The sequence below is a fragment of the Solimonas fluminis genome (genome assembly GCF_002930645.1).
In the GTDB taxonomy this organism is placed as follows: domain Bacteria; phylum Pseudomonadota; class Gammaproteobacteria; order Nevskiales; family Nevskiaceae; genus Solimonas_A; species Solimonas_A fluminis.
Genome location: NZ_PSNW01000003.1, coordinates 334,954 through 439,173, shown reverse-complemented (window position 1 = coordinate 439,173; position 104,220 = coordinate 334,954). Strand labels below are relative to the sequence as shown.

The following is a 104,220-nucleotide window of genomic DNA, read 5'->3' as shown; positions in this document are numbered from 1 at the left end:
GACAACGTCCAGATGACGGTTGAGCTGATCAACCCGATCGCCATGGAAGAGGGTGTTCGTTTCGCCATCCGCGAGGGCGGTCGTACCGTCGGCGCCGGCGTCGTCACCAAGATCCTGGCCTAAGAAGTTGCAGGGCAGGGGCCCGGGGGCGAACAGCCCCCCGGCCCCTAGCCTTTTGAAAAGCTGTTTACTTTCCCGGGTGGCGCGAATATAATTCGCGCCCCTTTTGTTCCACGTTCTTTAAGACCTGAGACCAAGCATGGCCGCGACCAGCCAATCTATTCGCATCCGGCTCAAGGCTTTCGATCACCGCCTGATCGACAAGTCTGCGCGCGAGATCGTCGAAACGGCAAAGCGCACCGGTGCCGTCGTGCGCGGGCCCATCCCGCTGCCGACCCGCAAGGAACGCTTCACTGTCCTCGCCTCCCCGCACGTCGACAAGAGCGCGCGTGACCAGTACGAGATCCGCACCCACAAGCGGCTCATGCAGATCATCGACCCCACGGAAAAGACCGTGGACGCGCTGTCGAAGCTCGACCTGCCTGCGGGCGTCGAAGTCCAGATCTCGCTGAACTAAGGAGATACGGACATGACGATTGCAATCGTAGGACGCAAGGCGGGCATGACCCGCGTCTTCACCCCGGATGGTGCGTCCATCCCGGTGACGGTGATCGAGTGCACGCCCAACCGCGTGACTCAGGTCAAGACCCTGGAGACCGACGGCTATCGCGCCGTGCAGGTCGCCGTGGGCGAGCAGAAGGCCAGCCGCGTTTCCAAGGCGCTGACCGGCATCTACAAGAAGGCCGGTGTCGCTCCGGGTCGTGGTCTCTGGGAAATTCGTCTGGACGACGGCGAAGGCGCCGACCTCCAGATGGGTTCGGAAATCAAGGTGAACGTGTTCGACGGCGTCAAGGCCGTGGATGTCACGGGCACCAGCATCGGCAAGGGTTTTGCCGGCGTCATCAAGCGTCACGGCTTCGGCGGTGGTCGCGCGACGCACGGCAACTCGCTCTCGCACCGCTCGCCGGGTTCTATCGGCCAGCGCCAGAGCCCCGGCCGCGTGTTCAAGGGTAAGAAGATGGCCGGCCACATGGGCAATGAACGTGTGACGGCTCTCAACCTCGATCTGGTGAAGATCGATGCGGAACGCAACCTCCTGCTGGTCAAGGGGGCTGTGCCGGGCGCTGCGAATGGCGATGTCATCGTGCGCCCCACGGTGAAGGCATAAGGCCCACTGGGGAAAAACGGCTATGGATATTCAACTGCACAATAGCGCCAACAAAATCTCCGTTTCCGACGCCGTCTTCGGCGCCGAGTACAACGAAGGCCTGATCCACCAGGTCGTGACCGCCTACATGGCGGCCGGCCGCGCGGGCACCAAGGCCCAGCTCGCCAAGGGCGAAGTCTCCGGCGGCGGCAAGAAGCCCTGGAAGCAGAAGGGTTCGGGCCGCGCCCGTGCCGGCTCGATCCGCTCGCCCCTGTGGCGCGGCGGCGGCAAGACCTTCGCGGCGGTCCCGCGTGATCACTCGCAGAAGGTCAACCGCAAGATGTATCGCGGCGCCCTGCGCTCGATCGTCGCCGAGCTGGCCCGCCAGGGTCACCTCGTGGTCGCCGAGACCTTCACCGTGGACGCCATCAAGACCAAGGGCCTGGTTGCTCAGCTCGAGCAGCTCGGCACCCAGGACATCCTGATCGTCACCGGCGAGCTGGACAAGAACCTGTTCCTTTCCTCGCGCAACCTGCACACCGTGGCGGTCTGCGACGTCGAAGCCCTCAACCCCGTCGCGCTGCTGCGGCACCAGAAGGTGCTGATGACGGCCGACGCCGTGAAGAAGCTGGAGGCGTGGCTGCAATGAACGTCGAACGCATGCACCAGATCATCCTCGCGCCGGTGATCTCCGAGAAGGCGACCCGCGTCGCCGAGAAGCGCAACCAGGCCGTCTTCAAGGTCGCCCGCAATGCCGAGAAGGCTGAGATCCGCGAGGCGGTCGAGAAGCTGTTCAATGTCAAGGTGACGGGCGTGCAGACGCTGGTCATGAAGGGCAAGAACAAGCGCTTCGGCCAGTTCACCGGCCGCCGCTCGGACTGGAAGAAAGCCTACGTCACGCTCGCCGAAGGTCAGGAAATCGACCTGGTCGGCAGCAACGCCGCCGCCTAACGGGACGCCGACATGCCTACCATTCAGATGAAGCCCACCTCGCCGGGCCGTCGCCACCAGGTCAAGGTGGTCACGCCGGGCCTGTGGAAGGGCGAACCGTACGCCCCGCTGGTCGAGAAGAAGAACTCGACGGGCGGCCGCAACAACAACGGCCACATGACCACCCGCCACAAGGGCGGCGGTCACAAGCAGTCGTACCGCGTGATCGACTTCAAGCGCACCAAGGACGGCATCCCCGCCAAGGTCGAGCGCCTGGAGTACGACCCGAACCGCAGCGCGCACATCGCCCTGCTGTGCTATGCCGACGGCGAGCGCGCCTACATCATCGCTCCGCGCGGCCTGGCCGTGGGTGACACCGTGCAGTCCGGCAGCGATGCCGCGATCAAGCCGGGCAATGCCCTGCCGCTGCGCAACATCCCGGCCGGCTCCACCGTGTGCTGCGTCGAGATGCGTCCGGGCAAGGGTGCGCAGATCGCCCGCTCCGCCGGTGCCGCCGTTCAGCTGGTGTCCCGCGACGGCGACTACGCGACCATCCGCCTGCGTTCCGGCGAGATGCGCAAGGTCCCCTCCGAGTGCCGCGCCACCGTCGGTGAAGTCGGCAACAACGAGCACAACCTGCGCCAGTACGGCAAGGCCGGTGCCAAGCGCTGGAAGGGCGTCCGCCCGACCGTCCGCGGCGTCGTGATGAACCCGGTCGACCACCCGCACGGTGGTGGCGAAGGCAAGTCCGGCCAGGGTAATCCGCACCCGGTCACGCCTTGGGGTCAGCAGACCAAGGGTCTCAAGACCCGCAACAACAAGCGCACGCAGAAGTTCATCGTGCGTAGCCGTCACAAGAAGAAGTAACGAGGGTCAGTCATGGCACGTTCTCTCAAGAAGGGCCCGTTCATCGATCATCACCTGCTCGCGAAGGTCGCGAAGGTGCAGGGTGAGCGCGTCAAGAAGCCGATCAAGACCTGGTCGCGCCGTTCGATGATCTCGCCGGACATGATCGGCCTGACCATCCAGGTCCACAACGGCAAGCAGCACATGCCGGTGTTCGTCACCGACAACATGATCGGCCACAAGCTGGGCGAGTTCGCTCCGACCCGTACGTTCAAGGGCCACGGCGACAAGAAGGCCGCGGGCTAAGGAAGCACGATCATGCAAACGCAAGCCGTACTGAAATTCGTCCGCCTGTCGCCGCAGAAGGCACGTGCCGTCGCCGACCTGGTGCGCGGCAAGAAGGTCGATGAGGCCCTGAACATCCTGAAGTTCAACACGCGCAAGTCCGCGCGTCTGATCCGCAAGGTGCTCGAGTCCGCCATCGCCAACGCCGAGAACAACCACGGCGCCGACGTGGACGAGCTGAAGCTGAAGGCCATCTTCATCGACGAGGGTCCGGTGCTCAAGCGCATCATGCCCCGCGCGAAGGGCCGCGCCGACCGTATCGTCAAGCCGACGAGCCACATCACCATCCGCGTGACGGACGAGTAAGAGAGACACTCATGGGTCACAAAGTTAATCCCAACGGCTTCCGCCTCGGCATCACCACCAAGTGGGTGTCGAACTGGTACGCCGAGCGCAAGGCCTACGGCGAGAACCTGCTGAAGGACATCCAGGTCCGCGACTTCCTCAAGAAGAAGCTGGCCCAGGCCTCCGTCTCGAAGATCCAGATCGACCGCCCGGCGAAGTCCGCCCGCGTCACGATCCACACCGCCCGTCCCGGCATCGTGATCGGCAAGAAGGGCGAGGACATCGAGAAGCTGAAGCAGGACGTCGCCCGCCTGATGGGCCTGAAGGCTGACGTCGTGCACATCTCGGTCGAGGAAATCCGCAAGCCGGAACTCGACTCGCAGCTGATCGCCGAGTCCGTGGCCCAGCAGCTCGAGCGTCGCATCATGTTCCGTCGCGCCATGAAGCGCGCCGTGCAGAACGCCATGCGCATCGGCGCCGGCGGCATCAAGATCCAGGTCAGCGGCCGTCTGAACGGCGCCGAGATCGCCCGCGTCGAGTGGTACCGCGAAGGTCGCGTGCCCCTCCATACGCTGCGCGCTCACGTGGATTACGCCACGGCCGAAGCCAAGACCACCTACGGCATCATCGGTGTCAAGGTGTGGGTGTTCAACGGCGAGGTCTACGACGCCCGCGCCGACAAGAAGGAAGAAGCCGCGGAAGCGGCTGCTGCCTGAGACTAGGAGAAGACTGCCATGATGCAGCCAAAACGCACCAAGTATCGCAAGCAGCAGAAGGGTCGCAACCGCGGCCTTGCGCTCAACGGCAACAAGGTCAGCTTCGGCGAGTTCGGCCTGAAGACGACCGAGCACGGCATGATCACCGCCCGCCAGATCGAAGCGGCCCGCCGCGTCATCTCCCGCTACGTCAAGCGTGGCGGCAAGGTGTGGATCCGCATCTTCCCGGACGCGCCGGTGACCAAGAAGCCCCTGGAAGTCCGCATGGGCTCCGGTAAGGGCAACGTCGAGTACTGGGTTGCCAAGGTGCAGCCCGGCAAGATGCTGTACGAAATGGAAGGCGTCGACGAAGCGACCGCCCGCGAGGCCTTCCGCCTCGCCGGCACCAAGCTCTGCGTCAAGACCGTCTTCGTCAACCGGACGATCATGTAATGAAAGCCCAGGAATATCTGAAGTCTCTCCGCGCCAAGAGCGCGAACGAGCTCAAAGAGGAGCTGGTGGCCCTTCGCAAGGAGCAGTTCAACCTGCGCATGCAGAAGGCTACCGGCCAGCAGAACCAGTCGCACCTGATCACGATCGCCCGCAAGAAGGTCGCCCAGGTGAAGACGCTGATGCGCCAGCAGGTGAAGTAAGCCATGACCGACCAGACCCAGACCGAGAACAAGGGCCACCGCGTGGTCGGCCGTGTCGTCAGCAACAAGGGCGACAAGACCATCACCGTGCTGGTTGAGCGCGTCGAGCGCCATCCGCTGTACGGCAAGACCCTGCGCCGCTCCACCAAGCTGCGCGCCCACGACGAGAAGAACGTCTGCAAGGAGGGCGACCTGGTCGCCATCGTCGAGACGCGTCCCCTGTCGGCGACCAAGCGCTTCCGCCTGGTCGAAGTGCTGCAGAGCGCCGGAGCCTAAGCCATGATCCAGCAGGAATCTTTCCTCGTCGCCGCCGACAACTCCGGCGCGCGCACGGTGCAGGTGATCCAGGTCAAGGGTTCGACCTACCGCCGCTACGCCGGCGTGGGCGACCTGATCAAGGTCACGGTCAAGGACGCGATACCCCGCGGCAAGGTCAAGAAGGGCGAAGTGCACGACGCCGTCGTCGTCCGCACCCGCTTCCCGATCAAGCGCGCCGACGGTTCGGTGATCCGCTTCGACACCAACGCCGCCGTTCTGCTGAACAACAAGAACGAGCCGCTGGGCACCCGTATCTTCGGGCCGGTGACGCGCGAACTGCGCGACCGCTTCATGAAGATCGTGTCGCTGGCGCCGGAAGTGCTGTAAGGGGCTGATGAAATGAGCAAGATTCGCAAGGGCGACGAAGTCGTCGTCATCACCGGCAAGGACAAGGGTCGCCGCGGCAAGGTCGAGCAGGTGCTCGTCGCCGAGGGCAAGCTCGTCGTTGAAGGCATCAACGTCGCCAAGAAGCACCAGCGCGGCAACCCGCAGGCTGGCGTGGCGGGCGGCATCGTCGAGAAGGCCATGCCGATCGAGGCGTCCAACGTGATGCTGTGGAACGCCAAGGCCGGCAAGGGCGATCGCGTCGGCTACAAGACCGAAGGCGACCGCAAGGTCCGTGTTTTCAAGTCCAACCAGGAACTGGTGGATTAATAGGCCGCAACCATGACTGCCACTCTGCAAACCCAGTACCGCGAGAAGCTCGCCCCCGAGCTCGCCAAGAAGCTCGGTGTCGGCGCGATGGAAACGCCGCGCATCTCCAAGATCGTCCTGAACATGGGCGTCGGCGAGGCCGCCAGCGATCGCAAGATCATCGAGACCGCGGTCGCCGAAATGACCGCCATCGCCGGCCAGAAGCCGGTGGTGACCCGTTCGCGCATCGCCATCGCCGGCTTCAAGATCCGCGAGAACATGCCGGTGGGCGTCACGGTCACCCTGCGCCGCGAGAAGATGTACGAATTCCTGGAGCGCCTGATCACCGTCGCCCTGCCGCGTATCCGCGACTTCCGCGGCATCTCGGCTCGCGGCTTCGACGGCCGCGGCAACTTCAACTTCGGCATCACCGAGCAGGGCATCTTCCCGGAAATCGAGTTCGACAAGATCGACGCGACCCGCGGCATGAACATCACCATCACCACCACGGCGAAGACCGACGAACAGGGCAGGGCACTGCTCGACGCGTTCAACTTCCCGTTCCGCAAGTAAGAGAACGTCATGGCCAAGACCAGCATGATCGAGCGCGAGACCAAGCGCGCCAAGCTGAACGCGAAGCACGGCAAGAAGCGTGCGAAGCTCAAGGAGCTGATCTCCAGCGTCACCGCCTCCCCCGAGGAGAAGGACGCTGCCGTGATCGCCCTGCAGAAGCTGCCGCGCGATTCCTCCAAGACCCGCCAGCGCAACCGCTGCAAGCTCACGGGCCGTACCCGTGGCGTGTACCGCAAGTTCGGCCTGACGCGTCACAAGCTGCGTGAAGCGGCGATGCGCGGCGAAGTGCCGGGCCTGAAGCTGGCCAGCTGGTAAGAGGCAAACGAAATGAGCATGACCGATCCCATCGCCGACTTCCTGACCCGCATCCGCAACGGCCAGGCGGCGCACAAGAAGCAGGTTTCCTCGCCGTCGTCCAAGGTCAAGGAAGCGATCGCCAACGTCCTGAAGGACGAGGGCTACATCGCCGACTTCCAGGTCGCCGCCGAAGGCAACAAGAAGACCATCACCGTCGCCCTGAAGTACTTCCAGGGCAAGCCGGTGATCGAGCGCATCGAGCGCATCTCCAAGCCCGCCCTGCGCGTGTACAAGAGCAAGGACGAGCTGCCGAAGGTCCTCGGCGGTCTCGGCGTCGCCATCATCTCCACCCCGAGCGGCGTCGTCAGCGACCGCAAGGCCCGCGCCGCCGGCCAGGGTGGCGAGGTGATCTGCATCGTCGCCTAAGGAATACGAACATGTCCCGCGTCGCTAAAATGCCGGTGAAGCTGCCGGCCGGTATCCAGGTCTCGGCAGCTGCCGGCCTGCTCACCGTCAAGGGTGCCAAGAGCAGCCTGACCATCAACGTTCCCAAGGCCGTCGAGATCGACGTGCAGGGCGACACCGTCACCGTGAAGTCGGAGTCCGTCAAGGCCGACAACATGCAGGCGGGCACCTTCCGCGCGCTGCTGAACAACGCCGTCATCGGCGTCAGCAAGGGCTACGAGAAGAAGCTGCAGCTGGTCGGCGTCGGCTACCGCGCCGCCACCGCCGGCAAGGTCGTGAACCTGTCGCTGGGCTTCTCGCACCCGGTCGCCTACCCGATCCCGGAAGGCATCACGGTGGAAACGCCGAGCCAGACCGAGATCATCATCAAGGGCGCCGACAAGAAGATGGTTGGCCAGGTGGCCGCCGACATCCGCGGCTTCCGTCCGCCTGAGCCGTACAAGGGCAAGGGCGTGCGGTACTCGACCGAGAAGGTCATCCTCAAGGAAGCCAAGAAGAAGTAAGGCCTGGCTGAACAGAGACCGTCATGAAAGACAAGAACCAAATCCGCCTGCGCCGCGCGCGCCGTGTCCGCTCCCACATCCGCGAGCTGGGCGTGCATCGCCTGACGATTCACCGTACGCCCCGCCACATCTACGCGCAGATCATCGCGCCGGGCGTGTCCGAGACCGTGGTCGCCGCTTCCACCGTCGAGAAGGAGCTGGCCTCCGCTCTCGAGGGCACCGGCAACGTCGAGGCCGCCAAGAAGGTTGGCGCCACGATCGCCGAGCGCGCCAAGGCCAAGGGCATCAGCAAGGTCGCCTTCGACCGTTCCGGTTTCAAGTATCACGGCCGCGTCAAGGCGCTGGCCGATGCCGCGCGCGAAGCCGGCCTGGAGTTCTAAGACATGGCACAGCACATGAACTACGACGATTCGCAGTCGGGCAGCGACTTCAAGGAGAAGCTGGTCGCCGTCAACCGCGTGTCCAAGACGGTCAAGGGCGGCAAGCAGTTCGCCTTCACCGCGCTGACCGTGGTCGGCGACGGCAATGGCCGCGTCGGCTTCGGCTACGGCAAGGCCCGTGAAGTGCCGGCCGCCATCGCCAAGGCGATGGACCAGGCCCGCAAGAACATGATCACCGTCTCCCTGCGCGGCCTGACCGTGCAGCACGAGATCTGGGGCCAGCACGGCGCCGCCAAGGTGTTCCTGCGTCCCGCCTCCGACGGTACCGGCGTGATCGCCGGCGGCGCCATGCGCGCCGTGTTCGAAGTAGCCGGCGTGCAGAACATCCTGGCCAAGGCCCTGGGTTCGCGCAATCCGATCAACCTGGTGCGTGCCACGATGGACGCACTGCAGAAGATGAACATCCCGTCCGAGATTGCGGCCAAGCGCGGCAAGACGGTCGAAGAGATCCTGGGATAAGCCATGGCGACCAAGCAGCTCAAAGTCACCCTGATCAAGAGCCTCGCCAAGAAGCTGGCGATGCACAAGAACAATGTGCACGGCCTGGGCCTGACCAAGCCGCACCAGTCCGTGGTGGTCAGCGCCACCCCGGAAAACCTGGGCATGATCAACAAGTCTTCCCACATGTTCCGCGTGGAAGAGGTCAAGTAAGCCATGAAGCTCAACACCATCAAGCCGGCCAAGGGCGCCAAGAAGGCCAAGACCCGCGTTGCCCGCGGCATCGGCTCGGGCCTGGGCAAGACCGCCGGCCGCGGCCACAAGGGCCAGCACGCCCGTTCGGGCGGCTACAACAAGCTAGGCTTCGAGGGCGGCCAGATGCCGATCCAGCGTCGCCTGCCCAAGCGCGGCTTCAACTCCCCGCTGATCGGCCTGACCGCCGAAGTGCGCCTGTCGGAGCTGAACAAGCTCGACGTCGCCGAGATCGACCTGGCCGTGCTGAAGGCCAAGAACGTGGTCGGCGCCAACGTGCAGACCGCCAAGGTCATCAAGTCGGGCGAGCTGACCCGCGCCGTCACCCTCAAGGGCATCCTGGTCACCAAGGGCGCCCGTGAGGCCGTGACCGCCGCCGGCGGCACGATCAGCGAGTAAGTTCGGTACCAACCGAGAAACACATGGCGAAAGCACCAGGCATGCCGGCGGGATCGATGGTCCCGGACCTCTCCAAGATCGGGGAAGTCCGTAGCCGTCTGCTGTTCCTGCTGGGCGCCATCATCGTGTTCCGCATCGGCAGCTACATCCCGGTGCCGGGCATCGATCCTGCCCAGCTGACGGCGCTGTTCAACCAGTCCAAGGGCACGATCCTGGACATGTTCAACATGTTCTCGGGCGGTTCGCTCGAGCGCCTGTCGATCTTTGCCCTGGGCGTGATGCCGTACATCTCGGCCTCGATCATCGTGCAGCTGATGGCCGCCGTCGTTCCGCAGCTCAAGGAGCTGAAGAAGGAGGGGGAGTCCGGCCGCCGCACGATCACCAAGTACACCCGCTACGGCACCCTGGTCCTGGCGCTGTTCCAGTCCGTGGGCGCCGCCATCGCGCTGCAGAAGTCGGGCGTGGCGATCAACGCCGGCTTCGGCTTCCTGTTCACCGCGACGGTGTCCCTGGTGACCGGCACCATGTTCCTGATGTGGCTCGGCGAGCAGATCACCGAGCGAGGCATCGGCAACGGCATCTCCATGCTGATCTTCGCCGGCATCGTGGCGGGCTTCCCCCGCGCCCTGGCGTCGACCGCCCAGCTGGTCAGCGAGGGCTCCATCAGCGGCTTCGTCGTGCTGCTGGTGCTGGTGGCCGTGGTCCTGGTGACCTGGTTCGTGGTCTACGTGGAGCGCGCCCAGCGCCGCATCCCGGTGCACCACGCCCGCCGCCAGCAGGGCCGCAAGGTGTTCGCCGCCCAGACCCAGCACTTGCCGCTGAAGCTGAACATGTCGGGCGTGATCCCGCCGATCTTCGCTTCCTCGCTGATCCTGTTCCCGGCCTCGCTGGTGCAGTTCTTCGGTGACGATGCCCAGGGCGGCTTCCTGCAGCAGGTCGCCAACGCCCTGTCGCCGGGCCAGCCCCTGTACACGCTGCTGTACGGCCTGCTGATCGTGTTCTTCTGCTTTTTCTACACCGCGCTGGTGTTCGACTCGCGCGAGACGGCGGAGAACCTGAAGAAGTCGGGCGCCTTCATCCCGGGCGTGCGTCCGGGCGTGATGACGGCCAAGTACATCGACACCGTGCTGACCCGCCTGACGGTCGCCGGCGCCGCGTACATCCTGGCGGTGTGCCTGTTCCCCGAGATCCTGCGCAGCTTCGTGAGCGGCATCCCGTTCTATTTCGGCGGCACCTCGCTGCTGATCACCGTGGTCGTGGTGATGGACTTCATGGCGCAGCTGCAGGCGCACCTGATGTCCCACCAGTACGAAGGCCTGATGAAAAAGGCCAATCTGAAGTCCCTGGGTCCGTCGTCGGCACGCTGATCCGGCAAATTTGAGAGTCAAATCATGAAAGTCCGCGCTTCGGTCAAGAAAATCTGCCGCAACTGCAAGGTGGTACGCCGCAACGGGGTGGTCCGCATCCTGTGCTCGGACCCCCGCCACAAGCAGCGTCAGGGTTGATTTTTTCGGTTAAATATCAGTAGAATCGCGCCCTTTTTCGCGCTATTGGCATAAGTTGTACTAGGAGTTTCGCGTATGGCACGTATCGCGGGTGTCAACATCCCGGATAGGAAGCACACCGTCATCGCCCTCACGGCGATCTACGGCATCGGCAAGACCCGCTCGCGCAAGATCTGCGTGGCCGCGGGGATTGATCCCACTGTGCAGATTCGCACGCTGACGGAAGGCGAGCTGGACAAGCTGCGCGCCGAGGTCGGCAAGTACATCGTGGAAGGCGACCTGCGCCGCGAAGTGTCGATGAGCATCAAGCGCCTGATCGACCTGGGCTGCTACCGTGGCACCCGCCACCGTCGCGGTCTGCCGGTCCGTGGCCAGCGCACCCGTACCAACGCCCGTACCCGCAAGGGTCCGCGCCGTGGCACGGTCGCGATGAAGAAGACCACCTGATAGCGCCCGGAACCTGATATGGCTACCCAGAACAACGCCGCCGCCGCCAAGCGCAAGAAGGTCAAGAAGAACGTGACCGATGCCGTGGCCCACATCCACGCCTCGTTCAACAACACGATCATCCTGATCACCGATCGCCAGGGCAATGCGATCTCCTGGAGCACGGCGGGCGCCGCCGGCTTCAAGGGCTCGCGCAAGTCCACCCCGTTCGCCGCCCAGGTCGCTGCCGACAAGGCCGCCCAGGCTGCCGCCGAGCACGGCGTGAAGAACGTCGAAGTGCTGGTGAAGGGCCCCGGCCCCGGCCGCGAGTCCGCCGTGCGTGCGCTGAACGCCGCCGGCTTCAAGATCGTCAACATCACCGACGTGACCCCGATTCCGCACAACGGCTGCCGCGCGCCCAAGCGCCGCCGCGTGTAAGCCGCTCCCGGAGACTACCTCATGGCTCGTTACATTGGCCCCAAGTGCAAGCTTTCCCGCCGCGCCGGCACCGACCTGCTGCTCAAGTCGCGCGCCCGCTCGCTGGACAGCAAGTGCAAGCTCGAAACCCGCCCCGGTCAGCACGGCGCCGTCAAGCCGCGCCTGTCCGACTACGCGCTGCAGCTGCGTGAAAAGCAGAAGCTGAAGCAGATGTACGGCGTGCTCGAGAAGCAGTTCCGCAACTACTACCTCAAGGCGTCGTCCAAGAAGGGCTCCACCGGCCTGATCCTGCTGCAGATGCTGGAAAGCCGCCTGGACAACGTCGTCTACCGCATGGGCTTCGGCCGCACGCGTTCCGAGTCGCGCCAGCTGGTCGGCCACAAGGCCGTTCTGGTCAACGGCAAGCCGGTCAACATTCCGTCCTACCAGGTGCAGGTCGGCGATGTGGTCGAGATCCGCGAGAAGTCCCGCAACCAGAGCCGCGTGGCCGAGTCCCTGTCGATCGCCTCGCAGGCCGGCATGCCGGACTGGGTCGATGTCGACGAGAAGGGCCTGAAGGGCACTTTCAAGGCTGTCCCGACGCGTGACCAGATCGTGCCGGACATCAACGAGCAGCTCGTCGTCGAGTTGTACTCCAAGTAATTCACCGGCCGCATAAGCCGAGGAAGTATCCCGCATGCAGAATGTGATTGCCGACCTGCTGAAGCCGCGCCTCATCGAGGTGGAAGCCGTTTCCGCCCATCGTGCGCGCGTCACCCTCGAACCCATGGAGCGTGGCTTCGGCCATACGCTGGGCAATGCCCTGCGCCGCATCCTGCTGTCGTCCATCCCGGGCGCGGCGATCACCGAAGTGCAGATCGACGGTGTCGTGCACGAGTACAGCGCGGTCGAAGGCGTCCAGGAGGACGTCATCGACATCCTGCTGAACATCAAGAACATCGCGATCCGCATGCACGCCCGCGAAGAAGCCACCCTGCGTCTCGAGAAGTCGGGCAAGGGCGTGGTCACCGCCGGCGACATCCAGCTGGATCACGACGTCGAGATCGTGAACCCGGACCTGGTGCTGGCGCACCTGACCGGCGGCAAGCTGAACATGACCCTCAAGGTCACCCGCGGCCGCGGCTATGTGCCGGCTGCCAGCGTGGTGCGCGACGAGGAAACCCGCGGCATCGGCGTGCTGAAGCTGGACGCCAGCTACAGCCCGGTGCGCCGCGTCAGCTACGCCGTCGAGCGCGCCCGCGTGGCCCAGCGCACCGACCTGGACAAGCTGATCCTGGACGTGGACACCAACGGCGGCATCGACGCGGCGGAAGCCGTGCGCCTGTCGGCCCGCATCCTGCGTGACCAGCTGGCCGTGTTCGTCGACCTGGAGGCGGAAGCCGCCCAGGCCGCCGCCGCCCCGGGCAAGAAGGACCTGTCGCCGATCCTGTTCCGCCCGATCGACGATCTGGAACTCACCGTGCGTTCGGCCAACTGCCTCAAGGCCGAGAACGTCTACTACATCGGCGATCTGGTGCAGCGCACCGAGATGGAGCTGATGAAGACGCCGAACCTGGGCAAGAAGTCGCTGAACGAGATCAAGGAAGCGCTGAAGGCGCACGACCTCGAGCTGGGAATGAAGCTCGACAACTGGTCGTCGCCCAAGACGCCCGCCTGAAGAAGCATTTAAAGGATAAGTACCATGCGTCACGGAATGTCTGGCCGCGCGTTCGGCCGTAGCCCCAGCCACCGCAAGGCCACGATGCAGGCCATCACGGTTGCGCTGATCAAGAATGAACTGATCAAGACCACGGTGCCCAAGGCGAAGGAACTGCGCCGCGTGGCCGAGCCGCTGATCACCCGCGCCAAGGCCGATACCCTGGCCAACCGCCGCGTGGTGTTCTCGCGCCTGCGCGACCGCGATGCGGTGACCAAGCTGTTCACCGAGATCGGCCCGCGCTACGCCAAGCGCCCGGGCGGCTATCTGCGAATTCTCCGCTGCGGCTTCCGCGCCGGTGACGACGCCCCGATGGCCTACGTCGAGCTCGTCGACCGTCCGCGCGGCGAAGCCGCTCCGGCCGAGGCTCCTGCCGCCTAAAGCAGTCAAAGTCTTTCCTGACTTCGCAAAGGGCGCCCTGGGGGCGCCCTTTGCCGTTTCCGGGCGTCCGAAGGGCCTGCCAGCGCTGCCGCAATCGTTGCGGTGCCCGCGCCCAGGCGGCCTCCGCCGCGGCGACCGTGGCAGCGCCGACAGGCCCTAGGGTTCCCATGAGGGTATCCTGATGAACATGTCCCGCAATTCCGCCGTCGCCCTGGCCCTGGCCACGGTCTATCTCGTCTGGGGCTCCACGTATCTGGCGATCCGGGTCGGCGTGCGCGACCTGCCGCCCTTCCTGTTTGCCGGCAGCCGCTTCCTGGGCGCGGGCCTGCTGATGCTGCTCTGGGCCTGGAGCCGCGGCCAGAAGCTGCCCACGCGCTGGCGGGACTACCGCAGCATCGGGCTGGCGGCCGTCACCATGCTGGTAGCCGGCAATGGCCTGGTGACCTGGGCCGAGCAGTGGGTGGAGTCCAACCAGGCCGCCCTGATCGTGGCCACCAGCGCGCTGTGGATCGCCTGGTTCGGGACCTTCGGCCTCCGGGGGGAGCCCATCGGCCGCAGCAGCGTCATCGGGCTGGCGGTGGGCTTCGCCGGCGTGGCCGTGCTGGTCGGCGGCGGCATCCAGTTGCGCGCGGCCCCGCCCCTGGGCTACGCCGCCCTGCTGGGGGCCGCCATGGCCTGGGGCGTGGGCTCGGTGTACCTGCGGCGCCACCCGCCGGACTGCAGCGCCTGGGCGGGCGCCGCCCTGCAGATGCTGATCGCCGGCAGCCTGATGTCCGGCATCGGGCTGGCTTCCGGCGAGCTGCCGCGCTGGCACCTGACGCCGTCGGCGGCATGGATGCTGCTGTACCTGATGCTGTTCGGCTCCTGCGTCGCCTATGGCGCCTATTTCTGGCTGGTGCAGCAGGTGACGCCGGCCGTGCTCGGCACCTATGCTTACGTCAATCCTGCGGTGGCCGTGGTGCTGGGCTGGGCCCTGGTGGGCGAGCAGCTGTCGCCGATGCAGTGGCTGGGCACCGGCGTGATCCTGGCCGGCGTCGTGCTGGTGACGCTGGCCTCGCGCAAGCCCAAGCCGGCGAGTCCGGCATGATGTGATTATTAATTAATCGTAAATACAATATTCAATAATATATCACGATGCTCTCCGATCCCCTCCGCAAGCGCGTCCGCCATGGCCTGGCCTGCCTGGCCTTGGTGCTGGCGTGGCCGCTGCAGGCGGCGGGGCCGGCGGGCAACGTGCTGCGCATCGGCAACGGCGCGGAGCCCCAGACCCTGGACCCGCACAAGACGGAGACGGTGGACGGATCGCGCATCGTGCGCGACCTCTGCGAGGGGCTGACCAACGTCTCGCCGACCGGGCAGACCGTGCCGGGCGCGGCCGAGCGCTGGCAGATCAGCCCTGACGGCCTGGAGTACATCTTCTTCCTGCGGCCGCAGGCGCGCTGGTCCAACGGCGACCCGGTGGTGGCGGAGGACTTCGTCGCCGGCCTGCGCCGGGCGGCGGACCCCAAGACCGGCTCCAGCTATGCCCAGATGCTGGAGCCGCTGCTCAACGGCCCGGAGGTGGTCACCGGCAAGAAGCCGCCGGAGGCCCTGGGCGTGGAAGCGGTGGACGACCACACGCTGCTGCTGCGCCTGCGCGGTCCGACGCCCTACCTGCTGGGCATGCTGTCGCACACCACCACCTTTCCGATCCACCGGCCCAGCTTCGCCAGGCACGGCGACCAGTTCGCGCGGCCCGGCCACATGGTCTGCAACGGCGCCTACATGCTGGACCAGTGGGTGGTGCAGTCGCACGTGCGCCTCAAGCGCAACCGCTACTACTGGAACAACGCCAACACGCATATCGACACGGTGGTCTTCTACTCCACCGAGGACGTGAACTCGGAGCTGAAGGCCTACCGCGCGGGCGACCTGGACTGGGCTACCGGCTACCCGGCGGTGCTGACGCCCTGGATCCGGCAGAACCTGAAGGGCGAACTGAAGATGGGGCCGTACCTCGGCATCTCCTACTTCGGCTACAACGTCACCCGCCCGCCGTTCAAGGACAACCTCAAGCTGCGCCAGGCCCTGAGCCTGGCGATCGACCGCGACGTGATCGTGGACAAGGTGCTCTACACGCTCTCGATACCGGCCTACGGCTGGATCCCGCCGGGTACCGAGGGCGTGGTGCCGCAGACGCCGCCGGAGGCGAAATGGACGCAGGCGCAGCGCCTGGCGCTGGCGCGCAAGCTCTACGCCGAGGCCGGCTACTCGCAGGACAACCCGGCCGAGGTGGAGATCCGCTACAACACCAGCGAGAACAACAAGCGCATGGCGGTGGTCGTGGCGGCGATGTGGAAGCAGTGGCTGGGCGTGAAGAGCACGCTGGCCAACGAGGAGTGGAAGGTCTTCCTCAACACGCGCAAGCTGAAGAAGAAGACCGAGGTGTTCCGCTCCGCCTGGATCGGCGACTACAACGACGCCACCACCTTCCTGGACATCATGCACAGCACTCACGGCCAGAACGATACCGGCTGGGGCAACCCGCGCTACGACGCGCTGCTGGCGATGGCCGCGGCCGAGACCGACGCGGGGCGCCGCCGCGCGATGCTGGAGGAGGCGGAGCGGATCCTGCTGTCGGAGCTGCCGTACATTCCGCTGACCTTCTACGTCAGCAAGAATCTGGTGAAGCCCTGGGTGAAGCAGTGGCAGGACAACATCCTGGACTACCACTATTCCAGGGACATGCGGATCGAGGGCTATTGACCATGGCTTTCACCCGTCCCCGCAATTGCAGGAGCCGGCTTGCCGGCGACACCCGTGCCCGTGATCGCGGGTCCCACGGGGATTTCCGCTGGTCACGAGCTCGCTCCCGTACGGAGATCGGGCCGTGTTGAGGTTCGCGATGCGCCGCCTGCTGGCCTCGATCCCGACCCTGCTCGTGCTGATCACGCTGGCCTTCTTCATGATGCGCATCGCCCCGGGCGGCCCCTTCGACAAGGAGCGCTCGCTGCTGCCGGAAATCGAGGCGGCGATCAACGCGGCCTACCACCTGGACGAGCCGCTGTGGCAGCAGTACCTGCGCTACATGGGCGGGCTGGCGCGCGGCGACCTGGGGCCCTCGTTCCAGTACGCCGGCTTCTCGGTGACCGAGCTGATCGCGCAGGGCTTCCCGGTGTCGCTGACGATCGGCCTGCTGAGCATGCTGCTGGCGCTGCTGGTCGGCGGCTCCGCCGGCATCTGGGCGGCGATGCGGCAGAACCGCCTCGGCGACTGGTCGGTGATGACCCTGTCGATGGCCGGCATCTCGCTGCCCAGCTACGTCATCGCGCCGCTGATGATCCTGCTGTTCGCGGTGACGCTGCACTGGCTGCCGGCCGGCGGCTGGGAGCAGGGGCGCTACCTGGACATGCTGATGCCGGTGCTGGCGCTGGCGCTGCCGCAGATCGCCTATATCGCGCGACTGATGCGCGGATCGATGATCGAGGTGCTGCGCTCCAACTTCATCCGCACGGCGCGCGCCAAGGGCCTGCCGGAGCGCCAGGTGATCCTGCGGCATGCCCTCAAGCCGGCGATGATGCCGATCCTGTCCTTCCTCGGCCCCACCGCGGCGGGCGTGATCACCGGCTCGGTGGTGATCGAGCAGATCTTCGGCATTCCGGGCCTGGGGCGCTATTTCGTGCAGGCCGCGATCAACCGCGACTACACCCTGGTGCTGGGGGTGGTGATCTTCTACGGCCTGCTGATCGTGCTGTTCAACTTCCTGGTCGACTTGCTATACGGCGCGCTCGATCCGCGGGTGAGGGTGGAATGAGCGCGAACATGCTTGCCATTGGCACGGGCAGGGGGAACTCATGCCTGCGCCGGCTCACGACGCCAGGATCCCCGATGCGGGACGAGGCCGGGGCGCCGTCCGTGGCGGGACCTCAGTGCGTCCATCCAAGCCCGGCCCGGCCATCCATGGCCGGGCGTTCGGCGACGCAGGCGATGCGATTCCACGCATCGCCACAGCGCATCGCCTCACCCACGCTGCTCGCGCCGCTATGAGCCATCTTCCCCAACCCGTGGCGGGAAGGAGCCTCTGGCAGGACGCCTGGCGGCGCCTGCGCCACAACCGGGCGGCCCTGGTGGCCGGCGGCGTGCTGGCGCTGCTGCTGCTGGCGATCCTGGTCGGCCCGCTGTTCAGCCCCCATGCCTACGATGAGATCGACTTCGACGGCCAGTGGGGCGCCGCCCCGACGCTGCACGACGGACACGTCTTCGGCACCGACAGCGTCGGCCGCGACCTGTTCTCCCGCACCCTGGTGGGCGGGCGCATCTCGCTGATGGTGGGCATCGTCTCCACCCTGGTGTCGCTCCTGATCGGCGTGGCCTACGGCGCCATCGCCGGCTACTACGGCGGCCGGCTGGACCAGGTGATGATGCGCGTGGTGGACGTGCTCTACGCGCTGCCGTTCATGTTCTTCGTGATCCTGCTGATGGTGCTGTTCGGGCGCCACCTGCTGCTGATCTTCGTGGCGATCGGCGCGGTCAACTGGCTGGACATGGCGCGCATCGTGCGCGGCCAGACCCTGTCGCTGCGCCGCCGCGAGTTCATCGACGCCGCCATCGTCTCCGGCACGCCGCCCGGGCAGATCATCCGGCGCCACATCGTGCCCAACCTGATGGGGGTGGTGGTGGTCTACGCCACGCTGACGATTCCGCAGGTGATCCTGGTGGAGTCCTTCCTCAGCTTCCTCGGCCTGGGCGTGCAGGAGCCCATGACCAGCTGGGGCGCGCTGGTCAACGACGGCGCGCGCGAGATGGAGGCCACGATCTGGCCGCTGCTGTTCCCGGCCAGTTTCCTGGCGGTGACGCTGCTGTGCTTCAACTTCCTGGGTGACGGCCTGCGCGACGCGCTGGATCCGAAGGATCGATGAGGGATATGCCAGCCACGCACGCCAAGGGCCCGCTGTACCCTGCTTCCTCCGGGAGAGGGGCAGGGGTAAGAGACGCCGGTCGCCCCGAGTGCCGTGCCGGCGGCCGGGGCGTCCCTCACCCGTCGCTCAAGGGAACACCTGGGCGGCTTTGCCGCCAACGCCCCGACTTCTCCCGGGGTCAGAGGCAAGACATCCGCGGACGCAGGTAGACCATGGCCCTGCTCGAAGTCGACAACCTCGAAATCAGCTTCCGCACGCCGGAGGGCGAGTTGCGGGCGGTCAACGGCCTGTCGCTGGAAGTCGGGGCAGGGGAGGCGCTGGGCGTGGTGGGCGAGTCCGGCTCCGGCAAGTCGCAGACCGCGATGGCGATCATGGGCCTGCTGGCGCGCAATGCCACGGTACGCGGCCGCATCCGCTTCGACGGCCAGGACCTGCTGGGGCTGAAGCCGGCGCAGATGAACCGCATCCGCGGCGCGCAGATCGGCATGGTGTTCCAGGACCCCATGACCAGCCTCAATCCCTACCTGACGGTCGGCACGCAGATGGCCGAGGTGCTGGTGCAGCATCGCGGCATGAACCAGGTGGCGGGCCTGGCGGAGTCCGCGCGCATGCTGGAGGCGGTGCGCATTCCCGATGCCGCGCGGCGGCTCTCGCAATACCCGCACGAGCTGTCCGGCGGCATGCGCCAGCGCGTGATGATCGCCATGACCCTGCTGTGCCGGCCGCGCCTGCTGATCGCCGACGAGCCCACCACGGCGCTGGACGTGACCGTGCAGGCCCAGATCCTGGAACTGCTGGGCGAGCTGCGCCGCGAGTTCGGCGTGGCGGTGATGCTGATCACCCATGACCTCGGCATCGTCGGCGAGCTCTGCGAGCGCACGCTGGTGATGTACGCCGGCCAGCTGATGGAAAGCGGCCCTACGGCGCAGCTGCTGTCCCGTCCCGGCCACCCCTACACCCGCGGCCTGCTGGACTCGCGACCGGCGCTGGATTCGCCGCTGGACGTACCGCTGGCGGCGATACCGGGAACGCCTCCCGACCTGCTGAGGCTGCCCCCCGGCTGCCCCTTCCAGCCGCGCTGCCCCCAGGCCTTCGAGGCCTGCTCACGCCGGCCTGCCGTGGTCGAGCGTCCCGGCGGCGTGCTGCGCGCCTGCCACGCCGGCTGAACGGCCGCCAGGCCCTTCCGGCCCGGGAGGCTGCGGCCGGGCAAATGCAGGCGGCACCACCGCTTGCCGGACTTAGCTCAGGTTGATTCCGCAACGCGATTCCCGATAGATTCCGGACACAAACATCAATCGCGGGGCGACGGGCTGCAAGGCCGGCCACTGCGAAGGCTTCAGCCAGCGGCCGGCGCCCATGCCGGCCAGACCCAAGCGACGGGGGAGAACAATGGGAATGACGATTGCGCGCCGTGGCGAACGCTGCCTGAAGGCGTTTGCTGTCCTTGCGGTATGGGCCTGGTCGGGCGCTGCCAGCGCCATCAGCTTCACCTTGCCCTGGGGCGAGGACGGCGAGCAGATCGAGGGCGTGCTCAACACCACGATCACCGCCGGCGCCTCCTGGCGCACGGAGGACCGCAGCGCGGACCTGGTCGGCAAGTCCAACCTGAATTCAGGCCTCTGCGGCCGCAACCCGGACAACGGGCGCACGCTTTATCAGTCCTGCCAGGGTCTGTTCAAGGACCAGGTCTTCCCCGCCGAGCGGCTGTCGCAGTTCCCGGGCCAGTACTCGATCAACAACGACGACGGCAACCTCAACTACGGCAAGGGCGACCTGACGCAGGCACCGCTGAAGATCACCCAGGACTTCACGTTGTCGATGGGCGACTTCGGCGTATTCGTGAAGGGCCTGTACTTCTACGACTTCGTCAACAACGACTTCACCGAGAACAAGCCCAACGCCATCACGCAGGACAACTACCTGCAGGTGGGCAACGCCGTGGGCGCCGGCACCGATCCGCTGCTGCTGCCGCGCAACGATTCGCGTCCCTGTCCGCCGGGCCGCGAATCCATGGGCGGCGTGGGTCCCTGCTACGTGCTCTACGGCCCCGGCGGCCAGGTGCGCCAGAAGCGCAGCGACGGCGAGACGCTGCGCCAGATCGGCACCGACCTGCAGTTGCTCGACGCTTACTTCTATGGCCAGCTGCCGCTCTGGGACGACAAGCAGCTGACCTTCAAGATCGGCCGCCAGAACTTGAACTGGGGCGAGTCCACGCTGCTGGTGTTCAGCTCCCTCAACACCATCAACCCGATCAACGCCAACAATTTCTACCGCACCGGCTTCCAGGTGGAGGAAGTGTTCCAGCCGGTGGGCATGGCCTATGTCTCGATGGAGCCCTTCGAGAACACCACGCTGGAGGCCTTCTACCAGTACGAGTGGGTGCCGGTGGAGATTCCCGCGGCGGGCTCGTTCTATTCCTTCGTGGACCTGGGCAGCTACAACGCCGTGGACTACTTCAACATCAGCTTCGGCCAGGCCGCGGACGATCCCAACCAGCTGGCGCGCCTGCTGGACAATCCGCTGTCGGGCCTGACCAACACCTCCACCACCGGTTACCGCCTGCGCGACAAGAATCCGGATGACGGAGGTCAGTACGGGGCCTCGCTCAAGTATTTCGCCGAGTGGCTCAACGCCGGCACGGAGATCGGCCTCTACTTTGCCAATTACCACTCGCGCCTGCCCATCGTCAGCGCCTATTCGGTAACCGAGGCCTGCAGCAAGAACACCACCAACACCGTGGAATTCCTGCTGGCCTGTCCGGGCATTCCGCTGCTGGCGGCGCCGCTGCCGGGCTATGGCGGCCCGGACAGCATCCAGAATGGCGACGACGGCCGCCCCAACATCGGCAGCGCGGTCAACTTCGATTCCCTGCGCATCCAGCTGGAGTACCCCGAGGACCAGAAGATGTTCGGCCTCAGCTTCAACACGACGCTGGGCGACTTCTCCATCCAGGGTGAAGTGGCCTACCGCCCCGACGAGCCCCTGCAGGTGGACCTGGAGGACGTGGTCTTCTCGGCTTTCGGCCCGACGCTCTCCAACTGCGGCACGATCGTGAGTTGCGCCGGCACCGGCGGCTTCCTCGGCGAGATCACCGACCTGATCGGCCAGATTCCGGTGGGCAGCCAGCTGGCGCAGTCGCTGAACCTGCTGCTCGGCCAGCTGCAGAACGCCGGCGTCAACATCAACCAGCTGGGCGGCGTCGGCACCTTCCCGGATGGCAGCATCGGCTTCTATCCGGGCAGTGACGCCAATGCCAACTGCCGCGTCGCCGGCAACTGCGACACCTACGACCTGCTGGTGGGCCACATGACCGGGTCCGGCCGTTCGTTCCCGTCCTTCCTGATCCCGTACCGCGGCCAGATCATCGGCACCAACGCGGGCAGCGACCGCAACGCGCCCCTCAACAGCCGCAACCCGGGCTATATCCGCGGCTGGGAAGAGTTCGACACCTACCAGTTCAACCTCGGCGGCACCTATGTCGCGGGCGCCACCGACAACCCGATCGGCGCCGACCAGGTGCTGATGCTGTTCGAGACCGGCGCCACCTGGGTGCCGGGCATGCCGGACCTGGACGTTCTCCAGCTGGAGGCGCCGGGCACCTACCTGCACGCCAGCGCGGGCGCCGACGGCTCGGGTGCCGACGGCTCGGCACAGGCCTGCTCCACCAACCCCGCCTGCGTGATCGGCCCCGACGGCCTGCGCTTCAATCCGCACCAGCAGTCGCTCAAGGGCTTCCCGGACAAGCTGTCCTGGGGCTACGTGATCATCAGCCTGATCCGCTACGAGTCGGTGCTGCCCGGCATCAGCCTGGCGCCGCAGATCGTGTGGAAGCATGACGTGAAGGGCACGGCCCCGGGCCTGGCCGGCAACTTCGTGGAAGGCCGCAAGCAGGCCAACATCACCATCGAGACCCGCTACAAGTCGTCGTTCTCGTTCAACGTCGGCTACACCTGGAATTTCGGCGGCGGCGTCTACAACCTCAACAAGGATCGCGATACCGCGCAGGCCTTCGTCAAGTTCCAGTTCTGACCCCGGCGGGGCGTGCCGGACGGCTGCCCCGCTTCTTTTTGGCTAGAATAATACGATCGTTCAATTATGCAGACTCCGATGCCCGAATCCTCCGCGCCGCTGAGCCGGCGCTCCCTGCTGAAGCTGGGCCTGGCCGCCGGCACCGTGCTGACGGTGTCCAGCCTGGGCGCCGGCCTGGCCGGCTGTTCGCGCCGCGACCATGCGGCCGCGGCCGGCCTGCGCCGCCTGCGCGACGCCGACGTGGAACTGTTCCGCGCCCTGCTGCCGGTGATGCTGGCCGGCAGCCTGCCCGCCGCGGCGCCGCTCGACGGCCACCTGGCGCGTATCGACGACGCGGTGCTGCGCCTGGGTGCCCCGGCGCAGCGCGAGGTGTTCAAGCTGTTCGACCTGTTGCATCTGCGGCCGGCGCGCTGGCTTGCCACCGGCATCGCGGAGCCCTGGCGCGAGGCCACGCCGCAGCAGGTGGCGGCCTTCCTGGAGCGCTGGCGCGACAGCCGCGTGGGCCTGTTCAACGCCGGCTACCTGGCCTTCAACAAGCTCTGCTGCACGGCGCACTACACCCAGCCGGAAGGCTGGGCGCAGATGGGCTATCCCGGGCCGCTGGCCTGGGCCTACGAATCGCTGAATCGCTGAAGGGGGCAGGGCATGGCGATCAACGATCTCTATACCGACGGCATCGCGGGCGGCTGGAAGGTACGCGACGCTTCCACCTTCACCGCGGACCAGGTGCTCGAAGCCGACGTGGCCATCGTCGGCAGCGGCGCCGGCGGCGGCACGGCCGCGCAGATCCTCAGTGCGGCCGGCCTGCGTGTCCTGATCCTGGAGGAGGGGCCGCTGCAGACCGCGCGCGACTTCCGCGACATGAACGAGGCGCGCGCCTACGCCACGCTCTACCAGGAGGGCGCCGGCCGCTCCAGCTCCGATGGCGCGCTGCAGATCCTGCAGGGCCGTGCCGTAGGCGGCACCACCACGGTCAACTGGACCTCCAGTTTCCGCACGCCGCCGGAAACGCTGAAGCACTGGGCTACCCGGCACGGCGTGCGCGAGGCCTCGGAGCAGGACCTCGCCCCCTGGTTCCAGCGCATGGAGGAACAGCTCGGCGTGGCGCCCTGGGGCATGCCACCCAATGCCAACAACGCCGTGCTGCGTGACGGCGCGGCGAAGCTGGACTGGGAATGGCATGTGATCCCGCGAAACGTGCGCGGCTGCTGGAACCTCGGCTACTGCGGCACGGGCTGTCCGACCAACGCCAAGCAGTCGATGCTGGTGACCACCATCCCGCAGTCGCTGCGCCAGGGCGCGGAACTGGTGCACCACCTGCGCGTGCAGGCGCTGCGCTTCGAGGGCGGACGCGTCGCCGGCCTGGAGGCGCGGGCGCTCAAGCCCGACGCCCTCGCGCCCAGCGGCGTGCGCGTGACGGTCCGCGCGCGCCACTATGTGCTGTCCGGCGGCGCCATCAACACGCCGGCGCTGCTGCTGCGCAGCGCCGCGCCCGATCCGCACGGCCAGCTCGGCCTGCGCACCTGCGTGCACCCGGTGGTGCTGAGCATCGCCGAGATGCCGCAGAAGGTGGATGGCTACTACGGCGCGCCGCAGTCCATCGCCAGCGATCACTTCCAGTGGAAGCAGGGCGCCACCGGCGCCTGCGGCTTCAAGCTGGAAGTGCCGCCGATGATGCCGGCGCTGCTGTCCACCATGTTCGGCCGCTTTGGTGCGGAGCTGAAGGACGAGGTGGGCCACCTGCCGCAGCTCAACGCCGCGCTGGCGCTGCTGCGCGACGGCTTCGTCGAGGAGTCGCCCGGTGGCCGCGTGCGGATCGACGACGCCGGCGAGCCGCTGCTGGACTACGATTTCAGCGAGTACCTCTGGCAGGGCATGCGCGAGGCCTACCGGCGCATGGCGGAGCTGCAGTTCGCCGCCGGCGCCCGGCGCGTGCGCCAGGTGCACCTGGACGCGCGCTGGGCCGGCAACGCCGGCGACGCCCTGCGCCACGTCGAGACGCTGCGCATGGTGAAGTTCCGTACCGGCCTGTTCAGCGCGCACCTGATGGGCGGCTGCGCCATGGGCGGCGATCCCAAGACCAGCGTCACCGACAGCCACGGCCGGCACCACCAGTTGGAGAACCTGCATGTGCTCGACGGCTCGCTGTTCCCGACCAGCATCGGCGCCAACCCGCAGCTTTCGATCTACGGGCTGGTGGCCAAGCATGCGACGCGGCTGGCGGGAGAATTGGCCAAGGGCTGAGATTCCCGGGGCGCGCCTTTTCACTGTCCAAAACCGCGCCGCCTGTCAACGCTGACGCCGGTCGGCGGGAGGAGTAATCTCGCGCCGTCTTCGGCCGTGAACGTGCCCGCTCCCGGGCCAGCCGCCGCGCCGGAGCCGGCATGAAGCATTTCTTCCAGGGTCTGGGCCGCATCCTGGTCGGGCGACCGCTCGACCCGCTGGATCCCCGCACGCGTCACAGCCTCGCCCTGGTGGCCTTCCTGGCCTGGGTGGGCCTGGGTGCGGACGGCCTGTCGTCCAGCGCCTATGGTCCCGAGGAAGCCTTCCGGGCGCTCGGCGAGCATTCCCACCTTGGCCTCTGGCTGGTGATCGCCACCGCCATCACGGTGTTCGTGATCGCGCTGGCCTACAACCAGGTGATCGAGCTGTTTCCCTCGGGGGGCGGCGGCTACAAGGCGGCCACCAAGCTGATCGGTCCCTACGCCGGACTGGTGTCCGGCTCGGCGCTGATCATCGACTACGTGCTGACCATCACCATCTCCGTCGCCGCCGGCGTGGATGCGATCTTCAGCTTCCTGCCGCCGCAATGGCTGGGCTGGAAGCTGGCGGCTCAGGCGTTCGCGTTGCTGCTGCTGCTGGGACTCAACCTGCGCGGCATGAAGGAATCGATCCGCGTGCTGCTGCCGCTGTTCCTCGGCTTCTTCGTCTCGCACCTGTTCCTGATCGTCTACGGCATCTACGCCCATGTCGAGGTGCTGGACACCCTGTTCACCCAGACGGTGCAGGAAACCCATGAGCTGGCCGGCACCGCGGGCTGGCTTTTCACGATCGCGCTGCTGCTCAAGGCCTACTCGCTCGGCGGTGGCACCTATACCGGCCTGGAGGCGGTGTCGAACAACGTCAACATCCTGGCCGAGCCGCGCGTGCGCACCGGCCACCTGACGATGCTCTACATGGCCTTGTCGCTGGCCTTCGTCGCGTCCGGCATCCTGCTGCTGTACCTGCTCTGGGAGGTCGAGCCGGTCCACGGCCAGACCCTCAACGCCGTGACCTTCGGCATGATCATCGACAGCTTCGGCTTTGCCGATCCCGGCCTGTCGCATGCCCTGCTGGTGGGCGTGCTGGTGCTGGAAGCCTGCCTGCTGTTCGTGGGCGCCAACACCGGCTTCCTCGGCGGCCCCGCGGTGCTGGCCAACATGGCGGCCGACCGCTGGGTGCCGCGCCAGTTCCGCCAGCTGTCCAGCCGGCTGGTGACGCAGAACGGCGTGCTGCTGATGGGGGCCGCCGCGCTGGCCGTGCTGCTGTGGAGCCGCGGCAGCGTGCACCTGCTGGTGGTGCTGTACTCGATCAACGTGTTCATCACCTTCACGCTGGCCATGGCCGGCCTCTGCCGCCACTGGCTGGACCAGCGCCGCTTCATGCAGCCCTGGCTGCGCTCCTTCCTGCTGTCGGCCCTGGGATTCACGGTCTGCGCCTTCATCCTGCTGGTGACGCTGGTGGAGAAATTCGCCCACGGCGGCTGGGTGACGCTGCTGATCACCGGCAGCGTCGCGGGCCTGGGGCTGATGATCCATCGCCACTACGAGGGCGTGGCGCGGCAGATGGCGCTGATCGAGAACCACTTCGCGCCGCGCCCGACCTGGGACATCGACGCCGAGAATCCGCCCGAGGACAAGACGGCTCCCACCGCGGTGTTCCTGGTCGGCAACAACCGCGGCGCCGCCATGGTGATGCTGGAATGGGCGCGCAAGCAGTTCCCCGAACGCTTCCGCAACTACCTGTTCGTCTCGGTGGGCGAGGTGGACAAGCAGAGTTTCGACGGCGGCGGGGCGATCAAGTCGCTGCAGGTGCGCATCGACAACTCCCTGCGCTACCTCACCAGCTATTGCGCCAGCCGCGGCCTGCGCGCGGCCAGCTACCAGGCCTACGGCAACGATCCCCTCCAGGAGCTTTCGGCGCTGCTGGAACAGGTGCTGGACGAGTATCCCGACAGCCTCTGCTTCGCCAGCCAGCTGATGTTCGAGCACGACCACACGGTCACGCGCTTCCTGCACAACCAGATGCCGCTGGCCATGCAGCGCCAGCTCAGCCTGCGCGGCAAGGAGCTGGTGATCGTGCCGCTGCGCGTGCCCGAGATCCCCCAGGACAACCGCGAGCGTTTCAGCACGTCGCGCTAGGGCCTGTTAACACTACGGCTGTCGCAGCGACGGCCGTAGTGTTAACAGGCCCTAGTCCGGCGCGGCCGCGCCGAGCTGTCCCGGCGCCTGTGGGGGCTGCGAAAAAAAGCCCGCCGGAGGGCGGGTCTTTCGTTCCTGGAGACGGTGCCCTCAGGCGCCTTCCGCCTCCGGCGCCAGCGGGACCGCCTCGGGCTCGCCGAGGAACCGGGGCTGGGTGTTGAGCACGAAGATGTCGAGGATGGCGCCGACGCGGGCGAAGATCTCGCGCATCGGGTGGCGGTTGCCCGGACGGCCGTCGGCGTTGGCGGGCGCGATGAAACCGTAGGCCGGGATGTCGAACTTGCGCGCGATGAACACGGCGCGATAGCTGTGGTACTTCTGCGTGATGATGGTCATGCGCGACAGCTTGAACACCTGCTTGGCGCGCACCACGGAGTCGAAGGTGCGGAAGCCGGCGAAGTCCATCGTGATGGCCTCTTCCGGCACGCCGGCCTGCATCAGCGCCTTGCGCATGGCGCGCGGCTCGTTGTAGGTCTCGTCGGGGTTGGCGCCGCTGACGATCAGGTGCTTGACCTTGCCGACGCGGTACAGCTCGGCGGCCGCGTCGATGCGGCCCTGGAAGGCCGGGCTGGTCTTGCCCGAGGCGAGGAAGGGGCTGGTGCCGAGCACCAGCCCCACGTCGTTGTCCGGCAGCAGCGCCCACTTGTCGGTGATGTAGCCGTCGCTGCTGTTGATGACCCAGCGGTTGCCCAGCAGGATCACCAGCAGGAAGGTCCAGAGCAGGCTCCAGGACCAGCGGCGGACGCGGCGTCGGGTGGATGGCTTCAAGCGACCAGGCCCCACATCATGTAGAAGAACATCAGGATCTGGGCCAGGTAGAAGGCCGCCCGCAGCATGACCAGCCAGTGCGAGACGCCGATGAGGTGGACCACGCTCTGGCCGATGCGGGCGGCGAGCACGGCGCAGCCCAGGGCGTCGACCACCGGCGCCTTGCCCATGGCATAGCCCGCCAGGACGATGGCGGCGAACACGGGCAGGTTTTCCAGGCAGTTGAAATGGGCATGTTCGAGGCGTTTGACCAAGCTCGGGCGCTCGCGTTCCGCGCCGCGGGTCCAGGAATCTGCCTTGACGCCGCGCAGGATTTCGATGCCGCGCCAGTTGACGGCCAGGAAGACGAGCAGCAGGGTCCAGGCGGTGAAGCCGATCAGTGCGACGAGTGCAGACATGGTTCTCCCCTCAGTTTATCGATGGTGATGGACAGCGTGGTTCAGTGGGCCAGCTTCTTCATGCCCTGCTCCAGGCCGGAGAGGGTCATGGGGAACATGCGCTCCCGGCCGAGGAGCTCCTGGGTGATCTGCACGGACTGGGTATGCTCCCAGTACTGCGGGTTCTCGGGGTTCAGCCAGATCAGGTGCGGGAAGACATCCATCACGCGCTTGAACCACTGCGCGCCGGCCTCCTCGTTCCAGTGCTCGACGCTGCCGCCGGGCTGGACGATCTCGTAGGGGCTCATGGTGGCGTCGCCGACGAAGATCACCTTGTAGTCGGGCGTGTACTTGTGAAGGATGTCGTAGAGCGGGATGCGCTCGCCGTGGCGGCGGCTGTTGTCCTTCCACACCGTCTCGTAGATGAAATTGTGGAAGTAGAAGTACTCCAGGTGCTTGAACTCGGTCTTGGCGGCCGAGAACAGTTCCTCGCAGACGCGCACGTGCGGGTCCATGGAGCCGCCCACGTCGAGGAACAGCAGCACCTTCACCGCGTTGTGGCGCTCCGGCACCATCTTGATGTCGAGGTAGCCGGCGTTGCGAGCGGTGGAGCGGATGGTGTCGTCCAGGTCCAGCACGTCGGGCGAACCCTCGCGGGCGAAGCGGCGCAGGCGGCGCAGCGCCACCTTGATGTTGCGGGTGCCCAGCTCGATCGTGTCGTCCAGGTTGCGGAATTCGCGCTTCTCCCAGACCTTGACCGCGGTCTTGCCGCCGCCCTGGCCGCCGATGCGCACGCCCTCGGGATTGTAGCCGCCGTTGCCGAAGGGCGAGGTGCCGCCGGTGCCGATCCACTTGTTGCCGCCCTCGTGGCGCTCCTTCTGCTCCTCCAGGCGCTGCTTGAGCACCTCCATGAGCTTGTCCAGGCCGCCCAGCGCTTCGATCTTGGCCTTCTCCTCGTCGGTCAGCAGCTTCTGGGCCTGCAGGCGCAGCCACTCCTCGGGCACGCTGGCGAACAGCTCGCCGGTCAGGGCCTCGATGCCCTTGAAGTAGGCGGCGAAGGCGCGGTCGAAGCGGTCGAACTGCGACTCGTCCTTGACCAGCGAGGTGCGGGCCAGGAAGTAGAAGTCGTCCAGCGAGAAGATCGCGACGTTCTTGGACAGGGCCTCGAGCAGCGTGAGGAACTCGCTGAGGCTGGACTTGAGCCCGGCGGCGCGCAGTGCGAAGAAGAACGAGAACAGCATGGGAAGCCCTACCGTGTCGGCGTTGTCCGACATTCTAGCGGCTAGGGCCGGGGCGCAGGAAAAACGCGGGATTACCCGCCCTGGAGCGGGTGCGGGAGGCGCCGGGAGCCTCAGGCCGCGGCCGGGACCGGCTTGCGCAGCGGGGTGACCTTGGGCGAGGCCTGGTTCAGGTGGTCCAGCTGCACCCAGCGCAGGATGTGGATCTGGCCGTTCTGGTCTTCGGCCAGGGCGGTGCAGCTCTCCACCCAGTCGCCACAATTGTAGTAGTCGACGCCGTCGATCCTGCGCGCCTCGGCGTGGTGGATGTGGCCGCAGACCACGCCGTCGAGCTTGCGGCGGCGGCATTCGTGCGCCAGGGATTCCTCGAAGGTGGAGACGACGTTGACCGCGGTCTTGACGTGCTGCTTGGCGAAGGCCGACAGCGACCAGTAGCGCATGCCCAGCAGCGAACGGCCGCGGTTGAACCAGTAGTTGAAGCGCATGGTGCCTTCGTACAGCGCGTCGCCGGCCATCGCGATCCACTTGTGGTAGCGGGTGATGACGTCGAAGAAGTCGCCGTGGATGACCAGCAGGCGGCGCCCGTCGGCGGTGATGTGCACCGCCTCGTTGGCCAGGCGCATGTTGCCGATCTCCAGGCGGTAGTCGACGAACTTGCGCAGGAACTCGTCGTGGTTGCCCGTGATGTAGACCACCTGCGTGTCGCGCTTGGCCTTGGTCAGGATCTTGCGGACCACGTTGGTGTGCTCCTGCGGCCAGAACCAGCCGCCGGAGAGCTTCCAGCCGTCGACGATGTCGCCGACCAGGTACAGGGTGTCGCAGGTGTGCGCCTTCAGGAAGTCGACCAGGTGGTCGGCCTTGCAGCCGGCCGTGCCCAGGTGCACGTCGGAGATCCAGATCGTGCGGTAGTGGGTCTTGGCCTCGTTGTTCGCGTCATCCTTTTTCATGCGTCTCAGCTTGCGCCGGAGGCTTGAAGCGAAGATGACAGGGAGATGACGCTTTTGTGTCAGAGCCCCTGGCGGCGCAGGAAGTCGGCCACCACGGCATGGGTGCCGGCCGGGTCCTCCTGCATGAAGCAATGGCCCCCGGGCAGGGTCAGGAACTCGACCCGGGGAGCGAGGCGCTGCGTCACCCGCCTTGCCCAGGGGAAGAAGCCGTAGCTGGACTGGCCGCTGACGAACAGGGCCGGGCACTGCAGGCGGCGGAAGGCGCGCCAGGGCCAGACCGGCTGCTCGAAGATCTGGGCCTCGATCTCGCGCGGGCAGGCCAGTTCCACTTCCTCGCCCTGACCGCTGGGGCGCAGGGCATGGTCCACGAAGGCCTGCATCGCCTCCGCCGTCCAGCCGGCATAGATGCCGCGGCCCTGCAGGCGCGCCAGTGCCTCGGCGCGGCTCGGCCAGCGCTCGCGGCGGCGGCGCGCGCCCGCCGCCATCGGATGGCGCCCGACGAAGCTGCCGAGGCGCACCGCGGCCCACATGGGGCCGGGCATGACGATGGGGTCCAGCAGCACCACGGCGCGGAACAGGCCCGGATGCTCGGCCGCCAGGCGCAGGGTCAGGGCGCCGCCGAAGCTGTGGCCGATGCCCACCAGCGGGCCCCGGTCCAGCCCCTGGGCGGCGATCACCGCCCGGGCGCGCTCCAAGACGGCCGCCACGCCCGAGAAGGCTGCGGGCGCCTCGCTGGCCCCGTGGCCCTCGATATCGCTGCAGAACAGGCCGTGGCGGGGCAGGAAGCCCCGCAGGAACGGCCAGTAGACGCCGCCGCAGAAGCCGTTGCCGTGCAGGAAGTGCAGGGTGGGCTCCGGGCCCGGGGCGCGGCGTCCGCGCCAGGTGGGCTGGCCGGGGCGGCGGTCCTCGGTGAGGGCCAGGCTGCCGTAGTCCTTAGCAGCGGAAGTGATATCCATAGGGTCTTTGCGCATTCGGCCTTGATTCTGGCACGGCCGCTTATAATGGATGGTCTTACTGTCGAATTTCCGCTGGAGCTGCACATGAGCCTGGACCTGCAAGCCGTCAACCGCGACCTGGGGCGCGACCCCGAGGGGCTGATCGCCTGGGCGCTGGCCCAGGATCCGGGCGCCATCATCACCAGCAACTTCCGGCCCTTCTCCGCCGCCATCCTGCATCTGGTGACGCGCCAGCGGCCCGATATCCCGGTGGTCTGGATGGACAACGGCTACAACACGGCGGCCACCTACCAGTTCGCCGACCAGGTCACCGAGCAGCTCAAGCTGCGCCGACTGATCTACCAGCCGCTGCGCTCGCGCGCCCACCGCGAGGCAGTGGACGGTGCCCAGGTTCCCGCCCTGGACACGCCGGAACACGACCGCTTCACCGAGGAGGTGAAGCTGGAGCCCTTCCGCCGCGCGCTGCGCGAGCTGCAGCCGAAGATCTGGATCACCGGCGTGCGCAGCGGCGATACGGCGCACCGCGCCGGCATGGACCCGGTGTCGCTGGACAGCCGCGGGGTGATCAAGGTGGCGCCGATCCTGCACTGGAGCTCCAGGGAGCTGTGGCAGTACCTCAAGCAGCACGGGCTGCCGGACAACCTCGACTACTACGATCCGACCAAGGGCGACGACAAGCGCGAGTGCGGCCTGCAGACCGCGTGATGCTCAGCGACCTCTTCCCTCTCCCGCATGCGGCAGAGGGAAGAAATCATTCGATCCCGAGCTTCTTGATGCGGTAGCGCAGCGAGCGGAACGACATCCCCAGCAGCTCCGCCGCCTTGGTCTTGTTGAAGCGCGCCTTCTCCAGCGCGTCCTGGATGGCCTTGCGCTCGATGTCTTCCATCTGGTCTTCCAGCGCGCCGCCGGCCGGGCCGGCATCCGAGCCGGGCAGCTGGCGCAGCTGCAGGTCCAGGGCGGTGATCTGCTCCCCGTCGCAGAGCGTGATGGCGCGCTCCAGGATGTTCTCCAGCTCGCGCACGTTGCCGGGGAAGGGGTAGCCCTGCAGCGCCTTGCGGGCCTCGGCGTCCAGCGTGGGGCGGCCGGGCAGGGCGATGTCGCGCGCCAGGCGCGCCAGGATGTGGTCGGCCAGCAGGGGGATGTCCTGGGCGCGCTCGCGCAGCGGCGGCGTGCGCACCTCGATGACGTTGAGGCGGTAGAACAGGTCCTGGCGGAAGGCGCCGCGCGCCACCAGCTCGGCCAGGTTCTTGTGGGTGGCCGAGGTGATGCGCACGTTGACCGGCACCTCCGCCTCGCTGCCGACCGGGCGCACGGCCCGCTCCTGCAATGCGCGCAGCAGCTTGACCTGCATGTGCAGCGGCAGGTCGGCGACCTCGTCCAGGAACAGCGTGCCGCCCTCCGCCGCCTGGAACAGGCCCGGCTTGTCCTTGAGGGCACCGGTGAAGCTGCCCTTGAGGTGGCCGAAGAACTCGCTTTCCATCAGCTCAGAGGGAATGGCGCCGCAGTTGACCGGTACGAAGGGGCCGCCGGCGCGCGGGCCGCGGCTGTGGATCAGCCGCGCCACCAGTTCCTTGCCGGTGCCGGATTCGCCGGCGATGTGCACCGGGGCCTGGCTGCGGGCAAGGCGGTCGATCATGCCGCGCAGCTGGCGCACGCTGTCGTGCTCGCCGAGCAGGCCGCCGTCGTCGCTGGCGGCCCTGTCGTCGCGCCCGCGCAGCTTCAGCGCCGCGTCCACCAGCTTGCGCAGCGACTGCAGGTCCACCGGCTTGGAGACGAAGTCGAAGGCCCCGGCCTTGAGGCTCTCCACCGCCGCCTGCGAGCTGCCGTAGGCGGTGATCACCGCCACCGGCGTCTGCGGGTGGTGCTTCTGGATGTGCTGCACCAGGCTGATGCCGTTGCCGTCGGGCAGGCGCATGTCGGTGATGCAGAAGTCGAAGGACTGCTCGCTCAGCAGGCGGCGGGCGTCCTGCAGGCTGGCGGCGGAGCGCGTCTTCAGCCCCATGCGGGACAGCGTGATCTCCACCAGTTCCCGGATATCGGCTTCGTCATCGACGATCAGTGCGGCAGCGCCTTTCATTCTCGCGGTTCCATCGAAAACAGGATGCGGAAACAGGCACCCCGGGTCTGCGGCACGAGTTGCAGCCGCGAGTGATTGTATTCGCAGATTTCACGCGCCAGGTACAGGCCCAGGCCGGTTCCCGCGCTGTGGGTGGTGAAGAACGGCTCGAACACCTTGTCGGACAGGTCCTGGGAGATGCCGGGACCGTTGTCGGCGATCTCCAGGTAGATGCGGCCATTGTCCAGCCGCTCGGCATGCATCAGCACGCGCGGCGGCCCGCCGGCGGCGGCGCCGTGCTCGAAACTGTTGTCCCAGAGGTTGAACAGCACCTGCTGCAGGTGGCCCGGGTCGAAGCGCACCTGCAGGCTGGCCGGCACGTCGAGCAGGTCCAGGGCTCGGGAGGACTGCGGATAGCCCTCCTGGTAGACCGCGATGGTGCGCTGCAGCCAGTCGCGCAGCACCAGGGTCTCCTGGCGCGCATCGTCGCGGCGCGACAGCTCCAGCACGTCGCGCACGATCTTGTCGATGCGCCCGGAATGGCGCTGGATCATGCCCAGAAGGCGCTGGTTCTCGCCCTGGATCTCGCTGGACTCGGCCAGCAGCTGGCCGGCGTGGGTGATCGCCGAGAGCGGGTTGCGGATCTCGTGGGCGATGCTGGCCGACAGGCGTCCGAGCGCCGCCAGCTTCATCTGCTGCGCCTGCTCGCGCAGCTGGCCGGCGCTGTCGATCAGGACCAGCACCGGCGCCTGGGCGCCCCAGCCGAGGCGGGTGAAGCGCAGCAGCAGTTCCTGGCCGTGCGGATTCTCGCTGAAGGGCTGCAGCGCGCCGGGGTCGTTGTCCTGCCACAGGCGCAGCTGCTGCTCCAGGCGGGGAAGATCCTCGGACAGCAGGCGGCCGATGCCGGGGCTGCGGCCCAGCAGGCGCCGCGCCGCGGCATTGACGGTGCGGATGCGCCGCCCGGCGTCCACCACCAGCACGCCGGTCTGCATGGCCTCGATGATGCTCTCGTTGAGGCGCGACAGGTTGGCGAACTCGCTGCCGACGCGCTCGGCGATGGCCTCGCTGCGGCGGGCGCGCTGGGCCACGGTGTTGGCGGCCATGTTGATGGCGAACAGCATCAGGCCCAGCACGCCGGTCTGGGTGTAGTCCGAGGCATCGAAGCGCAGCTGCTGCAGCTGGCGGATGGTCTCTTCGCCGAACATGGTCAGCGTGGCGATGGCGGCCTGCAGCACCGCCATGCGCGGGGTCAGGATCAGGCTGCAGCCGATGATCGGCGTCAGCAGCAGCACGCCCAGGCCCTCGGGGACGCCGCCGGTGGCATAGACCAGCCAGGTGACCATGGCCAGGTCGCCGGCGAAATGCACGTGGGCCTGCACCTGCAGGCGCGGCGAGCGGTAGACCACCAGCAGCAGCAGGAACAGCGCCAGGATGGCGTAGCTGTAGCAGGCCAGCCGGAAGCTGTCGCTGTGGAACTGCTGGAAGAAGTTGGCGCCGAAGCCGCTCTGGTGCAGCACCAGCAGCAGGCTCACCAGCGACAGGCGATAGAGTCCCAGCGCGGAGAGGACGCGCCAGTCTTCGGGACGCGGAGCGGAGCTCTCCGCCGTCATTCGCTGCAGCGGCCGCAGCGTCCGTCGCGCGACAGGGCCTTGGCCGGCAGGTAGGTCCCGCACTTCTGGCAGCGTTCCATCGGCTCGAACTGCTCCTGCTGCGGCGGCCGCTGCAGCGGCTGCGAGCGCACGAAGTACTGGAACAGGCGCCAGGCGATCCAGGCCAGGGCGGCAAGCAAAAGCAGGCGGACGATCATCGGCACCGCTCGAAGAGGTGGGCGGGCATTGTAGGACAGCGCGCCGCCAGGCAACTCGAATGAGAGTTAATCATCGCAATAAATAATAATGTTTGACCATTAATCACATACTGCCCACCGGGAAGCGCCTCGCCTCGTCCAAATGGTGTTTTGCCTTCGTGGAATCGCTGCGCGAGAATGCGCGGCCCTTTGGTTTGACCGCCCACCTCCATCCTCTACGGGGATCTGCATGAATCTGCACGAGTATCAGTCCAAGGAAATTTTCGCGCGCTACGGGATTCCGGTCCCGCAGGGCCAGTTGGCAGCCAGCCCCGAGCAGGCCCGTGCAGCCGCCAAGCAACTGGGCGGCGAGAAGTTCGTCGTCAAGGCGCAGGTCCACGCCGGCGGCCGCGGCAAGGCCGGCGGCGTGAAGCTGGTCGAGGGCTTCGACGCCGTCGAGGAAGCCGCCAAGAAGATGCTGGGCCAGCGCCTGGTCACCAAGCAGACCGACGCGGCGGGCCTGCCGATCAACTCCGTCTGGGTCGAGAAGCCCTCGGGCATCGCCCGCGAGCTCTATGTCGCCGGCCTGGTGGATCGCTCCCGCGAGCGCATCGTGTTCATGGCTTCCGCTGCCGGTGGCATGGACATCGAGGAAGTTGCCGAGCACACGCCGGAGAAGATCAAGCGCATCTTCGTGCATCCGGCCGCCGGCCTGCAGCCCTACCAGGCGCGCGAGCTGGGCTTCTTCATGGACCTGACCAAGGAACAGGTCGACCAGTTCACCAAGATCATGCAGGGCCTCTACCGCATCGCCACCGAGTGCGACGCCAGCATGGTGGAAGTGAACCCGCTGATCGTCACCACCGAGGGCAACGTCATGGCCCTCGACGCCAAGCTGAACTTCGACACCAACGCCCTGTACCGCCAGAAGGAGATCGCCGGCATGCGCGATCCCTCGCAGGAGGACGAGGCCGAGCGCGAGGCCAGCAAGTTCGACCTGAACTACGTGACCCTGGGCGGCGACATCGGCTGCATGGTCAACGGTGCGGGCCTGGCCATGGCCACCATGGACATCGTCAAGCTGCACGGCGGCAAGCCGGCCAACTTCCTCGACGTCGGCGGCGGCACCACGGCCGAGAAGGTCACCGAGGCCTTCAAGCTGATCACCCGTTCGCCCGAGGTCAAGGCGATCTTCATCAACATCTTCGGCGGCATCGTCCGCTGCGATCTGATTGCCGAGGGCATCATCCAGGCCTGCAAGCAGACTGGTCTGAAAATTCCCGTGGTGGCGCGCCTGCAGGGCACCAACATGGAGAAGGGCCGCGACATGCTGAATGCCAGCGGCCTCAAGATCACCCCCGTGAGCGATCTCACCGAGGCGGCCAAGACCGTCGTCGCGCTCGCCAAGTCTGCCTAATCCGCCGGAAATCCCCTCATGAGCATCCTGATCAACAAAGCAACCAAGGTCATCTGCCAGGGCTTCACCGGCAAGCAGGGCACCTTCCACTCCGAACAGGCGATTGCCTACGGCACCAAGCTGGTGGGCGGCGTCACCCCGGGCCGCGGCGGCAGCCAGCACCTGAACCTGCCGGTGTTCGACACCTGCCATGACGCCGTCGCCGGCACCGGCGCCGACGCCACCATGATCTACGTGCCGGCGCCGTTCGCGGCCGACGCGATCCTGGAGGCCGCCGACGCCGGCATCAAGGTCATCATCTGCATCACCGAAGGCATCCCGGTGAACGACATGATCAAGGTCAAGGCCACGCTGCGCTCGCAGTACCCGGGCAGCGTGCTGATCGGCCCCAACTGCCCCGGCGTCATCACCCCGGGCGAGTGCAAGATCGGCATCATGCCGGGCCACATCCACAAGCCGGGCAAGATCGGCATCGTGTCGCGCTCCGGCACGCTGACCTACGAAACCGTGCACCAGACCACCCAGAACGGCCTGGGCCAGTCGACCTGCGTCGGCATCGGCGGCGACCCGGTGCGTGGCCTTGGCTTCATCGAGGTCATCGAGCTGTTCGAGAAGGACCCGGCGACCGAGGGCATCATCATGGTCGGCGAGATCGGCGGTTCCTCCGAAGAGGAAGCGGCCGAGTACATCAAGGGCCACGTGAAGAAGCCGGTGGTCGCCTACATCGCGGGCGTCACCGCGCCTCCGGGCAAGCGCATGGGCCACGCCGGCGCCATCATCTCCGGCGGCAAGGGTACGGCCGACGAGAAGTTCAAGGCGCTGGAAGCCGCGGGCGTGAAGACCGTGCGCTCCCCGGCCGACCTCGGCGCGGCGATGCTGTCGCTGCTGAAGTAAGGCTTGCCGTTGTGAAGAAGAAGGCCCGCGCAAGCGGGCCTTCTTCGTTGGTGATGCCATCCATGGCGAGGCTTCAGTTCGCCCATTGAACTCCAGGGCGGCCATCCATGGCCGCCCGTGACCTGCCGCAGGCGATGACATTTGGTCATCGCCAAAGCGCGGCCGATCACCCGCGCAAGCGGGCCTTTTTCGTTCCGCGCCGCCCTCTCCCCGTAAACGGGGAGAGGGCGTTGTCTGGCTAGCCGAACCGGTACCCCGAATGCGTCACCTCCCCCAGCAGGTGGTGATAGCACCGCGTCCCTGCGTCACCCGCCGCCGCCCCCGCCGCCACCATCAGCGGGATCAGGTGCTCCTCCCGCGGATGACAGGCGCGTGCATCCGGCGCGCCGGCCCAGCCGGCGAGCAGGCGTTCGCGTTCGGCCGGGTCCGGCGTCTCCGCCGCCGCCGTCAGCCAGTCGTCGAAGCGCTTCGACGAGCCCGCCACGTCCGGCACCGCGCCGCCGATCATGGCGCGCAGGTTGTGGTAGCTGAAGCCGCTGCCCAGGATCAGCACGCCCTCGTCGCGCAGCGGCGCCAGCGCGCGGCCGATGGCGAGGTGCTCGGCGGCATCCAGGCTGCCGCGCAGCGACAGCTGCACGGTGGGAATCTGCGCCTGCGGATACGCCAGCAGCAGCGGCACGAACACGCCGTGGTCGTAGCCTCGCTGCGGGTCGGCGGCGCTGGCGATGCCGGCTCCGGCCAGCAGCTCCTGGACCCGCTGGGCCAGGGCCGGGTCGCCGGGGGCGGGCCACTGGAGCCGATAGGTATGCGGCGGGAAGCCGCCGTAGTCGTAGATCAGCGGTGGGCGGATGCCGGAGGTGACGGTCGGCAGCGGGGTTTCCCAGTGCGCCGAAACCACCAGCAGGGCCCTGGGCGGCGCCGGCAGCAGGCCGGGCAGCGCACGCAGCCGGTCGCCCAGGTGGTTCCAGAAATCCGGCGGGTCCCAGTCCATGAAGAAGCAGGGGCCGCCACCGTGGGGCAGGAAGAGGGTGGGCTGGCGGGGTGTGTTCATTGCACCATGATAGGGCGAGACATGTTGCCCGGGCGGTTTTCCGTGATAATCGCCGCATGCCGCAACAACTGAAATTCGCGCTCGCCCAGCTGAACCTCTGGGTCGGCGATGTCGAGGGCAACGTCGAGAAGATCATCGCCGCGAGCGCGCGGGCGAGGGATGAGCTCGGTGCCGACCTGCTGGCCTGTCCGGAACTGTCGCTGCTGGGTTATCCGCCGGACGACCTGCTGCTGCGCTCGGCGATGCCGCGCGTGATCGAGGAAGGCGTCAACCGCCTGCTGGCGGAGGTGCGCGGCATCACCCTGGTGGTGGGCCTGCCGGAGTACGCCGACGGCCTGATCTACAACGCCGCCTACGTGATCCGCGACGGCGTCATCCAGCACCGCTACCGCAAGCAGCAGCTTCCCAACTACGGCGTGTTCGACGAGCGCCGCCATTTCCGCCCGGGCCACTCGCCCTGCGTGTTCGAGCTGGGCGGGCGCCGCATCGGCCTGACCATCTGCGAGGACATCTGGCTGACGCAGCCGGCGGCACAGGCGCGCGATGCCGGTGCCGAACTGCTGATCAACATCAATGCCTCGCCCTACCACGCCGGCAAGACCGGCGAGCGGCGCCGCGTGCTGGACACGCGGGTGGCCGAGACCGGCCTGCCGATCCTGTACGTGAACTGCGTCGGCGGCCAGGACGACGTGGTGTTCGACGGCGACTCCATGGTGCTGCGCGCCGACGGCTCGCTGGCCTTCGAGGCGCCGCTGTTCGAGGAAGGCGTCTACGGGGTCACCCTGGACGGCGGACGCTTCGAGCAGGCGCCGCGCCGTCCGGACCTGCCGCTGGAGCAGGTGGTCTACGAGGCGTTGGTGCAGTCGGTGCGCGACTACGTCAACCGCAATGGCTTCCCCGGCGCGCTGGTGGGCCTGTCCGGCGGCATCGATTCCGCGCTGGTGGCCGCGATCGCCGCCGATGCGCTGGGGCCGGAGCGGGTCTGGGGGGTGTCGATGCCCTCGCGCTACACCCTGGACATGTCCAACGACGATGCGCGCATCCAGGCCGAGGCCATGGGCATCCGCTATTCGGTGCTGCCGATCGAACCGGCCTTCAAGGCCTTCAACGAGACGCTGGCCCAGACCTTTGCCGGCAAGCCGGTGGACCTGACCGAGGAGAACCTGCAATCGCGCTCGCGCGGCATCCTGCTGATGGCGCTGTCCAACAAGTTCGGCAACGTCGTGCTGACCACGGGCAACAAGAGCGAGATGGCGGTGGGCTATGCCACGCTCTACGGCGACATGTGCGGCGGCTTCGCGCCGATCAAGGATGTCTACAAGACCCTGGTGTTCCGCCTGGCCCGCTGGCGCAACACCCGCTCGCCGGTCATCCCGGAGCGCGTCATCGTGCGTCCGCCCAGCGCCGAGCTGCGGCCGGACCAGAAGGATTCGGATTCATTGCCGCCCTACGAGGTCCTGGACCCGATCCTGGAAGCCTACGTGGAGCGGCAGCTGTCGATCCCCGAAATCGTCGGGCTGGGCTTCGAGGAGGCAACGGTCAAGCGCGTGGCCTCGCTGGTGCGGCGCTCGGAGTACAAGCGCCGCCAGGCGCCGCCGGGGCCCAAGGTGACGCGCTGCGCCTTCGGGCGCGAGCGGCGCTATCCGCTGACCGCCGTCTACGGCGACATCTGAGGCGCCGCGGCAAGCTCAGGGCTGTGCAGGGGGCGGCGGCGGCTGGGGGGCGGGCGAGGTCCCGGCCTGGGCATCGGCCGGAGCGCCGGCCTCGGCCGCCTTCTTCGCGCGGCGTGCGTCGGCCTCGGGGCCGATCACTTCTTCACCCTCGAGCTCCACGGTGAAGAAGCCCTTCTTCTGCGCGGGCGCCTGGGTCGCGGCGGCGGGCGCCGCGTCCGCGGGTGCCGACTTGGCCGGAGCCTCCGCCGCTGCCGCCGCATCGCTGTCGCCGCCGCGGTAGAGGGGCTTGCCGCCCAGTTCGATGCTCCATCCGTTGCCCTTCTTTTCCGGCTCCACCTCGGTCGTCGGCACGACCGTGGCGGGCTGGACCTTGACCGGCAGCGGAGCCACGGGCGCCGGGCGCTCGCGGTTGGCGGCCAGCAGGGCGGCGGCCTCGTCGGCCTGCGGCGTCAGGTCCAGGGCGCGGTAGCTCTGCTCCATGGTCTGCAGGGCCTCCATCGCGGCCGGGGCGCCGGGATACTGGGCGATGATCTGCTCGCTGCGCTTGGCGGCTGCGATGTAGGCGCCGCGCTTCATGTAGAAGCGCACGGCATGCATCTCGCTCTCGGCGATGCGGTTGCGCAGGAAGATCATGCGCTGGCGGGCATCGGCGGCGTAGGGGCTGCCGGGGTACTTCTGCACCAGCAGGCCGAAATCGTCGAAGGAGCGGCGCGAGTAGCCCATGTCCTTCTGGGTGGCGTCCAGGCCCAGCATGTCCGACAGGCCTTCCTCGCGGTCGAAGTTGGCCAGGCCCTTGATGTACTGCACGTAGGCGGCGCCGCCGTGGCGGGGGTGTTCGCGCAGGAAGCGCTCGGCACCGGCCAGGGCGGAGTCGTGGTCGTAGTTGCGGTACTGGGCGTAGATCTTCTCGAGCTGCGACTGGGTGGCGTACTCGGAGAAGGGGAAGCGCTGCATCAGGCGGTCGTAGCGCTCGATCGCGGTGCTGTAATCGCTGGTGTCCAGGGATTCGCGCGCAGCCTTGTACAATTGGCCGGCTTCCAGCCGCATCTCACGTGCGCTGCGCTGCTCGGGCTTGAAGGGGTTGGTGGGCGGCAGCCGGTTCGGGTCGGAGCTGCAGCCGGCGACCAGCAAGGCCGCCACGAGCGTGATTTTGAGCTTCATGGAAGAGTGAATCCTGTGATGTCCCGAGTATAGCCGATGACCGCATCCGATCTGGCCGATGAAGAAGACCTCCTGCTGACCGCCACGGTTCCCCAGGACCTGGCCGGCAGCCGCCTGGACGCGGCCTGTGCCCGCCTGTTCGACCCGTTCTCCCGCTCCCGCCTGCAGGGCTGGATCGAGGAGGGGCGGCTGCGGGTCAACGGCGAAACCGTGACCCGGGGGCGCCAGCCGGTGGTCGCCGGCGATGCCCTGGAACTGGACGCCGTGCCTCCCCAGGACACCACGGTGCAGCCCCAGGACATCCCCCTGGACATCGCCCATGCCGACAAGCACATCGCGGTGATCCGCAAGCCGGCCGGCCTGACCGTGCACCCGGGGGCCGGCCAGCGCGACGGCACGCTGCAGAATGCGCTGCTGCATCATTTCCCCCAGACCGCCGGGGTGCCGCGCGCCGGCATCGTCCACCGCCTGGACAAGGACACCTCCGGCCTGCTGGTGGTGGCCCTGGACCTGGCGGCCCATGCCAAGCTGGTGGCCGACATCGGCCGCCGCGACTTCCGCCGCGAGTACGACGCGGTGGTCCACGGCACCCTGATCGCCGGCGCCACCATCGACCTGCCGATCGGCCGCCACCCCCGCGAGCGGGTGAAGATGGCGGTGGTGGAGGGCCTGCGCGGCCGCGAGGCGGTGACCCATTACCGGGTGCAGGAGCGCTTCCCTGGCCACACCCACCTGCGCCTGAAGCTGGAAACCGGCCGCACGCACCAGATCCGCGTGCACCTGTCCCACCTGCGCCACCCCATCGTCGGCGACACGCTCTACGGCGGCGACGTGGTGCGCGGCTCCGGCATGAGCGAGCGCCTGCGCGAAACCCTCAAGGGGTTCCCGCGCCAGGCCCTGCATGCCCGCGAGCTGGAGCTGGAGCACCCCAAGACCGGCAAGCGCATCGGCTGGACCTGCGAGCCCCCGGCCGACATGCAGGGCCTGCTCGAGATGCTGCGGGTGGAGCAATGACGCTGCCGCCGGAAGCCTTCCTGCATGCGGACTGGCCGGCGCCGCCGGGGGTGCGGGCGCTGCAGACCACGCGCCTGGGCGGCAGCAGCCAGGGGCCCTATGGCGGCTTCAACCTGGCCTCCCATTGCGGCGACGACCCGGCGGCGGTGGCGCGCAACCGGGCGCTGCTGCGCGAGTCGCTGGCGCTGCCGGCGGAGCCGGCCTGGCTCAACCAGGTGCATGGCTGCGCCGTGGCCAGGGCTCCGGCCGCCGGCCTGCCCAGCGCCGATGCCGGCGTCGCCGAAGGGCGGGGGCAGGTCTGCGTGGTGCTGACGGCCGACTGCCTGCCGGTGCTGTTCTGCGCCGAGGATGGCAGCGCCGTGGCCGCGGCCCATGCCGGCTGGCGCGGCCTGGCGGGCGGCGTGCTGGAGGCGACCGTGGCGGCCTTGCAGCGGCCGCCGGGACGGCTGCTGGCCTGGATGGGCGCGGCGATCGGCCCGGCGTCCTTCGAGGTGGGGCCGGAGGTGCGCGAAGCCTTCGTCGCGCAGGATGCCGATGCGGCCGCCTGCTTCAGGCCCGGCCGGCCGGGCAAACTGCAGGCCGATCTCTACGCCCTGGCCCGTCTGCGCCTGCGCCGCGCCGGAGTCGAGCGCATCCATGGCGGCGGCCTCTGCACCGTGGAGGACGCACGGCGCTTCTTCTCCTTCCGCCGCGAGCCGGTCTGCGGACGCATGGCCAGCCTGATCTGGATCGGCTCTTAGGTCATTTTTCTGCCCCCCGCGGATTGCGCCGCCGGGGAGGGCACGGTTAAATAACCACAAAGAAACCAACGACCTCGCGCGCCCTGCTGCGGCGCGCGGCCGGCCTAGAAGGCGCTCGAGCGCCGGCGCCGGAAAGGGTCGCGGGTGCGACGCCACTTGAGACCAATGAAGTCCGGTCCGCAGTCCTGCGGGCCGTCGGTGCGACACGGGGAGACACCATGAAAGCGGTACACCAGCGCAAGCCGTTCCTGCTGCAGCCCATTGCCATTGCCGCCGGCCTGCTGGCCGCCCAGCCGGCCATGGCCTTCGAGTTCGACATCGGCGATACCGAGATCAAGATCGACAACCTGATCTCCATCGGCGGCGTCCTGCGCATGCAGGAGCGCGACAACAGCCTGGTCGGCCGCAGCAACCTGAACCCGGGCGTCTGCGTGCGCCGCACCTCGCCCGATCCCTACAACAGCGACTCGCGGACCTACGCCGGGGACACCTGTTCCGGCACTGTGGAGGACGCGCAGTTCGGCAACCGCAACAACTACTACCTGACGCAACCGGGCGCCTCCAGCCCCAACGGCGACAACGGCAACCTGAACTTCGACAAGGGCGACTGGGTCCACGCCACCGCCAAGCTGACGACGGACCTGAGCTTCAACCTCTACGACTTCAACGTCTTCGCCCGCAGCCTGTATTTCTACGACGCCAACTACTCGGACTACGACGTCGAGCATCCGGACACCACGGCCCAGCTCGCCAAGACGCCCTTCTCCGAGGCCGGCGAGGCCCGCATCGGCAACAAGTTCCAGTTCCTGGACTACTTCGTCAGCCGCACCTTCGAGATCGGCGAGCGCCAAGCCGCGATCAAGGTCGGCAACCAGGTGATCAACTGGGGCGAGAGCGGCTTCCTGGCTCTGAACAGCCTCAACAGCATCAACCCGCCCAACCAGGCCCTGCTGCGCCTGCCGGGCTTCGACGTGAAGGAGCTGTTCCAGCCCACCGGCATGGTGACGCTGAACCTGGAAGTGGTCGAGGGCATCAACCTGGAAACCTTCTACCAGTACGAGTGGAAGCCGATCCGCATCGATCCGGTCGGCAGCTTCTTCTCCAGCTCCGACATCCTCGGCGACGGCGGCACTTATGCCATGCTGTCCTTCGGCAAGGCGCCGGAAGACCCGGAACAGCTCTACGAGCCCTGGCGCAGTTCGGATGACCCTGCGGCGATCCTGGGCTCGACCTCCAGCCGCACGATCCTGCGCGACTTCGACGAAGAGCGCCGCCGCCGCCCGGACGACGGAGGCCAGTACGGCGCGGCTTTGCGCTTCTTCCTGGAGGACGTCAACAACGGCACCGAGGTCGGTCTGTACCACGCCAACTACCACAGCCGCGTGCCGAGCGTGTCGGCGCTGGCGGCGGACGCCACTTGCCTGGGTACGGGCGTGACGCCGGTGTCGGGTCTGCTGAACACCGTCACCAATCTGCTGACCGGACTACTTGGGCAGAACGTCCTGTCACAGTTCGCCGCCTTGCCCGGCAACGTGACCTCGCTGCTTGCCGATTGCGGCGTGCCCCTGCAGAACCTCGGCGGCAATACCGTCGCTGCCCCGCGTGACGGCCTGCCGCTGGACACGATGCGCCTGGTGGTGGAGTACCCCGAGGACATCCGTCTCTGGGGCATCTCCTTCAACACCACGCTGGGCGATGTGGCTTGGTCGGGCGAGTACGCCTTCCGAGAGAACCTGCCGCTGCAGATCCACACCACGGACCTGATCTTCGCGGCACTGCAGCCCGCCTTCCCGGAGGACGACTTCAGCCTCGAGCCCATCGCCACCCTGCCTGGCCGGCGCACGGCCGTGCCGGACTTCATCACGCAGTACCGCGGCATTACGGTGAACCCCGGAGACTACATCCGAGGCTACGAGCGCATGAAGGTCGGCCAGCTCGGCACCACCTTCCTGAAGACCATCGGCGGCGACAACTGGCTGAGGGCTTCGCAGGTCACCCTGCTGCTGGAACTGGGCATGACCCACGTGCTGGACATGCCCAAGCTGTCCGAGCTGCAGTTCCAGGGCGGCGGCGTGGATACCCACATCAGCGGCGGCGCCGACGGCAGCACGGGCATCAACCCGGTCGACATCCGCAGCGACCCCAGCGATCCCCGCTCCAGCACCACCGACCCGAACCTGCGCCAGAACCCCACTGCGCAGAAGAAGCAGAACTTCGGCACGGAGTACTCCTACGGCTACCGCCTCGTCACGCTGACCCGCTTCGACGACGCCTTCGCCAACGTCAACCTGGAGTTCCTGAACGCGCTGTTCCACGACGTGGAGGGCACCGCGCCGGGCCTGGGCCAGAACTTCGTCGAGGGCCGCATGCAGATCATCTCCGGCGTACGCTTCGACTACCTGGCGACCTGGAACGGCGAGGTCCGCTACACCTGGTTCACCGGTGGCGACGACCGCGACGCCCTGCGCGACCGCGACAACCTGATGCTCTCGCTGGGCTACCAGTTCTAAAAGGGCTCGCCGGCAGGCTCCGCCGCCCGCGGGGCCTGCCGGCCGTGGCCTCCTTCGAATGCCGCCGGGGCCTGTCCCCGTTTCCCGGGTCGCTGCAGCCGGGAAACGGGGACAGGCCCCGGTTTGCTGTCAAGCGGTTTTTGTTGCACTGCGGGCAGCCGGTTGGCCGCGAAAAAACTGGCCAAGCTGGCGACGACGTGAAAAACTTGCGCGGCCAAAACCCATAGCGCGCAGGTTTCCCCTGTGCGACACCATTCGAGGGGAAGCATGAAGCACGATAAGAAGAAGTTGCTGGGACTGCTGGCCGGTTCCACGCTCGCCGCGCTGGCCATCAGCGCGATTGCCCAGGACGAGGGCGCTGCACCGGCCGAGGCCGCCGCGGAGGCTCCTGCAGAGGACGCCGCCGATGCCGCATCCGCCGAGGCCGCGGAGGCGCCAGCCGCCGAGGAGGCCGCCGCACCCGCGGTGAAGCCGCGCCCCTCGGAGCTGATGCCGCTGGCCAGCCGCTCCATGCTGCTGGACGTCGCCAACACCGGCAAGCGCCTGGTGGCGGTCGGCGATCGCGGCCATGTCCTGGTGTCCGCCAACGGCAAGGACTGGTCGCAGGTGCAGGTGCCGGTGCGTTCGGCGCTCACGGCCGTGACCTTCGCCGATGCCGACAACGGCTGGGCGGTGGGCCATGACGCCGTGATCCTGCACACCAAGGACGGCGGCAAGACCTGGGCCCTGCAGAACTTCCAGCCGCAGCTGGAGAAGCCGCTGCTGGACGTGATCTTCCTCGACACCAGCCGCGGCTTCGCGGTGGGTGCCTACGGCCTGTTCTACGAAACCTCCGACGGCGGCCAGAACTGGACCGAGGTGCAGTCCCCGATCCGTGCGGACGAGCTGCATTTCAACTCCATCTCCCGCCTCAACAACGGCGACCTGCTGATCGCCGGCGAACAGGGCACGCTGGCCCTGTCGAACGACGGCGGCGCCACCTGGAACAAGCTGGTCGCGCCCTACGAGAGCTCCCTGTTCGGCGCGGTGGCGGTCGGCGAGAAGGGCGCGGCCCTGTTCGGCCTGCGCGGCAACGTCTACGTGTCCTCCGACCCGGCGTCCGGCAACTGGACCAAGGTCGACACCGGCACGGTGGCGTCCATGTTCGGCGGCACCTCGCTGCCCGGCGGCGGCGTGGCCATGGTGGGCCTCAACGGAGCCGTGCTGCTGATCGACGGCAATGGCGGCAACGTGCGCAGCCTGCGCACCGATGCCGGCACCCCGCTGTCCGGCGTCATCGTGGCCACCGACGCCAGCCTGCTCGCCGTGGGTGAGTCGGGCGTGCAGCGCGTGAAGCTCCAGTAAGCGTCGCGTCCCGAACAGGAATTCTCAAAATGACCGAAGAAAACCACAAGCTGACGACGACGCAGAAGATCCTGGCGGCCATCGAGCCGCTGATCTATGCCAAGCGCAAGCTGACCATGGGCATCCTGCTGGTGCTGACCGTCTGGTTCGCCTGGCAGGCCGGCCACATCCGCCGCGACGCCGGATTCGACAAGTCGATCCCGCTCGACCACAAGTACATGCAGGTGCTCAAGCAGTACATGGCCGAGTTCGGCGGCGCCAACACCGTGCTGGTGGCGCTGATCCAGAAGGACGGCAAGGGCGACATGTACAACGAGGCCTTCCTGACCTCGCTGAAGACCGCGACCGACGAAGTGTTCTTCCTGCCCGGCATCGACCGCTCGCGCGTGTCCTCGCTGTTCACGCCGGACGTGCGCTACATCGAGGTGGTGGAGGGCGGCTTCGCCGGCGGCAACGTGATCCCCGCCGAGTACGCGCCCAATCCGGAGATGTTCGCGCTGGTGCGCGCCAACGTCGGCAAGGGCGGCCATGTCGGCCGCTACACCACCAAGAGCCAGAACGGCGCGATGATCTACTCCGAGCTGCTCGAAGTGGATCCGGTGACCGGCGAGAAGCTGGACTACGCGGTGGTCTCCAAGATGCTGGAGGACAAGATCCGCGGCCGCTTCACCAACCCCAAGAAGTACGTCTACAAGCTCAAGGAAGCCCAGGACGGCCTGGCGGCCGGCACCGTGGTGGGCGAGGGCTTCGTCGACCTGGGCTGGAAGCTGCGCATGGAGACCTTCGAGGTCAGCGGCCCGGCCAAGGACGACGGCTCGTCGCCCGACAAGTTCAAGGTCAAGGGCAGCGCGGTGGTCGCCGAACTGGTCGACAACCCGCAGTACAACCCGGACATCAACGTCCACGTCATCGGCTTCGCCAAGGTCGTAGGCGACGTGATCGACGCCACCATGCAGGTGGTGCTGTTCCTGATCCTGACGCTGTTCATGACCTTCCTGCTGCTGTGGCTCTACACCGGCTCGATGAAGCTGGCGATCCTGCCGCTGGTCTGCGCCATCACCGCCGTGATCTGGGAATTCGGCCTGCTGCAGATGGCCGGCAAGGGCCTGGATCCCTTCGCGATCCTGGTGCCGTTCCTGATCATCGCCATCTCGGTGTCGCACGGCGTGCAGTACGTCAACGCCTGGGTCGGCGAAATCACGCTGTTCAAGCGCAACAGCTTCGACGCCTCGCTCGAGACCTGGCGCCGCCTGGCGGTGTACGGAACCATGGCGATCATGACCGGCTTCGTCGGTTTCGCCCTGATCTACACCATCCCCATCGACATCATCCGCGAGATGGCGATCAACGCCTCGCTCGGCATGTTCGCGATCCTGATCACCAACAAGGTGATGATGCCGATCTGGCTGACCTGGATCGACATCGGCGACCCCGAGGCCTTCCGCCTGAAGCAGGAGCAGCGCGACAGCGTGCTGGATCCGGTCTGGGAGTTCATTTCCAACATCGTGCGCCCGACCCCGGCGGTCATCGCCATCCTGGCCGCGGCCGCGCTGTACGGCTGGAGCTTCTGGAAGGGCGAGGGCCTGCAGGTGGGCGACAGCCAGGACGGCGTGCCCGAGCTGCTGCCCGATTCGCGCTACAACAACGACACCAACGCCATCGGCCGCAATTTCGCGATCGGCACCGACATCATGAAGGTGATCGCCGAGATGGACGCGGAAGCCTGCGTGCGCCACGACATGATGGACCAGGTGGACCGCTTCGGCTGGCGCATGGAGAACACCGAGGGCGTGCAGTCGATCCTGTCGCTGCCCTGGGCCGCGCGCCAGGTCAACGCGGCCTTCTCCGAGGCCACGCCGAAGTTCAAGGTGCTGCCGCGCAACCAGTACACCATGGTGCAGGCGATCACGCCGATCCCGACCTCCTCGGGCCTGCTGAACTCCAACTGCTCGGCGCTGGCGGTGTTCGTGTTCACCCAGAACCACCGCGCTGCGACGCTGGAGCGCATCGTCCACGAGGTGAACGCGTTCAATACCGAGAACGCCGCCGAGTTCTACGAGGTCAACAAGGACGTCAATGCCCAGTACTGCGCAGAGAAGCTCGAGAAGCGCCGCGAGGCGGGCCGGACCCGCATCGCCCGCGAGAAGTACATCGAGGCGATGCGCAAGAAGGACAAGACGCTGACCGACGAGAAGATCGACGCCAATCCGAAGGTGGTCGAGCTGACCAAGGCCGCCGACGAGGCTTCCGAGGCGCACAAGGCGATGGACAAGGCCTGCCCGGTGAACTTCGCGCTGGCTTCCGGCAACGTCGGCGTCATGGCGGCGACCAACGAGGAAGTCCACGCCCGCGAGAAGCCGATCCTGTACACGGTCTACGCCGGCATCATCATCTGCGTGTTCCTGTCCTTCTTCGAGTGGCAGAGCCTGGTGGCGATCATGCTGCCGCTGTCGCTGGTGTCCTGGATGGCCTACGCGGTGATGACGATCCTGGGCATCGGCATGAAGGTGGCGATCCTGCCGGCGGTGGCCCTGGCGGCCGGCGTCGGCGTGGACTACGGCATCTACGTCTACGCGACCTTCGCCGACGCATTGGCCGCGGGCTTCAAGACAAGGGCGGCCTATCTCAAGACCCTGAAGCTGACAGGCAAGGCGGTGATCTTCACCGGCCTGACGCTGAGCCTGGGCGTGCTGACCTGGCTCTGGTCGGGCCTGCAGTTCCAGCGCGACATGGGCAAGCTGCTGGTGTTCATGTTCATGGCGAACATGTTCGGCGCGATCCTGCTGCTGCCGGCCATCGCCTCGTTCATCCTCAAGCCGAAGGAACTGGCGCCGGGCGAAGAGCCGGTGTTCAAGCCGAGGCACTGAGGTAGCGCTTGAATGGCAAAGCCCCCGCTAGTCGGGGGCTTTTCTTTGTGCAGCACCCCATGCATGGGTGATCTCGCGCGGCTGCTCCCTCTCCCCGCTTGCGGGGAGAGGCTTGGCGAGGGCATGGATGCCTGAGGTAGGGCAACGCATGGAGCAGTTGCCGGGGTGAGGGGCGCCGCTTTGCTGTAGAAGCCAAGCGGTGGTGCCGGCGACGACGCCGGTCAGAAGCGGTGGTTCCTTGAAGCTTGGTTTCGCCCAAGGGCGAGTTGCTTTTCCTTGTTTGCGCATCAACAGCAGGCGCTCCAGGCGAAGAAAAGTAACCAAAGGAAAGCGCCCCCGGAGTTCGCGCGGCCCCGCTTGGGCGGGGCAACCTGCGTGGGTGGCGACGGCGACGGGCCGGGTCCGTTACCTGCTTCGTCCGAGCCTGTACAAGCCGGGCCGGCTTCCCGCTGCCCGCCCCTCGCGACGCCAGGATCTCCACTGCGCGGGGCCCCCACGCTGCGAGTGACGATATTCCTGGCCCGAGGTCCCTCGGCCGGACATCCTGTCCGGCTCGACCCTGCATCCGGCTCCCGCGCAGCACTCGGACATTGGGACCCCCGCGTCAACCGCATTCGCCCACGCCCATCAGGGGTCCGCAAGGGCGATTCCGAAGGTCCTTCGGCCCGTTGCTGCCAGGCCAGAGAAAAGCACAACCCCTCTCCGCTTGCGGGGGAGGGGCAGGAGAAGAGGGGACGCGAGAGGCGGACCTGGGCGTTCGCCCTGGGCCGGTCGAAGGACGAACGCCCTCAGTCGACCAGCGTCGCGCCGCCGCCGCTGCAGCTGAGGTTGGCGCCCACTTCCACCTTGTTGAGGTCCACGCCCAGCTGTTCCAGCAGCAGGTTCACCAGCGGGTCCAGCAGCGGACCCAGGACGGCGTTGATCGCCGTGGTGAGGGTGGAGACCAGGGTGTTGACCACGCTGCCGACCAGGAACACCACGTTGCCCAGGCCACTGCCGCCGATGCCGCCGCCGGAGGGCTGGTAGAACTGCAGCTGCAGGCCCAGCAGGGTGTTGCGCAGGCTGTTGACGATGTTGGAGGAGGTGACGCTCTTGTAGGCCGGATCCTCGCCGACCTTCGGCAGGCCACCGGCCGGCGGCTGGGTGTAGACCTGGGTGGTGTTGGTGCTGGCGATGGGCAGGTCGGCCTTCAGGCCGATGCCGCCGCCGACGAAGGCGTTGCGCTTGGACTTGCTCTTGTCGCTGTCCCAGCCGCCGTCGGCGCGCAGCCAGGTGGTGGAGCACAGGCCCAGCAGGCAGATCTGGCGCACGCGGCGGGTGCCGATGTCGAGCACCGGTACCGGGTCCACGGTGGGCGGGGCGCTGGAGGCGAAGACCTTGGTGGCGGCGTCGGCGGCCGTGGTGCCCATGTTGCCGACGCGCAGTTCGGCCGCGGCGGTGTAGGTGGGCACGGTCAGCGACTTGTCCGGCTCGTTGGCGCAGGAATAGTCGCTGACGTAGGCGCGGCCGCCGCCGGCGTCGATGTTCACGTCCAGGCGCGGCGTCGGCAGCACCAGGATGTCGATCACATCGCGCTCGGTGGGGATCGGCAGCAGCCAGCCCAGCACGCCGAGCAGGTTCAGCGACAGCAGGTCGTTCACCACGTTGGCCACGCTGCCGACCACGGTGTCGTTCAGCAGCGGCGTGATGAGGCCCGTCAGGTTGGGCAGGTCCACCGAGATCAGCGTGCGTACCTGCGCGGTGCGGACGTAGATGCGGTCCTCGCCGAGCGGATCGAGGCGGGCGCGTTCGGGGTTGCCGATGGCGGAGAGCTGCGGCGACTCGATCACGCGCACGCGCACGTTGGCGCCGACCACGCCGGGGATGTTGATGGGCAGGTTGGCGCAGGCCACGCAGTTCTTGTTGGCCAGCTGCACGCTGCCCTGGATCAGCTGGAACAGGTTCAGGTTCGTATCCAGGCCGGACTCGGGCGTGCCGGTCTGGATGTTGAGCAGGTCGCCCAGGCGGATCAGCGGCGACATGCCCGGCAGGTTGGCGCCGAGCAGGTTCTGCAGGCCCAGCAGGGAGGCATCGATGTTGGCGGTGCCGCCGCTGCCGCCGCCCTGCTGCAGCGCCGTGGCGGCGACGCCCAGCAGGGTGCCGAGCGAGACTTCGGTGTCGAGCACGCTGTCGTAGTCGCCCACGTCCAGGCCGAGATTCAGCGCCAGGGCGTCGAGGTAGTTGAGCAGGTTGAGGTCGGTGTGCACCAGGCCGTCCCAGGCACCGGCGCTGAGGTTCAGGCTGCCGCCGAGCAGGCCGCCGACCACGGCGTTGAGCAGCGTGCCCTGGCCGGGGTTGACGGTGGCCAGCGTGCTGCGGATGCGCAGCTGCGCCAGCGGCTGGTTGGCGATGGCGATCGCCCGCGCGGTCAGCGTATGGCTCTTGATGAACGGCAGGAAGCGCGGCGGGATGCCGGAGATGGTGGCGCGCACGGCGTTCAGGTCTTCCGTGTCGGCGTCCGGGTCGAAGGCGACGTCGCGGCGGCCGTCCCAATGGCCGCATTCCAGCACCGGGGTGTTGTGGTTGCGGCCGCCCAGGTTCTGGTTGGCGTTGGCGATGCCCGTGGTGCGCGCGGTGGCGCAGCTCAGGTGCAGGCTGCGGGCACCGGCCATGGCGGCGAGGTCCGCGGCCTTCTGGTACTCGCGCTTGTAGAAGTACAGGAAGCCCATGTCGGCGATCGACAGCAGGATCACCGCCAGGCTCAGGCCCAGCGCCGCGAAGATGACGATGGAGCCCTGCTGCCGGCGGGCGGAGAGCGAGGGGGCGGTGATGGATGGGCGTGGCACGATGGACCTCTCGCGTTAGATCTGGGCCGTGGCGCAGCTCACCAGCTTCTTGGGCATCCAGCCGTCGATATCGCCGATGGCCGGGATCGTGATCGAGGGCAGGATGCGCGTGCCGGCCGCGTTGTCGTAGGGGAAGTCCACGGTGATGCTGACCGCACCGGTGCTGCCGGCACCGTTGCAGGCGGTATTGCGCACCACGGTGACACGCGAGGGCTTGACCTGCGTGTTGAGCCAGTCGCGGCGCGTGGTGAAGCTGGTGTTCTGCGCGCGCGGGGCAATGGACGAGGTGGCCAGGGAGTTGATCACCTCGGCCTTGATCATGTCGTTGGTGATGCCGGGCTGGATGGCGGCGCGTGCGCCGTCCTCCGCCGCGCGCGACACCGCCAGCTGCGTGTAGAACGCGGCGCCGAAGGTGATCAGGCCGTAGAGGATCAGCAGGAACACGGGCAGGACCAGGGCGAACTCCATCGCCGAGGCGCCCCGCTGTGCCTTGGGGAAAGGCCGGCGCATCGTCTTCATAGGTCCAGCGCCCGGCCGTCGAGCAGGATGCGGCCCTGCGCGGTGAGGTAGTTGGGGATCATCAGGCCGAAGCCGGGCAATGCCGGCAGCGCCGGCCCGTTGGCATGGGCGGCGTAGGGGTAGCTCATGGTCACCACCACCTGGCAGCCTGGCAGGATGTCGCAATCCGTGACGCTGGAGCCGGTCGGGCACTGCGCGGCATTGTCGGTGGCGGCGTCGGCCTTGCAGATCCGGGCCTGGATCTGCAGCAGCCCCGGCTTCCAGGTATTGATCCAGCTGCTGTGCGAGGCGGCCACGGTCTCGGCCTGGCGGCGCCGCAGCTCGAGCTGCGAGGGCGCCGGGCTTTCGGTGTTGCCGGCCGGCAGGCGCTGGTGCCGCAGGGCCGCGCGCGCGCCCTCCTCGGCGGAATGCTGGAGATTGAGGCGCATCATGAAGATCAGGCCGTAGGTCAGCATGCCGTAGAACAGCAGGAAGAACACCGGGAACACGAGCGCGTACTCGACCGCCGTTGCTCCGCGTTGTCTGTGCATGAGGGACATAGTGCTCATCCGTACCGTGCGTAGGTGTCACGCCTGCGGTTCCCGGGCCGCCCAATGAGCATGCCCGGCCCCGGACCGCTTTGCACCGCGTGTCCTTCCAGCGGATGGGATTGGCTGATGGAAGGAATCGGGAGGCGTTCGGCCGCAGAGTAGAGAAAGCAGGGGCAAAGCGGTAGCCCGCCGGCGCGCGGGAACGGGGCTTGCATCCGGCGGCTATGCGTCCACGCCCGGCCGCATCGCGCCGGGGCAGGCGCAGCCGGTCAGCTCGCCGGTCTGCAGGTTCAGCGCCGTCAGGCGGCCGCCCCAGACGCAGCCGGTATCCAGCCCCATCGCCTTGCCGTTGCTCCAGCCGACCCGGCCCAGCGTCGACCAGTGGCCGAAGACGATGGTGTCCTGCGCCGTGCGCCGCCCTTCGGCTTCGAACCAGGGCCGCAGGTGCGCCGGCTGGGTCCCGGGCGCGCCCTTGTAGCGGGTGTCGATCCGCCCTTCGGCGTCGCAATAGCGGATGCGCGTGAAGCAGTTCACGATGAAGCGCAGGCGCTTCCAGCCCTTGAGGCTGCCGCGCCACAGGTCGGGATCGTCGCCGTACATGTGGGCGTAGAACTCGCCGGCATCGGGGCCGGAGATCCGGTCGGCGGCCTCGCGTGCCAGCGCCAGCAGCTTGCTGCGGGTCCACTGCGGGGCGACGCCGGCGTGCACGGCCAGGACGCCGGTTTCCGGATCCTCGTAGGCCAGCGGGCAGCGGCTGAGCCAGCCCAGCAAGTCCTCGCGGTCCGGGGCATCGAGCACGTCCTGGAAGCTGTCCTTGCGTCCGGCCTTGTCGCCGCGGGCGGCTACCGCCAGCAGGTGCAGGTCGTGGTTGCCCAGCACGTTGACGGCGCGGTCGCCCAGCCCGCGCACGAAGCGCAGCACCTCCGCCGACTGCGGGCCGCGGTTGACCAGGTCGCCGAGGAAGATCAGGCGGTCCGCCGCCGGGTCGAAGCGCAGCCGTTCCAGCAGCTGCCGCAGCGGTTCATGGCAGCCCTGCACGTCGCCGATGGCATAGGTCGTCATGTCAGGGGGCCGCCGTTGCGGGCCCGGGCATGCCGACGCGGTACAGGCGCCATTCCGTCTCGGTGCCGGGGGGCCAGGGTTGGGCCTGCAGCCAGGCCGGCACGTCGCCGTCGGCGACGCGTTCCATCAGCGTGCGCCGGCCGGCGCGGCCGCGCAGTTCGTTCTGGTAGTGGGTGCAGCCCAGCACGTAGCCGACCCCGCGCCGCGCGAAGATTTCCGGCGGGCTGTCGGTGCCGGTGTAGAGCCAGGCACGGTAGTTGTCGAGCAGGCCTTCCACGTTGTGATGATAAGGCCCGGTGATGATGCGGTGATGCGTCCGGTAGAGCAGTTCCGAGCCGCTGAAGACGGGCGCCAGGAAGGTCGCCGGCGGAATCTGCTGGAGCACCGGCGCGACGCTGGCCAGGCTGCAGTGCTTTTCCTGCGGCGGTGGTGGCCATAGCGAGGCCAGCGTCACGGTGGCAGCCAGCTGCAGCGCCGGGAACACGGTCAGCAGGAAGACGCCGGCCTGGCGGCGCCGGGACAGGCTTTCGTCGGTGTCGCCGAAGCCGCGCAGCCCGCCGAGCCCGATGCCGAAGGCCAGTGCTCCGGCCACGCCTGCGGCCGCGCCCATGCGCAGGTGCCAGACGCCCAGCAGTCCGTAGGCCAGCGACATGAAGGCCAGCGCTGCCAGCCAGAGGCTGCGCTCGCGCCAGGCGCGGTGGCCGGCGGCCAGGGCTCCGGCCAGCGGCAATGCGAAGTAGGCCATCCACTGGTGCGGCCGGTGCGCGGACTGCAGTTCCACGATCTGGTTCCACCACAGCGCCTTCAGTTCCTCCGGGATCAGGCCGGACGGCCCGGCGCGCACGCCCGGGACGGCCAGCGTCCAGGCCAGCATCGCGGCCGCCGAGGCGGCGGCCACGAGCACGAAGCTGCGGCCCGGCGACAGGCCGCGCCGCGTGCAGGCTTCGGCCAGCAGCGGCATCGCGGCCAGCAGCCCCGCCAGCAGCAGCCAGGCCAGGCTCATGCGGTCCAGGGTCCAGGCCGGGAAGGTCGGCGGCGGCGGGTCGAGCCACCAGGCCAGCAGGGTGACGCCGAACAGGCCCGGCGCGATCAGCCACAGCGCCGGTGCGAGGCCCTGCAGGCGGGCGGCGATGCGCAGGTAGACCAGCCCGACGACGAAGGGCATCGCCTCCGGGGAGATCCACCAGCCCAGCGCCAGCAGGCCGCCGCCGAGCAGGTCGAGTCCCGGGCGTGCCGCCGGCGTGCCGCGCAGCAGGCAGGCCGCCGCCGCGGCCAGCGGCACCAGCATGAAGACGTGGTGGGTGATCTGCAGCAGGTTGCCGTAGGCATGCAGCGGAATGCAGGCGGCCAGCGCCAGGCCGCTGATCATGGCGGTGCGCCGCGTGCCCACCGAGGACACCGCCAGGGCGGTGAAGAAGGCCACCGCCAGCATGCCCAGCAGGCTCAGCGCGCCGCCGGCGAAGCGCAGTGCCGGCTCCTCGGCCAGGCCGGCGGCGCGCAGCGGCCGGTGCAGCTGCCACAGCGTCCAGGTGTAGGGTTCGGTCCAGTGGACCCAGCTGCCCAGGGGGGCGTTGTCGCGCGCCACGAAGCGGTGCCCGTGTTCCGGCGTGCGGTCCAGCAGCACCACGAGGTTGTAGTAGCTGTCGGGATTCGACAGGTCCGCCTGGGCCAGGCGATCGAGGTTGGTGGGCGCCGACCGTGCCAGGGCAACGGCCATCATCAGCGTGGCGACCAGCAGGGCCAGGGCTCGGCCCGGTGCGGAGGAGGTCATGGAATGTGGAGTCTTCCGGCGGGGCATGCCGTATGTCTGGCTGGGTATTCCGTCACGCCGCGACGGGCGATACTGTGCGCTGCGTCTCCGACCGGTCCGTCCATGGCATTCCTGAGATTCTCCCTGGTGGGCGGTGCCGGATTCGTCGTCGACGCCGCGGTATTCTTCCTGCTGGTGCAAGGCGCCGGCAAGGCCTGGTGGCTGGCGCGGCTGCTGGCCTTCCTCGCCGCGGTCGGCGTGACCTGGGCGGGCAACCGCTGGTTCACCTTCGGTTCCGGGGGGCGGCCCCTGGGCGAAGGCCTGCGCTATCTCGGCGTGCAGAGCCTGGGTTGCGCGGTGAACTATGCCGTGTTCCTGGGCTGCGTGACGGCGGCGGGAGCGGAGCGGGGCCTGCTATGGCCCTACCTGGCCGGCACGGCGGCGGCGCTGCTGTCCAATTACCGGCTGTCGAGGCATTACGTCTTCCGGAAACCCAGCGCGTGAACATGACATCCGAACCCCGCATCGCCGTGCTCGTGCCCTGCCGCAACGAAGCGGAGACCATTGCCCGCGTCGTCGCCGACTTTCGCGCGGCGCTGCCCCGCGCCACGGTCTATGTCTACGACAACAACTCCACCGACGACACCGTGGCCCGCGCGCAGGCCGCCGGCGCGGTGGTGCGTGCGGAACGGCGCCAGGGCAAGGGGCAGGTCGTGCGGCGCATGCTGGCCGACGTGGACGCGGACTGCTACGTGCTGGTCGACGGCGACGCCACCTACGACGCGGCTTGCGCGCCGCGCATGATCGAGACGCTGCTGGCGCAGCACCTGGACCTGGTGAACGGCCGGCGCGTGGCGCAGGGCGCGGAGGCCTACCGGCGCGGGCACCGCTTCGGCAACCGGCTGTTCACCTCGCTGATCGGCCATCTGTTCGGCCACCAGCTCGACGACGTGCTGTCCGGCTACAAGGTGTTCTCGCGCCGCTTCGCCAAGTCCTTTCCCGCCTTCGCCAGCGGTTTCGAGATCGAGGTGGAACTGGCGGTGCATGCGCTCTCCCTGCGGGTGCCGATGACGGAGATCGAGGGGCCCTACGTGGAGCGTCCGGAGGGATCCGCCAGCAAGCTGCGCGCGCTGCCCGACGGCTGGAAGATCCTCTGGACCATCTCGCGCCTGGTGCGCAGCGAGCGGCCGCTGCTGTTCTTCAGCATCGTCGCCGGGCTGCTGGCGGCACTGTCCCTGGGCCTGTCGCTGCCGCTGTTCCTGGAGTACGCCCGCACCGGCCTGGTGCCGAGGATGCCCACCGCCGTGCTCTGCACCGGCATCATGCTGTCGGCGCTGATGGCCTTCACCTGCGGCGTGATCCTGCACGCGGTGACGCGCGGCCAGCGCGAGATCAAGCGCCTGCTGTACCTGCAGCAGTAGGCGGCCCGCTCAGCGCCAGCGGATCACGCCCAGGATGTTGGAGTAGCTGTCGGTCCACAGGGGCGTGCCCGGCGCGGGCGCCAGGGGCTGCCAGGCCGCGTCCGCCTGCAGGAAGGCCAGGTTGGCCCGGCGGCGCGACAGCAGGACCGCATCGGTGGCCATGGCCTCGCCCTGCCGGCGCAGGGCTTCGTCGGGCCTGAAGTGCTGCTGCAGGCCGGACAGCCCGGCATCGCCGGCCAGCCGGGCCAGCACCGGCATCAGGTCCAGGTGGCGGTTGCTGACGTGGAAGGCGAGCAGTCCCCGCGGCGACAGCTTGCGCAGGTACAGCGCCAGCGCCTCGCGGCTCATCAGGTGCAGCGGGATGCTGTCGGAGCTGTAGGCATCCAGCACCAGCAGGTCGTAGCCGCCGTCGGGCACCTGCTCCAGCGTCAGGCGCGCATCGCCGATCCGGATCGCGGCCTGCTGCCCGCATTCCTCCAGGAAGCGGAAGTGGCGGCGGTCCCGCGCCAGCCGCTCCACCAGCGGGTCGATCTCGTGGAAGGTCCAGGACTGGCCGGGTGCGGCGTAGCAGGCGAGGCTGCCCACGCCCAGCCCGACCACGCCGATGTGCCGGAAGCCGCGCACCGTGTCCGAGCGCAGCAGCTGGCCGAAGGGCCCCTGCTCCGCGTAGTAGCTCATCGGCTGGCGGGCCTGCCCCGGCTCCTGGCCGGCGACACCGTGCGCGGTGGTGCCGTGCAGCAGGGCCACCTTGCGGCCCTGGTCGACCGGGATCACCTTGTAGATGCCGAAGAAGCTGCGCTCGGTCTCCAGGGCTCCCTGGGCCTGGCGCACCGCGGCGAACGCCAGGCAGGCCGAGATGCCCAGCGCGAAGCGCAGCGGACGGCTGCTGAAGGACAGCAGCAGCGCCGCCAGCGCGGCGAAGGCCAGCACCGCGATCACGATGCCGCCGCGCCCGCCCTGCGCCAGCAGGCTGCGCAGGGCATCGCTGCCCGTGGCCAGCAGCACCAGCACGCCCAGCAGCAGCGCCGGCAGCAGGCCGTCCAGGGCCAGCGCCCGCCGGCCGCCGGCCGCCGGCGTCCCGGCCAGCAGGCAGCTGGCGGCCAGCATCAGCGGGTATTCGTAGACACCGGAGAAGACCGCCGGGGCCAGCAGCGCATTGAAGATGCCGCCCAGCACTCCGCCCAGCGACATGAACAGATAGAACTCGGTCAGGTGCGCGGCATGGGGCCGCCGCGCGGCCAGCTCGCCGTGGCTGACCATGGCGATCGCGAAGAAACCTGCCAGGTGCAGCGCCAGCAGCCAGACCGAGGCGATGTGCAGCAGCGACAGCAGCGCGATCAGGATCAGCAGGTGGGGCAGCGCCCGCCGCATCCACTCGTGCCGCAGCAGCGGCCGCCGCGCGAACACGAAGATGAAGGTCGTCAGGTAGAGCGCCAGCGGGATCACCCACAGCAGCGGGGTCGAGGCCAGGTCGGTGGTGATGAAGGTGGTGACGCCCAGCAGCAGGCTCGACGGCAGGAAGGACAGCGCCAGCCAGAGCAGGCGCTGGCGGTTGGAGACGGCGGCGGCCGACGTGTCGTCGGCGGGTTGACCGGAGACCTCGGCGCGCTGCCGGCGCGCCGCCGCGAAGCAGCCCGCCAGCGCCAGGGCCAGCAGCACGAAGCCGGCCGACCAAGCCAGGCTCTGCTGCCCGAGATCCCACAGCGGCTCGACCAGCAGGGGATAGCCGAGCAGCGCCAGCAGGCTGCCGGCGTTGCTGGCGGCGTAGAGGAAGTAGGGATTGCGGGCGTCCGGATGGCGGGTGCGCGAGAACCAGTGCTGCACCAGCGGCGCGGTCGCCGACAGGACGAAGAACGGCAGCCCGATGCCGACGGCGAGCAGGCCCAGCAGCCAGCCGACCGGCGAGCCGCCGGCGGGCGGGGTGGCCTGGCCCAGTGCCGGCGGCAGGAACAGGAAGGCCAGCAGCAGCAGCGCGGCATGCAGCGCGGCCTGCGTCGTCCAGGCGAGCCGCCGCGCGAGCAGGTGGGCATAGGCATAGCCCGCCAGCAGCCCGGCCTGGAAGAAGCACATGCAGGCGTTCCAGACCCCGGGCGATCCGCCCAGCAGCGGCAGCACCATCTTCGAGATCATCGGCTGCACCGCGAACAGCAGCGCGGAGCTGAGGAACAGCGTGCAGGCGTAGAGCAGGGTCGGCATCGGAACTCCGGAGACGGGACCCTACTGTATCGGCCGCCGCGCCGCGCGCATGCGCGGCGCGGCTGTCCGGTAGGCATCGGCCGCCGTGCGCCTCACGAAAGCATCCGCCGATCCACCCCCGCTCTGCGGCCTTGCGCGATCCGCCCGGTCGTCTGCCGCGACACACCGCTCATTTCCGGCGGCCGATGAGCGGTAGTGAAAGCGCCAATCAGCTTCTTTGACGGGCACTTACGATCCTTGCATAGTACCTGCGCGGCTCGCGAGATGGCCGCTTGACCACACCCTCTTGGAGCGTTGCAATGAATCAAGTGATGAAGTTTCTCCGTGATGAAGAAGGCGCGAGCGCGGTTGAGTACGGCCTGATCATCGGCCTGATCGCTGTCGCGATCATCGTCGTGCTGGGCTTCCTGGGCAACGGCCTGGAAAACCTCTTCAACAAGGCCAACGACGGCCTCACGAACGCGCAGAAGTAATCGCGCGGGGCGTTACACGGACGGGCTGCACTCCGGTGCAGCCCGTCTTTAGTTAGCAGTACAGCCAACCCCGCCTGCCCGCACTGTTCCGGGGCATGAATCCGTCGGGGTCACTACCTGTTCTGGGGATCGAAGCTTGGCCATCACGGTTGGCCTGTGGGCCCTGCTGGTCGGGGCCTATGACGCCTACACGCGTCGCGTGCCGAACCTGGCGCTGCTGCCGCTGCTGGTGGTCGCCGTGCTGGCGCTGCTGGTGAACGGACGCGGGCTCCTGGGGGCCGGCATCCTGTCTTCCCTCGGTGGCCTGGGGGCTGTCTTCCTGTTGCTGTTGCCGGGCTATGCGCTGGGGCGCATGGGCGCCGGGGACGTCAAGTTCGCGGCCTGCCTGGGTTTGCTGCTGGGGCTGCAACGTACCCTGGATATGCTCCTGCTCGCCGGCCTGGGCCTTGGCCTGCTGGCCCTGGTGTGGCTGCGCCTGTTCGCGGGAGACCGCAAGGCGCGATTCCCGGCCGCCGGCGCCTTCGCGCTGGCATTCGGCGCGGAGCTTTTGGGTGGGCCCGTCCTGTTGCCGTCGACGGGCTGGTTTTGAGGGGCGGATTCACCGGAGATCGGGCGAATCCCACCGTTGCTTCCCGCTCTTCGCGCAAGAGCGGTTGCCGATGTAAGCTGCAGTTGTTTCCATGTCGTTCATCGTAGGGGGGCTCATGAGCAGCACTACGCTCAAGATCGTCGCGGTCGTTGCTGTTCTTCTGGCGGTGCTGCTGGCCGCCGTGGGTTACCAGTACAGCCGCAGCTTCGCCGAGAAGGCGGAGCAGGCGGAAAAGGCGGAGCAGGAACGGCAGCAGGCTGCCGCAGACGCCAAGGCGCAGCAGACGCTGGTGGTGGTGGCCACCAAGCCCCTGCTGGCCTATGAACCGATCCAGCGCGACGCCCTCGCCCTGGTTCCGGTTTCCGTGGCGCCGGTCAAGCCCTTCACCACGCTCGACGACGTGGTCGGCAAGACCCCGCTGGTCGATATCGACACCGGCGCGCCGGTCACGCAGCGCTACTTCACCGAAGGCAGCATCCTGGCGCGCTCGATCCCCGAGGGCCACAAGGCCGTGTCGGTCGAAATCTCCGACGTCATCGCGGTGGGCGGCTTCGTGCAGCCCGGCGACGTGGTCGACGTGCTGGTCTACCTCAGCGGCGGCGGCAACATCGACCAGCCGCAGACCCGCGTGCTGCTGGAGAAGGTGCGCGTGCTGGCCTACCAGGAGCTGATCATCGACCGCCCGGAGGGTGGCGAGGCCCAGGACGGCCAGCAGGAGGAGAAGCGCCGCGAAGGTTCGCGCCGCACGGCGGTGCTGGCCGTGCCCAACAAGGACGTGACCAAGCTGCTGCTCGGCGACAGCGCCGGCGACCTGCGGCTGGCGCTGCACGGCCTGGCCAAGGAGCAGGCGGAGAACGCGGAACTGCCGCCGGCGGAGCCCAAGCCCGAGGAGGTGCCCGCCATGGCCCTGGGCCAGCTGGCCAAGCCCGGCACCATCGCCCGGCGCCAGGACCAGCCGAAGGGCCCTGAAGTCCAGGTGATCCGCGGCTCCAACACCCAGACCGTGATCGTGCAATAAGGGACCGGACCGATGAAGATCTACAAGAAGATGGTCATGGCGCTGCTCTCCTGCCTGCTGCTGGCGGCGCCTCTGCAGGCCTCGGCACAGGCCAATGCGACCTGGATCACCGTTGAGCTGGGCCTGCACAAGATCATCCGCGACAGCCAGGCGGTCAGCCGCGTGGCCACCGGCGATCCGGCCATCGCCGACGTGACCGTCGGCGGCCTGCACGACGTGCTGGTCAACGGCAAGAAGATCGGCGTCACCAGCCTTACGGTCTGGAACCGCGGCGCCAAGCACCCGCGCGAGTTCCGCGTGCAGGTGGTGCCGCCGCGCTTGCCGACCGCCACCGCCGTCCAGAACGACCCGGAGCTGGCGCAGGCCCAGGTCAATCCGGGACAGGGCGTCACCGGCCGCCTGCCCAACCTCACGGCCCACCGCCGCGCCAAGCTCGCGGCCGCCATTCCCAAGGACGGCGAGCTGGCCGACGGCAGCGACGTGGCCCTGGAGACCCAGGTACAGACCCAGGTCAAGATCGCCGAGATCAGCCGTTCCACCGCGCAGCGCTTCGGCTTCAATGCCATCTACTCGGGTGGCCGTACCCGCGCGGTCTTCGGCAACCCCGGCTCGGCTCCGACGCTGAACGAGACCGGGACCTCGGTGCTGCCTCCGTTCAACGAGGCCTTCAACCTCGTGATCGACAGCGCCAGCTCGAAGCTGCTGGGCGCCCTGAGCATGCTCGAGGGCAAGGGCCTGGCCCGCACCCTGGCGGAGCCGACCCTCGTGGCGATGTCCGGCCAGACGGCGACCTACCTGGTCGGCGGCGAGTTCCCGATCCCGGTGGTGCAGGGCGGCAGCAGCAGCTCCGGCAACAGCAGCATCACGATCGAATACAAGGAATTCGGTGTCCGCCTGGCGCTGACGCCCACCGTGCTGGCGCGCAACCGCATCGCGCTGAAGGTGGCGCCGGAAGTCAGCGACCTCGACTTCAACGCCGGCGTCACCAGCGGCGGCGTGACGGTGCCGGCCCTGCTGGTGCGCCGCACGGAAACCAGCATCGAACTGGGTGACGGCGAGAGCTTCGTCATCTCCGGCCTGATCAGCAGCAACCTGCGCCGCAACGTCGACAAGGTGCCCTGGCTGGGCCAGCTGCCGATCCTGGGGGCCTTCTTCCGCGCCACCGAGATGACCCGGGAGGAGAAGGAACTGGTGATGGTGGTGACGCCGAGGCTGGTGCGGCCGCTGGCACGCGAAGTGCAGCTGCCGCCGCTGCCGGGGTCCAAGTACGACGGCTACCGGCCGGCTTCGGGGCAGCTGTTCTTCGAGGACGCGAGCACGGAAACGGGATTCAGCCGCTAGGACCCGGAGGGTCTTCGCGGCAGGGTGGAACCGCGGCCCGGCCATGCGGCCAGGCCCGTGGGTTTTGCACTAGAATCAAGGAGTTCTCAGTGGGCGGGTGTCTTTGATGAAAACCCAGGCTGTCGTCGTCGCCGATGATCCGGTGTATGTGAGCTGGCTGCAGAATGCGGCCGGCCAGAGCACCGACTTCTCCCTGTTGCGTCCGCTGGACGCCGACGACCTGATCGAGCGCATCCAGATGCTCGGGCGCGTCGATATCGTCTTCTTCCAGTTCGACGCCGCCAACGTGGAAACCCGCGTGGCCATGGTGGAGCGCCTGCTGGACCGCATGCCGGAAGTGCCGGCGGCCGGCCTGGGCGCGGCGGAGAACAGCCCCGACATCGTGCTGGCGGCCATGCGCGCCGGCGCGCGCGATTTCTTCGTGCTGCGGCGTGACGAGGCCAACGTCGCGGCGCTGATGGCCAAGCTGCTGCGCCGGACCACCACGGTGGCCAAGACCCAGCAGAAGCAGGGCAAGCTGTTCTCGGTGCTGTCGGCCAACTCCCTGCCGGAGACGGCCTTCGTCGCCGGCCACCTGGCGCTGGCGCTGGCCAGGCAGATCCCCTCGAGCGAGCGGGTGCTGTTCGTCGATGTCGCGCTGCCTCCCGGCGCCGGCACCATCTTCCTCAACATCAACCAGTCCTACAGCGTGCTGGACGCGATCAACGACGTCTATCGCGCCGACCAGACGCTGGTCGAGACGGCGTTCTCGCGCCATGCCAGCGGCATCTACGTGCTGAGCCTGCCCGAGGACCTCGTGGGCCGGCCTCAGATCAACATCGACGAGTTCACCAAGCTGCTGCAGGTGATGCGCGGGCTCTTCGGCTGCGTGGTGGTGGCGCTGGACGGCCTGCAGCCGCTGGACGGCCTGCGTGCGGTGGTGGCGCAGTCGGACCGCAGCCTGCTGCTGTCCAACCAGTCGATCATCATGTCGCGCCACAACAAGTACCTGCTGCGCGCCCTGCGCCTGGAGGATACCCCGCTGGACCGTACGTCCCTGGTGGTGGACCAGTACCAGAAGCGCATCGGGCTGGAGCCCGAGAACCTGGCCGAGCTGCTGGACATCCCCCTGGCCGGCACGCTGGCCAGCAGCGGCCATGCGCGCATCCAGGCCATGAACGCCGGCGAGCCGATGTTCGCGCTGGCGCCCAAGGATGCCTTCTGCGAGGACGTGCGCCTGCTGGCACAGACCCTGCTCAGCGGCGGCACCGCGGCGCCGGCGCCGGCCCGCAGCGGCGGCCTGCTCGGCAAGCTGTTCAGCTAGCGGCGATCCGGTGACATGATGCGAAGGGCAACGACACCTCCGGCTTCCACCTCCGCTCGCGGCTTCACGCGGGGAGGCCCGGCATGAGCAGTGATCCGGCCCTGTTCCGCTTCCGCCTGTCCGACCAGTACCAGCAGGTCAAGAACAACTTCCACCGGCACCTGATCCAGCAGATCGAGGAGCGCAACCTCGACCTCGACGACTGGGACGCCGCGCGCATCGAGCGCTTCGTCTCCGACGCGGTGAAGCGCTACGTGGTGGAGCAGCGCCTGCCCATCAACCAGCGCGAATCCGAGGCCCTGGCCAAGGATGCCAAGGACGAGCTGATGGGCTTCGGGCCCATCCAGGGCCTGGTGGACGACGAGACCGTCAACGACATCGTGGTCAACGGTCCGGACCGCATCTTCGTGGAGCGCGAGGGCCGCCTGCAGGTGGCGCCGGTACGCTTCTTCAACAACGCGCACGTGGTGCGCGTGATCCAGCGCATCCTGGCGCCGATCGGCCGCCGCATCGACGAATCCAACCCGATGGTCGATGCGCGCCTGCCCGACGGCTCGCGCGTCAATGCCATCATCCCGCCGATCGCGCTGGATGGCCCCTGCATCTCGATCCGCAAGTTCCGCAAGTCGGCGCTGACGGCCGAGGACCTGGTCCGCTACGGCTCGGTGTCGCGCGAAGCGCTGGACTACCTCAAGCATCGCGTCACCCACCGCACCAACCTGATCGTGGTCGGCGGCACCGGCTCGGGCAAGACCACCTTCCTCAACCTGCTGTCGCAGTGGATTCCGCCGGGCGAGCGCATCCTCACCGTGGAGGACGCTGCCGAGTTGCGCCTGGAACACGAGCATGTCGTGCGGCTGGAGACGCGCCCGCCCAACCTGGAAGGCGAGCGCGCCGTCACCGCGCGCGACCTGGTCCGCAACGCGCTGCGCATGCGCCCCGACCGCATCATCGTCGGCGAGGTGCGCGGCGACGAGGTACTGGACATGCTGCAGGCCATGAACACCGGCCACGACGGCTCGATGACCACGATCCACGCCAACAGCACCCACGACGCGGTCCACCGCCTGGAGCTGCTGGCGGGCTTTGCCGGCTACAACGGCTCGGAAGTCGCGTTCCGCGCCCAGGTCGCTTCCGCGATCCAGCTGCTGGTTCACGTGGCCCGCCTGCCCGGCGGCCAGCGCCGCCTGATGTCCATCACCGAGGTCGTCGGCGCCAAGGGGCATGATCTCATCCTCCGCGATGTGTTCCGCTATGACGTGGAAAGCGGCCAGCATCGCGATCTCCGGGGGTCGGCGCTATGAACGTCTCCATCGCGGTTTTCCTGCTGGCGCTGATCCTGGTCGCCGGTGCCGTCTGGCTCTTCATCCGGGCCGGCCAGCGCGAGCGCCAGGAAGAGGTGCAGCTGCGCCTGCGCGCCTCGGGCAGCGGGGACATCGACGACGCCGTGCTGGCCGCTCCGAGCCTCAAGGGCAACAACCGGATCGCCAATCCCATCCTGCGCTGGGCTTGCCACCTGATCTGGCGCACCGGCGTGGAGCTCGACCCGGCGACGGTCGGGCGCATCCTGCTGGTACTGGTGCTGCTGGTGCCGGCGGCGCTGATCGCTTTCGGCTGGTTCGGCGGCAGCATCCTGGTGGCGGTGCTGCTGCTGTTCGGCTGGCTGTTCCTGACCCGCCGCGCGGCGGCGCGCCGGAACAAGATCGTCGAGCAGCTGCCGGACTTCCTCGAGTCGGCCATCCGCATCCTGTCCGCGGGCAATACGCTGGAGGAAGCCTTCGCCTCCGCCGCCCGCGAGAGCCCCGATCCGATCCGGCCGTTGTTCACGTCCGTGGGCCGCCAGGTGCGCCTGGGCGCGCCGGTCGAGACGGTACTGTATGAGGCGGGCGAGGTGCACAAGATCGCCGACCTGAAGGTTCTGGCGCTGGCGGCCTCGGTGAACCGCAAGTTCGGCGGCAGCCTGCGCAGCATCCTGCGCAGCCTGATCCAGGCCATCCGCACCCGCGACATGGCCGCGCGCGAGTTGCGCGCACTGACCGCGGAAACGCGCTTCTCCGCCATGGTGCTGTGCGCGCTGCCGGTGGTCCTAGTGCTGATCATCGTGCTGCGCAATCCCGGCTACTACAGCCAGATGTGGGTCGATCCGGGTGGACGCAACATGCTGATCGGCTCCATCGTCATGCAGCTCATCGGCATCGGCGTCATCTTCAGGATGATGCGTTCGGTGGAGGACGGCGCATGAGCCCGCAGGTCTTCGCAGCCCTGGTCGCGGGCGGCATCCTGGTCGCCGTGCTGGCGATCCTGGCGGTGATCTTCGTCACCGTGTTCTCGCGCAACGAGCGCGTGTTGAAGCGCCGCCTTTCGCCCGAGGCGGCGCCGGTCGACGAGCTCGAGCAGAAGGACCGGCCCCTGCTGCAGGCCATGGTGCGCGGCGGCAAGAACCTCGAGGCGATGGTGGACGAGGAGGGCGAGTCCGCCCGCCTGCTGCTGCAGGCCGGCTGGCGCAGCGCCAGCGCGCGCATCGCCTGGTACACCTTCCAGACCGTGCTGCCGCTGGTGCTGGCCGGCCTGGTCCTGGCCTTCTGGCTGCTGGGTCCCGAGCACAAGAAGCTGATGTACACGGCGCTGGCGGTGTTCGTCGCCGCCGCCCTGTCCTTCCTGGTGCCGCGCTGGATCCTGCGCGGCGCGGCGTCCTCGCGCCAGGATCGCATCAAGCGCGAGGTGCCGCTGTTCATCCACCTGCTGGCCATGCTGTTCGACGCCGGCCTGTCGACGCGGCAGGCCTTCGCCAGCCTGGTGCGCGACAGCCGCGGCGTGCTGCCGGAACTGGGCCGCGAATTCGAGATCCTGCTGCGCCAGATCGAGGCGGGCAGCGACATGTCCGAGTCGCTGAAGAACCTGGGCGACATGCTGGGCGTGCCCGACCTGGTCAGCGTGCTGGGCGTGCTGCGCCAGGTGGACCGCTACGGCGGCGAGATCCGCCAGCCGCTGATGGAAGTGCTGTCGGTGCTCGAGGAGCGCCGCACCCTGGACGCCCGAGAGAAGGTCAACCTGATCTCCGGCCGCATGACCGTGGTGATGGTGCTGTTCTTCTTCCCGGCGCTGATGATCTTCGTCGCCGGGCCGGCCTTCTCGTCGATCATCAAGGCGCTGGGCGACGTCAATGCCCGCTGAAGCCTCCCTGCCGGCCGTGTTCGCGCGCAGCGCCCTGGCGGCACTGCTCTGCGCGGCGGCGGCGGGCTGCGCCTCCGGTTCGGGCGCGGCGGGGCGCGAGGTGAGCCTGCGTCCCTCCGCGGCGCAATCCTCCTCCTCACGGCCCGAGGGGCTGGACGAGGTGGACGAGGAAAAGTCCGGGCGCGCGGTCTACGCCGACGTGATCCAGGCCCTGATCGCCCAGGAGCAGTACTACGCCGCCCTGGCACATATCCAGCAGCAGCAGCGCCAGGAGGGCAACAGCGACGAGCTGCGCTTCCTGGAAGCCGAGGCGCGGCGCAACCTGGGCCAGCCGGGCGATGCCGAGAAGCTCTACCGGCAGCTGCTGCGCAGCCGCTATGCCGCGCAGTCCTATCGCGGCCTGGGCCTGCTGTATGCGCCGCGCGATCTCAATGCCTCCGTTCAGTACCTGCGCGAGGCCGTTCAACGGCAGCCCACCAGCGCCGAGATGCGAAACGATCTAGGCTATGCCCTGATGTCGGGCGGCCGCTATCGCGAGGCCCTGGCCGAGTTCGCCACCGCGGTCGAACTGGAGCCCGGTCTGGACAAGGCGCGCAACAACCTGATCGTGCTGCTGATCCTGTCGCACGACGAGGCCGGCGTGAAGCGCGTGGCCGCGGCCGGTGGCGTCGACGACAAGAGCCTGGCCAAACTGCGCCGCCAGGCGCAAAACCTTTCCAGCCGCGTGGCGACGAGCCAAGGTGTGAAATGAAGAAACTGCTGATCGTGATGGCCCTGGCTGCCCCGGCGCTGCTGGCCCAGGCCCAGGCCCAGGAGCCGGAAGCCGAGGCTCCCGCCGCGCAAGCCGCCCCGGCCGCTGCCGCGCCGGTGCATGGCGACGAAGCCCGCGCCTGGCTGGACCTGCAGGCCGGCGGCAATGCCGCCAGCCCCACGCCGGCCTCGATGCCGGGCGAGATGGCCGACCGCGTCTACGCGCGTTACCTGAAGAGCTTCGAGCAGGCGATTCCCGAGCATCTGGACCGCGAGAAGTTCTCCTCCGGGAAGTAACCCGGCCGGGCCACCCGCTCCGCGCAGACGCCCCGACGCCGATGAACGCCAGCGCCGATCGGCCGTCCTGGGTGACCGGTGCCTTGCTGGCCGGCCTGGCCGCGGCGGGCCTGCTGCTGTTCTCCGGGTTGCGGCAGGAGTGGCGGGCCGAATCCCTGCAGCGCAGCCAGGAGTTGCGCGCCGTCGGCCCGGATTTGCAGCAACTGGCGGTCCTGGCGGCCGCCTGGCCCGCCGACCGGGCGCTTGGCAGCCGCATCGACGCACTGCTGAAGGCCCCGGCGTCCGGCTTCGCGCAGATCGCCGTTTCCGACGCGCGCGGCAACCTTCTGCTGCGCCGGGGCGTCTACGACAGGCTGGACCTGCCGTTTCCCGCCGCCGTGCAGCGACAGCTGCGCAAGCTGCTCTACGTCCTGCGCAGCCATGAGGACAGCCAGCGGCCGGCGCTGGATGCGGCGCCCGGTTATGTCGTCCGCTTCCGCCTCTTCAACGGGGCCCATCGCGTTTCCGAACCGGCGATCCAGGCCCTGCGCCAGGGCGCGCGTGCGCAGATGCTGCTGGCGCTGCTGCTGCTGGGAGGTTTCGGCTACGGCCTGCGGCGGCAGTTGCAGCCGGTGGTCGACTGGAGAAGGCGGCTGGACGGGCGTCGCCGGCTGGCGGGCCAGCTTCCGCCCGAGATCACCTGGCAACTGCGGGAGAGCCTTCGCGAGCGTGTCGGCCGGGCCCTGGATGGCCTGCAGTACGCGATCTTCCTGGTGGGGCGCGACGCGCGCATCCGCTATGCCAACTCCGCCGCGGAGCGCCTGACCGGCTGGAGTGCCGCCGACGCGCAGGGCCGGCCGGCCTATACCGTATTCCATACCGTGGGCGAGGGCGGCATTCCCGAGGTCACGCCGGTGGAGCGCTGCCTGCGCGAGGGCGAGGACCTGCCGCCGCAACCCTGCTCCCTGCGCACCCGCGGCGGCGAGATCCGCCCGGTCGAGGTGATGGCCTGCCTGCTGCGCGATGCCGACGGCGTGGTCGATGGCGCCGCCATGCTGTTCCGCGACCTGACCGCCTCCACGCGGCAATTCGAAGCATTGCGCCGGGAGGCCCGCCTGTCGCAAAGCGTGGTCGATCATCTCGACGAGGGCCTGCTGACCACCGATCCGGCCGGCGTGGTGCGTTCCGCCAACGCGCGTGCGCAGCGCATGTTCGGCTATTCGCGGGACGAGATGGCCGGCGTGACCGTCACCAAGCTGATGCCGGTGCCTTTCCTCAATACGCCGGGTGTGCGCATCGGCGACTACATCGGTGCGCGGCCTGCGGCCCACCTGCCCAAGGTGGTGGGCTGGCGCAAGGACGCCACCACCTTCCCGGTGGAGCTCTGGGTGCAGCCGATGAGCGTGGACGACAGCTCCGGCCTGGTCGTCATCATCCGCGACATCACCGAACGCCTGCGCGGCGAAAACCTGGCCTCGCGCCTCGGCCGCCTGCTCGACAGCGCGATGGAAGAGATCTACATCTTCGACGCGCAGACCCTGTACTTCCTGGAAGTGAACCGCGGCGCGCAGCGCAACCTCGGCTATGGCCTGGAGCAGCTCGCCCAGATGACGCCGCTGCAGATCAGCGAGGACCTGGATGCGGCGATGTTCCAGTCCTATCTCGCGCGCCTGCGCGGCGGCGATACCGGACACCTCAGCTACCGCTGCCGGCACCGCCGCGCCGACGGCAGCAGCTACCCGGTGGAGGTGCGCCTCAACTTCTCGCGAGAGGAAGAGCCGCCGGTGTTCATGGCGATCGTCGCCGACATCACCGAGCGCCAGGCGGCGGAAGAGCGGCTGCACCAGCTGGCGCATTTCGATGCGCTCACCGGCCTGCCGAACCGTACCGTGCTGAAGGACCGCCTCGACCAGGCCCTGTTGTCGGCCGCCCGCAATGCCCGCATGGTCGGCGTGTTCTTCATCGACCTGGACCGCTTCAAGCCGATCAACGACCGCCATGGCCACGAGACCGGCGACCGCGTGCTGCGCGCCGCGGCGGAGCGGCTCAAGCAGGGCCTGCGCAATGCCGATACGGTGGCGCGCCTGGGCGGAGACGAGTTCGTGATCGTGGCACAGGGCCTGCGCACGCGCGAGGATGCCGGCCGCCTGGCGCAGAAGATCCTCGACAGCTTCCACGCGCCGCTGCTGGTGGACGGCCTGTCCCTGCCGGTCACGCCCAGCATCGGCATCGCGCTGTATCCGCTGGTGGAGACCGACACCGAGGGCCTGCTGCGCTACGCCGATTCGGCCATGTACCAGGCCAAGCAGGCCGGGCGAGCGCGCTATCACCTGTTCGAGGCCGACCTGGCCCCCGAGCGCCGCCGCCGGCTGGAGCTGCAGCGCGAAGTCCACACCGCGATCGCGCTCAACCAGTTCCGCGCGCGCCTGCAGCCGGTGACGGCCGTGCAGGGTGGCGCGCTCAGTGCGGCCCTGCTGCGCTACGACTGGCAGCACTCGCGCCATGGGCTGATCGGCGAGGACGAGGCGGTGCTGGCGGCGCAGCAGGCCGGCGTGCGCGCCGACCTGGAGCTGTGGTGCATCTACCGGGCCTGCGAGCTGCTGGCCGAGGCCGCGCGGCGCGAGCGCGCCATGCCGCCGCTGCTGGTGGACATTTCCGCCTTCCAGCTGCGCACGGCGGACTTCGGCCTGTACGCTGCCGACCTGATCGACCGCTTCCGCATCGCCCCCGCGCAACTGGTGCTGGTGCTCAGGGCCTCCGGCGACGAGCCGCTGGCACTGCACGACGCCGTGCTCGCGCTGATCCGGCGCGGCCTGCGCTTTGGCCTGCATGCCGACACGGTCATCCCCGCGCTGCCCGACGGCGCGCCGCCGCTGAGCCTGCTGGTGGCGGGAGCCGGCCTGCCCGGCCTGGCCCAGGGGCAGCTCCCGGTGCTGGCGCGCCAGCTGGGCATGGCCCTGCTGGTACGCGATGTGGATTCCGCCGCGCAGCTGGCAGCGCTGGCCGGTGCCGGTGCCGGGCACCTCGGGGGCGAGGCCCTGCAGCGGGGGATGGAGCTGGACCCGTTCCTGGAGTTCATCCAGCCGCAGGAACTGCAGCCGCTCTAGGACGATGCCGCGGCAGTGCCGCAGGCCCTAGTCGGGCAGGCGGATGGCCAGGACGTCGCAGGGCGCGCGCTGCACCACGTGCTCGTCGGTATGGCTGAACAGTGCGGCGAGACCGCGGCGCGGATGATGGCCGATGACGATCAGGTCCACCGCGCGTTCCTTGGCCAGCCGCTTGATTTCAGCGGAGGCCGAGCCCTGCTGTACCAGCAGCTGTTCCTTCGGCACCTCGCAGCGGACGCAGAGTTCCTCCGCCTGCTGCTGGGCCTGCTCGACGAGCTGGCGATTGAGGTCCGGAGTGGCGATCATCAGGGCGTCGCCGCTGTCCATGGGGATGAACTCCACCACGTGCAGGACGCTGAGGCGGGCGCCGAACAGGCGGGCCATGTCCTGGGCGCGCCGCAGCACCCGTTCTCCGAGCGGGTCCAGGTCGACCGCGGCGAGGATGTGCTGGTAGCTGGCCATGCGGGTCTCCGGCTAGTGCGGACGGACGCAGTATTGCGCCGTATCCGGATTTTGGAAACCTTTGAGGGGGCGGAGTTCCGCGTCTGCAACGTCTTGCTTGACCCTCTGGGTCCAGATCCGTTGCAGCTTCGTCATCAGGCCGTCGCCGGCACACGACACGCAGCATGGGGCGGTCCAATTGGATGGCGCAGTCATGCTCCAGCGAATGCGCATGGCCTCGCGTCGGCAGGGGTCAGGCGATCGAGGTTCAACTTTTCGCCGACCATGCACAACAGTGTGCCGTGAGCACGAGCGTAGCCGACAGGAATTGATTCACCGACCCGCCTTCCGAACCAGGCGGGTCAAGACCCGCCCACACAAGCTGGTTGCCAGAGCCATTGCCCTGCCCGCGCCCCTGGTTGATCCAGGAAAGATGGCGGGCAGGGGTGGCTTGGCGGCTCAGGGGCTGGCCTTGGGGAGCGGGGGCGGGAGCGACGCGGCGGCGGTTTTGCCGATGCGGTGGATGACGTAAATGTTGAAGAAATGGGCGAGACCGAGCGCCAACAGGACCAGGCCCAGCCCCGAGGCCTGGTAGACGATGAGCTGTTCCAGGCTGTCGATCTGGACCTCGGTGTTCATGCGCAGGAGCACGAAGCCCAGGTTGACCAGGTAGAAGCCAACGACCAGCAGGTGGTTGATGGAGCCGGCCAACTCACGGTCGCCTCCGAAGGCTTTGACCAGGAAGGGCAGGCCGTTCTTGCTGAGGCTGCGCGAGACATAGACGGTGATGAAGACGCTGAAGGCCAGGTAGACCAAATAGTTGGCGGTGTTGAGCACGGGTTCTTCCTTTGGGGTTCTGGCGCGCCGGATTGCGCGCTGCCAGGGAAGATTGGGGGCGGGGCCGGGCCCAAGCTTCCGGCCTTTTAATCCCGGAACAAGTATTTTCCAGGCGCCGCAAAATCAATGACCTGCGCGATTCCAGGAATATAAACCCGGACGCTTTCAGGCCGTGGGCTGCTTCTTCCTGAAGGCGGCGGGTGATTCGCCGGTGACTTCGCGGAAGGCGGCGTAGAAGGCGGACTGAGAGCCGAAGCCGCACATCATGCCGACCGAGAGGGCCGAGGAGCGCTGATCCCGGGAGAGGATGGCCTTGGCCTCTGCCACGCGCAGCTCGCGGATGTAGCGCGGGAAGCTGACGCCGAAGCGGCTGTTGATCAGTTCCGAGAGCTGGTGCGCGCTGAGGTTCATGGCCTCGGCCAGCAGGGCCAGGCTGAGGTTCTCGTTGCAGTAGAGCTTGTCGCGGGTCATGAGGCTGTTGAGCGCCTCGAGCCGCCCCTCCACATCCACGCCCTTTAGGGTGGAGTTGGCGTAGGCCAGTCTGGCGGCCTCGTGGATGTCGGTGAGGATCTGCGGATAGATCAGCAAGACAGAAATCACCAAGGCTACGGAAACGCCGATGGCGGCGGCATAGGCTCGATAGAACAGCGGGGCGCCGGTCCAGGGCAGCGCGATCACCAGTGCCAGTACGCCGACGGCGATGAGCGCGAACAGGCCGAAGAAGAACATCTCGAAGCGGAAGCGCCCGACGTTGCGGCGCATGCCGTAGACCAGGCGCGCGAGCCACACGGAATAGCCGGCGCCGACGACGAAGGACATGACCGCGACCCAATTGGGCGGCAGGAAGGCCGCGGCCAGCACCGGCGCCAAGTGCAGCAGGTCACGCAGGCGCAGTGGCACGTCCGGCAGCAGGACATCGCGGCTGAACAAGTAGAAAGCGGCGGGGACCGCGCACAGCATGAAGGCATAGGGTCCGGAGTTCAGTAGGTCCGCGCCACTGGACAGATGTTGAAGGTGCTGCAGCTGCAAGCCCACCAGCAGCAGGGTGAGCGCGGCGCATGCCGCCATGCCGCGCCGGGTCTTCTGCACCGTATCCATGAAAAACAGGTGCGCGACCAGCAGGATGCCGAGTCCTATGACGGAGAATCCGATGAGGAGAACGATCAGGGGATCAATCATGGATGGGTGCTGGTCTGCTTCGGCCGCACTCTACCCCACTACGGTGAATCCCTGCCGGCGCGGGGGACAGACGCCGCCTCGGCGAGCAGGTTACATCAATCTCGGCAGCGCTCCGACTCTGGGGGCTCTTGTAACTCCCCCAAGCAAACGAATTCTCAGAGAGAGAAAGCACCCGCCTGGCGTAGTCGCCAGCATCCCTGCTTCTAGCCGGAAGCCGCCAGCAGATTCGCCAGGTTCGCGAACTGCTCCGCTCCCAAACGCTCGGCGCGAATCCCCGGATCGATTCCCACCCCGGCGATCTGCGCGGCGGTGAGGATGCCCTTGAGCCCGTTGGACAGCGTCTTGCGCCGCTGCGAGAAGGCGGCGGTGACCACGCGGTCGAACAAGGCCCAGTCGCGGACCTCGAAGGCCGGCGGGCGCGGCACCAGGCGCACGATGGCGGAGTCGACTTTCGGCGCGGGGCGGAAGGCGCCGGGGCCCACGTCGAACAGGTGGGCGACCTCGGCGCGCGCGGCCAGCGAGACGCTGAGGCGGCCGTAGGCCTCCTCGCCGGGCAGGGCGGCCATGCGGTCGACCACTTCCTTCTGCAGCATGAAGTGCATGTCGGCGATGGCGCCGGCGAACTTCAGCAGGTGGAACAGGATCGGGGTGGAGATGTTGTAAGGCAGGTTGCCCACCAGGCGCAGGCGGCGGCCGTCGGCGAAGGCGGCGTAGTCCACCGTCAGCGCGTCGGCTTGCAGGATGTGCAGCTGCTCCGAGTGGCCGCAGGCCTCGATCAGGTGCGGGATCACGTCGCGGTCGATCTCCACCACCTGCAGCTCGCCGGTGCGCTTGAGCAGCGGCGCGGTCAGGGCGCCCAGGCCGGGGCCGATCTCGACGAAGCGGTCGCCCGGCTGTGGATTGATCGAACGCAGGATGCGCTCGATCACGTTGGCGTCGTGCAGGAAGTTCTGCCCGAAGCGCTTCTTGGCCTGGTGCTGCATGTCAGCCGGAGGCCTGCCCGCGCTGCACCAGCTGCAGGGCGGTGTGGAGCGCGGACTCCAGGCTGCCGTGGTCGGCGCGGCCGCTGCCGGCCAGTTCCAGCGCGGTGCCATGGTCCACCGAGGTCCGGATGATCGGCAGGCCCAGGGTGATGTTCACGGCCTCGCCGAAGCCGGCGAACTTGAGTACCGGCAGGCCCTGGTCGTGGAACATCGCCAGCACCGCGTCGGCACCGTCGAGGTGCCGGGGGGTGAACAGGGTGTCGGCCGGCAGGGGGCCTTCCACGCGCCAGTTCTGCGCGCGCAGCTCGTCCAGCACCGGGCGGATCACCTCGATCTCCTCGCGCCCCAGGTGGCCGCTTTCGCCGGCATGCGGGTTGAGGCCGCAGACCAGGATGCGCGGGCGGCGGATGCCGAAGCGCGACTCCAGGTCGTCGTTGAGCACCTGCAGCACGGCGCGCAGCCGTTCCTGGGTGATGGCGTCGGGCACCTCGCGCAGGGGAAGGTGGGTGGTGGCCAGGGCCACGCGCAGCTTGCCGGCGGCCAGCATCATTACCGGCAGCGCGGTGCCGGTCATTTCGGCCAGGAATTCGGTGTGGCCGGTGAAGGGGATGCCGGCGGCGTTGATGATGCTCTTCTGCACCGGGCCGGTGACCAGGGCGTCGGCGTGGCGCTGCTGGCAGGCGCGGGTGGCCTGCCGCAGGGTTTCCAGCACGTACTCGGCATTGCGCTCGTCGAGCACGCCCGGCTGCGCCGGCGCTGCCAGCGGGACGGGCAGCACGCGCAGGCGGCCGGACTCGTGCTCGCGCGGGTCCTCGCCGAAGTCGACCTCGCGCAGTTCCAGGGGCAGGCCCAGCCGCTCGGCGCGTTCGCGCAGCAGCTCGGGATCGGCCACCGCAACCAGCTCGGCCGGCCAGGCACGCTGGGCGGCGGCCACGACCAGGTCCGGGCCGATGCCGGCGGGTTCTCCCGGCGTCAGCAGCAGGCGCGGCAGCATGGGTCCGGCGGGCGTGCGATCAGGACTTCTGCGCCGCGTTGGCGGCGTCGTCCGGCAGGCGGTACTCGATGTAGGCCTCTTCGCGCAGCCGGCGCAGCCACAGCTCGTACTCCTCCGCAGCCTTGCGGTTGCCGATGGCCTGGCGGGCGCGGGCACGCTTGGACTCCTCGGTGGTGTCGCGCGTGCGGCGGTCCGTCACGCTGGCCACGTGCCAGCCGAACTGGGTGCGGAACGGCGGGCTGACCTCGCCCGGCTTGAGCTGGTCCAGGCGGATCTGGAACTCCGGCACGAACACGCCGGGGGGCTGGAAGCCGAGGTCGCCGCCGCTGTTCTTGGAGCCCGGGTCGTCCGAGAACTCCTTGGCCAGCTTCTCGAAGTCCTCGCCGGCCTGCACGCGGTCGTAGAGATCGCGCGCCAGCTGGCGGGCCTGCTCGTCGGTGCGCAGCGTGTTCTGCTGCACCAGGATATGGCGGGCGCGGGTCTCGCTGACGCTCTTGCGCTCTTCACCGCCGCGCACGCCGACCAGCTTGATCAGGTGGAAGCCGCCGGTGGTCTCGAGCAGGTCGCTGACCTCGCCCGGCTTGAGCTTGCCGGCGGTGGCGGCGAACAGCGTCGGCAGGTCGCTGGCCTTGCGCCAGTCGAGGTCGCCGCCCTGGAGTGCCTGCTGGCCGTCGGAGGAGGCGATGGCGATCTGGCCGAAGTCCTCGCCGGCCTTGAGGCGCTTCTGCAGGCCCTCGGCCTTGGCATGGGCGGCGCTGCGCACCTCGCTGCTGGCGCCCTCGGGGATCGCCACCAGGATGTGCGACAGGCGGTATTCGACGTTCTCGTTGCCGCCGAGCTGCTGCAGCAGCAGGTCCACGTCCTGATCGGTGACGGAGATGCGGCTCTCCACTTCCTTGGAGCGCAGGCGCTGCACCAGCACCTCGTCGCGGACCTGTTCGCGCACGGCGAGGTAGTCCAGGCCGTCCTTGCGCAGCTCGGTGGCGAACTCCGACAGGCTCAGGCCGTTCTTCTGGGCGATGCTGGTCAGGACCTCGTTGAGCTCGCGGTCATCGATGCGGATGCCGGCCTGGGCGGCGCGCTGGGTCTGGATGCGCGTCAGGATCAGGCGTTCCACCACCTGGCCGCGCAGGGCCTCGTCGGACGGCGGCTTGATGTTGCGCTCGCGGATCTGGCGCTGGGCATCCTCGATCGCGCGGTCAATCTCGGACTGCAGGATCACGCCGTCGTTGACGGCGACGACGATCCGGTCCAGCACCTCGGCCGCCTGCGCGGAGAGCATCGACAGGGACAGCAGCAGACCGGCGGACCAGTGACGGATGTTCATGGGATTCGGTGGGGAGACTGTTGGGATACCGTGAGGGCGGGATTATCGCCGATGCGCAGGGAAATGCTCGCTGCTCGGACTGCGGCAAGGGCCATCAAGTTTCATGCCGAGACAAAATCTCGATCATTGTATTGTTTTTGTATTAATAATCACTCATAGAAGTCGCTGTCGGACTGCAGTAGTCCGGAGCCGGAGCCGATCTGGCCGAGACCCTTGAGCGCGAGCTGCACATAGATGCCGCTGCTGAAGTCGCCGGAGGTGGTGGCGATGTAGCGGCGGTAGGAGGTGCGCAGGGCCCAGCAGCAGGTCTCGTACTGCAGGCCGGCCTGGGTATCCAGGGTCTGCTCGTCCTCCAGGGAATAGCGCCAGCGCCCCGCGGCGCTCCAGCGCTGCCATAGCGGCGTGGACAGGATGACGTCGGTCTGCTCCAGCTGGTTCTCGCGGTAGCGGTAGCCCAGGTCCAGGCGCCGGCGATCACTGCGGTAGCTGAAGCCGAAGCTGGTGCGGTTGAACTCGTTCTCGCTCGGCGACCACTGCGCCGCCATCACGGTGCGCAGTTTCTCGCTGATGCGGTAGTCCAGGCTGGCGATGAAGTCGGTGGCGCCGCTGTCCGGCGCGGTTCCGTCCGGCAGGGTCACGCGCGGGGCCTGGAAGCGGAACAGCTGGCCGATGCTGGCGCTGAAGCGGGTGACGCCGCTGTCCGGATCGAGCTGGCGCAGCGTGGTGGCGATGGCGACGTGGTTGGCGTCGGAGACGCGGTCGCGGCCCAGGAAGCGGTTCTGCGAGAACAGCTGGGTGAACTCGAAGTCCGGCTCGCCGCCGTCGAACACCGGCTGGTCGTCCTGGTTCTCGTAGGGCGTATAGAGGTAGAACACCCGCGGTTCCAGCAGCTGCAGCTGGTTGCTCCCGGTGATGCGCTCGAAGCGCAGGCCGTACTCGGCGCTGAAGGTCGGCAGGCTGCGGCTGGGATCGGTGCTCTGGCCGGGGGAGAAGTCCGTATCGGTCAGCTTGTAGGTGGTGTAGTCGTAGCCGAGCTGCCCGCGGGCGAACCAGGCCGCACCTTCGCGCTCGGTGCGCAGGTAGGGGCGCAGGTCGATGCGCTGGCCCTGCACGGAGTCCTCGCGCACGAAGTTGACGTACTCGCCGACGAAGCCGGCGCGCGTGTCGAACAGGCTCTTGCGCGTCTCGGCGTCGACCAGCACCTGCGGCAGGCGGCGATAGGGATCGTCCACCGCGACCAGCGACGAGGCCAGCGGCTGGAAATCCTGCACCAGGGCCTGCACCCGGTAGGCGGCCGGCGCCTGGTAGGTCAGGCGGGCGCTGCGCTCCAGGTGGGTGATCGCGGACAGGTCCAGGCGGCCGCCGAAGTCCTCGAAGTAGGTCTTGTCGCTGGTGCCGTCGTACAGCATCGCCAGCGAGGTGCGGGCATTGAGCAGGCTGCGGTGCTCGAGATGGGCGTAGTCCCGCATCTCGCCGGTCTTCTTGTCCTCGCTGAGGTATTCGTAGCGCGCCTTGCCCTCGCCACGGCCCAGCAGGTAGCGGAAATCGGTGGCGATCTGCGTGCCGCGGTCGGTCATCAGGCGCGGCGTCAGCGTGGCGTCGTAGTTCGGCGCCAGGTTCAGGTACAGGGGCACCTGCATGTCGAAGCCGGTGCGGTCCGAGTCGCCCACGGTCGGGTACAGCAGGCCGGTATGGCGGCGGTCGTCGATCGGGAAGCGGAACCAGGGCGCATACAGGATCGGCAGGCCCAGGAAATCGAGGCGGGCATTGCGCGCGGTGCCGAAGCCGGTGGCCTTGTCCATGCGGATGTCGCCGGCATGCAGTTCCCAGCCGTGCGAGTCGGGCGCGCAGGTGGTGAAGCTGACCTTCTCCATCTCGGCCTGGCCCTCTCGGTTCAGCGACAGGCGCCCCGCCGTGCCGCGGGCCGAGTTGGACGGCATGGTGAACTCGCTGTCGTGGAACACGCCGGTCTGGCTGTCCAGGTCGAATTCCGCCTCCTGCGAGCGCACGCTCATCTCACGGTTGCGGAATACCGATTCGGCATTGACCCGCACGGTGTTCTCGCGGTCGTCATAGTCCATCTGCTCGGCGCTGAACAGCTTGTCGCCCTGGCGCAGGCGCACCGAGCCGATCAGCTTGGACAGCCCGTCCTGCTCCAGCGCCGCATGGTCGGCGTTGAGGATCACCTGCTCGGGGTCCAGCGTCGGCTCCGGCGCGGCGACGCCGAAGTCCAGCTGCGGACAGGAGGCGTTGCCCTCTTCCAGGGCCCAGGCGGGGGCGGAGAGGCTCAGGCCGGCCGCCAGGGCGAGCCAGTGCAGGGCAGGGCGGGTCAGAGGATGCAAGGCGGGTTCTCGTTGGCCCCGAAGTATGGTTTTTGAGGGCGGGCCGTGTCCATCGCGGGGGGGCCCTTCGTGTAAGCTGGCGCGATCTTTCCGTGACCTCATCCGTGAACAGCCTCACCACCGATCTCGATCCGCGCGCCGCCCGCGCCCGCGAGTGGGCCCTGCGCGAGCTGGGCCTCGCCGACGCCGCCTTTGCCCCGGCCTCCGCCGACGCCAGCTTCCGCCGCTATTTCCGCCTGGAGCACCAGGGTCGCAGCTGGGTCCTGATGGACGCCCCGCCCGAGCGCGAGGACTGCCGGCCCTTCATCCATGTCGCCGGCCTGCTGCTGGGCGCCGGCCTGCATGGGCCGCAGATCCTGGCGCAGAACCTGGGGGAGGGCTTCCTGCTGCTCGGGGACCTCGGCCGCCAGACCTACCTGCACGTGATCAACGCGGACAACGCCGACGCCCTGTTCGCCGACGCCATCGCCGCCCTGGTGCGCTGGCAGCTGTCCACCCGGCCGGGCGAACTGCAGCCCTACGACGAGGCGCTGCTGCGCCGTGAACTGGCACTGTTCCCGGACTGGTACGTGGCGCGCCACCTGCAGCGCAGCCTGAGCCCGGCCCAGGCCGCCACCCTGGAGCGCATCGACAGCCTGCTGGTGCAGGCGGCGCTGGCGCAGCCGCGGGTCTACGTGCACCGCGACTACATGCCGCGCAACCTGATGATCTCCACGCCCAACCCCGGCATCCTGGACTTCCAGGACGCGGTGGAAGGCCCGATCAGCTACGACGTGGTGTCGCTGTTCAAGGACGCCTTCCTGTCCTGGCCGGCCGAGCGCGTGCAGGGCTGGGCCCGCCAGTACTGGAGCGCCGGCCGCGCCGCCGGCCTGCCGCTGCCCGCTGACTTCGAGGCCTTCTTCCGCGACTTCGAGTGGATGGGCCTGCAGCGCCACCTGAAGGTGATCGGCATCTTCGCGCGCATCAACTACCGCGACGGCAAGCCCCACTACCTGGCCGACGTGCCGCGCTTCATCCGCTACGTGCGCGAGACCGCCGGACGCTATGCCGAGCTGCAGCCGCTGCTGGGCCTGTTCGACGAACTCGGCATGCGCGCGTGACCAAGGCCTTCATCCTGGCCGCCGGCCGCGGCGAGCGCATGCGCCCGCTGACCGACCACACGCCCAAGCCGCTGCTGGAAGTGCGCGGCAAGCCGCTGGCCGCGCATCACCTGGATGCCCTGGCCGCCGCCGGCGTGCGCGAGGTGGTGATCAACCTCGGCTGGCTCGGCGCGAAGATCCGGGAGCATTTCGGAGACGGCAGTGCCCATGGCCTGCACATCGACTGGTCCGACGAGGGCTGGCCGGCGCTGGAGACCGGCGGCGGCATCCTCAAGGCCCTGCCGCTGCTGGGCGAGGCCCCGTTCCTGTTGCTGAACGGCGACGTTTTCACCGACTTCCCGCTGTCGCGCCTGCTGGCGCGGGCGCAGGCCCTGCCGGCGGGCGACCTGGCCCATCTGGTGCTGGTGCCCAACCCGGCGCACAACCCGCGCGGCGACTTTGCGCTGGCGCACGGGCGCGTGCCCGAGCCGGCGGCACCGCAGTACACCTTCAGCGGCCTGTCCGTGCTGCGGCCGGAGTTGTTCGCCGGCAGCCAGCCCGGCGCCTTCGGCCTGGCCTCGCTGCTGCGCGAGGCGGCCCGGCACGGCAGGGTTTCCGCGGAACTGCATGAAGGGCTATGGTCCGATGTCGGCACGCCGGAGCGTCTGGCGGCCCTAAGGAAGCTCTGAAAAAGTTACCGTTCGCCCTGAGCCTGTCGAAGGGTGTACGGTAACCAATGGACCGGCCTCGGAGAAAGCCCGCCCATGCTTCGACAGGCTCAGCACGAACGGACTTTTTCAGAGGTTCCCTACAGGAGCGCAAGCATGATCAAGGTATCCAAGGCGGCGGACGGCAAGCTCAAGCAGCAGATCGTCTGCGGACCCAACACCTTCTACTCGGACGAGCCGGAGTCCGTCGGCGGCGACAACCAGGGCCCGGCACCGCATGACCTGCTGGACGCCGCCCTGGGCAGCTGCACCGCGCTGACCCTGACCCTGGTCGCGCGCCGCAAGGGCTTCGCCCTCACCGACGTGCGCGTCGAGGTGGACCACGAGAAGGCGGCCGACGGCAGCCACCTGATGCACCGCCGCATCGAACTGGTCGGCGAACTGACCGGCGAGCAGCGCGAGTATCTCCTCGGCATCGCCAACAAGTGCCCGGTGCACAAGACCCTCAGCGGCAAGATCGACATCGATACCGCGCTGATCTGAACCGGACTCCGCGAGGAGTCCAGCAAAGAGAATTCCAGAAGATCCCCATGACTGCCCAGCCTCCCGCCACGCTGCCGTCTCCTTCCGAACTCGCCGACCGTGTGCAGCAGGTGCTGGAGCGCGCCCGCGCCTTCGGCGCCACCGCCGCCGAGGCCAGTCTCTCGGCCAGCCGCGGCTTCTCGCTGTCGGTGCGCAAGAGCGAGATCGAGAGCCTGGAGTTCCAGCAGGACCGCGACCTGGGCGTGACGGTCTATTTCGGCCAGCGCAAGGGCAATGCCAGCACCGGTGACTTCTCCGACCGGGGCATCGCCGAGGCCGTGCGCGCCGCCTGCGACATCGCCCAGGCCACCGGCGAGGATCCCTGCAACGGCCTGGCCGATCCGGAGCGCATGGCGCGCGAGTTTCCGGAACTGGACCTGGACCACCCCTGGGACCTGTCGCCGGAGCAGGCCATCGAGCTGGCGAAGTCCTGCGAGGCCGCCGCCTTCGCCGCCGATGCGCGCATCAGCCAGAGCGAAGGCGCCAGCGTCGCCAGCCACCGCGGCGTGTCGGTCTATGCCAACAGCCACGGCTTCATCGGCCATCGCCACGGCTCCCAGCACAGCATCAGCTGCGCCGTGGTCGCGGGCGAGGGCGAGGAGATGCAGCGCGACTACTGGTACTCCGGTGCGCGCCGCCCGTCCGACCTGCTGCCGGCCGAGGCCATCGGCCGCCGCGCCGGCGAGCGCGCCGCGGCGCGCGTGGGCTCGCGCAAGCTCACCACCCGCCAGGCCCCGGTGCTGTTCCCGCCGGAACTGGCACGCGGTCTCTGGGGCCACTTCGTCGGCGCCATCTCGGGCGGCTCCCTGTACCGCAAGGCCAGCTTCCTGCTCGACAAGCTCGGCCAGCCGGTGTTTTCGCCGCTGGTGCGTCTGGAGCAGCAGCCGCACCTGCCGCGCGGTTCCGCCAGCGCCGCCTGGGACAGCGAGGGCGTGGCCACGGAACCGCGCGTGCTGGTGGACGACGGCGTGCTGCAGGGCTGGCTGCTGGGCAGCTACTCCGCGCGCAAGCTGGGACTGCAGAGCACCGGCAACGCCGGCGGCGTCTACAACCTCGTCGTGCGTCCGGGCGACAAGGACTTCCGGGCCCTGGTGCGCGAGATGCACGAGGGCCTGATCGTCACCGAACTTCTGGGCCACGGCGTCAACGGCGTGACCGGCGACTACTCGCGCGGTGCCGCCGGCTTCTGGGTGGAAAACGGCGAGATCGCCTACCCGGTGCAGGAACTGACCATCGCCGGCAACCTGCTGGAGATGTACCGCGACATCGCCGCCCTGGGCAGCGACGTGGACCTGCTGGCGGGGACCCGCAGCGGCTCGGTGCTGCTGAAGAAGATGACCATCGCCGCCTGAGGCACAGCGGCGGCGCCTTTGCGCGCCCCCTGTGCCTGCCGCCGTTCCGGGTCTGCCCGTATCCTTGGCCTGATCCTCACCCGGACCTGCCATGGCCAGCGCCATCCCGCTGTACCAGCTCGATGTCTTCGCCCCGCGCCTCTTCGCCGGCAACCCCGCCGCGGTCTGTCCGCTGCCGGCCTGGCTGCCGGATGCCGTCATGCAGCAGATCGCCGCCGAGAACAACCTGGCCGAGACGGCCTTCTTCGCGCCCGACCAGACCGGCGAAGCCGATTTCCTGCTGCGCTGGTTCACGCCCACGGTGGAGGTGGACCTCTGCGGCCATGCCACGCTGGCCAGCGGCCACGTGCTGCTCGAACTGCTGGGCTGGCAGGCGCCGCGCGTGCGCTTCCGCACGCGGCAGGCCGGCGTCCTGCAGGTGGAGCGGGGCGAGGGCGGCCTGTGGCTGGACCTGCCGGCGCGGCCGGCCATGCCCCTGGCCGGGATCCCCGCGGGGCTGCCGGAGGCGCTGGGCGCGCAGCCGGTGCGGGTGCTGGAGCACAGCGGCATCTGGCTGGTGGTCTACGACTCCGCCCGCACCATCGAGGGCCTGCCGGTGGATTTCGCCGCGCTGCGGCGCCTGCCGGCGCGGGCGGTCTGCGTCACCGCTCCCGGGCGGCGCAACAGCGAGGACTTCGTCTCGCGCTTCTTCGCGCCCAGCATGGGCATCGACGAGGACCCGGCGACGGGGTCGGCGCATTGCCTGCTGATGCCGTACTGGGCGCAGCGCATCGGTCGGACGCAGCTGGCGGCGGCGCAGTTGTCGAAGCGCGGGGCGGTGTTGAGTTGCCGGTTGGAAGGCGACCGCGTGTGGATGACGGGGCCGGTGCTGCCTTACATGAGTGGGACGATCACGCTGCCCGACTGATTCATATTCCTCTCTGGATCACCAACCGAACCGCCCATGCCGAGTGCCGCGTAGCGGCGTATCGAGGCATGCACTGCAGCTTGCCGGTGGTGCCGGCGACGACGCCGGTCAGGTTCTGCGGATCTCTGTTGGTTTATTTCGCCCAGGGGCGACTTGGTTCTCTTTGCTTGTCCAAAGAGAAGTAAGCAAGAGAAAGGACCCCCAAGTCCGAGCGGCCCCGCGCTGGCAGGGCAACCTGCGTGGTGGCCGGGCGCTGCCGGGTCGGGCCCACAGGCCATCCATGGCCTGTGGGCCCTCGGCCGGACATCCTGTCCGGCTCGACCCTCCAGGCGAAGCGAAGGGCATCCCGCCTTCCGGGATGCCTAGAAGAAAAGCCCCGCGTCCATTCCCGGACGCGGGGCTTTTCGTTGTCGCTTCTTCGCTTAGTGCCGGAAGTGACGCACCCCGGTGAACACCATCGCCATCCCATGTTCATCCGCGGCGGCGATCACCTCGTTGTCGCGCATCGAACCGCCCGGCTGGATCACCGCGGTGATGCCGGCGGCTGCGGCGGCGTCGATGCCGTCTCGGAACGGGAAGAAGGCGTCGGAGGCCATCACCGAGCCCTTCACTTCCAGCTTCTCGTCGGCGGCCTTGATGCCGGCGATCTTGGCGGAGTAGACGCGGCTCATCTGGCCGGCACCCACGCCGATGGTCTGGTGGTTCTTGGTGTAGACGATGGCGTTGGACTTCACGAACTTGGCCACGCGCCAGGCGAACAGCAGGTCGGCCAGCTCGGCCTCGGTCGGCGCGCGCTTGCTGACGACCTTGAGCTGCTCGCGGCTCATGGTGGCGTCGTCGCGGTCCTGCACCAGCAGGCCGCCGGCCACGCGCTTGTAGTCCAGCGCCGGGGCGCGGCGGGCGGGCCACTGGCCGCATTCCATCAGGCGCACGTTCTGCTTGGCGGCGACCGCGGCCTTGGCCTCGGCGGTGGCGGTGGGAGCGATGATCACCTCCACGAACTGGCGATCGACGATGGCCTTGGCGGTGGCGCCATCCAGTTCGCGGTTGAAGGCGATGATGCCGCCGAATGCCGAGGTGGGATCGGTCTGGTAGGCCAGGTTGTAGGCATCCAGGATCGACGCTGCCACGGCTACGCCGCAGGGGTTGGCGTGCTTGACGATGACGCAGGCCGGCTCGTCGAAGCTCTTGACGCATTCCAGCGCGGCATCGGCGTCGGCGATGTTGTTGTAGGACAGTTCCTTGCCCTGCACTTGCTTCGCCGCGGCGATGGTGCCGGCCTCGGGATTCTTCTCGGCGTAGAAGGCGGCGCGCTGGTGGGGGTTCTCGCCGTAGCGCATGTCCTGCAGCTTGCCGAACTGCAGGCCCATCACGGCCGGGAACACGGCGCGGTTGCCCTCGCTGTCGAGGCTGGAGAGGTAGGCGGCGACCATGCCGTCATAGCGGGCGGTGTGGCTGTAGACCTTCACGGCCAGGCGCTCGCGGGTTGCACGGGTCACGCCGCCGGCATCCATTTCGGCCAGCACCGGAGCGTAGTCCGCCGGGTCCACCAGCACGCTGACCCAGGCGTGGTTCTTGGCGGCGGCGCGCAGCATCGCCGGGCCGCCGATGTCGATGTTCTCGATGGCGTCCTCGCGCGAGCAGTCGGGCTTGGCCACGGTCTGCTCGAAGGGGTAGAGGTTGACCACCAGCAGGTCGATGGCGGCGATGCCGTGCTGCGCCATGACCTCGCCGTCGATGTCGCGGCGCCCCAGCAGGCCGCCGTGGATCTTCGGGTGCAGGGTCTTCACGCGGCCGTCCATGATCTCGGGGAAGCCGGTGTGCGCCGAGACCTCCACGGCCGGCAGGCCGGAGTCCTTCAGCAGCTTGTAGGTGCCGCCGGTGGAGAGCAGTTCGACGCCGCGGCCGTGCAGTTCGCGGGCCAGTTCGACGATGCCGGTCTTGTCGGAAACGGACAGGAGCGCGCGCTTCACCGGGGTCTTCATCATGGATTTCCTGGGTTGCTGTAAAGAAAAACCGCGCCCTAGGGCGCGGTTGGTTTGATCTTGTACTGCTTGAGCTTCTTTCGCAGCGTGGCGCGGTTCAGGCCGAGCATCTCGGCGGCCTTGGACTGGTTGCCGTCGCAGTACTTCAGCGTGGCGCGCAGCAGCGGCGGTTCGACCTGGTCGAGGATGGTGTCGTACAGGTTCTTCGGGGCATGTCCGTTGAGCGCACGGAAATAGTCATCCAGACACTCGGCAACCGAATGGTTCAGCGGCTTGATGTCTGAAATCTTGTATGCGGACATGGAGTCTTCCTTGACGCACCGTGCGCGTGGCGAGCCAGAAAAAAGCGGGCGGCAATAATACTCCCAGTCGCCCCGGGAAAGAAGCTCGGATTCCGGTGAAGTTTGTGACGTGTCAGCTTGACAAGCGGCGCTGCAGCATGCCGTCGATGAAGCGCTGCCAGGTTTCGTCGGGCGTCCACACCGCATGCAGATCCTGCGAAGCCGCTTCCACACTCTCGCCCAAGTTCAGGACGCGATGGAGAAACATGAACGCGGACACGCGCATGTTGAGGGCGCAGTGGATGAACAGCTTCTGGTCCTGCAACTTGTCCAGCAGCGCAGTGAAGCCTTCGAAGTCGGCCGGCGTCGGCTGCGTCCAGGCCACCGGCAGATGGTGGTAGGGCAGGCCCTGCTGCGCGCAGAGCTGCGCTTCGTCGCGCAGCCAGTTCGACGAGGCTTCGGTGGCCAGGTTGATCACCGCGGCATAGCCCGCGCGGGCCAGCACCGGGAAGTGTGCCGGCTGCGGCTGGCCGGCGGTGGCGATGCGCTCGCCGTAGCGGCGGAAGCTGATCAGGGCCGGCATGCGGCAGACGGCGCTGATGCGCGTCCAGCCTTCCTTGCTGACGTCGTCGTGGAAGTCGAACCAGGATTCGTAGGCGCCGTGGATCTCCTCGGCATGGCGGTCCAGCAGGCCGGCCAGCACCAGGTCGCCGCCGGGGCGGATCGAGGAGGCCAGCAGCGGGGCCAGCTGCATCAGCGGATTGGCCAGGATGTTGGCCAGCACGATGTCGGCGGGGAAGGGTGCGAAGGCATCGGGCAGCATCGTCTTCACGCGGTCGGCCACGCCGTTCTGCTCGGCGTTGTCGCGGGTGGCCAGCAGGGCCTGCGGGTCGATGTCCACGCAGATCGCCTTCTCGGCACCGAGCAGCAGCGCGGCGATGGCCAGGATGCCCGAGCCGCAGCCGAAGTCGAGCACGGTCTTGCCCCGCAGGTCCTGGCCGGCGAGCCATTCCAGGCACAGCGCCGTGGTGGGATGCGTGCCGGTGCCGAAGGCCAGCCCCGGGTCCAGCTTGAGCACGGTGGCTTCGGGGTCCGTGACCTCGCCGAGCTTCTCGTGCGGCACCACCCAGAAGCGCTCGCCGAAGCGCAGCGGCGGGCAGTCCTTGAGCCAGACGCGCACCCAGTCCTGGTCCTCGATCAGTTCGGTCTTGAATGTTGCTTCATTGCCGTCGGGCAGCAGCTCGCGCAGCGCCGCGACCACCGGGTCCAGGTCCGTATCCTCGGGGAACAGGCCCAGGGTCACGGTGTTGCGCCACAGCGGCGTTTCGCCCGGGGCTGGTTCCAGCACCGGATCGTCCTCGGCGTCGACCATGCTGACCGCGCTGGCGCCGTTGGCCAGCAGGATTTCGTCGGCGAATTCGGGGTGCGCGCTCGAGACGCGCAGTTGCAGCCAGGCCATGGTGGTTACTTCTCTGGTTTGATCTGGGTGACGGTGGCATCGACCGCGCCGCGGCCGAGCAGGATCTGCAGCGCATCGCCGGGAGCGGCCTGCGCGGCTTCGGTCAGGGCCCGGCCCTGCGCATCGAGTGCGATGGCATAGCCGCGCTCCAGCACGGCACGCGGGTTGAGGCTGGCCAGCAGCGAATCGCTGCGCCCCAGGCGCGCCTGCGCCTGCTGCAGCGAAAGACCGAGGCGGCCGCGCAGCAGGTCGCGGGCATGGTCCAGCTTGCGCCGCTGCTGGGCGATGGCCAGCAGCGGCGTGGCCGTGCCCAGGCGGGCATGGAGATGCTGCCGGCGCTGGCCGCCGCGCTCCAGGCGCTGCTGCACCGCCGCCTGCAGGCGGGTTCCCAGTTCATCCAGGCGCTGCGCGGCGTCGCGCAGGCGGCGGCCGGGATGCAGCAGTTCCAGACGGCGGACCTGCCGCTCCAGGCGCTCGCCGTCCTGGCGCAGGGCGCGCTGCAGCGCATGCGCCAGGCTGCGCTCGCGGGCCAGCAGGCGCTCCGCCCATTCGGCGATGTCGGGGCTCGCCGCCTCGGCCGCGCCGGTGGGCGTGGGCGCGCGGTGGTCGGCGGCGAAGTCGGCGATGGTGAAATCGATCTCGTGGCCCACGCCGCTGACCACCGGCACAGGGCAGGCGCGGATGGCGCGGGCCAGCTGCTCGTCGTTGAAGGCCCAGAGGTCCTCCAGCGAGCCGCCGCCGCGGGCCAGCAGGATCACGTCGGGGTTCGTCCGGGGCAGCTCGCGCAGCGCGCGGATCATGGCCGGCGCGGCCTCCGGCCCCTGCACCGGTACCGCGGCCAGGACCACCTCGGCCAGCGGGAAGCGGCGCGACAGTGTGCTGAGGATGTCCTGCAGCGCCGCCCCCGTGCCGGAGGTGATGACGCCGATGCGGCGCGGCACCGCCGGCAGTTCGCGCTTGAGGTGTTCGTCGAACAGGCCCTCGGAGGCCAGGCGGCGCTTAAGCTCCTCGAAGGCGCGCAGCAGGGCGCCCTGGCCGGCCGGTTCCATATGCTCCACCACCAGCTGCAGCTCGCCGCGGGCCGGGTAGACCGTGACCTGGGCGCGCAGCAGCACCAGGTCGCCGTCGCGGGGCGGCGGCCGCACGTGCAGGTTGGCATTGCGGAACATGGCGCAGCGCAGCTGGGCGCGGGCGTCCTTGATCGTGAAATACCAGTGGCCCGAGGCCGGCCGGGAGAAATTGGAGATCTCGCCCTGGATCCAGACCCGCGGCAGGCTGTCCTCCAGCAGGCCGCGCAGGGTCTCGGCCAGCTCGGAGACCTGGTAGACGGTACGGCGGGCGGGGTCCTGGGGGCGGTCGGATGGCGGCATGAATAATGACCGGGCCATCGAAAGGGAGCCGGTACCTCTGTATAATATCGTTTTGGAGCCATGTTAATGACGAGAATCGAGAGCGAAGCCCTCACCTTCGACGACGTTCTGCTCTTGCCCGCGTATTCCGAAGTCCTTCCGCGGCAAGTAGATACCTCCACCCAGCTGACCCGGCGCATCCGGCTGAACATCCCGCTGCTGTCCGCAGCCATGGATACGGTGACCGAGGCCAAGCTGGCCATCGCCCTGGCCCAGGAAGGCGGCATGGGCATCGTCCACAAGAACCTGACCCCGGCCCGCCAGGCCGCCGAGGTCCGTTCGGTCAAGAAGTACGAAAGCGGCGTCATCACCGATCCGATCACCGTCCCCCCCACCATGACCGTGGGCGAGGTGCTCAAGCTGACCCGCGCCAATCGCATCTCCGGCGTGCCGGTGGTGGACGGCAAGGAACTGGTCGGCATCGTCACCAGCCGCGACCTGCGCTTCGAGACCCGCTACGACGAGCCGGTCTCCCGCATCATGACGCCCAAGCAGCGCCTGGTGACGGTCAAGGAAGGCGCCTCGCGCGAGGAAGTCATCGCCAAGCTGCACGAGCACCGCATCGAGAAGGTGCTGGTGGTCAACGGCGGCTTCCAGCTGCGCGGCATGATCACCGTCAAGGACATCCAGAAGTCCAAGGACTTCCCGATGGCCTGCAAGGACGAGAAGGGCCGCCTGCGCGTCGGTGCCGCGGTCGGCACCGGCGGCGACACCGAGGAGCGCGTCGCCGCCCTGGTGGAGGCCGGCGTGGACCTGGTGGTGGTCGACACCGCCCATGGCCATTCCAAGGGCGTGCTGGACCGCGTGTCCTGGATCAAGCACACCTACCCCGACCTGCAGGTGGTCGGCGGCAACATCGCCACCGGCGACGCCGCCCTGGCCCTGGTCAAGGCCGGCGCCGACGCGGTCAAGGTCGGCATCGGTCCCGGCTCCATCTGCACCACCCGCGTCGTCGCCGGCGTCGGCGTGCCGCAGATCGGCGCCGTGATGAGCGTGGCCGCGGCGCTGAAGGGCAGCGGCATCCCGTTCATTTCCGACGGCGGCATCCGCTACTCCGGCGACTTCGCCAAGGCCCTGGCGGCCGGCGCCTATGCCGTCATGGTCGGATCCATGCTGGCCGGCACCGAGGAAGCTCCGGGCGAGGTCGAGCTCTGGCAGGGCCGTTCCTACAAGTCCTACCGCGGCATGGGCTCCATGGGCGCCATGGCGCAGGGCTCCAAGGACCGCTACTTCCAGGACACCACGGCCGAGGTCGAGAAGCTGGTGCCGGAAGGCATCGAGGGCCGCGTCGCCTACAAGGGCCCGATGTCCGCCATCGTCCACCAGATGGTCGGCGGCCTGCGCGCCAGCATGGGCTACACCGGCTGCCAGAACATGGAAGAGATGCGCACGCGCACCAAGTTCGTGAAGATCACCTCGGCGGGCATGCGCGAATCGCATGTCCATGACGTGACGATCGTCAAGGAAGCACCGAACTACCGCGCCGAGTAAGAGAACCACGCCCCGGCCTCGCCGGGGCTTTTCACATGACGTCCATGAACATCCATAGCGACAAGATCCTGATCCTCGATTTCGGCAGCCAGTACACGCAGCTGATCGCCCGCCGCGTGCGCGAACTCGGCGTGTACTGCGAGCTGCATCCCTGGGACATGACGGACGAGGACATCCGTGCCTTCGCGCCCAAGGGCGTGATCCTGTCCGGCGGACCGGAATCGGTGATCGAGCCGAACGCCCCCGCCGCGCCGCAGGCGGTCTGGGACCTGAATGTGCCGGTGCTGGGCATCTGCTACGGCATGCAGACCATGGCCGCGCAACTGGGCGGCAAGGTCGATCCGGGCTCGGTGAAGGAATTCGGCTATGCCGAGATCCGGGCGCACAGCCAATCGCGCCTGCTCAAGGACATCGAGGACCGCGTCAACGACGAGGGCCACGGCCTGCTCGACGTGTGGATGTCGCACGGCGACCACGTTTCGCAACTGCCCGAGGGCTTCAAGCGCATCGCCTCCACCAAGGACGTGCCGATCGCCGGCATGGCCGACGAGTCGCGGAACTACTACGCCCTGCAATTCCACCCGGAGGTCACGCACACCACCCAGGGCGCGCGCATCTATTCGCGCTTCCTGCACGAAATCTGCGGCTGCGGCGACGCCTGGAAGCCGGGCCGCATCATCGAGGACGCCATCGAGACCGTGCGCAAGCAGGTCGGAACGTCCAAGGTGCTGCTGGGCCTGTCCGGCGGCGTCGACTCCTCCGTGGTCGCCGCCCTGCTGCACAAGGCCATCGGCGAGCAGCTGACCTGTGTCTTCGTGGACCACGGCCTGCTGCGCCACCAGGAAGGCGACCAGGTCATGAAGATCTTCGCCGACCACCTCGGCGTGAAGGTCATCCGCGTGGATGCCGAGGAGCGCTTCCTGCGCGAGCTGGCCGGCGTCAGCGATCCGGAGGCCAAGCGCAAGATCATCGGCCGCCTGTTCGTCGAGGTGTTCGAGGAGGAGTCGGCCAAGCTGCAGGGCATCGACTTCCTGGCCCAGGGCACCATCTACCCGGACGTCATCGAGTCCGCCGGCGGCAAGACCAAGAAGGCCCACGTCATCAAGAGCCACCACAACGTCGGCGGCCTGCCCGAGCGCATGAAGATGAAGCTGGTGGAGCCGCTGCGCGAGCTGTTCAAGGACGAGGTGCGCGCCATCGGCGTGGAGCTCGGCCTGCCGCGCGAGATGGTCTACCGCCATCCCTTCCCGGGCCCCGGCCTGGGCGTGCGCATCCTCGGAGAGGTCACCAAGGCCGCCGCCGATACCCTGCGCCTGGCCGACCACATCTTCATCGAGGAACTGCGCCGGAGCGGCTGGTACGACAAGACCTCCCAGGCCTTCGCCGTATTCCTGCCGGTGAAGAGCGTGGGCGTCACCGGCGACGGCCGCCGCTACGAGCCCGTCATCGCCCTGCGCGCCGTGCAGACCATCGACTTCATGACGGCCCACTGGGCGCATCTGCCCTACGAACTGCTGGACGTCTGCTCGCGCCGCATCGTCAACGAGATTCCCGGTGTATCCCGAGTGGTCTACGACATCTCCGGCAAGCCGCCGGCTACCATCGAATGGGAGTAGCGGAAAGAAAGAACCCCACGCGTCGCGTGGGGTTCTTTCTTTCCGGCTGCCGTCTCAACGCTTCAGGAACTCCAGCAGGTCCTGGTTCAGCCGCTCCTTGTGCGTATCCGGCAGCCCATGCGGCGCGCCCGGGTAGACGATCAGCTTGGCATTGCGGATCAGCTTCACCGCGGCCCGCGCGCTGGCGTCGATCGGCACCACCTGGTCGTCGTCGCCGTGGATCAGCAGCGTCGGCACGTCGAACTTCCTCAGGTCCGGCCGCAGGTCGGTGGCCGAAAACGCCGCGATCGAGTCGTAGGTGTTCTTGTGGCCGCCCTGCATGCCCTGCACCCAGAACGACTGGATCAGGCCCTGCGAGGACTTGGCGCCCGGCCGGTTGTAGCCGTAGAAGGGGCCGGAGGCGAGATCCAGGTAGAGCTGCGAGCGGTTCTCCAGCGAGGCCTTGCGCAGGCCGTCGAACACTTCCAGCGGCGTTCCGCCCGGGTTGTCCGGCGTCTTGAGCATCAGCGGCGTGACGGCGCTGACCAGCACGGCTTTCTTCACGCGGGCCGTGCCGTGGCGCCCGATGTAGCGCGCCACCTCGCCGCCGCCGGTGGAGAAGCCCACCAGGGTCACCTGCTTCAGGTCCAGGGCCTCGATCACCGCAGCGAGATCGTCGGCGTAGTGGTCCATGTCGTTGCCTTCCCAGGGCTGGCTGGAGCGTCCATGGCCGCGGCGGTCGTGGGCGACCACGCGGTAGCCCTTCGAGGCCAGGAACATCATCTGCGATTCCCAGCTGTCCGAGCTCAAGGGCCAGCCGTGGCTGAAGGTCACGACCTGGCCGTCACGCGGGCCCCAGTCCTTGTAGTAGAGCTGCACGCCGTCGCGCGTGGTGATGGTGCTGGCCGTCTTCTCGATGGCGGCAGGGGAGGCCGCGTGGGCCTGGAGGGTGGCTGCGAGCGCCAGCGCCGGCAGCAGGAAGAAGCGATGCAGGTTTTTCATGGGAATGCTCCTGTCGTGGGGTAGGGGGCTCAATCGACCAGCACCAGCGAGACGTCGATGTTTCCGCGCGTGGCGTTGGAGTACGGGCAGACGATGTGCGCCTTGTCGACCAGCGCCTGGACCTGCTCGCGGGCCAGGCCGGGCACGCGGATGCGCAGCTCCACCTCGATGCCGAAGCCGGTGGGGATCTGGCCGATGCCGACGCGGCCGGTGATCTGCGTATCGGCCGGCAGCGCGACCTTGGCCTGGCCGGCCACGAACTTCAGTGCGCCGAGGAAGCAGGCCGAATAGCCGGCGGCGAAAAGCTGTTCCGGGTTGGTGCCGGGGCCGCCGGCGCCGCCGAGTTCGCGCGGCGTGGACAACTGCAGGTCGAGGACGCCGTCGGAGGAGGTGGAGCGGCCTTCGCGGCCTCCGGTGGAGGTCGCTTCGGCGGTGTAGAGGATCTTGGCGATGGACATGGTGGACTCCTGCTTCGTGGAAAGGGTGGTGCCAATCGGCAGGAGGAACTTTGCGCCCGATGGGAGTACGATTGGTTGCAGAAAGTCCTTAAAATTTGATCAGGAGTGCCGAATGGCCGACCGCCTTGCCGCCCTGCTGGAACGCTTCACGGTCAGCGCCCGGGTGTTCCATGCCGGGGCCCTCTGCGGCATCAACGAGCTGGACGGCTCGGGGGATACCGGCCAGATCCACCTCATCCGGCGCGGTCGCGTGGAGGTCCGGCATGGCGGCGTGACGGCGGCGGAGATCACGCGCCCGAGCCTGCTGCTGTACCCGCGGCCGATGGCGCACCGCTTCATCACCGACCCCGACAGCGGCGCGGACTTCGCCTGTGCCCAGGTCAGCTTCGGCGGCGAGGCCGCCAATCCCATCGCCGCCGCCCTGCCGCCCTTCACCTGCATGGCGCTGGAGGACCTGCAGGGCGCCGAGGGCGTGCTGTCGCTGTTGTTCGACGAGGCCTTCCAGCAGAACTGCGGCCGCCAGGCCCTGCTCGACCGCCTGTTCGAGGTCGTGTTGATCCAGGTGCTGCGCCAGCTGATGGAGCAGGGCCGGGTGCGGGGCGGCATGCTGGCGGGCATGTCGCATGCGCGCCTGCGCCACGCCCTGATCGCCATGCACGAAAAGCCGGCGCAGGACTGGTCGCTGGAGGCGCTCGCCGAAGCCGCGGGCATGTCGCGCAGCGTCTTCGCCCGCAGCTTCCGCGAGGTGGTGGGCTGCACGCCGGGCGCCTACCTGCAGGCCTGGCGCATCGGCCTGGCGCAGCAGGCGCTGCGCCGTGGACGCTCACTGAAGATGATCGTCCACGACGTCGGCTACGGCAGCGAGGCGGCGCTGTCGCGCGTGTTCAAGGCGCAGACCGGGTTGTCGCCGCGGCAGTGGCGCCTGGATCAGCGCGGCTGAGCCGGAGGACTCCGGGGATCAGGGCCGCATCCTCGACGGCGGCCGGCTGAGGCGCGCATCCCGCGCCAGCTGCTCCACCAGGAAATCCAGCACCGCCCGCACCCGCGCCGGCAGGCTGCCCGGCTTGCCGAGGTAGACGGCGTGGATCGGCTCGGTCTCCATCGGGTTGTACTTCTCCAGCACCGCCACCAGCCGGCCGGCGTCGAGGTCGGCCTGGACGTGGTAGCGCGACAGGCGTGCGAGTCCCAGTCCCGCCACCGCCATCTGCCGCAGTGCCTCGCCGTCGCTGCTGCGCAGGCGGCCCTGCACCGGAACATCGACCGCCTTGCCGCCCACACGCAGCGGCCAGTCCGGTACGCGGCGGCGGTAGCTGAAATCCAGCTGCTGGTGCGCGCGCAGATCCTCCGGCTTCCGGGGCAAGCCCTGCCGCGCGAGATAGCCCGGCGAGCCGACGATGACCTGCGTCGTCTCCCCCAGCCGGCGCGCCACCAGTGCGGAGGAGGGCAGTGGGCCCCAGCGCACCGCGATGTCGGCGCGCTCGTCGATCAGGTCCACCACGCGGTCGGTCAGCGCCACATCCAGCGCCAGCTGCGGGTACTGCTCCAGGAAGCGTGGCAGCAGCGGCAGCAGCACCTGCGAGCCGAAGGAGGTACTGGTATTGATGCTGACGCGCCCGCGCGGCGCGGCGCCGGTGGCGACGCCGTGCTCGGCCTCGTCCATGTCCGCCAGCACGCGCCGGCTGGCCTCATAGAACTGCTGGCCCTCCGCCGTGAGCTGCAGCTTGCGCGTGGAGCGATGCACCAGCTGGGCGCCGAGCCTCGCCTCCAGCCGTCCCACCAGCTTGCTGATCGCGGACGGCGTCATGCCCAGCGCTCGCGCCGCCGCGGAGAAGCCGCCGCGGTCCACCACGCGCACGAAGGCCTCCATCTCGCCGGAGCGGTTGATCTCGGTGCGGGCCATGGCGGATCCATCTGTGAATTGAAGTCACAAGTGTACGTCCTCGTATCCGGATATTCATCCGGGGGCCCGGGGCATACAGTGCGCGCCACCATGCCCATCGCACTCCTCGCACTGACCGCCGGCGCCTTCGGGATCGGCACCACGGAATTCGTCATCATGGGCCTGCTGCAGCAGGTCGCCGCCGACCTGCAGGTGTCCGTGGACGATGCCGGCCTGCTGATCTCCGGCTACGCGCTCGGCGTCACCGTCGGCGCGCCGCTGCTGACCATCGCCACCCGCGCGCTCCCGCAGAAGCTCGTGCTGCTGGGGCTGATGGCCATCTTCACCCTGGGCAACCTGGCCTGCGCGCTGGCGCCCGACTATGGCTGGCTGATGGCGGCGCGCGTCGTCACGGCCCTGGCCCACGGCACCTTCTTCGGCGTCGGCTCGATCGTGGCCACCGGCCTGGTGCCGGTGGAGCGCCGCGCATCGGCCATCGCCATCATGTTCACCGGCCTCACCGCCGCCACCCTGCTGGGCGTGCCGGCAGGCGCCTGGCTGGGTCTGCACCTGGGCTGGCGCGCCACCTTCTGGGCGGTGGTGGTCATCGGCCTGCTGGCCTTCGCCATCATCGCGCTGTTCGTGCCGGCCGCGGCCGCGCCGCGCATCCGGCCGGCACCGCTGCGCGAGGAACTGGCGGTGCTGCTGCGGCCGCAGGTGCTGCTGGGCCTGGCGATCACGGTGATGGGCTTCGCCGGCGTGTTCGCCGTCTACACCTACGTGCAGCCGCTGCTGATCGACGTCACCGGCGTCTCCGCCGAGACCGTGTCGGCGATCCTGCTGCTGTTCGGCGTCGGCCTGGCCGCCGGCAACATCGGGGGCGGCCGCCTGGCCGACCGTGCGCCGGCCAAGGCCGTGCCCGCCACGCTGGCCGCGCTGGCCCTGGTGTTCGCGGCGATGCCGCTGGCCATCGGCACGCCCTGGGCCGCCGCTCTGTTCTTCGGCGTGCTCGGCGTGGCGGCCTTCGCCACGGTGGCGCCGCTGCAGCTGCGCGTGCTGGAGGCCGCCTCCGGCACCGGCCAGACGCTGGCCTCCAGCCTCAACATCGCCGCGTTCAATCTCGGCAATGCCCTGGGCGCCGCCGCCGGCAGCCTGACCCTGTCGCAGGGCCACGGCCTGCGCACGCTCGGCACGGTCGCCCTGCTGTTCACGCTGGCCGGACTGGCGCTGGCCTGGGCCGGCCGCGCGCGGCGCGGCCCCGCCGCCTGCGAAACCGCGGCCTGAGCGCCGCACCTCCCTCCATTCTTCCGGAGCAAGACTATGGAATACCGCCTTCTCGGTCATTCGGGCTTCAAGGTTCCCGCACTCGGCTTCGGCGCCGGCACCTTCGGCGGGCAGGGCCCGCTGTTCAGCGCCTGGGGCAATACCGATGTCGCCGCCGCAGGCCGTATCGTCGATATCTGCCTGGATGCCGGCGTCAGCCTGTTCGACACCGCCGACGCCTATTCCGGCGGCGCCTCGGAGGAAATCCTCGGTGCCGCGCTGAAGGGCCGCCGCCAGCGCGCGATCCTCTCCACCAAGATTTCCCTGCGCTTGGGGCAGGGCCCCAATGACGCCGGCTCCTCGCGCCAGCACCTGGTCGAGGGCGTGCACGCCGCGCTCAAGCGCCTGGACACGGACCACATCGACATCCTGCAACTGCATGCCTTCGACGCGATGACGCCGGTGGAGCAGGTGCTGCGCACGCTGGACCAGCTGGTGCGCGAGGGCAAGCTGCGCTATCTCGGCGTCTCCAACTTCTCCGGCTGGCAGCTGATGAAATCGCTGGCCGCCTCGGATCGACACGGCCTGGAGCGCTATGTCGCCAACCAGGCCTACTATTCGCTGATCGGGCGCGACTACGAATGGGAGCTGATGCCCCTGGGCATCGACCAGGGCATCGGCGCCCTGGTGTGGAGCCCGCTGGGCTGGGGCCGCCTCACCGGCAAGATCCGCCGTGGCAAGCCGCTGCCGCCGGGCAGCCGCCTGCACGAGACCGCCGGCTTTGCGCCGCCGGTGGAGGAGGAGCGGCTCTACCGCGTGATCGACGCCCTGGAGGAGATCGCCGCGGAAACCGGCAAGACCGTGCCGCAGATCGCGATCAACTGGCTACTGCAGCGGCCCACCGTGTCCAGCGTGCTGATCGGCGCGCGCGACGAAGCGCAGTTGCAGCAGAACCTCGGTGCCCTCGGCTGGCAGCTCAGTGCCGCGCAGATGTCGCGGCTCGACGCCGCCAGCCGCGTCACCCCGGCCTATCCCTACTACCCCTACTGGAACGGACAGTTCGCCGAGCGCAGCCCGGTGGCGGTCACCGCCTGAAGCCGCGGCCGCTGACGGCGCGGCGATTTGCTGGTATTGATACGGCCCGCCGTTCAATCCCCGCCGACCCCATGTCCGAGACCTTCACGCCGGAAGACCAGCACTGGATGCGCCATGCGCTGCTGCTGGCGCGCCGTGCGCAGGAGGCGGGCGAGGTGCCGGTGGGCGCGGTGCTGGTGAAGGAAGGCCGCATCATCGGCGAGGGCTGGAACCGGCCCATCGGCGACCACGACCCCAGCGCGCATGCCGAGATGCTGGCCATGCGCGCCGCGGCGCAGCGTGTCGGCAACTACCGCCTGCTCGACACCACGCTGTACGTCACGCTGGAACCCTGCGTGATGTGCGCCGGCGCCATCGTGCATGCGCGCATCGGCCGGCTGGTCTACGGCGCGCCGGACCCCAAGGCCGGCGGCGTGCACTCGGTGTATGACGTCATCGCCCATCCGCGCCTCAACCACCGGCTGCCCTGGCAGGGCGGCGTGCTGGAGGCGGAGTGCGGCCAGATCCTGCGCGAATTCTTCCGCGCGCGGCGCGGCAAGGCGACAACCCCCTAGGAGCGGCCGTTGGCCGCGACCCTCGGAGTTCCTGCCTAGCCCATCGCGGCCCACGGCCGCTCCTGCGAGGCTTCATTTTTGTGGGGGCGGCGCCAGTTGCGATGTCCCATGACGGAGATCACGACTCGCGCCGCTCCCGCGACAGCGGGTAACGATCAGCCCGCCAGGTCCAGGATCGCTGCCGTGTTCAGGTGACCGCGCTCGCGGGCGATCTCGGCGGCGTTCTTGCCGTCCTCGGTCTTGCCCAGGCGGTCGGCACCGCGCGACAGCAGCAGCTTGCACAGGCCGTCGAAGCCGCGCGAGGCCGCCAGGTGCAGCGCGCTGACGCCGCTGCCGCCCACGTACTTCACGTCCGCCCCGAAGCCGATCAGCAGCGGTGCCAGCGCCTCGCCGGCCGGGCCGGCGATGGCGGCATGCATCGGCGTGTTGCTCATCGGGTTCTGCGACACCGCTTCCATCGGCGCACCCAGGCCCAGCAACACGAACAGCGATTCGCGGGCGCCGAGGAAGGCCGCCAGGTGCATCGGCGTCCAGCCGTCCGGGCTGTACTCCTTCGTCAGCTCCGGCTTGGCCGCCACCAGCTCCGCCACGCGGCGGGCATCGTTCATTGCCGCGGCCTCGAACACGTCCAGCGGGCGGAAGCCCTTCAGCAGCTGGGCGATCTCCAGCGCGCCGTTGTAGAGCGCGAACATCAGCGGCGACAGCCCGCCGGGAATGGCGTCGGTGGCCTGGGAGGCATCGCGCTCCAGCGCGGCCTTGGCGGCTTCGAGATCGCGTTGCTGGATGGCCAGCATCAGGGGGCGGACGGCGGTCATGGCGGGGCAGGGGCGGCGGGAAAGGGGCGCAGCCTAGCGGCGAACGGGGCGGGGCTCAACCCCGCGGGGCAGAAACGACAAAGGCCTGCATCGCTGCAGGCCTTTGTCTTCTCGTTTGGTGGACAGTACAGGGCTTGAACCTGTGACCCCCGCCGTGTGAAAGCGATGCTCTACCGCTGAGCTAACTGTCCGAGGGGCGCAAATGATAGTGAGACAGCCCCGCAGCGTCAAACCGGCGGCTGCGTTCAGGCTTTCTGCAGGCCGAGCTGGCGGGCGAGGAAGTCGATCATCACGTCGGCCGCCGCGCGCTCGTAGTCCGGCGTGATGAGGCGGTGGGCGATGTAGGAGTGCCGGAAGCAGGTGGTGGCCACGTCCACCGCCAGGGTCGCCACGTCCACCGGTTCGGCGGCCACCGTCAGCCCGCGCGCCTGCAGCAGCTGCCGCGCCAGGCCGCCGAGATGGCGCACGGTCAGTTCATAGCTGCGGTAGCTCTCGTCGGTCACCGCGCCGCCCAGGGCCAGCATCATCCCGGTGGGGTGTTCGTTATGGAAGGCGGCGGCGGCATGGACGATGGCGCGCACCACGTCCTGCCAGTCGCGCCTGGCCAGCTGTGCCGCATCCGCCACCAGGGTCTGCTCCAGCCCCGCGAAATGGCGGCGAACCAGTTCGTTCAGCACGGCATAGGGCGTGGGGAAGAACTTGTAGATGCTGGCGCGGGTATAGCCCAGGCGCGCGGCCACGGCCGGGATCGAGAAGCCCGCCAGTCCTTCTTCCGCCAGCAGGGTCTGCGCTTCCTGCAGCACCAGTTCGAAACGGTCGATGGCCCGCTGCTGCTGGGGCAGGCGGGCGAGGGCGCGCTGGTCTACGGCAATGTTCATGGAAAACAAGAATACCCGGTCGCGGAAGTTACAGCAGTAACTTTCCGGGGCGGCCGAGCGGTCGAATGGACGGCCTGGGGGGAAATTCAGCCGCTTGACGGATTAAAGTTACAAGAGTAACTTTCTTGCAAGGTTACATAAGTAGCGAATTCGCAGGCTGGGAGGACGGCCATGGATGCGAGGGATCGCCATGCGGGAACCGCGGAGGATGGCCTTGCCATGGCCGGGCTTTCCCGCCGCAAGGCGCTGGCCCGGCTCGTCCGGGCCGAACTGCAGGCGCGGACCCAAGGGGGCTACCCGACGCTGCGTGAGATGTCGCTGAAGCTCTGCGTGTCCACGCGAACGCTCAAGCGCCATCTGCGTGATGCCGGTGCCAGTTATCGCGAACTGCTGGATGGCGTGCGGCGCGAGCGTGCATCGGAGCTGTTGACCCGGCCGGGCCTGACGGTGGAGGCGATCGCCGATCGGCTGGGGTACAGCAGCGGAGCCAACTTCTCGCGCGCCTTCCAGCGCTGGATGGGCATGGCGCCCGGCCGGTTCCGCGAAAGCCTTGCTCCGGCGCGGCCTGCAATGGTGTCGGGGCCTGGCTTGACAGTGGAAGGTCGAGAACCTTACTTTTGTTAAAGTTACATAAGTAACTATTTTTGTCGGTGCGCTTCGGGAGAGGCCTGTGAAGAGATTCGGGATGACGGCGCCGCGGCTGGCGGCGGTGTTGCTGTGCGCGGGGTTGTCGGCTTGCGCTCCGGGGCGCAGCGACACGGTATCCGGTGACGGCAGCACGGCGCGCAGCCTGGACGAGCATTTCAGCCAGAACGTGCAGCCCGGCCTCGACTTCTGCCGCACCTGCCATGTCCCCGGCGGCGTCGCCGACGTGGAGGACGGCAGGGACTTCATGCTCTCCTCCAGCCGAGCGGATGACCTGCAGAAGCTGCGCGACAGCTGGGAGCGCCTGGGCGGCAACAATCCCACCTCGCGCATCCTGCTGATGTCCTCCGGGCAGGAAACCCCGCACAGCGGCGGCGCGCCCTGGCCGGTCGGCAGCGCGGCGTACAAGAACATGGAGATCCTGCTCAAGTGCTTCGAGAACCCGGCCACCTGCAGCCTCAGCGGCGGCGTGGACCCGGGCGAGCTGCTGCCCCTGCTGGGCAGCCGGCGCGGCGGCCACTACTGGTTCGACTACTGCGCGGGCAAGCCCGACAGCACCGAGGTGCCGCAGGATCCGCGCGAGCTGGTGGTGGAGGGCATCGACAAGGACAAGGCCGTCCTGATGAACGCCTACTGGAAGACCTGCCAGGAGGACAACCACCCGGGCACCTGCGGCGAGCTGCGGGCCCGCTCCGAGCGCGGCTATCGCCTGGTGGCGGCGACCGGCGAGATCGGTGCCGGCACCATGTTCGGCGGCGACTCGCCGGACCCCGCCTTCGCCTTCCCGGCCGAGGACTACAACACGCTGTGGGACCGCGTGCTGCGTCTGCCCAGCCGCCCCGACAATTTCGACCAGCTCATGGCCGAGCGCTGGGGCATGCCGCTGCCGGACAAGCGCAATCCCTATCCGCTGCCCGGTGAAGACCCGAATGCCAGCAACGGCGGCAGCGGCCAGCTGCCGCTGGGCCTGACGCAGCTGCGCAACCCGGACGGCAGCTGGACCGGCAATGTCGGTGTCACCTGCAACATCTGCCACGGCGGCGCCGTCGGCAAGGCGGCGGACGGCGAGGGCCTGGGCCCGATGTACGGCACCAACTCCATCTCCGACATCACCGTGATGTTCACCGACCTGGGCCGCATCGCGCCGCAGCAGTCGCTGCTGGCGGTGATCTCGCAGAACAAGGTGCGCGGCACCGGCAACATCACCAACTTCCAGCTGTTCGGCACGCTGACGCTGTTCGATGCGCTGATCCCCTATCTCACCGTGCAGACCCAGCCTTCCACCGGCACCGAGGACCCGCCGGTGTGGTGGAACGTCGGCAGCCGTCCGATGAAGTTCTTCGACGCCGGCATGCCCACGGACGCCAAGCGCATCGAGCTGTCCTTCCACTTTCCCAACGTCGCCTCGCCGAACAATGTCGAAGGCAAGCAGTGGATCAAGGACCACATGCAGGACGGCGACAGCTGGATGATGTCGATGCGCTCGCCGAAGTGGCCGGAGGGCAAGCTCGGCGAGGTGAACACCGCGCTGGCGGAGCAGGGCGCGATCCTGTTCCACAGCAAGGACCTGTGGGGCGCGGGCCTGGACAATCCGGTGCGCCGTCCCGAAGGCGGCAACGGCTCCTGCGCCAGCTGCCACGGCGCCTACTCGCCGCGCTACGTCCACGATCCCGCCTTCCTGGCGACGCCGCTGCTGGAAGGCATCGCCGCGTATGTCACGCCGATCGACATCATCGCCACCGACACCCGGCGCCTCGACGGCCACAGCCAGGTGGTGTCGAACTATGCGCGCCAGAACTGGTTCGCCTACAACGACGGCCCGAAGAACGAGCAGGGCGTGCCGACCTGCGGCTCTCAGAATGACGCCGCCGTGCGCGGCGACCGTGAGCTCGGCTACCTGGCCCCGCCGCTGTACGGCGTCTGGGCCACCGCGCCGTACTTCCACAACGGCGCCGTGCCCAGTGTCTGGGAGGTGCTCAAGCCGGCGGACCGCAAGCCCATCTGGCGCCGCCTGTCGCGCCCGGCCATCGACAACGGCATTGCCGGCTTCGACTACAGCCTGGAGACCGGCTACAACGCTCCGCACATGGGCTGGAACTACGAGGCGCTGCCCTGCGGCACCGGCTCGATGCCCTTCATCGACTGCAATCCCAGCGGCGGTGGCACGGTTCAGGACCTGCTGGGCCTGGTGTGGGCCAACGGCGGTCTGGCCTGGAACCTGCTCAACCTGCCGATCTTCACCAGCCAGCAGATCGAGGACCGCAAGGTCTACAACACGAACTACTACAGCCAGGACAACGGCGGCCACGAGTTCACCAGCGTGCTCACCGACCAGGAGCGGCAGGCGATCATCGAGTACCTGAAGACGCTGTAACGGGTGACGAGAACGAAGAAGGGGCGCCTCGGCGCCCCTTCTTCGTCTTGTTCCCCTCTCCGCTTGCGGGAGAGGGCGGCCCGGGGGGGGCGGGAGAGGGT

At 68.4% G+C, this 104,220-nt stretch carries 104 protein-coding genes, 1 tRNA gene and 1 pseudogene; 73 read left to right on the top strand and 33 right to left on the bottom strand.

The features are described 5' to 3' along the window. From C3942_RS08445 to C3942_RS08260, 38 genes are all read left to right on the top strand, one after another. Window positions 1-123: EF-Tu C-terminal domain-related protein (locus C3942_RS08445; RefSeq protein WP_494546241.1), on the top strand; the 123-nt coding region annotated here is incomplete at its 5' end. A 136-nt stretch (window positions 124-259) separates the two neighbouring features. After that, entirely contained in the window at window positions 260-577 is a 318-nt protein-coding gene (gene rpsJ, locus C3942_RS08440) for a 30S ribosomal protein S10 (protein ID WP_104229931.1), read from the top strand. Window positions 578-589: 12 nt separating this feature from the next. Next, the gene (rplC, locus tag C3942_RS08435) at window positions 590-1,228 is read left to right on the top strand and encodes a 50S ribosomal protein L3 (RefSeq protein WP_104229930.1); all 639 of its coding nucleotides are present in this window, start codon (window positions 590-592) and stop codon (window positions 1,226-1,228) included. A gap of 22 nt (window positions 1,229-1,250) precedes the next feature. Then, a complete protein-coding gene (gene rplD, locus C3942_RS08430; RefSeq protein ID WP_104229929.1) occupies window positions 1,251-1,856 on the top strand; it encodes a 50S ribosomal protein L4 in 606 nt (201 codons plus the stop codon). After that, on the top strand, window positions 1,853-2,158 hold the full coding sequence (gene rplW, locus C3942_RS08425) for a 50S ribosomal protein L23 (protein WP_104229928.1): 306 nt from the start codon (window positions 1,853-1,855) through the stop codon (window positions 2,156-2,158). The genes rplD and rplW overlap by 4 nt, the downstream gene beginning before the upstream one ends. 12 nt (window positions 2,159-2,170) lie before the next feature. Next, window positions 2,171-3,004, top strand: coding sequence for a 50S ribosomal protein L2 (gene rplB, locus C3942_RS08420; RefSeq protein WP_104229927.1), 834 nt, complete (start codon window positions 2,171-2,173; stop codon window positions 3,002-3,004). A 12-nt stretch (window positions 3,005-3,016) separates the two neighbouring features. After that, on the top strand, window positions 3,017-3,289 hold the full coding sequence (gene rpsS, locus C3942_RS08415) for a 30S ribosomal protein S19 (protein ID WP_104229926.1): 273 nt from the start codon (window positions 3,017-3,019) through the stop codon (window positions 3,287-3,289). 9 nt (window positions 3,290-3,298) lie between these two features. After that, on the top strand, window positions 3,299-3,634 hold the full coding sequence (rplV, locus tag C3942_RS08410) for a 50S ribosomal protein L22 (protein WP_436286236.1): 336 nt from the start codon (window positions 3,299-3,301) through the stop codon (window positions 3,632-3,634). 11 nt (window positions 3,635-3,645) lie between these two features. After that, complete coding sequence (gene rpsC / locus C3942_RS08405; RefSeq protein ID WP_104229924.1) at window positions 3,646-4,329, top strand: 30S ribosomal protein S3; 684 nt, start codon at window positions 3,646-3,648, stop codon at window positions 4,327-4,329. Window positions 4,330-4,347: 18 nt separating this feature from the next. Continuing rightward, a complete protein-coding gene (gene rplP / locus C3942_RS08400; RefSeq protein WP_104229923.1) occupies window positions 4,348-4,761 on the top strand; it encodes a 50S ribosomal protein L16 in 414 nt (137 codons plus the stop codon). Then, the gene (rpmC, locus tag C3942_RS08395) at window positions 4,761-4,961 is read left to right on the top strand and encodes a 50S ribosomal protein L29 (protein ID WP_104229922.1); all 201 of its coding nucleotides are present in this window, start codon (window positions 4,761-4,763) and stop codon (window positions 4,959-4,961) included. The genes rplP and rpmC overlap by 1 nt, the downstream gene beginning before the upstream one ends. A 3-nt stretch (window positions 4,962-4,964) precedes the next feature. Next, entirely contained in the window at window positions 4,965-5,237 is a 273-nt protein-coding gene (rpsQ, locus tag C3942_RS08390) for a 30S ribosomal protein S17 (protein WP_104229921.1), read from the top strand. Between the two features lie 3 nt (window positions 5,238-5,240). Beyond that, window positions 5,241-5,606: a 50S ribosomal protein L14 gene (rplN, locus tag C3942_RS08385; protein ID WP_104229920.1), complete on the top strand. Its 366-nt coding sequence runs from the start codon at window positions 5,241-5,243 to the stop codon at window positions 5,604-5,606. A 12-nt stretch (window positions 5,607-5,618) separates the two neighbouring features. Continuing rightward, the gene (rplX, locus tag C3942_RS08380) at window positions 5,619-5,933 is read left to right on the top strand and encodes a 50S ribosomal protein L24 (RefSeq protein ID WP_104229919.1); all 315 of its coding nucleotides are present in this window, start codon (window positions 5,619-5,621) and stop codon (window positions 5,931-5,933) included. Between the two features lie 12 nt (window positions 5,934-5,945). Further along, on the top strand, window positions 5,946-6,485 hold the full coding sequence (gene rplE, locus C3942_RS08375) for a 50S ribosomal protein L5 (RefSeq protein ID WP_104229918.1): 540 nt from the start codon (window positions 5,946-5,948) through the stop codon (window positions 6,483-6,485). Window positions 6,486-6,494: 9 nt separating this feature from the next. Then, on the top strand, window positions 6,495-6,800 hold the full coding sequence (gene rpsN / locus C3942_RS08370; RefSeq protein ID WP_104229917.1) for a 30S ribosomal protein S14: 306 nt from the start codon (window positions 6,495-6,497) through the stop codon (window positions 6,798-6,800). Window positions 6,801-6,812: 12 nt separating this feature from the next. Then, a complete protein-coding gene (rpsH, locus tag C3942_RS08365; RefSeq protein ID WP_104229916.1) occupies window positions 6,813-7,208 on the top strand; it encodes a 30S ribosomal protein S8 in 396 nt (131 codons plus the stop codon). A gap of 11 nt (window positions 7,209-7,219) precedes the next feature. Further along, complete coding sequence (gene rplF, locus C3942_RS08360) at window positions 7,220-7,750, top strand: 50S ribosomal protein L6 (RefSeq protein WP_104229915.1); 531 nt, start codon at window positions 7,220-7,222, stop codon at window positions 7,748-7,750. A gap of 23 nt (window positions 7,751-7,773) precedes the next feature. Continuing rightward, window positions 7,774-8,130: a 50S ribosomal protein L18 gene (gene rplR / locus C3942_RS08355; RefSeq protein ID WP_104229914.1), complete on the top strand. Its 357-nt coding sequence runs from the start codon at window positions 7,774-7,776 to the stop codon at window positions 8,128-8,130. A 3-nt stretch (window positions 8,131-8,133) separates the two neighbouring features. Continuing rightward, window positions 8,134-8,649, top strand: coding sequence for a 30S ribosomal protein S5 (gene rpsE, locus C3942_RS08350; protein ID WP_366516597.1), 516 nt, complete (start codon window positions 8,134-8,136; stop codon window positions 8,647-8,649). A 3-nt stretch (window positions 8,650-8,652) separates the two neighbouring features. After that, the gene (gene rpmD / locus C3942_RS08345; protein WP_104229913.1) at window positions 8,653-8,841 is read left to right on the top strand and encodes a 50S ribosomal protein L30; all 189 of its coding nucleotides are present in this window, start codon (window positions 8,653-8,655) and stop codon (window positions 8,839-8,841) included. Between the two features lie 3 nt (window positions 8,842-8,844). Continuing rightward, entirely contained in the window at window positions 8,845-9,279 is a 435-nt protein-coding gene (gene rplO / locus C3942_RS08340) for a 50S ribosomal protein L15 (RefSeq protein ID WP_104229912.1), read from the top strand. A 23-nt stretch (window positions 9,280-9,302) separates the two neighbouring features. Then, complete coding sequence (gene secY, locus C3942_RS08335; RefSeq protein ID WP_207766016.1) at window positions 9,303-10,646, top strand: preprotein translocase subunit SecY; 1,344 nt, start codon at window positions 9,303-9,305, stop codon at window positions 10,644-10,646. A 24-nt stretch (window positions 10,647-10,670) separates the two neighbouring features. Then, window positions 10,671-10,784, top strand: a complete 114-nt coding sequence (gene rpmJ, locus C3942_RS08330; protein WP_104229910.1) for a 50S ribosomal protein L36 — start codon at window positions 10,671-10,673, stop codon at window positions 10,782-10,784. 75 nt (window positions 10,785-10,859) lie between these two features. Next, a complete protein-coding gene (gene rpsM / locus C3942_RS08325; protein ID WP_104229909.1) occupies window positions 10,860-11,231 on the top strand; it encodes a 30S ribosomal protein S13 in 372 nt (123 codons plus the stop codon). A gap of 18 nt (window positions 11,232-11,249) precedes the next feature. After that, the gene (gene rpsK / locus C3942_RS08320; RefSeq protein WP_104229908.1) at window positions 11,250-11,648 is read left to right on the top strand and encodes a 30S ribosomal protein S11; all 399 of its coding nucleotides are present in this window, start codon (window positions 11,250-11,252) and stop codon (window positions 11,646-11,648) included. A 21-nt stretch (window positions 11,649-11,669) separates the two neighbouring features. Beyond that, entirely contained in the window at window positions 11,670-12,290 is a 621-nt protein-coding gene (rpsD, locus tag C3942_RS08315; protein WP_104229907.1) for a 30S ribosomal protein S4, read from the top strand. Window positions 12,291-12,324: 34 nt separating this feature from the next. Next, window positions 12,325-13,305, top strand: coding sequence for a DNA-directed RNA polymerase subunit alpha (locus C3942_RS08310; protein ID WP_104229906.1), 981 nt, complete (start codon window positions 12,325-12,327; stop codon window positions 13,303-13,305). A gap of 24 nt (window positions 13,306-13,329) precedes the next feature. Continuing rightward, window positions 13,330-13,725, top strand: a complete 396-nt coding sequence (gene rplQ, locus C3942_RS08305) for a 50S ribosomal protein L17 (protein ID WP_104229905.1) — start codon at window positions 13,330-13,332, stop codon at window positions 13,723-13,725. Window positions 13,726-13,906: 181 nt separating this feature from the next. Next, the gene (locus tag C3942_RS08300) at window positions 13,907-14,812 is read left to right on the top strand and encodes an EamA family transporter (RefSeq protein WP_104229904.1); all 906 of its coding nucleotides are present in this window, start codon (window positions 13,907-13,909) and stop codon (window positions 14,810-14,812) included. Between the two features lie 47 nt (window positions 14,813-14,859). Then, entirely contained in the window at window positions 14,860-16,470 is a 1,611-nt protein-coding gene (locus C3942_RS08295) for a peptide ABC transporter substrate-binding protein (RefSeq protein WP_243393546.1), read from the top strand. Window positions 16,471-16,594: 124 nt separating this feature from the next. Next, a complete protein-coding gene (gene oppB / locus C3942_RS08290) occupies window positions 16,595-17,518 on the top strand; it encodes an oligopeptide ABC transporter permease OppB (RefSeq protein WP_104229903.1) in 924 nt (307 codons plus the stop codon). Between the two features lie 229 nt (window positions 17,519-17,747). After that, window positions 17,748-18,623, top strand: a complete 876-nt coding sequence (locus C3942_RS08285) for an ABC transporter permease subunit (RefSeq protein ID WP_104229902.1) — start codon at window positions 17,748-17,750, stop codon at window positions 18,621-18,623. A gap of 212 nt (window positions 18,624-18,835) precedes the next feature. After that, window positions 18,836-19,789 carry an ABC transporter ATP-binding protein gene (locus tag C3942_RS08280; protein ID WP_104229901.1) on the top strand — a complete coding sequence of 318 codons (954 nt, stop codon included), beginning with the start codon at window positions 18,836-18,838 and terminating at the stop codon, window positions 19,787-19,789. A gap of 229 nt (window positions 19,790-20,018) precedes the next feature. Further along, window positions 20,019-22,652, top strand: coding sequence for a DUF1302 domain-containing protein (locus C3942_RS22640; RefSeq protein ID WP_243393545.1), 2,634 nt, complete (start codon window positions 20,019-20,021; stop codon window positions 22,650-22,652). A gap of 78 nt (window positions 22,653-22,730) precedes the next feature. Beyond that, window positions 22,731-23,285, top strand: coding sequence for a hypothetical protein (locus C3942_RS08270; protein ID WP_133164273.1), 555 nt, complete (start codon window positions 22,731-22,733; stop codon window positions 23,283-23,285). 12 nt (window positions 23,286-23,297) lie between these two features. Further along, a complete protein-coding gene (locus C3942_RS08265) occupies window positions 23,298-24,896 on the top strand; it encodes a GMC family oxidoreductase (protein WP_104229898.1) in 1,599 nt (532 codons plus the stop codon). Between the two features lie 140 nt (window positions 24,897-25,036). After that, on the top strand, window positions 25,037-27,052 hold the full coding sequence (locus C3942_RS08260; protein ID WP_104229897.1) for an APC family permease: 2,016 nt from the start codon (window positions 25,037-25,039) through the stop codon (window positions 27,050-27,052). Between the two features lie 150 nt (window positions 27,053-27,202). Here C3942_RS08260 and C3942_RS08255 read toward each other — a convergent pair whose 3' ends face one another. From C3942_RS08255 to C3942_RS08235, 5 genes are all read right to left on the bottom strand, one after another. Next, window positions 27,203-27,880: a SanA/YdcF family protein gene (locus C3942_RS08255; protein ID WP_104229896.1), complete on the bottom strand. Its 678-nt coding sequence runs from the start codon at window positions 27,878-27,880 to the stop codon at window positions 27,203-27,205. Then, window positions 27,877-28,278, bottom strand: a complete 402-nt coding sequence (locus tag C3942_RS08250) for an MAPEG family protein (protein WP_104229895.1) — start codon at window positions 28,276-28,278, stop codon at window positions 27,877-27,879. The genes C3942_RS08255 and C3942_RS08250 overlap by 4 nt, the downstream gene beginning before the upstream one ends. 41 nt (window positions 28,279-28,319) lie before the next feature. Beyond that, on the bottom strand, window positions 28,320-29,498 hold the full coding sequence (locus tag C3942_RS08245; protein ID WP_104229894.1) for a vWA domain-containing protein: 1,179 nt from the start codon (window positions 29,496-29,498) through the stop codon (window positions 28,320-28,322). Window positions 29,499-29,608: 110 nt separating this feature from the next. Further along, a complete protein-coding gene (locus C3942_RS08240) occupies window positions 29,609-30,442 on the bottom strand; it encodes a UDP-2,3-diacylglucosamine diphosphatase (protein ID WP_104229893.1) in 834 nt (277 codons plus the stop codon). 59 nt (window positions 30,443-30,501) lie between these two features. Then, a complete protein-coding gene (locus tag C3942_RS08235) occupies window positions 30,502-31,398 on the bottom strand; it encodes an alpha/beta fold hydrolase (RefSeq protein WP_165797381.1) in 897 nt (298 codons plus the stop codon). 84 nt (window positions 31,399-31,482) lie between these two features. Here C3942_RS08235 and C3942_RS08230 point away from each other — a divergent pair, with 84 nt between their 5' ends. Then, window positions 31,483-32,103, top strand: a complete 621-nt coding sequence (locus tag C3942_RS08230; RefSeq protein ID WP_207766015.1) for a phosphoadenosine phosphosulfate reductase domain-containing protein — start codon at window positions 31,483-31,485, stop codon at window positions 32,101-32,103. A gap of 46 nt (window positions 32,104-32,149) precedes the next feature. Here C3942_RS08230 and C3942_RS08225 read toward each other — a convergent pair whose 3' ends face one another. From C3942_RS08225 to C3942_RS08215, 3 genes are read right to left on the bottom strand one after another with little or no spacing between them, the layout of a single operon-like run. Further along, window positions 32,150-33,475, bottom strand: a complete 1,326-nt coding sequence (locus C3942_RS08225; RefSeq protein ID WP_104229891.1) for a sigma-54-dependent transcriptional regulator — start codon at window positions 33,473-33,475, stop codon at window positions 32,150-32,152. Continuing rightward, a complete protein-coding gene (locus C3942_RS08220) occupies window positions 33,472-35,064 on the bottom strand; it encodes a sensor histidine kinase (RefSeq protein WP_104229890.1) in 1,593 nt (530 codons plus the stop codon). The genes C3942_RS08225 and C3942_RS08220 overlap by 4 nt, the downstream gene beginning before the upstream one ends. Continuing rightward, window positions 35,061-35,261: a hypothetical protein gene (locus tag C3942_RS08215; RefSeq protein ID WP_104229889.1), complete on the bottom strand. Its 201-nt coding sequence runs from the start codon at window positions 35,259-35,261 to the stop codon at window positions 35,061-35,063. The genes C3942_RS08220 and C3942_RS08215 overlap by 4 nt, the downstream gene beginning before the upstream one ends. A gap of 229 nt (window positions 35,262-35,490) precedes the next feature. Here C3942_RS08215 and sucC point away from each other — a divergent pair, with 229 nt between their 5' ends. Further along, on the top strand, window positions 35,491-36,657 hold the full coding sequence (gene sucC, locus C3942_RS08210; RefSeq protein WP_104229888.1) for an ADP-forming succinate--CoA ligase subunit beta: 1,167 nt from the start codon (window positions 35,491-35,493) through the stop codon (window positions 36,655-36,657). An 18-nt stretch (window positions 36,658-36,675) separates the two neighbouring features. Then, complete coding sequence (gene sucD / locus C3942_RS08205) at window positions 36,676-37,551, top strand: succinate--CoA ligase subunit alpha (protein ID WP_104229887.1); 876 nt, start codon at window positions 36,676-36,678, stop codon at window positions 37,549-37,551. Window positions 37,552-37,789: 238 nt separating this feature from the next. On the opposite strand, the gene C3942_RS08200 is transcribed toward sucD, so the two are convergent. Then, the gene (locus tag C3942_RS08200; protein ID WP_104229886.1) at window positions 37,790-38,602 is read right to left on the bottom strand and encodes a DODA-type extradiol aromatic ring-opening family dioxygenase; all 813 of its coding nucleotides are present in this window, start codon (window positions 38,600-38,602) and stop codon (window positions 37,790-37,792) included. A 56-nt stretch (window positions 38,603-38,658) separates the two neighbouring features. On the opposite strand from C3942_RS08200, the gene C3942_RS08195 reads away from it, so the two are divergent. Continuing rightward, window positions 38,659-40,275, top strand: coding sequence for an NAD+ synthase (locus tag C3942_RS08195; RefSeq protein ID WP_104229885.1), 1,617 nt, complete (start codon window positions 38,659-38,661; stop codon window positions 40,273-40,275). A 15-nt stretch (window positions 40,276-40,290) separates the two neighbouring features. Here the strand turns inward: C3942_RS08195 and C3942_RS08190 are convergent, their stop codons facing one another. Next, window positions 40,291-41,436, bottom strand: coding sequence for an outer membrane protein assembly factor BamD (locus C3942_RS08190; protein ID WP_104229884.1), 1,146 nt, complete (start codon window positions 41,434-41,436; stop codon window positions 40,291-40,293). Between the two features lie 36 nt (window positions 41,437-41,472). Between C3942_RS08190 and rluD the strand changes: the two genes are divergently transcribed. The 5 genes from rluD to C3942_RS08165 all read left to right on the top strand — a co-directional run bounded on the left by rluD (window position 41,473) and on the right by C3942_RS08165 (window position 49,911). After that, window positions 41,473-42,450, top strand: coding sequence for a 23S rRNA pseudouridine(1911/1915/1917) synthase RluD (gene rluD / locus C3942_RS08185; protein WP_207766014.1), 978 nt, complete (start codon window positions 41,473-41,475; stop codon window positions 42,448-42,450). Next, on the top strand, window positions 42,447-43,190 hold the full coding sequence (pgeF, locus tag C3942_RS08180; RefSeq protein ID WP_104229883.1) for a peptidoglycan editing factor PgeF: 744 nt from the start codon (window positions 42,447-42,449) through the stop codon (window positions 43,188-43,190). Before rluD ends, pgeF begins: the two co-directional genes overlap by 4 nt. A gap of 218 nt (window positions 43,191-43,408) precedes the next feature. After that, window positions 43,409-45,700, top strand: coding sequence for a DUF1302 domain-containing protein (locus C3942_RS08175; RefSeq protein ID WP_104229882.1), 2,292 nt, complete (start codon window positions 43,409-43,411; stop codon window positions 45,698-45,700). Between the two features lie 267 nt (window positions 45,701-45,967). Continuing rightward, entirely contained in the window at window positions 45,968-47,044 is a 1,077-nt protein-coding gene (locus C3942_RS08170) for a WD40/YVTN/BNR-like repeat-containing protein (RefSeq protein ID WP_133164272.1), read from the top strand. Window positions 47,045-47,073: 29 nt separating this feature from the next. After that, complete coding sequence (locus C3942_RS08165; RefSeq protein WP_104229880.1) at window positions 47,074-49,911, top strand: efflux RND transporter permease subunit; 2,838 nt, start codon at window positions 47,074-47,076, stop codon at window positions 49,909-49,911. Between the two features lie 788 nt (window positions 49,912-50,699). On the opposite strand, the gene C3942_RS08160 is transcribed toward C3942_RS08165, so the two are convergent. The 5 genes from C3942_RS08160 to C3942_RS08140 all read right to left on the bottom strand — a co-directional run bounded on the left by C3942_RS08160 (window position 50,700) and on the right by C3942_RS08140 (window position 56,618). Continuing rightward, window positions 50,700-52,736, bottom strand: coding sequence for a TadG family pilus assembly protein (locus tag C3942_RS08160; RefSeq protein ID WP_114409730.1), 2,037 nt, complete (start codon window positions 52,734-52,736; stop codon window positions 50,700-50,702). Between the two features lie 15 nt (window positions 52,737-52,751). Then, window positions 52,752-53,255, bottom strand: a complete 504-nt coding sequence (locus tag C3942_RS08155; protein ID WP_104229878.1) for a TadE/TadG family type IV pilus assembly protein — start codon at window positions 53,253-53,255, stop codon at window positions 52,752-52,754. After that, window positions 53,252-53,785, bottom strand: coding sequence for a TadE/TadG family type IV pilus assembly protein (locus C3942_RS08150; protein ID WP_207766013.1), 534 nt, complete (start codon window positions 53,783-53,785; stop codon window positions 53,252-53,254). The genes C3942_RS08155 and C3942_RS08150 overlap by 4 nt, the downstream gene beginning before the upstream one ends. A gap of 222 nt (window positions 53,786-54,007) precedes the next feature. After that, complete coding sequence (locus C3942_RS08145; RefSeq protein WP_104229876.1) at window positions 54,008-54,847, bottom strand: symmetrical bis(5'-nucleosyl)-tetraphosphatase; 840 nt, start codon at window positions 54,845-54,847, stop codon at window positions 54,008-54,010. A 1-nt stretch (window position 54,848) separates the two neighbouring features. Then, a complete protein-coding gene (locus C3942_RS08140) occupies window positions 54,849-56,618 on the bottom strand; it encodes a hypothetical protein (RefSeq protein ID WP_165797380.1) in 1,770 nt (589 codons plus the stop codon). 102 nt (window positions 56,619-56,720) lie between these two features. Between C3942_RS08140 and C3942_RS22250 the strand changes: the two genes are divergently transcribed. Further along, entirely contained in the window at window positions 56,721-57,101 is a 381-nt protein-coding gene (locus C3942_RS22250) for a GtrA family protein (RefSeq protein ID WP_165797379.1), read from the top strand. A gap of 2 nt (window positions 57,102-57,103) precedes the next feature. After that, entirely contained in the window at window positions 57,104-58,018 is a 915-nt protein-coding gene (locus C3942_RS08130; RefSeq protein WP_104229873.1) for a glycosyltransferase family 2 protein, read from the top strand. A 9-nt stretch (window positions 58,019-58,027) separates the two neighbouring features. Here C3942_RS08130 and C3942_RS08125 read toward each other — a convergent pair whose 3' ends face one another. Beyond that, window positions 58,028-60,214: a spermidine synthase gene (locus C3942_RS08125; protein ID WP_104229872.1), complete on the bottom strand. Its 2,187-nt coding sequence runs from the start codon at window positions 60,212-60,214 to the stop codon at window positions 58,028-58,030. Window positions 60,215-60,513: 299 nt separating this feature from the next. Here C3942_RS08125 and C3942_RS08120 point away from each other — a divergent pair, with 299 nt between their 5' ends. From C3942_RS08120 to C3942_RS08070, 11 genes are all read left to right on the top strand, one after another. After that, the gene (locus tag C3942_RS08120; protein ID WP_104229871.1) at window positions 60,514-60,687 is read left to right on the top strand and encodes a Flp family type IVb pilin; all 174 of its coding nucleotides are present in this window, start codon (window positions 60,514-60,516) and stop codon (window positions 60,685-60,687) included. Window positions 60,688-60,823: 136 nt separating this feature from the next. Continuing rightward, window positions 60,824-61,276: a prepilin peptidase gene (locus tag C3942_RS08115; RefSeq protein WP_104229870.1), complete on the top strand. Its 453-nt coding sequence runs from the start codon at window positions 60,824-60,826 to the stop codon at window positions 61,274-61,276. Window positions 61,277-61,391: 115 nt separating this feature from the next. Next, a complete protein-coding gene (gene cpaB / locus C3942_RS08110) occupies window positions 61,392-62,294 on the top strand; it encodes a Flp pilus assembly protein CpaB (protein ID WP_165797378.1) in 903 nt (300 codons plus the stop codon). Window positions 62,295-62,306: 12 nt separating this feature from the next. Continuing rightward, window positions 62,307-63,635, top strand: coding sequence for a type II and III secretion system protein family protein (locus tag C3942_RS08105; protein ID WP_104229868.1), 1,329 nt, complete (start codon window positions 62,307-62,309; stop codon window positions 63,633-63,635). A 106-nt stretch (window positions 63,636-63,741) separates the two neighbouring features. Next, on the top strand, window positions 63,742-64,938 hold the full coding sequence (locus C3942_RS08100; protein WP_104229867.1) for a CpaE/TadZ family protein: 1,197 nt from the start codon (window positions 63,742-63,744) through the stop codon (window positions 64,936-64,938). Window positions 64,939-65,021: 83 nt separating this feature from the next. Further along, window positions 65,022-66,242, top strand: coding sequence for a TadA family conjugal transfer-associated ATPase (locus tag C3942_RS08095; RefSeq protein WP_104229866.1), 1,221 nt, complete (start codon window positions 65,022-65,024; stop codon window positions 66,240-66,242). After that, window positions 66,239-67,180 carry a type II secretion system F family protein gene (locus C3942_RS08090; protein ID WP_104229865.1) on the top strand — a complete coding sequence of 314 codons (942 nt, stop codon included), beginning with the start codon at window positions 66,239-66,241 and terminating at the stop codon, window positions 67,178-67,180. Before C3942_RS08095 ends, C3942_RS08090 begins: the two co-directional genes overlap by 4 nt. Continuing rightward, window positions 67,177-68,112 (top strand): type II secretion system F family protein, encoded by a 936-nt coding sequence (locus C3942_RS08085; protein WP_104229864.1) that lies wholly within the window; start codon window positions 67,177-67,179, stop codon window positions 68,110-68,112. Before C3942_RS08090 ends, C3942_RS08085 begins: the two co-directional genes overlap by 4 nt. Further along, a complete protein-coding gene (locus tag C3942_RS08080; protein ID WP_104229863.1) occupies window positions 68,102-68,863 on the top strand; it encodes a tetratricopeptide repeat protein in 762 nt (253 codons plus the stop codon). The genes C3942_RS08085 and C3942_RS08080 overlap by 11 nt, the downstream gene beginning before the upstream one ends. Further along, window positions 68,860-69,159: a DUF3613 domain-containing protein gene (locus C3942_RS08075; RefSeq protein WP_104229862.1), complete on the top strand. Its 300-nt coding sequence runs from the start codon at window positions 68,860-68,862 to the stop codon at window positions 69,157-69,159. Before C3942_RS08080 ends, C3942_RS08075 begins: the two co-directional genes overlap by 4 nt. A gap of 41 nt (window positions 69,160-69,200) precedes the next feature. After that, window positions 69,201-72,245: a sensor domain-containing protein gene (locus C3942_RS08070; protein ID WP_104229861.1), complete on the top strand. Its 3,045-nt coding sequence runs from the start codon at window positions 69,201-69,203 to the stop codon at window positions 72,243-72,245. Between the two features lie 27 nt (window positions 72,246-72,272). On the opposite strand, the gene C3942_RS08065 is transcribed toward C3942_RS08070, so the two are convergent. The 7 genes from C3942_RS08065 to C3942_RS08035 all read right to left on the bottom strand — a co-directional run bounded on the left by C3942_RS08065 (window position 72,273) and on the right by C3942_RS08035 (window position 80,348). After that, window positions 72,273-72,707 (bottom strand): universal stress protein, encoded by a 435-nt coding sequence (locus tag C3942_RS08065; protein ID WP_104229860.1) that lies wholly within the window; start codon window positions 72,705-72,707, stop codon window positions 72,273-72,275. 438 nt (window positions 72,708-73,145) lie between these two features. Continuing rightward, a complete protein-coding gene (locus tag C3942_RS08060) occupies window positions 73,146-73,523 on the bottom strand; it encodes a hypothetical protein (protein WP_104229859.1) in 378 nt (125 codons plus the stop codon). A gap of 165 nt (window positions 73,524-73,688) precedes the next feature. Beyond that, on the bottom strand, window positions 73,689-74,702 hold the full coding sequence (locus tag C3942_RS08055; RefSeq protein WP_104229858.1) for an AraC family transcriptional regulator: 1,014 nt from the start codon (window positions 74,700-74,702) through the stop codon (window positions 73,689-73,691). A gap of 203 nt (window positions 74,703-74,905) precedes the next feature. Further along, a complete protein-coding gene (rsmA, locus tag C3942_RS08050) occupies window positions 74,906-75,685 on the bottom strand; it encodes a 16S rRNA (adenine(1518)-N(6)/adenine(1519)-N(6))-dimethyltransferase RsmA (RefSeq protein ID WP_104229857.1) in 780 nt (259 codons plus the stop codon). A gap of 1 nt (window position 75,686) precedes the next feature. Then, window positions 75,687-76,679 carry a 4-hydroxythreonine-4-phosphate dehydrogenase PdxA gene (gene pdxA / locus C3942_RS08045; RefSeq protein WP_104229856.1) on the bottom strand — a complete coding sequence of 331 codons (993 nt, stop codon included), beginning with the start codon at window positions 76,677-76,679 and terminating at the stop codon, window positions 75,687-75,689. A 19-nt stretch (window positions 76,680-76,698) separates the two neighbouring features. Continuing rightward, complete coding sequence (locus C3942_RS08040; protein ID WP_104229855.1) at window positions 76,699-78,006, bottom strand: peptidylprolyl isomerase; 1,308 nt, start codon at window positions 78,004-78,006, stop codon at window positions 76,699-76,701. Between the two features lie 149 nt (window positions 78,007-78,155). After that, window positions 78,156-80,348 carry an LPS-assembly protein LptD gene (locus C3942_RS08035; protein WP_165797377.1) on the bottom strand — a complete coding sequence of 731 codons (2,193 nt, stop codon included), beginning with the start codon at window positions 80,346-80,348 and terminating at the stop codon, window positions 78,156-78,158. Between the two features lie 92 nt (window positions 80,349-80,440). Between C3942_RS08035 and C3942_RS08030 the strand changes: the two genes are divergently transcribed. From C3942_RS08030 to C3942_RS08010, 5 genes are all read left to right on the top strand, one after another. Further along, window positions 80,441-81,448: an aminoglycoside phosphotransferase family protein gene (locus C3942_RS08030; RefSeq protein WP_243393543.1), complete on the top strand. Its 1,008-nt coding sequence runs from the start codon at window positions 80,441-80,443 to the stop codon at window positions 81,446-81,448. Continuing rightward, window positions 81,445-82,116: an N-acetylmuramate alpha-1-phosphate uridylyltransferase MurU gene (gene murU, locus C3942_RS08025; protein WP_279331025.1), complete on the top strand. Its 672-nt coding sequence runs from the start codon at window positions 81,445-81,447 to the stop codon at window positions 82,114-82,116. Before C3942_RS08030 ends, murU begins: the two co-directional genes overlap by 4 nt. 135 nt (window positions 82,117-82,251) lie before the next feature. Continuing rightward, a complete protein-coding gene (locus C3942_RS08020; RefSeq protein WP_104229852.1) occupies window positions 82,252-82,638 on the top strand; it encodes an OsmC family protein in 387 nt (128 codons plus the stop codon). A 47-nt stretch (window positions 82,639-82,685) separates the two neighbouring features. Next, on the top strand, window positions 82,686-84,029 hold the full coding sequence (gene pmbA, locus C3942_RS08015) for a metalloprotease PmbA (RefSeq protein WP_104229851.1): 1,344 nt from the start codon (window positions 82,686-82,688) through the stop codon (window positions 84,027-84,029). Between the two features lie 91 nt (window positions 84,030-84,120). Further along, the gene (locus C3942_RS08010; RefSeq protein WP_104229850.1) at window positions 84,121-84,936 is read left to right on the top strand and encodes a PhzF family phenazine biosynthesis protein; all 816 of its coding nucleotides are present in this window, start codon (window positions 84,121-84,123) and stop codon (window positions 84,934-84,936) included. Between the two features lie 422 nt (window positions 84,937-85,358). Here C3942_RS08010 and purH read toward each other — a convergent pair whose 3' ends face one another. The 4 genes and pseudogenes from purH to xseA all read right to left on the bottom strand — a co-directional run bounded on the left by purH (window position 85,359) and on the right by xseA (window position 90,031). Further along, window positions 85,359-86,921 carry a bifunctional phosphoribosylaminoimidazolecarboxamide formyltransferase/IMP cyclohydrolase gene (gene purH, locus C3942_RS08005; RefSeq protein WP_104229849.1) on the bottom strand — a complete coding sequence of 521 codons (1,563 nt, stop codon included), beginning with the start codon at window positions 86,919-86,921 and terminating at the stop codon, window positions 85,359-85,361. Between the two features lie 38 nt (window positions 86,922-86,959). After that, complete coding sequence (locus C3942_RS08000) at window positions 86,960-87,223, bottom strand: helix-turn-helix domain-containing protein (protein ID WP_104229848.1); 264 nt, start codon at window positions 87,221-87,223, stop codon at window positions 86,960-86,962. 574 nt (window positions 87,224-87,797) lie between these two features. Continuing rightward, a pseudogene (prmA, locus tag C3942_RS07995) lies at window positions 87,798-88,661 on the bottom strand (50S ribosomal protein L11 methyltransferase); the annotation flags it as partial. 5 nt (window positions 88,662-88,666) lie between these two features. Beyond that, window positions 88,667-90,031, bottom strand: coding sequence for an exodeoxyribonuclease VII large subunit (xseA, locus tag C3942_RS07990; RefSeq protein ID WP_104229846.1), 1,365 nt, complete (start codon window positions 90,029-90,031; stop codon window positions 88,667-88,669). A gap of 66 nt (window positions 90,032-90,097) precedes the next feature. Here xseA and guaB point away from each other — a divergent pair, with 66 nt between their 5' ends. Then, a complete protein-coding gene (gene guaB, locus C3942_RS07985) occupies window positions 90,098-91,561 on the top strand; it encodes an IMP dehydrogenase (protein WP_104229845.1) in 1,464 nt (487 codons plus the stop codon). Between the two features lie 44 nt (window positions 91,562-91,605). Then, window positions 91,606-93,177 (top strand): glutamine-hydrolyzing GMP synthase, encoded by a 1,572-nt coding sequence (gene guaA / locus C3942_RS07980; RefSeq protein WP_104229947.1) that lies wholly within the window; start codon window positions 91,606-91,608, stop codon window positions 93,175-93,177. A gap of 54 nt (window positions 93,178-93,231) precedes the next feature. On the opposite strand, the gene C3942_RS07975 is transcribed toward guaA, so the two are convergent. Then, window positions 93,232-94,158 carry an alpha/beta fold hydrolase gene (locus C3942_RS07975; RefSeq protein WP_104229844.1) on the bottom strand — a complete coding sequence of 309 codons (927 nt, stop codon included), beginning with the start codon at window positions 94,156-94,158 and terminating at the stop codon, window positions 93,232-93,234. A gap of 29 nt (window positions 94,159-94,187) precedes the next feature. Continuing rightward, a complete protein-coding gene (locus C3942_RS07970; protein WP_104229843.1) occupies window positions 94,188-94,616 on the bottom strand; it encodes an organic hydroperoxide resistance protein in 429 nt (142 codons plus the stop codon). A 112-nt stretch (window positions 94,617-94,728) separates the two neighbouring features. On the opposite strand from C3942_RS07970, the gene C3942_RS07965 reads away from it, so the two are divergent. Continuing rightward, window positions 94,729-95,556: an AraC family transcriptional regulator gene (locus C3942_RS07965; protein ID WP_104229842.1), complete on the top strand. Its 828-nt coding sequence runs from the start codon at window positions 94,729-94,731 to the stop codon at window positions 95,554-95,556. 18 nt (window positions 95,557-95,574) lie between these two features. On the opposite strand, the gene C3942_RS07960 is transcribed toward C3942_RS07965, so the two are convergent. Further along, the gene (locus tag C3942_RS07960) at window positions 95,575-96,516 is read right to left on the bottom strand and encodes a LysR family transcriptional regulator (protein WP_104229841.1); all 942 of its coding nucleotides are present in this window, start codon (window positions 96,514-96,516) and stop codon (window positions 95,575-95,577) included. 90 nt (window positions 96,517-96,606) lie between these two features. Here C3942_RS07960 and C3942_RS07955 point away from each other — a divergent pair, with 90 nt between their 5' ends. The 3 genes from C3942_RS07955 to tadA all read left to right on the top strand — a co-directional run bounded on the left by C3942_RS07955 (window position 96,607) and on the right by tadA (window position 99,407). Further along, window positions 96,607-97,779, top strand: a complete 1,173-nt coding sequence (locus tag C3942_RS07955; RefSeq protein ID WP_104229946.1) for an MFS transporter — start codon at window positions 96,607-96,609, stop codon at window positions 97,777-97,779. Window positions 97,780-97,815: 36 nt separating this feature from the next. Beyond that, a complete protein-coding gene (locus C3942_RS07950; protein WP_104229840.1) occupies window positions 97,816-98,853 on the top strand; it encodes an aldo/keto reductase in 1,038 nt (345 codons plus the stop codon). Window positions 98,854-98,924: 71 nt separating this feature from the next. Beyond that, a complete protein-coding gene (tadA, locus tag C3942_RS07945; protein ID WP_104229839.1) occupies window positions 98,925-99,407 on the top strand; it encodes a tRNA adenosine(34) deaminase TadA in 483 nt (160 codons plus the stop codon). A gap of 155 nt (window positions 99,408-99,562) precedes the next feature. Here the strand turns inward: tadA and C3942_RS07940 are convergent, their stop codons facing one another. The 3 genes from C3942_RS07940 to C3942_RS07930 all read right to left on the bottom strand — a co-directional run bounded on the left by C3942_RS07940 (window position 99,563) and on the right by C3942_RS07930 (window position 101,100). Continuing rightward, on the bottom strand, window positions 99,563-100,222 hold the full coding sequence (locus tag C3942_RS07940) for an ankyrin repeat domain-containing protein (RefSeq protein WP_104229838.1): 660 nt from the start codon (window positions 100,220-100,222) through the stop codon (window positions 99,563-99,565). 116 nt (window positions 100,223-100,338) lie between these two features. Then, window positions 100,339-100,413: transfer RNA gene (locus C3942_RS07935), tRNA-Val, on the bottom strand. A gap of 54 nt (window positions 100,414-100,467) precedes the next feature. Next, window positions 100,468-101,100, bottom strand: a complete 633-nt coding sequence (locus tag C3942_RS07930) for a TetR/AcrR family transcriptional regulator (RefSeq protein ID WP_133164269.1) — start codon at window positions 101,098-101,100, stop codon at window positions 100,468-100,470. A 171-nt stretch (window positions 101,101-101,271) separates the two neighbouring features. Here C3942_RS07930 and C3942_RS07925 point away from each other — a divergent pair, with 171 nt between their 5' ends. Next, window positions 101,272-101,724 carry a helix-turn-helix transcriptional regulator gene (locus tag C3942_RS07925; protein WP_104229836.1) on the top strand — a complete coding sequence of 151 codons (453 nt, stop codon included), beginning with the start codon at window positions 101,272-101,274 and terminating at the stop codon, window positions 101,722-101,724. A gap of 46 nt (window positions 101,725-101,770) precedes the next feature. Then, on the top strand, window positions 101,771-104,119 hold the full coding sequence (gene roxB / locus C3942_RS07920) for a rubber dioxygenase RoxB (RefSeq protein WP_133164268.1): 2,349 nt from the start codon (window positions 101,771-101,773) through the stop codon (window positions 104,117-104,119). Window positions 104,120-104,220 lie beyond the last annotated feature (101 nt).

Excerpts from the sequence above, each read along its gene's own strand:
- rplF (WP_104229915.1), top strand. The coding sequence starts at position 7,220 with ATGTCCCGCGTCGCTAAAATGCCGGTGAAGCTGCCGGCCGGTATCCAG.
- rplO (WP_104229912.1), top strand. The coding sequence starts at position 8,845 with ATGAAGCTCAACACCATCAAGCCGGCCAAGGGCGCCAAGAAGGCCAAG.
- rpsK (WP_104229908.1), top strand. The coding sequence starts at position 11,250 with ATGGCTACCCAGAACAACGCCGCCGCCGCCAAGCGCAAGAAGGTCAAG.
- C3942_RS08055 (WP_104229858.1), bottom strand. The coding sequence starts at position 74,702 with ATGATTGATCCCCTGATCGTTCTCCTCATCGGATTCTCCGTCATAGGA.
- xseA (WP_104229846.1), bottom strand. The coding sequence starts at position 90,031 with ATGCCGCCATCCGACCGCCCCCAGGACCCCGCCCGCCGTACCGTCTAC.
- C3942_RS08300 (WP_104229904.1), top strand. The coding sequence starts at position 13,907 with ATGAACATGTCCCGCAATTCCGCCGTCGCCCTGGCCCTGGCCACGGTC.
- rsmA (WP_104229857.1), bottom strand. The coding sequence starts at position 75,685 with ATGCAGCACCAGGCCAAGAAGCGCTTCGGGCAGAACTTCCTGCACGAC.
- rpsE (WP_366516597.1), top strand. The coding sequence starts at position 8,134 with ATGGCACAGCACATGAACTACGACGATTCGCAGTCGGGCAGCGACTTC.
- C3942_RS08000 (WP_104229848.1), bottom strand. The coding sequence starts at position 87,223 with ATGTCCGCATACAAGATTTCAGACATCAAGCCGCTGAACCATTCGGTT.
- rpsQ (WP_104229921.1), top strand. The coding sequence starts at position 4,965 with ATGACCGACCAGACCCAGACCGAGAACAAGGGCCACCGCGTGGTCGGC.
- purH (WP_104229849.1), bottom strand. The coding sequence starts at position 86,921 with ATGAAGACCCCGGTGAAGCGCGCGCTCCTGTCCGTTTCCGACAAGACC.
- guaA (WP_104229947.1), top strand. The coding sequence starts at position 91,606 with ATGAACATCCATAGCGACAAGATCCTGATCCTCGATTTCGGCAGCCAG.
- tadA (WP_104229839.1), top strand. The coding sequence starts at position 98,925 with ATGTCCGAGACCTTCACGCCGGAAGACCAGCACTGGATGCGCCATGCG.
- C3942_RS08020 (WP_104229852.1), top strand. The coding sequence starts at position 82,252 with ATGATCAAGGTATCCAAGGCGGCGGACGGCAAGCTCAAGCAGCAGATC.
- sucC (WP_104229888.1), top strand. The coding sequence starts at position 35,491 with ATGAATCTGCACGAGTATCAGTCCAAGGAAATTTTCGCGCGCTACGGG.
- guaB (WP_104229845.1), top strand. The coding sequence starts at position 90,098 with ATGACGAGAATCGAGAGCGAAGCCCTCACCTTCGACGACGTTCTGCTC.
- C3942_RS08130 (WP_104229873.1), top strand. The coding sequence starts at position 57,104 with ATGACATCCGAACCCCGCATCGCCGTGCTCGTGCCCTGCCGCAACGAA.
- pmbA (WP_104229851.1), top strand. The coding sequence starts at position 82,686 with ATGACTGCCCAGCCTCCCGCCACGCTGCCGTCTCCTTCCGAACTCGCC.
- C3942_RS07940 (WP_104229838.1), bottom strand. The coding sequence starts at position 100,222 with ATGACCGCCGTCCGCCCCCTGATGCTGGCCATCCAGCAACGCGATCTC.
- C3942_RS08165 (WP_104229880.1), top strand. The coding sequence starts at position 47,074 with ATGACCGAAGAAAACCACAAGCTGACGACGACGCAGAAGATCCTGGCG.
- C3942_RS08230 (WP_207766015.1), top strand. The coding sequence starts at position 31,483 with ATGAGCCTGGACCTGCAAGCCGTCAACCGCGACCTGGGGCGCGACCCC.
- C3942_RS08140 (WP_165797380.1), bottom strand. The coding sequence starts at position 56,618 with ATGACCTCCTCCGCACCGGGCCGAGCCCTGGCCCTGCTGGTCGCCACG.
- C3942_RS08100 (WP_104229867.1), top strand. The coding sequence starts at position 63,742 with ATGAAAACCCAGGCTGTCGTCGTCGCCGATGATCCGGTGTATGTGAGC.
- C3942_RS08265 (WP_104229898.1), top strand. The coding sequence starts at position 23,298 with ATGGCGATCAACGATCTCTATACCGACGGCATCGCGGGCGGCTGGAAG.
- rpmJ (WP_104229910.1), top strand. The coding sequence starts at position 10,671 with ATGAAAGTCCGCGCTTCGGTCAAGAAAATCTGCCGCAACTGCAAGGTG.
- C3942_RS08200 (WP_104229886.1), bottom strand. The coding sequence starts at position 38,602 with ATGAACACACCCCGCCAGCCCACCCTCTTCCTGCCCCACGGTGGCGGC.
- rplR (WP_104229914.1), top strand. The coding sequence starts at position 7,774 with ATGAAAGACAAGAACCAAATCCGCCTGCGCCGCGCGCGCCGTGTCCGC.
- rpsN (WP_104229917.1), top strand. The coding sequence starts at position 6,495 with ATGGCCAAGACCAGCATGATCGAGCGCGAGACCAAGCGCGCCAAGCTG.
- C3942_RS08125 (WP_104229872.1), bottom strand. The coding sequence starts at position 60,214 with ATGCCGACCCTGCTCTACGCCTGCACGCTGTTCCTCAGCTCCGCGCTG.
- rplW (WP_104229928.1), top strand. The coding sequence starts at position 1,853 with ATGAACGTCGAACGCATGCACCAGATCATCCTCGCGCCGGTGATCTCC.
- C3942_RS08095 (WP_104229866.1), top strand. The coding sequence starts at position 65,022 with ATGAGCAGTGATCCGGCCCTGTTCCGCTTCCGCCTGTCCGACCAGTAC.
- C3942_RS08175 (WP_104229882.1), top strand. The coding sequence starts at position 43,409 with ATGAAAGCGGTACACCAGCGCAAGCCGTTCCTGCTGCAGCCCATTGCC.
- C3942_RS08280 (WP_104229901.1), top strand. The coding sequence starts at position 18,836 with ATGGCCCTGCTCGAAGTCGACAACCTCGAAATCAGCTTCCGCACGCCG.
- C3942_RS08250 (WP_104229895.1), bottom strand. The coding sequence starts at position 28,278 with ATGTCTGCACTCGTCGCACTGATCGGCTTCACCGCCTGGACCCTGCTG.
- C3942_RS08195 (WP_104229885.1), top strand. The coding sequence starts at position 38,659 with ATGCCGCAACAACTGAAATTCGCGCTCGCCCAGCTGAACCTCTGGGTC.
- C3942_RS22640 (WP_243393545.1), top strand. The coding sequence starts at position 20,019 with ATGACGATTGCGCGCCGTGGCGAACGCTGCCTGAAGGCGTTTGCTGTC.
- C3942_RS08010 (WP_104229850.1), top strand. The coding sequence starts at position 84,121 with ATGGCCAGCGCCATCCCGCTGTACCAGCTCGATGTCTTCGCCCCGCGC.
- C3942_RS08080 (WP_104229863.1), top strand. The coding sequence starts at position 68,102 with ATGCCCGCTGAAGCCTCCCTGCCGGCCGTGTTCGCGCGCAGCGCCCTG.
- secY (WP_207766016.1), top strand. The coding sequence starts at position 9,303 with ATGGCGAAAGCACCAGGCATGCCGGCGGGATCGATGGTCCCGGACCTC.
- C3942_RS08145 (WP_104229876.1), bottom strand. The coding sequence starts at position 54,847 with ATGACGACCTATGCCATCGGCGACGTGCAGGGCTGCCATGAACCGCTG.
- pgeF (WP_104229883.1), top strand. The coding sequence starts at position 42,447 with ATGACGCTGCCGCCGGAAGCCTTCCTGCATGCGGACTGGCCGGCGCCG.
- C3942_RS08150 (WP_207766013.1), bottom strand. The coding sequence starts at position 53,785 with ATGCACAGACAACGCGGAGCAACGGCGGTCGAGTACGCGCTCGTGTTC.
- cpaB (WP_165797378.1), top strand. The coding sequence starts at position 61,392 with ATGAGCAGCACTACGCTCAAGATCGTCGCGGTCGTTGCTGTTCTTCTG.
- C3942_RS08240 (WP_104229893.1), bottom strand. The coding sequence starts at position 30,442 with ATGAAAAAGGATGACGCGAACAACGAGGCCAAGACCCACTACCGCACG.
- rpsH (WP_104229916.1), top strand. The coding sequence starts at position 6,813 with ATGAGCATGACCGATCCCATCGCCGACTTCCTGACCCGCATCCGCAAC.
- C3942_RS08215 (WP_104229889.1), bottom strand. The coding sequence starts at position 35,261 with ATGATCGTCCGCCTGCTTTTGCTTGCCGCCCTGGCCTGGATCGCCTGG.
- C3942_RS08155 (WP_104229878.1), bottom strand. The coding sequence starts at position 53,255 with ATGAAGACGATGCGCCGGCCTTTCCCCAAGGCACAGCGGGGCGCCTCG.
- rluD (WP_207766014.1), top strand. The coding sequence starts at position 41,473 with ATGACCGCATCCGATCTGGCCGATGAAGAAGACCTCCTGCTGACCGCC.
- rplB (WP_104229927.1), top strand. The coding sequence starts at position 2,171 with ATGCCTACCATTCAGATGAAGCCCACCTCGCCGGGCCGTCGCCACCAG.
- C3942_RS08295 (WP_243393546.1), top strand. The coding sequence starts at position 14,860 with ATGCTCTCCGATCCCCTCCGCAAGCGCGTCCGCCATGGCCTGGCCTGC.
- C3942_RS08245 (WP_104229894.1), bottom strand. The coding sequence starts at position 29,498 with ATGCTGTTCTCGTTCTTCTTCGCACTGCGCGCCGCCGGGCTCAAGTCC.
- rpsD (WP_104229907.1), top strand. The coding sequence starts at position 11,670 with ATGGCTCGTTACATTGGCCCCAAGTGCAAGCTTTCCCGCCGCGCCGGC.
- C3942_RS07965 (WP_104229842.1), top strand. The coding sequence starts at position 94,729 with ATGGCCGACCGCCTTGCCGCCCTGCTGGAACGCTTCACGGTCAGCGCC.
- C3942_RS08075 (WP_104229862.1), top strand. The coding sequence starts at position 68,860 with ATGAAGAAACTGCTGATCGTGATGGCCCTGGCTGCCCCGGCGCTGCTG.
- C3942_RS08040 (WP_104229855.1), bottom strand. The coding sequence starts at position 78,006 with ATGAACATCCGTCACTGGTCCGCCGGTCTGCTGCTGTCCCTGTCGATG.
- rplD (WP_104229929.1), top strand. The coding sequence starts at position 1,251 with ATGGATATTCAACTGCACAATAGCGCCAACAAAATCTCCGTTTCCGAC.
- rplE (WP_104229918.1), top strand. The coding sequence starts at position 5,946 with ATGACTGCCACTCTGCAAACCCAGTACCGCGAGAAGCTCGCCCCCGAG.
- C3942_RS08170 (WP_133164272.1), top strand. The coding sequence starts at position 45,968 with ATGAAGCACGATAAGAAGAAGTTGCTGGGACTGCTGGCCGGTTCCACG.
- C3942_RS08270 (WP_133164273.1), top strand. The coding sequence starts at position 22,731 with ATGCCCGAATCCTCCGCGCCGCTGAGCCGGCGCTCCCTGCTGAAGCTG.
- C3942_RS07970 (WP_104229843.1), bottom strand. The coding sequence starts at position 94,616 with ATGTCCATCGCCAAGATCCTCTACACCGCCGAAGCGACCTCCACCGGA.
- rpsM (WP_104229909.1), top strand. The coding sequence starts at position 10,860 with ATGGCACGTATCGCGGGTGTCAACATCCCGGATAGGAAGCACACCGTC.
- C3942_RS07950 (WP_104229840.1), top strand. The coding sequence starts at position 97,816 with ATGGAATACCGCCTTCTCGGTCATTCGGGCTTCAAGGTTCCCGCACTC.
- C3942_RS08235 (WP_165797381.1), bottom strand. The coding sequence starts at position 31,398 with ATGGATATCACTTCCGCTGCTAAGGACTACGGCAGCCTGGCCCTCACC.
- rplP (WP_104229923.1), top strand. The coding sequence starts at position 4,348 with ATGATGCAGCCAAAACGCACCAAGTATCGCAAGCAGCAGAAGGGTCGC.
- C3942_RS08120 (WP_104229871.1), top strand. The coding sequence starts at position 60,514 with ATGAATCAAGTGATGAAGTTTCTCCGTGATGAAGAAGGCGCGAGCGCG.
- rplN (WP_104229920.1), top strand. The coding sequence starts at position 5,241 with ATGATCCAGCAGGAATCTTTCCTCGTCGCCGCCGACAACTCCGGCGCG.
- C3942_RS08190 (WP_104229884.1), bottom strand. The coding sequence starts at position 41,436 with ATGAAGCTCAAAATCACGCTCGTGGCGGCCTTGCTGGTCGCCGGCTGC.
- C3942_RS08310 (WP_104229906.1), top strand. The coding sequence starts at position 12,325 with ATGCAGAATGTGATTGCCGACCTGCTGAAGCCGCGCCTCATCGAGGTG.
- rpmD (WP_104229913.1), top strand. The coding sequence starts at position 8,653 with ATGGCGACCAAGCAGCTCAAAGTCACCCTGATCAAGAGCCTCGCCAAG.
- rplC (WP_104229930.1), top strand. The coding sequence starts at position 590 with ATGACGATTGCAATCGTAGGACGCAAGGCGGGCATGACCCGCGTCTTC.
- C3942_RS07960 (WP_104229841.1), bottom strand. The coding sequence starts at position 96,516 with ATGGCCCGCACCGAGATCAACCGCTCCGGCGAGATGGAGGCCTTCGTG.
- rpmC (WP_104229922.1), top strand. The coding sequence starts at position 4,761 with ATGAAAGCCCAGGAATATCTGAAGTCTCTCCGCGCCAAGAGCGCGAAC.
- C3942_RS22250 (WP_165797379.1), top strand. The coding sequence starts at position 56,721 with ATGGCATTCCTGAGATTCTCCCTGGTGGGCGGTGCCGGATTCGTCGTC.
- C3942_RS08105 (WP_104229868.1), top strand. The coding sequence starts at position 62,307 with ATGAAGATCTACAAGAAGATGGTCATGGCGCTGCTCTCCTGCCTGCTG.
- C3942_RS08070 (WP_104229861.1), top strand. The coding sequence starts at position 69,201 with ATGAACGCCAGCGCCGATCGGCCGTCCTGGGTGACCGGTGCCTTGCTG.
- C3942_RS08085 (WP_104229864.1), top strand. The coding sequence starts at position 67,177 with ATGAGCCCGCAGGTCTTCGCAGCCCTGGTCGCGGGCGGCATCCTGGTC.
- rplQ (WP_104229905.1), top strand. The coding sequence starts at position 13,330 with ATGCGTCACGGAATGTCTGGCCGCGCGTTCGGCCGTAGCCCCAGCCAC.
- C3942_RS07955 (WP_104229946.1), top strand. The coding sequence starts at position 96,607 with ATGCCCATCGCACTCCTCGCACTGACCGCCGGCGCCTTCGGGATCGGC.
- C3942_RS08225 (WP_104229891.1), bottom strand. The coding sequence starts at position 33,475 with ATGAAAGGCGCTGCCGCACTGATCGTCGATGACGAAGCCGATATCCGG.
- C3942_RS08260 (WP_104229897.1), top strand. The coding sequence starts at position 25,037 with ATGAAGCATTTCTTCCAGGGTCTGGGCCGCATCCTGGTCGGGCGACCG.
- sucD (WP_104229887.1), top strand. The coding sequence starts at position 36,676 with ATGAGCATCCTGATCAACAAAGCAACCAAGGTCATCTGCCAGGGCTTC.
- rpsS (WP_104229926.1), top strand. The coding sequence starts at position 3,017 with ATGGCACGTTCTCTCAAGAAGGGCCCGTTCATCGATCATCACCTGCTC.
- rplX (WP_104229919.1), top strand. The coding sequence starts at position 5,619 with ATGAGCAAGATTCGCAAGGGCGACGAAGTCGTCGTCATCACCGGCAAG.
- C3942_RS07930 (WP_133164269.1), bottom strand. The coding sequence starts at position 101,100 with ATGAACATTGCCGTAGACCAGCGCGCCCTCGCCCGCCTGCCCCAGCAG.
- C3942_RS08220 (WP_104229890.1), bottom strand. The coding sequence starts at position 35,064 with ATGACGGCGGAGAGCTCCGCTCCGCGTCCCGAAGACTGGCGCGTCCTC.
- C3942_RS07925 (WP_104229836.1), top strand. The coding sequence starts at position 101,272 with ATGGATGCGAGGGATCGCCATGCGGGAACCGCGGAGGATGGCCTTGCC.
- rpsJ (WP_104229931.1), top strand. The coding sequence starts at position 260 with ATGGCCGCGACCAGCCAATCTATTCGCATCCGGCTCAAGGCTTTCGAT.
- C3942_RS08285 (WP_104229902.1), top strand. The coding sequence starts at position 17,748 with ATGAGCCATCTTCCCCAACCCGTGGCGGGAAGGAGCCTCTGGCAGGAC.
- pdxA (WP_104229856.1), bottom strand. The coding sequence starts at position 76,679 with ATGCTGCCGCGCCTGCTGCTGACGCCGGGAGAACCCGCCGGCATCGGC.
- C3942_RS08090 (WP_104229865.1), top strand. The coding sequence starts at position 66,239 with ATGAACGTCTCCATCGCGGTTTTCCTGCTGGCGCTGATCCTGGTCGCC.
- rpsC (WP_104229924.1), top strand. The coding sequence starts at position 3,646 with ATGGGTCACAAAGTTAATCCCAACGGCTTCCGCCTCGGCATCACCACC.
- C3942_RS08065 (WP_104229860.1), bottom strand. The coding sequence starts at position 72,707 with ATGGCCAGCTACCAGCACATCCTCGCCGCGGTCGACCTGGACCCGCTC.
- C3942_RS07975 (WP_104229844.1), bottom strand. The coding sequence starts at position 94,158 with ATGAAAAACCTGCATCGCTTCTTCCTGCTGCCGGCGCTGGCGCTCGCA.